Source organism: Brachybacterium massiliense (assembly GCF_900184245.1).
Lineage (GTDB): Bacteria > Actinomycetota > Actinomycetes > Actinomycetales > Dermabacteraceae > Brachybacterium > Brachybacterium massiliense.
In genome coordinates, this window is sequence record NZ_FXXB01000008.1 from 1478121 (window position 1) to 1590068 (window position 111948).

The following is a 111948-nucleotide window of genomic DNA, read 5'->3' on the forward strand; positions in this document are numbered from 1 at the left end:
AGCCGGTGCAGCTCCTCGAGATCCTCGGGCAGCGGAGCCTCCAGCTCCAGACGCTCGGTCCTGGTCACGACCTCTCCTTCCGCTCGGGTCTCTCCTGGCGCTCGGGTCTCTCCTGGCGCTCGGCCACCCTGTGCGGCCAGAGGGATCTTATGGGCGGGCCCGGACACCGGCAGCGGGCGCCCGGTCATGGCGCGGCCGTGAACCCTCGCAGGGTGGGGCTCAGCGCCCCGGCGAGCGCGGTCGGCAGGAATCCGGCTCCCGCGGCGACCAGCACCCACCCGCCGCCGAAGCGCCCCGCGAGCAGGCCGCCGATCAGCGGGCCGAGCGGCGACAGGGCCATGCTCGCCACTCCGAGGAGAGCCCCGATGCGGCCGAGCATGTCGGCGGGCCGGTAAAGCAACCCTTTACACGCCTGCGAAGTAAAGCTAGCCTTTACACATGACAGAGCAGTGGAGCGCAGCGGCCGACGAGATGCAGGAGCGAACCCGCCTGCTCTGCGCCGCCCGGTCGGCGCGGGACTGGGGCGGTGCCGTCGCCGCCGGCGCGAGCCTCAGCGACTCGGCGGAACAGCTGCTGCGCAGCACCATCCATCTCGCACGCACCGAGGGGGCCTCGTGGCAGGTCATCGGCGACGCCCTCGGAGTCACCCGCCAAGCGGCCTTCCAGCGCTTCGGGAAGCCGCGCGACCCGCGAACAGGAGAACTCATGAACACCACACCCTTGGCAGACGCCCCCAGGATCGCCCGCACCGTGCTCGACGACCTGGCGGCCGGCGCCTGGTCGGCCGTCACCGCCCGCTTCGACCCCGCCATGGCGGACGGCCTCTCGCAGGAGGGCCTGGGAGAGGTCTGGGCACAGATCATCAGCCAGGTCGGCGCGCTCGAGAGCTGCGGCACCCCGCAGGCCTCACGGGCGGGCGAGCTCACCATCACCAACACCCCGCTCGAGTTCGAGGCGGGCGAGTTGACCGCGCGGATCACGTTCCACGACGACCGCACTCTCGCCGGCCTCTACTTCCTGGACCCGCAGAACTCATGAGCACATCCCCGATCCCGCCCGGCCGACGGGGCGGCATGTCCCGACGGGACCTCCGAGCCGTCGTCGTCTTCGTGCTCGTGGCCTACGCGGTGGCGTGGCTGATCGCGCTCCCGCTGTGGCTCGGGGACGGCCTGGCCAGTCCCTGGTTCCCCGTCGTCTCCGTGGCGATGATGGTGGCCCCGACGATCGCCGCCCTGGTCACGATGCTGACCGTCGACCGGCCGCGCTCGATTCCGAGGAGGCTGGGGATCTGGCCGCTGAGGCCGGTGGGCCGCCTGCTCGCCTACCTCGCCCTGGGCCTCGTGGTCCCGATGCTCCTGGTGCTGGCGGCCCTCCCCCTCGGGACGGCCCTCGGCCTCTACCCGGCGGACCTCCAGAACTTCTCCGCGTTCCGCGAGCTCACCGAGGCGCAGCTCCGCGCCGCCGGCCAGTCAGGGCTGTCGGCGCCGATCGAGGTGCTGGTGATCGCGCAGCTCGTGTCCATCCCGGTGGGTGCGCTGCTCAACATGGTCCCCGCCCTCGGCGAGGAGCTCGGGTGGCGAGGCTGGCTACTCCCGAAGCTGATGCCGCTGGGGACTCCGTGGGCCCTCGTCCTCTCCGGCATCATCTGGGGACTCTGGCACGCCCCGGTGATCCTGCTCGGCTACAACTACCCGGGCGCCCCCGGGTGGCTCGGGCTGCTGTGCATGGTGGGCATGTGCATCGTGGTCGGCGGCGTCTTCGGATGGCTGCGCCTCCGCTCGGAGTCGGTATGGCCCGCGGCGCTCGCCCACGGCGCGTTCAATGCGACCGCCGGTTCGTACCTGCTGTTCGCGCAGGCAGGTCAGCCCATCGACACCACACAGGCCACCATCCTGGGGTGGAGCGGCTGGATCCTCCCGCTCGCGCTGGTGGTCGTGCTGCTGGCGACGAACCAGTTCCGGGCACGGACCGGAGCAGGCCCAGGAGGGGAGCACCTGCCTTCCGGGCCTCAGGGTTCGTAACCGGTCACCCGCGCGCTCGCGGCCGCTGGACGTCGGGTCCCACGCGGCCGCTGCGGGAGTGACCGGACACACGTACCGCACCCCACCCCGTCGGCCGTACTGTGTCAGATGCACAAGAAGTGCCCCTCCCCTCGGCCGCCCCGGAGCATTCCCCGATAAGCACGACCACGCAGCCCCGGAGCATTCCCCGATAAGCACGACCACGCAGGACACCCCAGCCCCCGCCGCGACCCGGCGCCGCCGAGGCCTCAAGGCCCGCCACATCCATTTCATCGCGCTGGGCTCCGCGATCGGCACCGGCCTGTTCTACGGCTCCGCGGGCGCGATCCAGGCGGCAGGACCGTCGGTGCTGCTGGTGTACCTGCTGGGCGGCGCGGTCGTGTACTTCATGCTGCGGGCCCTCGGGGAGATGGCGGTGCGGCTGCCGATCTCGGGCTCCTTCGCCGAGTACACGCGCCGATTCCTGGGCCCCTGGGCGGGGTACATCACCGGTTGGATGTTCGCCTTCGAGATGCTGATCGTGTGCCTCGCCGATCTCACCGCGATCGCGATCTACATGCGCTTCTGGTTCCCGGACACGGCGCAGTGGGTGTGGGTGGCGGTGACGCTGCTGATCGTGGGCGCGGCGAACCTCGCGAGCGTGCGCTGGTTCGGGGAGCTCGAGTTCGTGTTCACGATCGTGAAGGTCGCCGCGGTGGTCGCGATGATCGTCGGCGGCGCGGCGATCCTGGTGCTCGGCCTGGGCGCGCAGAGCGGCGGGGGGCCGCTCGCGAACCTCACGGCCGACGGCGGCTTCTTCCCGCACGGCCCGGGCGGGATGATCAGCGCGTTCATCCTGGTGCTGTTCGCCTTCGGCGGCACCGAGATCATCGGCGTGGCCGGCACCGAGGCGGAGGATCCCGGCACCGCGATCCCCAAGGCCGTGAACACGGTCCCGGTGCGGATCCTGCTGTTCTACGTGCTCGCGATCGGCGTGATCCTGCTGATCACCCCGTGGCGGCAGATCACCGGTGAGCAGTCCCCGTTCGTGCAGATCTTCGACACCCTCGGCGTGAACTGGGCGGCGGCGCTGCTGAACATCGTGGTGATCACCGCGGCGCTCTCGGCGATCAACGCGGACCTCTTCGGTGCGGGCCGCGTGGTGGCGGGCATGGCCCGTCAGCGCCTGGCCCCTCCTGCACTGTCCCGCACGGTCAAGGGCGTGCCGGTGCTGACCACCCTCGCGATGCTCGCGGTGCTGGTGGTGGGCGTGGCGCTGAACGCGCTGCTGCCCGAGCGGGTGTTCACGATGGTCGCGTCGCTGGCGACCTTCGCGACGATCTTCGTGTGGCTGATGATCCTGCTCGCCCAGGTCGCCTCCCGCCGCGGGATGAGCCGCGAGGAGCGGGAGGCGCTGCAGTTCCCGGTGCCGCTGTGGCCCTACGGGCAGATGTTCGCGATCGGGTTCATCCTGTTCACCTTCGCGATCATGATCTGGCAGCCGGAGTACCACACGGCCCTGCTGGTGGGCGTGGGCTTCCTCGGCCTGATGTCGGTGCTGTACCTCGCTCTCGTGCACGGGCCCGCCGCGCACCGTTCGTGACCGGAGAGCTTCTCCTCACCCGCAGGACGAAGGCCCCACGCCCGCGAGACCGGGCGAGGATAGGGTCTTCCCATCCCGTCATCGTGCCCTGAGGAGTACCCGTGCGCCCCGCTCCCACCCTCGCCCGACGGCGCCTGCTCGCCGGCCTCGTCCTGACCTCCCTGGCGGTCGCTGGCTGCAGCACGGATTCCGCACCCGAGGAGTCCGGGGAGGACCTGCTCGACGCACACGGACTCCAGAACCGAGGCGCCCGCACGCTCATCGAGGAGCTGGAGGCCCTGCCGCTCGCAGACCGCCCCTCGGACCTGCTGGCTGCGGTGCTGCCGGACCGGCTGGACCTCAGCGATGCCAGCGGACGGCAGACCTCGCTCTCACTGAGCGACGAGGATTTCTACGTCTCCGTCGCGCCGTTCGTCGACACCACCCACGACTGCTTCCACCACAGCCTCACCACCTGCGTGGGCGAGCTCCAGGAGCAGGACCTCGAAGTCCACGTCGTGGCGGCCGATGGAACGGTGCTGGTGGACGAGATGCGCACCACCGCTCCCAACGGCTTCCTCGGCCTCTGGCTGCCTCGCGGCCAGGAGCTCGCGCTGACCCTCACCCAGGACGGCGCGAGCGCCTCGACGCAGGTGACCACCACCGCGGACTCCGCCACCTGCCTCACCACGATGCAGCTGACCGACTGAGCGCCTCCGGGACGGCCCCGTCCGACCGGATGCGCCTCACCTGCGTGCGGCCGGGCCCTCGGCGACCTCGCGGGCGCGCGTCGTGGAGCCTCCGGCGTCGCCGAGCAGGATGCCCGGCTGCCGTCGAGCCGCACGGGCGCCGTTGAGGATCACGAGCAGCCACGGATCTCATCCCCGCGAACCTGCTGACCGCCCAGGGGCGCCTGACCGGCGTGCTCGACACCGCCGGCTTCGCCCCGGCCGATCCGGCCCTCGATCTCGTCGCCGCGTGGCACCTGCTGGATCGCCCTCGACGCAGCATCCTGCGCACGCGCCTGGGCAGCTCGGGCCTCGAGTGGGAACGGGGCGCCGCCTGGGCATTCGAGCAGGCCATCGGATTGGTCTGGTACTACCGGGGCACGGACCCGACGATGGAGCAGCTGGGGCGGTCGACCCTCTACCGCTTACTCGAGGACCCTTCCTTCAACTGTGCAGTTCCTCCGGCCATCCGTCAGCGCCCTGGCCGACGATCACCGTGACCCGCTCCCTGGAATCGACATCCTCGTTGGCATAAAATGCCAATGGAGGTGGTTCGGATGCCCACACGGAATGTGGTGCTCAGTCAGCATCAACAGGATCTCGTCGAGTCGATGGTGTCCTCCGGCCGCTACCAGAATGCCAGTGAGGTCCTGCGCGCCGGGCTTCGCCTCCTGGAACTAGAGCACGCCGAGGAAAGGGCGCGGATCCACAGCCTGCGGGCCGCGGCTGATATCGGCTGGGCGGACATCGCCACCGGGCGCTACCGGGATATCGCGGCCGATGAACTGGACACCGTGATCGGTCAGCTCGAGGAACGGGCTGCCCGCGTATCGCAGGACGGCTGATGGTGGCATACCGGCTCAGCCGCGCCGCCGAGGACGATATCGTCTCGATCCTCGCGTGGTTCCAGGATGAGTTCGGGGTCGACGCACGCCATCGATACGCCGCGCTGATCGCCGCCGCGCTCAGGGATGCCGCAGGACGTGGCCTCGGAGCCGAACCCACCGCTCGACCTGAGCTGGGGCCGGACGTCCTCTCGTGGCATCTTGCCCGAAGCCGCGATCACTCCACCGGGGGACGAGTTCGCCAACCCCGGCATGTGATCCTCTGCCGCTGGGATGGCGATGTCCTGGAGATCGGAAGGGTGCTCCACGACTCCATGGACCTGCGCCAGCACGTCGAGAGATGGCTGATCGATCCCGCGTAGACCGCCGGCAACGGCTCCCCTCACCGATGCGCCGCACCCCGCAGCCGCTCGGCGCTCGCCTCCGGCCGAAGGTCCAGCCGGCGCAGCAGCTGCGCATTCAGGGCCACCACGATCGTGGACAGCGACATCAGCACCGCGCCCACGCTCATCGGCAGCACGAAGCCGATCGGAGCGAGCACCCCGGCGGCGAGCGGCACCGCGAGCAGGTTGTACCCGGCGGCCCACCAGAGGTTCTGTCGCATCTTCCGGTAGGCGGCACGGGAGAGCTCGAGCACGGAGAGCACGGAGCGCGGGTCGGAGGAGGCGAGCACCACTCCGGCGGAGCCGATCGCGACGTCGGTGCCGGCGCCGATCGCGAGGCCGACGTCGGCCCGAGCGAGCGCCGGCGCGTCATTGACGCCGTCGCCGACCATCGCGACCCGCTTCCCCTCCTCCTGCAGCTGGGCGACCTTCGCGGCCTTGTCCTCGGGGCGCACCCCGGCGAAGACCCGGTCGATGCCGAGCTCGGCGGCGACCGTCTCGGCCACCGGTCGGGCATCTCCCGTGATCATCACGACCTCCATGCCCTGGGCATGCAGGGCCTCGACCGCGTCCCGGGACTCGGGCCGGATCTCGTCGACCACGCGCAGCGCCCCGATCAGCTCACCGCCTGCGATGACGTGGAGCACGGTCGCACCCTGCTCGCTCCATGCCTCCGTCGCCGGGAGCGGGTCCATCTCGTGCTGGGTGAGCAGGTACGGGCCGCCCACCTCCACGACGGTTCCGTCCACGCTCGCGCGCACCCCCACTGCGGGCGAGGAGCTGAAATCGTCCCCTGCACGATGGGCCAGCTCCCGCTCCTCCGCAGCCCGCACGATCGCCCGTGCCAGCGGGTGCTCGCTCGGCGCCTCGGCGCTGGCCGCGAGGGCGAGCACCTCGTCCTCGGTGCGTGGGTCGACGGTCTCGATTCCGGTCACCGCAGGCTCGCCCCTGGTGAGCGTGCCGGTCTTGTCGAACAGGACGGCGTCCACGGTGCGCATCTGCTCGAGCGCCAGCCGGTCGGTGACCAGCACCCCACCGCGAGCGGCGCGCTCGGTGGCGATCGAGACCACCAGCGGGATGGCGAGACCGAGAGCGTGGGGGCAGGCGATGACCAGCACGGTGATCACACGGATCACGGCCTGGTCGGGGCTGCCCACGAGCAGCCAGACGACGGCGGTGAGGAGGGCGGCGCCGAGCGCGAACCAGAACAGCCATCCGGCGGCGGTGTCCGCGAGGCGCTGGGCGCGGGAGGAGGAGCCCTGCGCCTCGGAGACGAGGCGGCGGATCCCGGCGAGCGCCGTGTCCTCCCCGGTCGCGGTGATCTCCAGGCGCAGGCCCGAGTCGGTGGCGACGGTTCCGGCGACCACCTGATCGCCGATCTCGCGGCGCACGGCGGTGGACTCTCCGGTGATCATCGACTCGTCCATCGCGGCGGCGCCGTCGAGGATCCTCCCGTCGGCCGGGACGGAGGCGCCGGGGCGCACCAGCACCACATCGCCCGTGGCGAGGTCCGACGGGGAGATGGTCACCGTGGAGCCGCCCTCGACCTTCTCCGCCTCATCGGGCAGCAGAGCGGCGAGCGAATCCAGGGCCGAGCTGGTCTGCGCGAGGGAGCGCATCTCTATCCAGTGGCCCAGCAGCATGATCACGATCAGCAGCGCGAGCTCCCACCAGAAGTCCAGCTGCGGATCCAGCAGGCCCAGGGTGGAGCCCCAGGAGGCGAGGAATGCGACGGTGATCGCGAGGCCGATCAGCAGCATCATCCCCGGCGCACGGGAGCGGATCTCCGAGACGGCGCCGGCGAGGAACGGCCTACCTCCCCATAGGTACATGACGGTGCCCAGCAGCGGGGACACCCAGGGGAGCCAGCCGGTCTCGGGCAGGCGGTAGCCGAGCAGCTCCGCGACCATGGCGCTCGCGGCGACCACCGGGATGGCCAGCACGAGCATGATCCAGAACAGCGAACGGAACTGCGCGACGTGGTCACCGTGGCCGGCGTGACCCTCGTGCCCGCCATGGCCCTCGTGGCCGGCGTGACCCTCGTGCGCAGGGGTGTCGGAGTCGTGATGCATCGACGTCTCTCCTCTCGGACGACTCCCTCCACCGTATACCCCATAGGGGTATCCCGCCAGGGCGGTATGACACGCACCATCACGGCACCGGCACGGGCACCGCGGACCTGATCGGCGAAGCGCGAGCCCCGCCGATCTCTTCCCCCCGTCGGACCCCGGGTCTACTCTCGGCCCTGAGCGCACGGCACACCGCCGGCGCCGACGTCGAGGAGGACGCCATGCCCGCAGGACTCCACCCCTATCTCAACTTCGACGGCAACGCCCGTGAGGCGTTCGAGTTCTACGGCCGCTGCCTCGGGGCGATGCCTCAGTTCTCGACCTTCGGCGAGTTCCAGGCCGTCCCCGAGGGACATCCCGCCTCGGACCTGATCATGCACGGCTCCCTCGAGGTCTCCGATCTGATCAAGCTCTACGTCTCCGACGTCATCGAGGGCATGGCCGCCTACTCCCAGGGCACCAACGTCACGCTCTCGCTGATGGGCGATGACGAGACCTTCCTGCGCGGTGCCTTCGAGAAGCTCTCCGAGGGCGGTAGCATCACGATGCCGCTCGAGAAGCAGATGTGGGGCGACATCTACGGCTCGTTCACCGATCGCTTCGGGATCGTGTGGCAGGTGAACATCTCGTCCCCCGAGACGGCGTGAGAGGCAGGAGTATCCTGCGTCGGGGCCACAGCACGGCGGCCCCGACGTCTCTTGCTAAGGAATCTTCACCATGACCTCTCCCCGCGTGACCGTCCAGCAGGCCTGGGATGCCCTCGTCCAGGGCAACGAACGGTTCATGGCCGGGGAGCTGCGACACCCCCAGCAGAACGCGGCCCGCCGCAGCGAGCTGCGCGGCAGCCAGGCCCCGAACGCGGCGTTCCTGGGCTGCTCGGACTCGCGCGTGGCAGCGGAGATCCTCTTCGACTGCGGTCTGGGTGACCTGTTCGTGGTGCGCAACATCGGCCAGATCGCGAACGACAACACCACCGCGACGATGGAGTTCGCCGTCGCCGAGCTCGGCGTCGCCGTGATCGTGGTGCTCGCGCACGGCTCGTGCGGAGCGGTCAAAGCGGCGATCGATCAGACCACCGCCTCCCCCTCCGAGGTGACCCCCGCGATCCGTAAGGAGCTCGAGGCGATCCAGCCCTCCGTCCAGCAGGAGTGGTTCGCCTCCCAGCAGGTCAGCCCCTACGTGGACCCGTCCCTGATCGATGTGGACGCGGTGGGCCGCCGCCACCTCGACGAGACCATCAACGCGCTCATGCGACAGTCGAAGGTCATCTCCGACGCGGTCGCCGCGGGCGATCTCGCGATCGTGGGCTGCCAGTACCAGCTCGAGGAGGGCCGGGTCTCCCCGATCTCCTGGGTGGGCAAGGTCGAGATCGCGGCCTGACCGCGCGCCGGGTGGAGTCAGCCGAGGGCGGTGCGCACGATGCCGTGCAGCTCCTCGAGCCGGCCCCACTCGTCGTCGTCGCTGCCGGCGTAGACCAGGGAGAGCCGGCCGCTGTACCCGGCCTGCGCGAGCGCGGCGAGGCTGCGGGAGATGTCCTCCGCATCGAGCACGCCGGGCGAGGATTCGCGCACCTTGACCTGTGAGCATTCGGCGCCGCCCGCGACCGCGGCGATCTGCGCGTACTTGTCCGGCCCGTCCCAGTTGCCGGTGTCGATCAGCAGCCCCACCTCGCCCTCGAGGCGCTCGAGCAGCGCGCGGGTGGTCTCGGCGCCCACCAATAGCGCCTTCCAGTTCTCGGTGAGCACTCGGAGGCCGGGGTGGTCTGCGGCCAGGGCGCGCAGTCGCTGCGCACTGAGGGCGAGGGTCTCGGGCGTCGGCGGCTGATCACCGGCGGGCACGCGGGCCCGGCACGCGCCGAGCTGCTCGGCGATCTCGAGCCATCCGGACAGCCAGCGCTGCTGCTGCGCCCCATGCTCGGGATGGGTCACGTCCCCGTCGTCGACGAGGAAGCACTCGAGGTCCACCTGCGCGCTGGCGAAGGCGTCCTGCAGCTCGGCGAGGTAGGCGGAGTCGGTGCGCGGGAGGTAGAAGTGGCACAGCTGGGCGCTGGTGAAGCCGTGGGCGGCGAGCTGCGCGGGCAGCTCGAGCAGGTCCAGACCGTTCTCGGCGGGGTTCTCGGTGAGGCCGCCCGACGGCGCGGAGCCGGGCGCGACGTAGCGGCCCATGGTGCGGAACAGGGACCAGGTGTGGACGGCCTTGGTGGGATCGAGCGAGGGGGTCATGGCTCTCCTGTCGTCGGCGACCTCGCAGCTCAGAGACTGAAATGTGTCGCCAGGTCGTCGGTGGTGGGGTTCGCGCCGGAGGCCGGGGGAACCACGTCGGCGGTGGTCACGCGGGTGCTGCGGTCACCGTCGGGGTGGGCCTCGAGGCGCACATAGGCGGTGCGCACGTCGGGCTGTGCGAGGTAGGTGCGGGTCACGGTCTCGAGCACCGTCAGCAGCGACTGCTCGATCTGCTCGCGGTCCTCGCCCGCGAGCACCAGCACCCCGCTGAGGGTGGTGCCGGCGGTGGAGCTGTCCTGGAACTGGACCGCTCCGCCGAGGTGCTCGGGGAGCTCCTGGACCGCGGCGCGCAGCGCGTCCTGGACAGCGTCCACGTCGCTGCGCCCGCCCACGCCGCAGGCGGCGAGCAGGCTGGCGATGATCCCCACGAGCGCTCCTCTGCGGCCGATGTCCCTGCCTGTCATCGGGCCATTGTGTCGCACCGGGGTCACTCGTGGTCGCGGTGCACGCCCGAGATGTAGTGCTGGACGCTGTCCGGATCGCCCTTCAGGAAGGGCTGCAGGCTCGGGTCCTGGGAGTACGCGTACAGCGGCGAGGTCGGGTCCTGCAGCTGGGCGGCGACCGACTCCTGGTACTCGGCGCCGCTGTGGTTGGTGCCGACGTCGAAGGGGTGCGCGCCGGGGCTGTCGAGGGTGATGGTGGTGGCGTGCTCGGGCCCGCCGCCGCCCGGCCCGAGGGCGGCGCCGCCCAGGTCGATCTTCGGCACCACGTCCGCGCCGTGCTGGAGGTTCAGCTGGTTCACGGAGCTGGGCACGGCGTAGTTGTCCACCGGGGAGCCGTAGGTCATCACGTTGGTGAGGTTGTACTGCGCGGCGAACTCCGGGTTCGCGGCGAGGCTCGCGGCGATCATGCCACCCTGGGAGTGACCGTTGAGCATCAGCGGGGTGCCGGGCGGGATGCCGTGGTCCGCATAGAGCTGAGCGATCGCGTCGGCCGTGGCCTCGGAGCCGGCGGACCAGCCGTTCGGGCCGGCCTGCAGGGCGTTGCCGGTGAGGTCCATCGGGTTGTCCCCGGCACCGGGGCCCCACAGCTCGGTGCCCGGGATGTTCACGATCACGCCGGTGGGCGGGTTGCCGACCACGCTCATCGAGACCTCGCCGGTCTGCTTGTCGCCGTAGGTCTGGTTGGTGTTGGCGATGATCTGCGCGAGGTCGCCGGGCGCCACCAGGCCAGATTGCTCGGGGGTGACGGCCCGGGGCGCATCGGCGTAGCCGGTGCCGTCGTCGGCCCATCTCAGGTCGTGGCCGGTGAGCAGCTCGATCACGTCCCCGGTGCCGCGGACCAGGCCGGTCAGCCCGCCCACCAGAAGCTCGGTCACGCGCGGCCACTCGAGATCGCGGATCGCATCGATCGCGGTGCCGAGGAAGTCCCGGCCGTCCTGGATCCGGTCCCCCAGCCAGTCCATGCCGTCGGAGAAGCGGTCCCCGAGCCAGTCGACGCCGCCGCGGATCCCGTCGACGATGTCCCCGCCGGTCTCGCCCAGCCAGTCCATGGCCTGGCCGAACCAGCCCTCGCCCTCGACGGAGGAGGCCTGCTCCTGCTCCTCGGCGTGCCGCTGCAGCTCACGGGAGCGCTCGCCCAGGCCCGGGACCACGACCCCCTCCCCCTGGCGGCGCACGGCGCCCCACTGCTCACGGAAGGCGTCGGCGTCCGGGCCGATCCATTCGACGCCGCTCACGCTCGAGTGCAGCCCGTCCATCACGCCCTCGAGTCGCTGCGCGGCCCGCTCTAGCGCCTCGGACTCGCTGAGCACCTGGTCGGTGTCCATGCCCTGGAACATCAGGCGGCCCTTCCCGTGGTGACGGCGGTGACGTGGTTGATCGCGGCGATGACCTTGGCGCGCATCGCGGAGGTGAGGGAGCCGGGCTCGAGGGCGCGGGCCTCGGCGCCGTCCTCACCGGGCACCAGCACGGCGAGCTGCTCGCCCTGCTCGCCGAAGGCGTACCAGGAGCCGCCGCTGACCACGGTCTCCTCCGGGGTGGGGGCGGCGGTCACGAGCATCTGCACCTCGGCGAGCGCGGGCGCGTCGGGCAGCTGCTCCGGGGCAGGCGCGGGATCGGAGTCGGTGAAGGCGGGGCGCTGCGGCAGCACCTTCTCGAAGACGGCGCTGAGGTGCTCGATCGTGGACAGTCCCAGCAGCACTGCGTCGGCGCGGCGTCCCAGGCGCATGGTCTCGGCGTCGGCGGTGACCTCGTGCATCTGGTCGATCAGGGCGACGACGCGGCCGGCGATCAGCAGGCGGGTGGTCCAGGCGCGGTCGCCGTCCACGCACACCAGCTCGATGCTGACGGGGGAGCGCAGCACGGTGTGCAGCAGCTGCAGCCAGTGGCGGTCGATGACCAGGCCGTCCTCGGTGCCGGGGGCGTCCACGAGGAGCCCCACCAGCTCGAGCTCGACGATCTGCTCCTCGGTGAGCTCGGCCTCGGGCTGCTCGTCCCGAGCGAGGGCGCGCACCCAGTGCCAGGACGCCTCGGAGATCCGCACCAGGCGGGAGTCGCCCGGGAGTGAGGTGATCCGTGGTCTCTGCTCGGCGGTCGTGTCGTCGGCTGTCATGCTCGGCCCCTCCGTGGATGTGCGGCTGAAGGCGCCGCGATGCGCCCTGGTCAGGAGCGTATGCCGGGGGCGGGGAGGGAGGAATGGGGAGTTCTCCCCATCAGAGTGCGGCGAGCACCGCCGGGCGCCATCCGCGGGCGGAGCTGAGCACCGCGAGCTGCTCGGCCTCACGCACCATGGAGACAGTCAGCTCGCGCTCCACCATCTGTCCGACCTCGAGCGCGAGGCGGCGGCCCACGCCGTCGAGGCACCCGTCGTGCAGGGGCGGGGTGCACCAGGTGCCGTCGATCCGGGCGGCGAGGGTCGCGATGGTGGTCTCGACGGCGCGGCCGTGCTCGCCCAGCAGCACGACGTCCTCCGCGCCCGGGTGGCGCTCCCGCGCTGCGGTGAAGTGCCCGCGCACGGTGGTCTTGTGCCAGCTGAGCCCGGCGGGGAAGGCGGTGCGCACGGTGTCGAGGGCGAGCCGCACCGGCTCTGATGACGCGACGAGGGGCCGCGATGAGATCTCGAGCGACCCGTCCGCTCGCAGCGCGAGCCGCAACAGCACGGGCGCCGCCCCCACGGCCCGCACCGCCTCTCTCGCCGCCGCCTCGAGCTCCTCCCGGCCGACGGGGACCCCCAGCACCGCGGCCGAGCCGAGCATCCGCTCCAGGTGCCGCTGAAGGTGCCGCGCCTGCCCGCCCTCGACGGCGAAGGTCTCCAGCAGCGCGAAGGGCTCCTGCGGCCCCGTCGGCAGCACCGCCGCTTTGACCAGCAGCTCCTCGTACTCGGCCGACGCCTCCGACGCCCAGGTGATCCCGCCGCCGGTGCCGTAGACCGCGGAGCCGTCGGCCTGATCGAGCACCACGGTGCGGATCGCGACGTTGAAGCGGGCCCGCGGCGCCTTGCCGGGGGCGAGATACCCGATCGCCCCGCAGTAGGCGCCGCGCGGGGAGTCCTCGAGCTCGGCGAGCCGCGCCATGGTGGACAGCTTCGGGGCGCCGGTGATCGAGCCGCAGGGGAACAGCGCCTCGAGCACGTCGACGAGCCCCGTCCCCTCGCGCACGCGGCCCTGGATCCGGGAGGTCAGCTGCCACACGGTGGGGTACTCCTCGGCGACGAGCAGCTCGGTGACCTGCACGCTGCCCGCCTCGCACACGCGGGCGAAGTCGTTGCGCAGCAGGTCCACGATCATCACGTTCTCGGCGCGGTCCTTCTCGCTGCCCAGCAGCGCCTCCCGGGCGGCGCGATCCTGCGCGGCGTCGTTCCCGCGGGCGGTGGTGCCCTTCATCGGGGCGGTGCGCAGCAGGCCGTCCTCCCAGGTGAGGAAGGATTCAGGGCTCGCGCTGAGCACGGTGTGCCGGCCCAGATCGAGGTATGCGTGGTGCGCGCCGCGCTGACGGTGGGCGAGCGCGCCGTAGAGCCCGAAAGCATCGCCCTGGAAGCGGGTGCGCAGGCGGGTGGTGAGGTTCGCCTGATAGGTGTCTCCTCGCGCGATCGCCTCCCGCACCGCCTCCACCCTGTGCGCATGCTCCGCCGCGGACCAGTCCGGCACCCAGTCCCCGAGCGTGAACCCCTCCCCCGGGGTCAGCGGGAGAGGCTGCTGCGCGGGGGCGTCGGCGATCCCGAACCACACCAGCGGCAGGCCCTCCTGCGGCTCGTGCACTCGGGCGTCGGGGTCGAGCCCGGCGGCGGCCTCGTAGGCGATCATCCCGAACGCCCAGGCACCGCCCGCGACGGCCTCCTCGACCTCGGAGAGCGCTGCCCGCACCTGCTCGGGCCGCTCGGCGGTGATCACCCGGTGGGCCCGGTCGAACTGGAGGCTGCGCCCCGCCGGGACGTCATCGAAGCGCGCGAGGGGCGGGGTGGTCATGAGAGGCATCATGCCTGATCGGCCGCGCGGTCTAGCATCAGGGACATGGACTCCGCCTCGCATCCCTCGTCCCGTCCGGCCTACATCGACGCGACCGCCGGGATCGCCGGTGACATGCTGCTGGCCGCCCTCATCGATGCGGGCGCCGATCTCTCCGCGGTGCAGCGGGTGCTGGATGCGCTGATCCCGGACTCGGTGCGCTTCGTGCGCTCGTGGGTGGACCGCGGCGGGCAGCGGGCGGTGAAGGTCGACGTGGAGGTGCTGGTCGAGGATCCGCCCCACCGCACCTGGGCCTCGATCCGCGAGATGCTCGAGCAGGCCCGCGGCCGCGAGGACGTCCCCGCCCGCACGCTCGACCTGGCGCTGGGGGTGTTCGGCCGTCTCGCCGAGGCGGAGGGCGCGACCCACGGGGTCCCGGCCGACGAGGTGCACTTCCACGAGGTGGGTGCGCTGGACTCCCTGGCCGATGTGATCGGCGCCTGCGAGGCCTGGCGCCAGCTGGGCATCACCGAGGCCACCGGCAGCGTGCTCGCCGTGGGCTCGGGCCGGATCCGCGCCGCGCACGGCGACATCCCCGTCCCCGTGCCCGCGGTGGCGCGCCTCGCGCTCGGCTGGCCGACGGTCGCCGGCGAGCTGCTCCCCGCCCGCGGCCACTGGCACAGCCACGCGCACTCCCACGATCACCCCCACAGTCACGGCCACGGGGAGGGGCACAGCCACTCCCACGACCACCTCCCCGCCCACGCCCAGGGCGGCCCCCACGAGCACGGCGGCAGGCGAGTCCCGGCCGGGGTCGCCCCCGGCGTCGGCGAGCTCGCGACCCCTACCGGCGTGGCCCTCCTGCGCGGTCTCGCCGCGACCGCGGGGCCGCAGCCGATGCTGGTCACCGAGGCGCTCGGCGTCGGCGCCGGCACGAAGGACACCCCGGGTAGACCGAACGTGGTGCGCGTCCTCGTCGGCCGCAAGCTGACGCCCGACGCCCACGCCACCCCCACCGCCGCGCTGCAGCTCGAGGCGAACGTCGATGACCTCGATCCGCGGCTGTGGCCGCGCGTGGTCGAGGAGCTGCTCGAGGACGGCGCGCTGGATGCCTGGCTGGTGCCGATCTCGATGAAGCACGGCCGCCCCGCCGTGACGATCCACGCCCTGGTGCGGGAGGGCTCCGAGGACGCCGCGGCCGCCCTGCTCATGGACCGTACCGGCAGCCTCGGGGTGCGCATGCACCGGGTCGAGCGGATCATCCGCACTCGCGAGTTCACCGAGGTCGAGGTGCGCGGCCAGCGCATCGCAGTGAAGGTCGCTCGCGACCAGGACGGCACCGTCGTGCGGCGCGAGCCCGAGTTCCGCGACGTCGCCGCCGCGGCCCGCGCGCTCGGGATCAGCGAGAGGGTCATGCTGGACCTGGCCCGCGCAGCCGCCTCCGGAGCCGCGGACGCCTAGGGCCGGCTCTCGCCGATCCGCCAGCGGGACCGCGCGGACTGACCGATACTGGAGGTGGACCCGCGCCGTTCCCGAGGAGGAGGACCCCATGCCTGCCCTGCCCGATGCGATCACCCAGGCCCTCGACAAGGCCCGCAAGGCCGAGAACGGCCGTCATGCCGAGCTGCTGGTGAACGACGGCCCCCTGCGACAGAGCGTCATCGCGTTGCGGCGGGGTGTGCGGCTGCCCGAGCACAACTCCCCGCCCGCCGCGTCGATGCAGGTGGTGCGCGGCAGCGTGCGCGTCACCGGGCAGGAGGAGGCGGAGCTGCGCGCCGGCGACCTCGAGGCGCTCACGCACTTCCGTCACGCCGTCGAGGCGCTCGAGGACTGCGCCTTCCTGCTCACCACCGTCACCTCCCAGCCCGGCGGCGGCAGCCATGACACCCGCACCGGCGAGCTGCCGGTGACGGCGGACGACGACCGCGCCTGAACCTCTCAGGCGCGGCCCCGCCGGCTCAGGCCCGCTGCGCGAGCCGCAGCCAGGTGTCCACCACGGTGTCCGGGTTCAGGGACATCGAGGCGATGCCCTGGTCCAGCAGCCATTCGGCGAGATCCGGGTGGTCGGAGGGGCCCTGCCCGCAGATCCCCACGTACTTGCCGGCGTCGCGGCAGGCGGTGATCGCGCGGGAGAGCATGAACTTCACCGCCGGGTCCCGCTCGTCGAAGGCGTCGGCGACCAGGGCCGAGTCGCGGTCCAGGCCGAGCGTCAGCTGGGTCATGTCGTTCGAGCCGATCGAGAAACCGTCGAAGTGCTCGAGGAACAGCTCCGGGGTCGCCGCGTTGGAGGGGATCTCGCACATCATGATCACCTCGAGCCCCTTCTCTCCCCGCACCAGACCGTGGGTGGCCAGCAGGTCGATCACGCCCTTGCCCTCTGCGGGGGTGCGCACGAAGGGGATCATGAGCTTCACGTTCTCCAGCCCCATGTCCTCGCGCACGTAGCGCAGCGCCTCGCACTCCATCGCGAAGCACTCGGCGAAGTCCTCCGAGAGGTACCGGCCGGCGCCGCGGTACCCGATCATCGGGTTCTCCTCCTCGGGCTCGAACAGCGTCCCGGCCAGCAGGTTCGCGTACTCGTTGGACTTGAAGTCGCTCATCCGCACGATCACGGGTTCCGGCGCGAAGGCCGCGGCGATGGTCGCCACCCCCTCGGCGACGCGCTGGACGAAGTAGTCCCGCGGGGAGGCGTAGGCGGCGATCCGCTCCCGCACCCTGGCCGCGATCTGCGGCTCGTCGGCCTCGAGTCGGTCCAGCTCGAGCAGGGCGCGGGGGTGGATGCCGATCTGCCGGTTGATGATGAACTCGAGCCGCGCGAGGCCCACCCCGGCGTGGGGCAGGCGGGAGAAGCCGAAGGCCTGCTCGGGGTTGCCCACGTTCATCATGATCTTGGTGGGCAGCGGCGGCATCGCGTCCACGTGCGAGGAGGAGACGGAGAAGTCCAACAGCCCCTGGTAGACGTAGCCGGTGTCCCCCTCGGCGGCGGAGACGGTGACCTCGTCCCCGTCGTGGAGGTCCGCGGTGGCGGTGCCGGTGCCCACCACGGCCGGGATCCCCAGCTCGCGGGCGATGATCGCGGCGTGGCAGGTGCGGCCGCCGCGGTTGGTGACGATCGCGCTCGCGCGCTTCATGATCGGCTCCCAGTCGGGGTCGGTCATGTCCGCGACCAGCACCTCCCCGGGCACGAACTCGTGCATGCGGTCCACCTCGGTGAGCACGCGCACGGGGCCCGCGCCGATCTTCGCGCCGATCGCACGGCCCTCGGCGAGCACGGGGCCGCGCGAGGCCAGCACATGCTTCTCCACCGTGTTCCCGGCCCGGGACTGCACCGTCTCGGGACGGGCCTGGAGGATGTAGAGGCCGCCGTCGATGCCGTCGAGCCCCCATTCGATGTCCATCGCGCGCCCGTAGTGCTCCTCGATCAGCAGCGCCTGGCGGGCGAGGTCGGTGACCTGCTGATCGGTCAGCGACAGCCGCGCCTGCTCGGCCGGGTCGACGTCCACGAACTCGACGGTGCGGCCCACTGTGGTGTCCTCGGTGTAGACCATCTTGGTGGCCTTCTCACCCACCTGGCGGGTGAGGATCGCCGGGCGATCTGCGAGCAGGCCGGGCTTGTAGACGTAGAACTCGTCGGGGTTGACCGCACCCTGGACCACGCCCTCCCCCAGCCCGTACGCGGAGGTGATGAACACGGCCTGGTCGAAGCCGGACTCGGTGTCGACGGTGAACATGACGCCGCTCGCGCCGAGGTCGGAGCGGACCATCTTCTGCACCCCGGCCGAGAGCGCCACGTCAGCGTGCGCGAAGCCGTGGTGGACGCGGTAGGCGATCGCACGGTCGTTGTAGAGAGAGGCGAACACCTCCCGGATCGCGAGCAGCACGTCGTCGATGCCGCGCACGTTCAGGAAGGTCTCCTGCTGGCCGGCGAACGACGCATCGGGCAGGTCCTCGGCGGTCGCCGAGGAGCGCACGGCGAAGGAGGCCTCCTCCCCGCTGCCGGCGGCGAGCTGCTCATAGGCGCCGCGGATGTCGCTCTCGAGCTGCGGCGGGAAGGGCTGGTCGACCACCAGCTCGCGGATCTCCCGGCCCGCTGCGGCGAGCGCGATCGTGTCCTCGGTGTCGAGGGTGGACAGGCGCTGCTCGATCCGTTCGGCGAGGCCCGTGCCGCTGAGGAACTCACGATACACCTCGGAGGTGGTGGCGAAGCCGTCCGGGACCTGCACTCCCAGCCGGGTCAGGTGCGAGACCATCTCGCCGAGGGAGGCGTTCTTGCCTCCGACCTGATCGAGATCGGCCATGCCGAGCTCGGAGAACCAGCGGATGCTCTGCGACATTGCGTGCTCCTTCGGGGCGGGGTGCTCAGCGGGAGGTGGTCCCGCGGCGGGCGAGCGACTGGAGGATCAGGGTGGACATCTCCTCGACGGACTTGCTCGAGGAGTCGACGAAGGGGATCGAGTGCACGTCGTAGACGCGGCGGGCCCGGGACAGCTCCCAGCGGGTCTGGGCGAGGGAGGCGTAGCGGGAGTCGGGCATGCGCTCGCTGCGCACGGCGGTGAGCCGCTGCGGCGAGGTGAGCAGGCCGAAGCAGCGGTCGGCGATCCCGGCGATCGACTCCGGAAGCACCTCCTCGGCGAGGTCCTCGTCCACCAGCGGGTAGTTCGCCACGAAGATGCCGTGCATCAGGGCGAGGTACATGCTGGTGGGGGTCTTGCCGCAGCGTGAAGGGGCGATCAGCACCACGTCGGCCTTCTCGATCGCGCGCACGGACTGGCCGTCGTCGTGCTCGATCGCGAACTCGACGGCCTGCATCCGGCGGTTGTAGCGGCGGGAGTCGCCCACGCCGTGCAGGCGGGCGGGGGCGTGATCGCCCACCACCCCGAGCCGCTTCTCGAGCTGGGCGAGGTGGCCGCTGACGAAGTCGATCACCGGGGCGCGGGTGGCGCGCAGCTCCTCGCGCACCGCCTCGTCGACAACGGTGAGGAAGACCAGCGGTGCGACCTCGCCGTCCATGGCGGCATCGAGGTCCGCGCGCACCTCGCGGGCCTCCTCGACGGTGCGCACGAAGGGGATCAGCCGGCGTTCGAAGGGGACCGACGGGAACTGCAGCAGCAGCGCGTTGCCCATGGTCTCGGCGCTGATGCCGGTGGAGTCGGAGATGAAGAAGACGGGGACCGCGGGCTCGGCAGAGGGCTGTGGCCTGCCGCTTCGCGGCGGCGGGATAGGAAGATCAGCGGTCATCGCTCGCCCCCTCGGTCCGGGCCCGACGCCGGAGCGCCGGGGACACATCGGTGTGCTGGGCTCACCGTAGCTGTGCCGAAGGGGGCGGCGCGCACTCCTCGAGGAAGGTGTCGTGCCTCACCGCGGCCCTGCGCGAGATCGCCGGGATCCACGTTGCATCGAGCAGGATCGCGCAGAGCCGGGGGTCAGTCCCGCGCCAGGGACTCCTCCCGTGCGGGGCCGGCCGCGTCAGCGCGGACGCCCGTGGCGGGGGCGAGGGCCGCGCCGACGAGCGCCACCGCGAGCGGGATCACCAGGGCGCCGCGCAGCCCCACCTCCTCGCCGAGCAGGCCGAGCGTGGGCGGGCCCACGAGGAAGGCGAGGTAGCCGATGGTGGAGGCGAGGGCGACCCGGGCGGCGGGGTTCGGGCCGGAGTCTCCCGCGGCGGAGAGGGCCAGGGGGAAGCCGAGGGAGGCGCCCAGCCCCCACAGCACCACGGCGCCGACGGCGACCGGCTGGCTGTCGATGAAGGAGATCAGCGCCAGGCCCGTCGCGGCGAACAGGGCGCTGACCAGGAGCACGCGGGCGCGGCCCACCCGTGCCACGATCGGCCCGCCGCAGAAGCGGCCGATCGTCATCGAGGCGGCGAACAGCGCGAACACGGTCGAGCCCATGGTGGCGCCGAAGCCGTGCCCGTCGACCATGATCAGCGGGAGCCAGTCGTTGGCGGTGCCCTCGGCGAGCGCCATCGCGAGCACGATCCCGCCGATCAGCACCAGCCGGGTGTCCTTCCACAGCGCGGGGCGCGGGGTCGCGGCCTGTGCGGCGCGGTCAGCGGCGGTGACCTGGCCGACGCCTGCGGGGATCGCGCGCAGCGCCCAGACCAGCAGGCCGGCGCCGAGCACCGCGATCAGCACCAGGTGGGCGACGACGGAGAACTGGACCGCGTTGGCGGCGATGCCCAGTCCCGCACCGAGCACGGTGCCGAGGCTGAAGCAGCCGTGCAGGGCGGGCAGGAAGGGCCGGCCGCCGAGCCGTTCGACGTCAGCGCCCTCGACGTTCATCGCGACCTCGCCGCCGCCCATCCCGGCGCCGAACAGGGCGAGCCCGAAGGCGGTCAGCAGCGGCATGCCGCTGACGGCGCCGAGCGCGATGGTGGGCATCGCCACCACGATCAGGGTCGAGCCCGCGGCGACCACGGGCCGGGTCCCGAGCCGCATCACCAGCGGTCCGGAGGAGAGGATCCCGGTCATCGAGCCGACGGAGAGGCCGAACAGCACCAGCCCCATCTGGGCGGTCGAGGCATCCAGCAGGTCGCGCACGGCGGGGGTGCGGGTGACCCAGGCTGCCATGCTCAGGCCGGGCAGCAGGAACAGCGCATACAGCGCCCACCGGCGCCGGCGCAGGGAGACGGGCACGAGGGCTCCTCGAGGAGTGTCAGGGGTCAGGCGGAGGCCAGCACGCCCACCAGGAAGCCGTCCCCTGCGGGATGCAGCTCCCAGCTGGAGAAGCGCTGCTGCAGCTGGAGGCCGCCCGCGGCGGCGTCGGCCGTGAAGTCCTCGAGATCGTATCCGCGATCGAGACCGAAGCCCACCACCAGCCGCCCCTCGGGAGCGAGGTGCTGGGCGAGGCGCGCCAGGGCCGGGCGGCGCTCACCCCCGGCGAGGAAGGTGAGCACGTTGCCGGCGCACAGCTGCAGGTCGAACCGCAGCGGTGCGCCGTCCTCCCCGCGCAGGTCGAGGGCGGCGAGGTTCCCCACCTCCCAGCGGGCCTGCGGATGGTCCTCGCAGGCCACGTCGATCAGCTGCGGATCGAGGTCCACGCCCACCACGTCGTGCCCGGCCCGGGCGAGATATCCGCCGAGCCGGCCGGTGCCGCAGCCGGCATCGAGGATCCGGGCGCCGCGCGGGGCCATGGCATCGAGCAGCCGTGCCTCGCCGTGGATGTCCTTGCCGGAGGCCTCGATCCGGCGCCACCGCTCGGCGTAGCCCCGCGCATGGTCGGGGTTCCGCCGCACGGCGGCGCTCCAGAGATTCTCCTGCGGGCCGGGGATGCTGGTCATCGGCTCAGGCGGCGATGCGGGAGTCGTCGCGGATCTGGCCCACCAGCTCCTCGAGCATGTCCTCGAGGGTGACGATGCCGATCACGGCGCCACCCTCGTCGGTCGCGGCGCCGAGATGCGCGCCCGAATCCTGCATCGCCGTCAGCGCCTGGCGCAGCGGCTCGTCGGCCCGGATCACGGGCAGGGCGCGGATGCGCGCGGCCGGGATCGGGTGCTCGCGGTGCTCCTGGACGGAGTCCAGCAGGTCCTTGATGTGGACATAGCCGCTGAGCGTGCCGTCCTTCGCCTTGACAGGGAAGCGGGAGTAGCCCTCGACGGCGGCGGCCTCGGCCTGTGCGGCCGTGACTCCTGCCGGGAGGGTGGAGACCTGGTCCAGCGGAATCACCAGGTTGGCGACGCTGCGGGCCTCGAAGCGCAGCGCCCCCAGCAGGAGCGCCTCGTCGTTGTCCTCGAGCAGACCGCCCTCACGGGACTCGCTCACCATCGCCGCCACCTCGTTGCGGGTGAAGACGCTGGTGACCTCGGCCTTCGGGGTCACGCCCATCATGCGCAGCACCAGGTTGCCGCACGAGTTCAGCAGCCACAGCACGGGCTTGACCAGGGTGACCACGCCCATCAGCATCGGCGCGAGGACCAGGGCCATGCGCTCCGGCCCGGCCAGCGCGATGTTCTTGGGCACCATCTCGCCGAAGACGACGTGCAGGTAGGTGACCAGGGCCAGGGCGATCACGAAGGAGATCGGATGCACGAGCGCGTCCGGAACCCCGATCGCCCCGAAGGGCACCTCGAGCAGGTGGGCGATCGCGGGCTCGGCGATCGCGCCGAGCGCGAGCGAGCACACGGTGATGCCCATCTGCGCGCCCGCCATCATCAGGGAGACCTGCTCCATCGCCGAGATGGTGACCTTCGCGGCCCACTTGCCCTCGAGGGCCTTGGGCTCGACGATCGAGCGGCGGGCGGAGATCAGTGCGAACTCCGCGCCCACGAAGAAGGCGTTCAGGAGGAGCAGGACCAGTGTCAGGGTGAGTCCGGTGGCGGTGCTCATCGGCTCTCCTCCTCGTCATCGTCGCCATCCTCGTCGGAGGCGGCGGGCTCGACCTTCACGTGCACGGTCTCGATGCGCATTCCGTCGATCTCGGTGACCTCGAGGCGCAGGCGGGCGGGCTCCTCGCCGGGGGCGGGGTCGGTGTCCACCACCACCTCGTCCCCGATCTCCGCGAGGCGTCCCAGCTCCATCGTGATCAGGCCGCCGAGGGTGTCGTAGTCCTCGTGCTCGGGGACGGTCACGCCGAGGCGCTCGGTGGCCTCGTCGGGCCGCATCCGGGCGTCGAGGTCCCAGGAGCCGTCGGCCTCCGGGGTGTCGTCCATCTCCTCGTCGTGCTCGTCGCGCACCTCGCCGACGATCTCCTCGACCAGGTCCTCGAGGGTGATCAGCCCGGCGTGGTCGCCGAACTCGTCGACCACCACGGCCATCTGCAGGCCGCCGGCGCGCAGGGTGTCCATCAGGTCATCGAGCGGCACGGTGTCCGGCACGAAGGTGGCGGTGCCCATCACCGAGTCCACGCGGGTGGCGCGGCGCTCCTCGAAGGGGACGGCGAGGCCGTGGCGGATGTGCGCGACGCCCGCGATCTCGTTCTCGTCGTCCAGCACGGGGAAGCGCGAGTGGCCGGTGACGCGGGCCAGCTCGAGCAGGTCCGCGACGGACTGGTCGACCTCGAGGGAGTCCATGCGACCGCGCGGCACCATCGCATCGTGGGCACGGCGGTCGCCGAAGGCGAGGGTCCGCTGGACCAGCGAGGCGGTCTCCTCGGCGAGGGCGCCCTCGTCCGCGGAGCGCTTGACCAGCACGGAGAGCTCGTCGGCGCTGCGGGCCGAGCTGAGCTCCTCCTGCGGCTCGACGCCCAGGGCGCGCACCACGGCGTTGGCGTTGCCGTTGAACAGGCGGATCGGCAGGCCGAACACCTTGGTGAACAGGCGCTGGAAGCCGACCACGTAGCGGGCGGTGCGCAGCGGCTCGGCGATCGCAAGGTTCTTGGGCACCAGCTCGCCGAAGATCATGGTAATGCCGGTGGCGAGCACCAGCGCGATGATCACGGAGACCGACCGGGCGGCGACCGCGCCGAGCCCCATGTCCATCAGGAGGGGGCTGACCAGGGCGGCGATCGCGGGTTCGGCGAGGAAACCGATGCCGAGGTTGGTGACGGTGATGCCCAGCTGCGCTCCGGAGAGCTGCGTGGAGAGGGTCCTCATGCCCTCCAGCACGCCCACCGACCGCTTGTCGCCGGAGGCGGCGGCCGCCTCCACGTCATTGCGGTTGACGGTGATCAGGGAGAACTCTGCGGCGACGAATCCGCCGCAGGCGGCGACGAGCACGAGGCCGATCGCCAGGGAGACGAGGGGACCGATCAGGTCCATGGACGGATCCCCCCGTGCGTGGTGTGTCTCTGCAGGCCCGAAGGCCTGGGACTGTCACTGGGGGCGTCGCTGGCGGCGCTCATGATCTCCTGGTGCTCCTCATGCCCCGCACCGGCTCTCGGAGGGGGAGTGACGGAATGCTACAACCCGATCCCTGGGAGCGGGAGCGATTGTGGAGCACGGCTCAGGAGGCGCCCGCCTGCCGCTGCAGGAAGGCGGCGATGGCCTGCAGCTCGACCTCGTCCACGGCGTGGCCGAGGTAGGGCCGGCGCTCCTCCTCGAGGCGCAGGTGCGCGCTCATGAACTGCCTGGTCCGGTCCTCGGATTCGGCGTCGAACAGAGGGTCCAGGCCGCCGTGGCCCCACAGCGCGGGCGGGCGCACCGCGGCGAGCGCGGCATCGCCGGGCATGGGGGCGGGGAAGGGCTGGCCGGAGAGGTTCACGACGAAGTCCAGTGCATGCGGATCGCGACGCAGCAGGTGCAGGGCCAGCAGGCCGCCCTGGGAGAAGCCGATCGCGCCGGCCACCGCCGCGCGCTGATGGGCAATCCACTCCTCGACGGCGGCGGCGGAGGCATCCACGCTCGCGGTGTCCGCGGGATCCACGGGCATCTCGAACCAGGCGTAGCCCTGCACGTAGCGGTAGATGCCGCGCAGCGAGACATAGCTGAAGTCGGAGGGCAGGAACGGCACCAGGCCGGCGAGGTCGTCCTCGTGGCTGCCGAGGCCGTGCAGCAGGAGCACCAGGGGCTTGTCGGAGCCGGCGGGCTCGGAGCGCACCACGGCGTCCTCGTCGATGCGCGGCGCGATCAGTTCGACGGGTCCGTACTGGGAGGGCTGGGTCATGCCTCGAGGGTAGTGCGTGGCCCCGGGCAGGGGCGGACCCGCAGGCTGCGCATGTGCGCTGGTCGGAAGGACGAGGTCCGACCACCTGCGGGTCCGGGCAGCTCGGTGGTATTCGCTGCGCGTCCGTGGGACGGGCGCCTCAGCGCCGAGCCACCTCACATGTCCGATCAGAAATCACTTCTCGGATCACCTCCTTCCCTGTGTCCCACCACCGTAGGGCTGCCGCGCGGGGAGGGCAACGGAAAAACCAGACCTATTGACTTTCGATAGATCATCGTCGATGATCGATGCATGTTCTCCCGTCTGAGCGTCGATGTCCTGCGAGTCCTGCTGTGCCTCGCCCTGCTCGTCACCGCCGTCCTCCAGCTCGCGGTTCTGCCCTGGCTGTCCGGGGTGCTGGCAGAGGCGCTGCCCGCCGAGGCGCACATGCGCTGGCCGATCCTGGGCCTGTCAGTCGCGGGCCTGGCGTGCACGCAGGTCGCGATGGTGTGCACGCTGCGCCTGCTCGGCGTGACCCGTCGGGGCGAGGTGTTCTCCCCCGGCTCGCTGCGCTGGGTGGACGGGATCATCGGCGCCTTCGTCGCGGCATGCCTGGTGTGCCTGGCCACGCTGGTCTACCAGTCCTTCACCGTCGGCGGCCCGCCCGCCTGGTCGCTGCTGCTGATCCTGGGCGCGATCGCCGGGGCGGGCATGGCCCTGCTGATGGGCGTGATGCGGTCCCTGCTGGTGCAGGCCACCACGCTGCGCCAGGAGATGGCGGCGGTGATCTGATGCCGATCGTGGTGCGGATCGATGTGGAGCTGGCCCGGCGGAAGCTCTCGGTGGGCGAGTTCGCGGAGCGGGTGGGCATCTCCCCCGCGAACGTCGCGGTGCTCAAGAACGGTCGCGCGAAGGCGGTGCGCTTCAGCACTCTCGAGGCGATGTGCGAGGTGCTCGAGTGCCAGCCCGGCGACCTGCTCGAATGGGTGCCGGAGGAGGGGAGCGCCTGAGCCGCTTCCGTGCCAGGATGGTGCGCGGCCCACACCCCGCGCTCGATGAGGAGTACCCGTGCAGTCCGTCCTGACCGATTCCCTGGAGAAGGTGCTCGGCCCGTCGGCGCCGCGACCGGCCGCCCTGATCGGCGGCGCTCACGCCTCCGGATTCCTCGGGGAGGTGCTGTCGGTGCAGGTCGCCCTCCGCCTCGAGCCGGGCGAGGAGCCGGGCCCCGTGCACCTGCATCTCGGGGGCCCCCTCGCCCACCGCGCCACGGCCCATGCGGTGCGCCGCGTCCCCGTCTCCCATCCGGCGCCCAAGGACGCGGATGAGCACTACCTGGTCACCGCACCGGGCGAGTACCCGGACCTGCTCGAGCCGCTGGACGGCGCAGCCCTCCGCCTCGAGCCGGGCCGGTGGGAGTCGGTGTGGATCGACGTGATCGGCCAGGACGAGGCCGATGCCGGCGAGCACCCGCTCACCCTCACCCTCCGCGACGAGGCCGGGCGGCAGCTGGCCGAGCACACCGCCCGACTGCGGCTGCACCCTCACCGCCTGCCGCCGCTGGCGATCACCAACACCCACTGGTTCCACGCCGACAGCCTCTCGACCTACTACGACGTCGAGATGCTCTCCGAGCAGCACTGGGAGCTGATCAGGTCCTTCCTCGCCTCCGCACGCGCGATGGACGTGAACTCCGTGCTCACCCCCACCTGGACCCCTCCGCTGGACACCGCCGAGGGGCACACGCGCCCCGTCGTGCAGCTGGTCGGGATCCGCGAGGAGGGCGGGCAGTACCGCCTGGACTTCTCGCAGCTGGACCGCTGGCTAGGGATCTGCCGCGAGCTGGGCTTCGAGGGTATCGAGATCGCGCACCTGTTCACCCAGTGGGGCGCCAGGTTCACTCCCGCGATCCAGGTGGAGACGGCCGACGGGCTCGAGCACCGCTTCGGCTGGCACGTCGCGGCGACCGATCCCGAGTACCGTCGCCTGCTCGAGACGCTGATCCCGGCCCTGCGCGAGCACCTCGACCGCGTCTGGGACGGGGCCGTGCTCTGGCACATCTCCGATGAGCCCCACGAGAACCAGATCGAGGCCTACCGCGCAGCCAAGGCGCAGGTCGAGGATCTGCTCGAGGGTGCGCAGGTGGTCGACGCGCTCAGCTCGCTCGAGTTCGCCGAGCAGGGCGTGGTGGACACGCCGATCGTGGCGACGAACCACGTCGGCCCCTTCCTCGAGGCGGGCAGGCACCCCTGGGTGTACTACTGCGTGAGCCAGAACCGGGACGTCGCCAACCGCTTCATCGCCCAGCCCTCGCTGCGCAACCGGGTGCTCGGGCGCCAGCTGTTCGTGCACGATGCCCCCGGCTTCCTGCACTGGGGCTACAACTTCTGGTGGTCGCAGTTCTCGCTGCGGCCGATCGACCCCTTCGAGGACACCTGCGCGGGCGGGCCCTTCTTCGGCGGCGACTCCTTCGCCGTCTACCCCGGTCCCGACGGCACTCCCTGGCTCTCGCTGCGCCACCGCGTGTTCGCGCAGGCGATGGCCGACCATCGGGCGCTGACCTGGCTCGCGGAGCTCACCGATCATCCGAGCGCCACGGCGCTGGTGGACGAGGGCGGCACGCTGACCTACTCCTCGTTCTCCTACGACGTGGAGCAGCACCTGCGGGCCCGCCACGAGGTGGACGAGCGGATCCTCGCGGCCCTGGCCGGCTGAGGCTCAGTACTCGGGCAGCTCCTGCTCGCCGGTCTCGGCCTCCATGCGGTCCTGATCGCGGTTACCCTGCTCCGCGGCGGTGACGTCGTCGCCGCCGCGGTCACGGTCCGCGTCGAAGCCGTAGCCGTCGGCGTTGCGGGAGTCCGGTCCCTCGGCAACCACGCGGTCGGTCTCGAGGGCATCGTCGATGCTGACCTCCGCGGGCTGCTCCTCGGGGTCGGCGGCGAGCTCGTCGAGCTCGGGGTCCTCGGCGGGATTCTGCGGCTCGGTCATGGTTCCTCCTGGTGTCCGGGTGTCGCTCAGCTCAGGGCATCGATGATCGCCTTGTCGAAGGCGTCCAGGTCATCGGGGGTGCGGGAGGTGATCAGGCGGAAGCCGGCGCTGTCGTCGACCACCACCGCCTCGTCGCTCCAACTCCCGCCGGCGTTGACCAGATCGGTGCGGATGGTGGGCACCGAGGTGAGCTCGCGGCCGTCGGCCAGGCCCGTCTCCACCAGCAGCCAGGGGGCGTGGCAGATCGCGGCGACGGGCTTGCCGTCGGCAGCGAAGGAGCGGACGAGGAACTGCGCGGTCTCGTCGGCGCGCAGCGCGTCGGCGTTCAGGGTGCCGCCGGGCAACACCAGGGCATCGAAGTCCGCGGCCTTCACGGAGTCGTAGGTGGCGTCCACGGGAACCTCGGGGCCGGGCTCGCGGTCCCGTTCGAGGGTCTTCACGACGCCGGCCTCGGGGGCGACGACGGTGACGGTGGCACCGGCCTCCCGCAGGGTCGCGATCGGTGTGCGGATCTCGTCGGTCTCGGTGCCGAAGTTGCTGCTCAGAAGCAGGATCTTGCGTCCTTCGAGGGCGCTGTTCATGGCTCCTCCTCACGTCGGGGCGTCCGTGCGGCGACCGTATCACCGGCGCCCCGGGCGACCCCGACCGATCGGACGCCGCTCAGGTTCCGCAGAAGGTCATGAAGTCCTCGCCGCCGTCGCCCGGGCCCTCGAGGTGCTCCCACTCCGCACGGCGCAGGAACGGGGCGGAAACGGCCTCGAGCAGCTCTCTCGCCGGGCCCATGTCCCCCAGATGCGCGGCCTGCAGCGCCCGCTCGAGAGTCACATTCCGCGGCATATAGAGCGGGTTCACCCCCTCCGCCACCTGCCCGCCGCCCAGCGCGCGCAGCCGCCGCTGCCACTCCTCGAACGGCGCCGGCTCCTCGAAAAGCCGCTCCGCCTCCCCCTCCTCGAGGGCGCGGAAGAACCCGGTGTGATCCACGTGCTGCGCCTCGAGCAGGGCGAACAGCTCCTCGCCGAGCGCCTCCACCTCGTCGGCCGCGAGCGTCTCCGGCAGTCCGAGCTTGCGCGCGAGCCCTCGCGAGTGCGCGGCGAGGTACCAGCCCTCGAACTGCTCGAGCACGGCGGTGGCCTGCTCGACCGCGCCGTTCGGGTCCTCCGGATCGATCAGGGGCACGAGGGTCTCCGCGAAGCGGGAGAGGTTCCACAGGGCGATGCCGGGCTGGTTGCCGTAGGCGTAGCGGGCGCCGCGGTCGATCGAGCTGAACACCGCGCCGCGGCGGTGCTCGTCCAGCACCGCGCAGGGCCCGTAGTCGATGCCCTGACCGGACAGCGTCATGTTGTCCGTGTTCATCACGCCGTGCACGAAGCCGCTGAGCATCCACTGCGCGATCAGCTCCGCCTGGCTCCGGGCGACCGCCTCGAGCAGGCCCAGCGGCCCGTCGGCCCCGGGATGATGGCGGGCGATCGTGTGCTCGACCAGGCGCTCGCGCACCTCTGGGTCCAGATGCCAGGCCGCATACTCGAAGGTCCCCACGCGCAGATGGCTGGCCGCCGCCCGCACCAGCAGCGCGCCCGGCTCCGGGGTGACACCGCGGCGCGGAGCGATCTGCTCGCCGGTGGTGAGCACCGCGAGCGCGCGGGTGGTGGGGGTCCCCAGCGCGTGCAGCCATTCGCCGATCACGGCCTCGCGCAGCATCGGGCCGAGCGGCGCCTTGCCGTCCCCGCCGCGGGCGAAGGGGGTGCGGCCGCCACCCTTGAGGTGCAGATCGTGTCGCGACCCGTCGGGAGCGAGCCGCTCGCCCAGCAGCACGGCCCGGCCATCGCCCAGCTGCGGGTTCGCGGTGCCGAACTGGTGGCCGGCGTAGGCCTGGGCGACGGTGCCCGCGATCTGGCCGGTCAGCAGCGCGATCCCCTCGGGGCCGCGGAGCTGCTCGGGCTCGTACCCGAGCTCGCGGGCGAGCGGCTCGTTCAGCCAGACGATCTCGGGGCGGGGCGGCTGATCCGCCGTCCAGGGCACGGACAGCTCGGGCACCGCGGCGGCGTAGGTCTGCTCGAGAGGCGTCTGCATCCCTCGATCCTCCCACCGCGACGCCGCGCGTGCGGTTGACGGCCCGGCCGTGACCCGACAGACTGACCGTGCACATTGTGCAACCCGGTTACGTAATCGCCCGGGTCGAGGACGACGAGCGAGGCGGGCCGATGACCACAGCATCTGCGGTGCGCCAGGTCAACGCCCGCGACTGCCTCCTTGTGCTGCGCGAGGCGGGTTCCGCCGTGACCGTCGGCGAGCTCGCCGCGGCGACCGGCCTCTCCCGCCCCACCGTCGACGCCGTGCTGAGCGATCTGCTGGGCTCCGGAGCCGTCGCCGCCGCCCCCGCCGCGGCCTCCGGCACGGCCGGGCGCCCTGCCCGGCGCTTCGCCTTCGCGCCCGGCGTCGCCTCGGTGGCGGCGCTGGATATCGGCGCCCGCACCGTGCGCTGCCGGGTCACCGACGCTTCCGGGCGGACCCTCGCGAACTCCTCCGTGCCCAGCGAGGACGCACCCCTGCTCGACGTGCTCGAGCGCGCCGTGCGCGAGACCGGCCACCGTCCGGCAGCGCTCGGGATCGCCGCACCCGGCATCCTCGACGCCGACGGCCGCATCTCCCAGAGCCTCGCCGCACCCGGCCTCGTCGGCCTCGACCTCGCCGGCGAGCTCGGCGAGCGGCTCGGCTGCCCGGTGGCCGTGGAGAACGACATCAAGCTCGCCGCCCTCGCCGAGCACCACCTGGGCGATGGCGCCGAGAGCATCCTGTTCGTGCAGCTCGGCCACCGCATCTCCGTGGCCTCGATCCTGGGCGGCACGATCCTGCAGGGCGCGCACCGGCTGGCCGGCGAGCTCGGCAGCCAGCGCGGTATGCGCTGGACGGACAGCTCCACCCGCGGCCGCCTGCAGTGGTCCACCGGCGAGGAGGCCAGGCCACTGCTCGAGCGCGCCGCGCAGGGCGATGTCGCCGCGCTGGAGGAGATCGAGGAGTTCTGCGCACAGATCGCCCCGCGCCTGGCGACCGTGCTGCTCACGCTCGATCCCGAGCGCGTCGTCGTCGGCGGCGGTCTCTCCCGCGCCGGCCAGACCCTGCTGCAGCCGCTCGGCCGCGCTCTCGGCGACCTGCTCATGACCGGCCACGCCCCGACGGTGGTCGGCGCCCGCCTGACCACCGACGGCGCTCTCGTCGGCGCGCTCGGCCTGGCCTTCGCGCACGGCTCCGACCAGCTGGTGGGCGTCCCCGACGTCCACGCCCCCTGGAGCCCGTAACCCCGATCACGAAGGACCACCATGACCGCCGACATCCTCTTCGGCTTCAGCTCCTACAGCTTCCACTCCAAGCTCTCCTCCGGCGAGATGACGCTCCCGCAGGTCATCGACTGGGTCGCGGCATCCGAGGGCGAGCACCTCGAGCTCGCCGTGCTCTCCGACGACGCGGACTCCCCGATCCCGAACATCGCCTCCGACCCCGCCTACGTGGACCGGATCCGCGAGCACGCCGCGGCGGCCGGTGTGCCGCTGACGAACCTCGCGATCGGCGCGGACCTCTCCACCGGCGACCGCGGGCAGATCGAGCGGGTGAAGCAGTACGTCGACCTCGCCGAGCGGCTGGGGATCACACGGATGCGCCACGACGTGGTCGCGCACGCCGGACACGAGGGCGACGACACCCCGCTGTTCGAGCAGGTGCTGCCCGCGATCGTGGCCGCGAGCAAGGAGATCGCGCAGTACGCGGCCTCCAAGGGAATCACCACCAGCCTCGAGAACCACGGCTTCTTCGTGCAGTCCGCGGACCGGGTGCGCCGGATCATCCACGCGGTGGACGAGCCGAACTTCCGCACCACCCTGGACGTCGGCAACTTCGTGTGCGTGGATGAGGCACCCGAGGTCTCCGTCGCGCAGAACCTGCCGTACGCGATGGTCGTGCACTTCAAGGACTTCTACATCCGACCGGCCGACGCCGCCCCCGGAGCGGGCTGGTTCCGCAGCCGCGGCGGCAAGCATCTGCGCGGCGCGGTGGTGGGCAACGGCGACATCGACCTGCGCGCCGTGGCCCGTGCCATCGCCGACTCCGACTTCAGCGGCTACGCGGCGATCGAGTTCGAGGGCTGGGAGGACTGCCTGCTCGGCTGCGAGCGCGGCATCGCCTACGCCAAGAGCCTGTTCGCCTGACCCGACCGACCCCCACACACTTCGAGGAGAACCCCTATGTCGACGTTCCGAGTCGGCGTCATCGGCGCCGGAAGCATCGCCCAGTCCCATCTCACCGCCTATCAGAACAATCCCGACGTCGAGCTGATCGCGGTCGCCGACATGAACCTCGAGCGGGCCCGCGCGGTGGCCGACCAGTACGGGGCGCCGCGCGCCTACGCGGACCCGCACGAGCTGCTCGCCGATCCCGAGATCGACGGCGTGTCGATCTGCACCTGGAACAACTCCCACGCCGCCTGGGCGATCGCCGCGATCGAGGCGGGCAAGCACGTGCTGGTGGAGAAGCCCATCGCCCGCACCCTCGCCGAGGCGGAGCAGCTCCAGAGGATCGTCGAGCAGCACGACACCGTGGTGCAGGTGGGCTTCGTGCGCCGCCACTCCCCCAACTGCCAGGTGCTGAAGTCGTTCATCGACGCCGACGAGCTGGGCGAGATCTACTACGCCAAGGCCAGCTGCCTGCGCCGGGCCGGCAACCCCGGCGGCTGGTTCGCGGACAAGGAGATCTCCGGCGGCGGCCCGCTGCTGGACATCGGCATCCACGTGCTGGACCTGTGCTGGTACCTCATGGGCAGCCCGAAGGTGGTCTCGGTCAGCGGCAACACCTACGACAAGCTCGGCAGCCGCGGGAACATCACCACCATGCCGCGCTACAAGGCCGCGGACTACGACCCGGACCGCAACAGCGTCGAGGACCTCGCCAACGCCGTGATCCGCTTCGAGAACGGTGCCTCGCTGCTGCTGGACTGCTCCTACTCCCTGCACGCCACGAAGGATTCGATCGACGTGTCGGTGTACGGCGAGAAGGGCGGCGCGGAGCTCGAGCCGTCCCTGCGCATCGCCACCGAGATGCACGACTCCGTGGTGAACATCGAGCCGCAGATCGGCTCGGGCACCTTCGAGTTCGGCACCGGCTTCGCGAACGAGATCCAGAACTTCGTGGACGCCTCGCTGGGCAAGGCGGAGTCCGTCGCCCCGGCGTGGCACGGGGTCGAGATCGTGCGGATCCTCGAGGCGATCTACGAGTCCGCGGCAAGCGGGCGCGAGGTCTCGCTGGTCTGAGGATCGGCCGACGAGCCGCGACGGCGGGCGCGGACGGGCGGCGGGCGCCGCCGGGCGACGGCGGGGCGCGGGACGGGGCCTTGGTCCTGCCCGCGCCGCGCCATGCCGGGGTGCAATGGTGCGATGACACAGGACCTTCCCTTCCCGGGCCAGCCCTCGCAGGGCGGCCACCAGTGCGGCTGCGACGAGCATGAGGCCGATGTGCCGCGCCTGAACGCCTCCCAGATCCCGCATGCGATCCGGCACGCCGCCGTGTTCGGGGCGCTGGACGCGATCCGTCCCGGCTTCGCGATGGATCTGGTGGCGCCGCACGATCCGAAGCCGCTCCTCGCCCAGGCGGAGGAGCGCTACGCGGGTGCCATCGATGTCAGGTACCTGGTCAGCGGCCCCGAGGAGTGGGTGCTGCGCCTGACGAAGACCGCCTGACCAGGAGCGAAGCTCGCGTGCCGATCGGGTGCAGGGCTTCCTGACATCGGCGTGAGGGAGGCGGGACGGGCGGCCCGGGCCGCTCGGGTGGCGCCGCCGGCGCATCCTTTGACAACGTGACGCGCGACGCACGGTCTGGTGGTGTGCGGCTCGACGACGGATGCGGCGGCGCATCGGGGCCGCCCGGAGCGAGGAGGCTCACCGATGTCCAGCAATCGCGCGATCGCCTACAAGGGTCCCGGCAAGGTCGAGGTCATCGACATCGACTATCCGACGTATGAGTTGAAGGACGGCCCGGGGGTGAATCCGGACAATGTGGGCCGCAAGCTCCCGCACGCGGCGATCCTCAAGGTGGTCACCACGAACATCTGCGGCTCTGACCAGCACATGGTGCGCGGCCGCACCACCGCACCGGTGGATCTGGTGCTCGGCCACGAGATCACCGGAGAGGTGATCGAGACCGGACCGGGTGTGGAGTTCATCCAGAAGGGCGATCTGGTCTCGGTGCCCTTCAACATCTCCTGCGGCCGCTGCGAGATGTGCAAGACCCGTCGCACCGAGATCTGCCTGAACGTGAACCCGGATCGCCCCGGCAGCGCCTACGGCTACGTGGACATGGGCGGCTGGGTGGGCGGCCAGGCCGAGTACGTGCTGGTGCCCTATGCGGACTGGAACCTGCTGAAGTTCCCCGACAAGGACCAGGCCATGGAGAAGATCCTGGACCTGACGATGCTCTCAGACATCTTCCCCACCGGCTTCCACGGCGCGGTGACCGCGGGTGTGGGGCCGGGCTCCTCGGTGTACATCGCGGGTGCGGGCTCGGTGGGCACGGCCGCGGCGGTGGGTGCGCAGCTGCTGGGCGCCTCGGTGGTGATCATGGCGGACATGAACGCGGAGCGGCTCGAGAACGCCGCGAAGTTCGGCTGCGAGACAATCGACGTGTCGAAGGAGGATCCGCGGGAGGGCATCGCGCGGATCCTGGGTCGCGAGGAGGTCGACGCCGGCGTGGACGCCGTGGGCTTCTAGGCCCGCGGCCACGGCAAGGACGCAGGCGAGGCGCCGGCGACGGTGCTGAACACGCTGATGGACGTCACGCGTGCCGGTGGCGCGCTGGGCATCCCGGGCCTGTACGTGACCGGTGACCCGGGTGGCGTGGACGAGGCCGCGCAGGAGGGCTCGCTCTCCCTGCGGCTCGGCCTGGGCTGGGCGAAGGCGCTGTCGATGACCACGGGACAGTGCCCCGTGATGAAGTACCACCGGCAGCTGATGGAGGCGATCCTGCACGACAAGGTGCAGATCGCCGACGCCGTGAATGCCGTCGCCATCTCCCTGGATGACGCCCCGGCCGGCTATCAGAAGTTCGACTCCGGTGTGGCGACCAAGTACGTCATCGATCCGCACGGCGTGACCGGGAAGGTGCAGCCCGTCTGACCCTGGTTCAGAAGGGTGGTTCGGTCTCGTCGGTGGTGGGGCCGGGTGGGATGATCCGGCGCCTGTGGTGAGCGGCGCGGGCAGCGGCACGCTGCTCGGCGACGCGTTCATCGCGGGGCCGGGGCCTCTCCTGGGCGTGCAGGCGCATGGCGTCCTCGTGGGCGCGTTGGTGTGCTCGCCAGGTCCGTTCCATCACGGCGGCGGTGTGCGGGGTGAGCAGGTCCGTATCCTCCCGCGCCCTCGCTCGGATCTCGCGGTCGATCATCCACCTCGTCTCCAGCGGCCCAGCGGTGGTGGTGCCATCGCCGGTGGTGGGGTCATCGTGCGGGTCGCGTTCGGGGTCGAGCAGTCCGGCGGTCTTCATCTGGTGGTGCTGCCAGCACAATCGGTGGAGGTTCCACAGACTCGTCTGCCCGCCCTGCCCGGGGTGTTCATGGTTGTATTCGATGATGTGGTCATCCTCGGCCGTCGTGGCGGTCGAGCGAGCACATCCTGGGACGGCGCAGTGGCTGTGGCGCAGTCGCAGCTGGAGCCGCATCTGCGCTCCGGGCTGGTAGGTCTTCGACGTCACCGGCAGGTACGCGCCGGTGACCGGGTCGGTGAGGATCCGCCACCAGGTCTGGCTTCCCGCGGCAAGGGCGCGGGCCTGCTCGGCCGGGACCGGGGTCATGCCCTCCAGCATTGCCGGGCCCTCATCGACCCCGAGCAGGGTTGTGGCAGGCACGGTCACCAGCAGTTTGAACGGTGAGCTGGTTTCCTGGACCGGATCGATATCCAGGACCGAGTGAGTCAAGATCGCATACCGCATTCTCCGCAGCGACAGGGTCCGGCCCCGCTCGACCAGGTCTTCATCGATGTCGAACGGCAACGGCCCCACAGCCCCTGCTTCGAGTGCGTGGCGCTGGGCTTTCTGGACCGTGCGGGCCGCGACATCGAGGCGGTGCGCGAGTGCTTTGATCTCCAGGATCGGGCCCGTCACCATCAACGACGCCGTGCCCGCATCGGTATCGATCGCCACGATCTCCACATCCCGCGCGGACGTCGCGGGGGCCGGGATGTCAGCGGCGGTTGCGAGCTTCACCGCGAGGCGTACCTGCTTCTCGAACGTGTCCTGCGAGACCGAGGGGATCTCCACCCCGCCCATGTGGGCATCGACCTGGCGGGCCTGCTCCTCGCTGAGGCGACGGACGTGACGGATCAGGTAGTGATGCCACGCCTCGGGCAGATCCCCCCGACGCAGATACGTGAACGTCACCGGCATCCACGACACCGCCATATGGGCGTCGCGGACCTTCGCCCAGGCCTGCACATAGCTGCACCGCATCCCTGCGGCGATCTTCAACGCCGTCAGGTCCGCATCATCGAGTGCGCCCCGCACCTCGGGGTCCTCACGGAAGAACGTCGCCAGCTGCCGCAGCTGATGGGCGTGCAGACTCGCCCGCGTCCGCATCGTGCGATGCAGCGCCAACACCCGGGCCGCCTCGAGGCTGCCTGGGGTGACCTCCTCGAGGATCACGTCCTCATCCAGAACACGCCGCGCACGCACCGACCACCTTGGCAGCCCCTCGACCCCCTCAGGAGTCGGCGAGGACGTCGGGGCGTGGTGCCCGGCCGGGCCCTCTGCCGCCTCGCCCTGCCGCCCGTCCTCGAACTCCTCGAAACCACCCACCAACACCACCCCCTTCCTGCACCCGGCACCACAGTGATGCACGACTGACGAATATGACTCCACGCTATTTGCCAGAACCCGCTTACTCAAGAGTCACCACCAAATGGGGACGAATCTGTGGATAACCCACCAGTGTGGAGGAAAGGTTGCGTGGATGACTCGCAGTGGGGAGGACCCGTCCTGTGGATGACCGTGGGCTGCGGAGGACTCGTCGACTCGTCGGCCCGATCCGCCCTCCACATCGAGGCCCCGATTCGCAGCGAAGATGCTGTCTGGCGGCGTGAACGGCGGTGCACGGCGGGGATCAAAGGATGAGTGCGCACGCGAACCCCCTCCAGGCGCGTGGCGGGCTGGCGGTGGCGCAGGCGGTCAGCGGAGATCAGCGCGAAGAACGGATATCGGATTACCCACCGAGGCCTCCACCACAAAGTCGTCATGCATTATATGGAGTCGTTCGACATTCCCTTCCCGAGGCGTCGATGAATCCGTCCAGAATTCCCTTCACCTCTGCCGATGGGGAGGAACAGTCACCATCGCACCCCCTCCGCCCCGTCGCGTCGGTCTTCGTGGCCGCTCGGACGGCGTAAGGTCGAGCCATGACGGAACGCACCACGTACCTCCTGGTGGACGGCGAGAACATCGACGCCACGCTCGGGGTCTCGGTCCTCGGCCGACGCCCCCAGCCCGACGAGCGCCCTCGCTGGAACAAGCTCCTCCACCACGCGGAGTCCTCGTGGCGCCAGCCGGTGAAGGGCCTGTTCTTCCTCGCCGTCGAGGACAGCCTGCCCTCCGGCTTCGTGCAGGCCCTGATCGCGATGGGCTACAAGGCCATCCCGCTGCGCGGCGAGGGCAAGATCGTGGACATCGCGATCCAGCGCACCGCCGAGGCGCTGCAGTCCCGCGAGGCCGACGTCATGCTCGTCAGCCATGACAAGGACTTCGTCCCCCAGATGGAGGACCTCGCGGCCACGCCCGGGCGCCGCACGGCCCTCGTCGGCTTCCGTGAGTTCATGGCGGCGGATCTGCAGGACATCCCCGGGATCGAGTTCCACGACCTCGAGTACGACGTCCACGCGTTCACGAGCCGTCTGCCGCGCGTGCGGATCATCGACATCGACGAGTTCGACCCGCTCGAGTTCCTCTGAGCCCTCTGGGCCGTCTCGGCGGCCGTCGGCGAGCACGCCTCCCGTCGGGGCGGCCCTCGCGGGCGGCCGCCGGCAGCGCGGCTCGTTCCGCTCGAGCAGGCTCCCCTCGATCGGGCTCCCCTCGAGCCGGAGCCGCTTCCGGGCAGCACCCGAACCTCGACCATCTCGGATCATCGGCCCACCCACCAGGACGGCCCAGGACGCGAAAAACCCCGGTTCACCTGGGTGAACCGGGGCTATCCCTGCGGTGCGCGAGGGGGGACTTGAACCCCCACGCTCTCACGAGCACACGGACCTGAACCGTGCGCGTCTACCAATTCCGCCACTCGCGCATATCTTCGGCACCGGGAAACCAGTCACCAAGGCCGAAGGTTCCCTTAGGTTACCCCCGCAGAACCCTTCGGCCCAAGCCGAGACACCCCACAGTAACGAAGGACACGTCCAGGGATCTTGCATCCTGCTCTCAGCGCATCGAATCGGCCTCGCGGAAGGCGTCCTCGATGTCCGCGGTGGAGATCCGGTGGCGCGCGATCAGCACGTACAGCAGCGACGCGAGCAGCACCGCGGGCACTCCCACCATGGCCGCGACCTGCATGCTCGGCCGCACGCCGATGGTCGCGAACACGGCGGCCAGGCCCACCAGGCCCACCACGGCGCTGGCGATGCCGCCGGGCATGCGGAATGTCGCGCCGGTGATGCGGCGGCGCCGAAACACGATGTAGGTGCACAGGATCAGCGCCCACACCAGGAGCACCGAGAACACCACGAGGCTCATCATGTAGCCGAACACCCCGCCCACGCCGCTGAAGGCCAGCAGAGCGGCGCCGAGCAGCCCCAGGGAGCTCAGCGCGATGCCGACCACGGGCACCCGGCGCGCGGTGATGAACGCGGCGAAGCGCGGGGCGAGCCCGTCGGAGGCGAGGGAGTGGATCATGCGGCTGCCCGCGTACAGGTTCGCGTTCGCGGCGGAGAGCGCGGCGATGAGCACCAGCAGGTTGGTGATGTGGGCGGCGCCGGGGATGCCGAGCTGGTCGAAGACCATCACGAACGGGGAGGTGGCGACGTCGTCCCCGGAACCGGCGGCGGTGCGCCACGGCACCAGGCAGAGGACGAAGCCGATGCAGAACACGTAGAAGAAAGCCAGGCGCACGATGGTGGTGCGGGCGGCTGTGCGGATCGAGCGGGCGGGGTCCTTCGCCTCGGCGGCGGTGATCGACAGCAGCTCGATCCCGCCGAAGGAGAACATCACCACCGACAGCGCGACCCACACCGGCGCCCAGCCCATCGGGGCGAAGCCCCCGTCGGCCGTGAGCTGGGAGAGTCCAGGGGCGGGGGCATCCGGCAGGCCGACGAACACCAGCACCGCGCCGATCAGGATGAACACGAAGACGGCGATGACCTTGATCGAGGACAGGAAGAACTCGACGATGCCGAAGGAGCCGACGCTGGCGAGGTTGATCGCGATGATCACGGCGGCGAAGAGCAGGATCCCCGCCCAGATCGGGATCGCGGGCACCCAGTAGGCGAGGTAGGCCGCGCAGGCCACGAGCTCGGCGCCGGTCACGCATACGGTGACGAACCAGTACAGCCACCGTGAGAGGTAGCCCCAGAACGGGGAGAGGTAGTGCGCCGCGAGGGTGCCGAAGCCGCCGCGGACGGGGTGGCGGGAAGCCATCTCGCCCATCGCGAGCGCGATGGTCGCCGCGATCAGGGAACCGAGCGCGAAGGAGATGATCACCGCAGGGCCGGCGATGCCGATCGCCTCGCCCGAGCCGAGGAACAGGCCGGTGCCGAGCGCGGAGCCCATGGCGATCATGGCCATCTGGCCATGGCCGAGGGAGCGGGCGAGGGGGCCGCCGTGGTGGGGAGCGGCGGTGTCACGGGGTCGAGAAGTCACCGCTCGAGCGTAGCGCCCGCGGATCGCGCCTCCACTCAGGACCGAGCCGAGTCACATCATCGCGGAGAGCTCACGCACCCCGGTACTGGTCGATGGCGTCCTTGGCCTCCTTGAGGCCCGCGCCGGTGTGCTCGCGGTACACCTTGATCGCCTGGATCACCTTGCCCTCGGCGACCAGTCGGCGGGACTCCTCGGGGATCTGCGGGCCCACCTGGTCGCGAAGGCTGAGCAGCTCCGCGTCGCTCACTCCGGCTCGCGCGGCGAGCTCCCCCGCGAGATTCTCGAGGCGACGGATATGCGCCTGGAGGGTCTCGAGCTGCTTCTGCTGCCGTGCTGCACGTCCGAACATGTCCGCAACCTATCCCGCGACCGGCGCTCGCGGGGCCGACGTCCGCACCGCAATGGTCACTGCGGCGTGGCGCTGAACCCCGGATCGCTGTTCTCGCCACGGGGCACAGGCTGGCCCCATGCCCTGCGACTCCCCTTCAGCGGTCACCCCGCGCCGCTGCGCCAGGCGCTCGAGGTGCTCGCCGAGATCGAGGGCTGAACCCCGCTCCTACTGCAACGGTCGATGGATCAGGGCGAAGGTGACGGGCTCTCCGCTCGCGGAGAGCGTGGGGTAGAACTGCGCCTCGAAAGGTGCCGGGCTGTCGTCCTGGGTCCCGGTGCAGCGCACGCCGGTATGGCCGGTGCTCTCGCCGACGATGCCTTCGCAGGTCTCGAGCGTGTCGCTCAGGCCCAGGCTCTCGAGCTCGGCCTGGACGCGTCCGACCAACCCCTCCTGCTCGAGCAGCGCCGGATCGTCGAAGAACAGCGCGGTCGGGCCATAGTGGACGCTGACCTCCTCGTCCATCACCATCTCGGCCTGGACCGAGGCGAGCTCCCCAGCGACCACCAGGGAGTGGTCCTCCGTGCCGGCGGGGCCGCTGAGCACCGGGTATGCCGTGACCACGTCCTGCGTGGAGGCGACGGCGCAGCCCACCGGGATCCTGCTGCCGCCCATGAGGGTGCCCTCGCAGGTGACGTCCGTCGGCTCGGTTCCCGCGACGCCGGCAGAGATCTCGGCGAGCCGGTCCGGAGCGACCTCGCTCGAGGGGGAGTCGTCCGTGCCCATCGGGGCGAGGCTCAGCACCGGGAATTGGCCCACCGGGGCGTAGCCCTCCGAGCGACCCTCCTCCGCGGTGGTGGGCTCGACATCCACCGACGCCGCCTCTGTGCTGGTCGCTGCCGGTGTCGTCGTGCCGTCGTCGGCTGCATCGCCGCTGCAGCTGGGCAGTGCGAGGGCGAGCGCGGCTGCTCCGATCGCCAGTGCCATGGACGGTCGTCGGGTCGTGCGCATGCGTACCCCTGCTGCTCGTGCGGTGCGGCGTCTCGGGCCGGTCAGATCTCCTGCAGAGCGTACTTCATCACAGAGAAGCGTCCCGCACCATGGTTGGTGCGGGACGCTTCTGGCCGGCCGGAGAGCCGGAGGGCTGATCAGGCCTGTGCAGCAGCACCCTTCGCCGCGACGACCTGCACCAGCAGGTTCGCGAAGATGTCCTCGTGCAGACGGACGGTCGCCTTGTGCTCGCCGAGCGAGCGGATCGGGGTCACGAACTCGACGGAACGACGATCGATGTCCTTGTCGAAGATCGCCTTGACGCCCTCGGCGACCTCCTTGGAGGAGACCGCACCGAACAGACGGCCGTTCTGGCCGGCGCGTTCGGAGATGACGACGGGCTTGGACTCGAGGGTCGCCTTGAGCGACTGCGCCTCCTCGAGGCTGGCGATCGCGCGCTTGCCGCGGGCCGCACGGATCTGGTCGAGCTGACGCTGACCGCCCTTGGTCCACGGGGTCGCGAGACCGCGGGGCAGGAGGAAGTTACGGGCGTAGCCGTCCTTGACGTCGACGACGTCACCGGCGGTGCCGAGGCCCGTGACCTCGTTGGTGAGGATGAGCTTGGTGGTCATGTGTTCGCCTTCCTCGCTCAGCGACCGGAGGTCGAGTAGGGCAGGAGAGCGATCTCGCGGGCGTTCTTCACGGCCTTCGCGATCTTGCGCTGCTCCTGGACGGAGACGCCGGTGACCCGACGAGCGCGGATCTTGCCGCGGTCGGAGACGAACTTGCGCAGCAGCGCGGCGTCCTTGTAGTCGACGGTCTCGACTCCCGCGGCCTTCAGCGGGTTCTGCTTCTTCTTCGGGGGACGAAGAGAGGGCTTGGCCATCGTGGTGCTCCTTCTTTCTGAGGGGAGCCCGGGCATGCACCCGGGATGGAATGGATCTAAAGGGAACGTCGATCGCCGGAGCGATCAGAAGGGCGGGTCGTCGTACCCGCCCTGGTTGCCGCCGCCGGCCCACGGGTCAGCGGCCGGTGCGCCCTGCGGCGCGTTGCCGTAACCGCCCTGGCCACCCTGGCCGCCCTGGTTGCCGTAGCCGCCCTGGCCGCCGCCCTGGGGGGCGCCGCCGCCGAAGCCGCCTCGGCCGCCTCCGCCGCCGCGCTGCACCTTGTTGGGCTTGGCGGTGGCGTAACGGAGCGAGGGGCCGATCTCGTCGACGTCCAGCTCGATGCTGGTGCGGTTCTGGCCCTCACGGTCGGTGAAGGAGCGCTGCTTGAGGCGCCCCTGAGCGACCACGCGGGTGCCCTTCTCGAGCGACTCGGCCACGTTCTCCGCGGCGTCGCGCCAGATGGAGCAGCGAAGGAACAGCGCCTCGCCGTCCTTCCACTCGTTCGACTGACGGTCGAAGGTGCGGGGGGTCGACGCGATGGTGAACGACGCGACCGCGATGCCGGACTGCGTGAAACGCAGCTCGGGGTCGGCGGTCAGGTTGCCGATCACCGTGATGACGGTGTCATTCGCCATGGGGGCTCCTCTGCTCCGGGATGGGGTGGGGTGGTGCGGGGGTCAGCGGCAGCTGGTCAGTTGGCGTCGAGACGCATGACCTTGGTGCGCATGACCGACTCGTTGAGCCCGAGCTGACGGTCCAGCTCCTGCGCGGTCGAGGACTTCGCGGTGAAGTGGAGGACGATGTAGATGCCCTCGGTCTTCTTGTCGATCTCGTAGGCGAACTTGCGCTTGCCCCAGACGTCGACGTTGTCGATGGTGCCGCCCTCGGTCGGGATGACCTGGACGAGCTTCTCGAAGGTTCCGGTGACGGTCCGCTCATCGACGGACGGGTCGAGGATGACGACCATTTCGTACTTGCGCATGTCTGGTACCCACCTCCTGTGGTCTCTGCGGCCACGGTCTCTCCGTGGCAGGAGGGTTCATGCCATCCGCACGGGCATCGGCGATGCACGTCACGGACCGACCCAGCCTACCCGCGCGCCCGGACATCGGCCAGGGCATGGGGACGGGTGCGCCCGGCATCACAGGCCGGGCCGACGGGGGCGGGCTCAGCCGCGCATCGCCTTCTTCACCCGCGCGAACCAGCCGCCGGTGCTGCGGGCACCGGCGATCCCACCGCCCGCGACCGCGCCAGCGGTGCGCCCCTGCAGGCGCGTCCCGCAGCGGTCGCAGAGCTTCCTGCCGGTGATCGAGGTGTAGGCCCTGCCGCGAATCTTGTTCCTGCACTGCTCGCATCGCATGCCTCGATGGTGCCATGCGCGATGCGCGGGCCGACGGGGAGCGCCGAGCATCGCGGCGGCGCTCAGAGCGCGGCGGGGAACCGCTCCCAGACCCGGTGGGCCTGCAGCAGCGGGGTGATCTCCCCGAGCACGCTCTGCGCGTCGTCGCCGACGACCAGTCCCGCCCCGCCGGGAGCGGTGCGCGCCTCGAGCGCCTCCCGGCCCGGGCCCCAGGCGCCGATCGCCTTCGAGTGCCGCCAGCACTCGTCGATCAGCTTGCCGACCCGCGGCTCCACCGAAGCCGCGGTGCCGAAGGTGCGACCCACCGGCACACCGGCGACCTCGCCTCCGCGCGGGGCGATGACCAGCGGAGTCATCGAGGCGTCGACGATCGCCTCATGCAGGGCGAGCAGGCCCTCGTTGTCGGCGTCGGGGTCGACCACGATCCCGACAGTCCGCCCGTCGGCCGGCCAGCTGCCGCCCAGCTGGGACAGCGGCGCGCTGGAGGCGAGCTCTCCGTCCTCGACCGCGACCGTCGGCTCGGGGGCGGGCATGCCGAGCGCCGCCGCGACCCGCGCGCACAGCTCGCCGTCGATGTTCGCGAGGCACTGCAGCTGACGCTCCTTGATCGTGTTCTCGTAGCACTTGCCGAGCTCGAAGGAGTAGGCGTCGACGATGTGGTCCTGCTCCACCGGCGTCATGCTCCGCCAGAAGAGTCGCGGCTGGCTGTAGTGATCCTCGAAGGTGGCCGAGAGCTCGCGCTCCTTCACCCCCTCGGGCACGCGCACCGGCAGATCCTCGAAGGCGGCGTCCGCCTCCCCGGCCATGAAGGGGCAGCCGCCGTCCAGGGAGTTGGGGTGGTAGGGCGCGACCCCGGCGTGATCGCCCTGCTGTCCGTAGCCATCGCGGAGCATGTCGTTCACGGGCGCGTGGGCGCGGTTGACCGGCAGCTGGGCGAAGTTCGGCCCGCCCAGCCGGGTCAGCTGGGTGTCCACATAGGAGAACAGCCGCACCTGCAGCAGCGGATCGTCGGTGACGTCGATCCCGGGGACCAGGTGGCCGGGGTTGAAGGCAACCTGCTCGGTCTCGGCGAAGTAGTTGCTCGGGTTGCGGTCCAGGGTGAGCCGGCCGACGGGCTGGACGGGGGCGAGCTCCTCGGGGACGAACTTGGTGGGGTCCAGCAGATCGATGCCCTCGAAGGACTGCTCCTCGTTGTCGGGGAAGACCTGGATCCCCAGCTCCCAGGTGGGGTGGGCGCCGGACTCGATCGCCTCGGCGAGGTCGCGGCGATGGAAGTCGGGATCGTTGCCGCCCAGCAGCTGCGCCTCTTCCCAGGTCAGCGAGTGCACGCCGAGCGTCGGCTTCCAGTGGAACTTCACCAGCGAGGTCTCCCCGTCGGCATTCGAGAGCCGGAAGGTGTGGACCCCGAAGCCCTCCATCATCCGGTAGGAGCGCGGGGTGCCGCGATCGCCCATGAACCACAGGGTGTGGTGCTGCGCCTCGGTGTGCAGGGAGACGAAGTCCCAGAAGGTGTCGTGCGCGCTCTGGGCCTGCGGGATCTCCCGGTCGGGGTGGGGCTTGGCGGCATGGACGACGTCGGGGAACTTGATGCCGTCCTGGATGAAGAACACCGGGATGTTGTTGGCGACCAGGTCGAAGGTGCCCTCGTCGGTGTAGAGCTTCGTGGCGAAGCCGCGGGTGTCGCGCGCGGTGTCCATCGAGCCGCGGGAGCCGACGACGGTCGAGAAGCGGGTGAAGACCTCGGTGCGCTTCCCCTTGGCGAGGAACCCGGCCCGGCACACACTCTCGGCGGTGCCGTAGCCCTCGAAGACGCCGTGCGCCGCGGCGCCGCGGGCATGCACCACGCGCTCCGGGATCCGCTCGTGGTCGAAATGGGTGATCTACTCGCGCAGGTGATGGTCCTGCAGCAGCACGGGGCCGCGCCGACCGGCCTTGAGGGAGTGGTCGGTGTCGCGCAGGCGAGCACCCTGGGAGGTGGTGAAGAAGGCGCCCTGCTGGGCATTGCTGGCGCGCTCGGTGCTCGGCTCCTCGCCGGTCGCGGTGCGGGGCTGGACACCCTGCTGATCGGGCTTCGGGAGCAGCGGACCGGCGGGATCCGTCGGCTCGTCGAGAGAGGGCGGGGCACTGCCGGGGTCTCGTTGTCCAGGCGCACCTGCTCGGGGAAGTACATCATCTCCTGGCCCTCGAGCGAGGACGCCATGATGTCGCCCCACACATCGGTGGGGAAAGTGCCGCCGGTGATGTTCTGCACGCCGCCGAAGGGGGTGAGCGGCTGCTCGGAGCCGTCCTCGCCGGGCTGGAACATGCCCACCGCGGTCACCAGCTGCGGGGTGAAGCCCACGAACCAGGCCGAGCGGAACTTCTCGGAGGTGCCGGTCTTGCCGGCCACGGGCCGGCCGTTCATCACCCCGTCGAGCGAGCGGGCCGAACCCACGCGCGGCGGTCCCTGGAGGGCCACGGTCGCGTTGGTCGCGACCTCCTCGTCCATCGCGCGGGTCTCCTCGACCTCGTGCTCGTAGCGGGTGGAGCCGTCGGGGCGGGTCACGGAGTCGACGATGTAAGCGTCGCGATGCACACCGCCGGAGGCGATGGTCGCGTAGACCTCCGCCATCTCCTCGACCGTCGGCGAGGCCGAGCCGAGGACGTTGGAGGCATCGGCGCTGAGACCGGGGGTCTTCTCCGGCAGGCCCAGCGCGATCGCGGTGTCCATGGTGCGCTGGGGGCCGATCTCGATGTTCGCCTCGGCGTAGGCGGTGTTGATCGAATTGGCCGTGGCCTTCTCGAGCGTCACCCGCCCGTAGTCGACGTTGTTGAAGTTGTTGACCTCCCAGCCCGGGAAGGACTTCGGGGAGTTCCCGTCCCAGCGGGAGTCCAGGGGGAAGCCGTCCTCGAGGGCGGCGATCAGGGTGAAGGTCTTGAAGATCGACCCCGCCTGCATGCGCGACTGGGTGGCGTCGTTCTGCCCCTGGGCGACGTAGTCCGGGCCGCCGTACATGCCGCGGATCGCGCCGGTGGAAGGATCGATCGTGACGGTGCCGATGCGGTTGCTCTCGGGGCGGTCGTCCGGCAGGTTCTCGACAGCCTGGACGGTGTTGTTCTGGATCGAGGGATCGATCGTGGAGATGATCGTGTACCCGCCGGTGTTGATCTCCTCCTCGGTGAAGCCCTGCTCGATCAGCTCACCCCGCACCTGCGCCAGCAGGTAGCCCTTGGTGCCGCCGAGGGAGTTCTCGCTGCGCGGCTCGATGGTCTCGGGGAACTCGAGGGCATCACCCTCGGCCGGGGTCATCTGCCCCTCGTTCACCTGCCGCGAGACCACCCGGTCCCACAGCTGGGCGGATCTCTCGAGGTCGTTGGCCGGGTCGTAGCTCGACGGCGCGGGGATCACCGCGACCAGCAGCGCGGCCTCGGCATCGGTGAGGTCCGCCGCATCCTTGCCGAAGTAGGCCTGGGAGGCCTCCTGCACGCCGTAGGCGCCCCGGCCGAAGTAGATGGTGTTGAGGTAGCGGGAGAGGATCTCGTCCTTGCTGAGCTCCTGGTCGATCTTCAGGGCCATGACCGCTTCCTTGGCCTTGCCCACGTACGAGGTCTCGGTGCCGGTGTAGTACCGCTCCACGTACTGCATGGTGATCGTGGAGCCGCCCTGGCGGGCCCCGCCCGTCACGTTGTTGACGACGGCGCGCACGATGCCGCGCGGCGAGACGCCGCGGTTCTCGTAGAAGCTCGAGTCCTCGCTCGCGACGACCGCCTGCTTGATGTTGTCGGGGATCTCCTCGGCCGGCAGCTCGGTGCGGTTGATCTCGCTGAACTGGCCCATCTCGGTCTCGCCGTCGGCGTAGTAGACGCGGGAGGTCTGGGCGAGAGCGAAGTCAGAGGGCTCGGGGACCTCCGTGTCGTTGTAGATCCAGGCCGCGAAGCCCAGACCCGCCAGCACCATCAGCGCCATCGCGCCGACGACCAGGCGCAGCGAGGGGATCCAGCGCCAGGGATTCTTCGCCCCGGCGCGCGGGTAGTTCAGGAAGTTCGTGGCGGCGACCTTCTTCGCACCGCCGCCGCGAGAGCCGCCCCGACCGGCGGCCGCCGCCGCGGTGCCGGCATGGCGCGCCGAGACCGAGGTGCGCCGGCTGGGCACGTTCTTGGGCGATGCGCTGCGGGCGGTGCGGCTGGTGCCCTTCGAGGAGGAGGGCTTCGAGGCGGAGGCCTTGGAGGCGGAGGGCTTGGAGGCGGAGCCCGTGGCGGACTTCCCGGAGGAGGCGCGGCGCACACCTGCGGCGCGGCGCGCTCCACCACCCGTCGAGTTCTTCGACGAGCCGCGGGACGAGCGTCGGGAATCGCTCATGACTGCTCCTGGTCCTACGAGAGGGCGTGCTGGGCATACGGATCCTCGCACCCGAGGGTGCGCGGCCTCCCAGTATGAGCACGAGGGGTGGGCCGACGGAACGCTGCGGCGTCGAAGCACACAGGGTGTGCACGTCTGGTGCGGCACCGCTCACATCACGGGCCCATCCCGGCAGGGCGCTCAGGAGCCGCTGCGCGCCTCCCACCACGCACGGAGCTCCTGCTCAGCGCGCTCCTGACCGAGCGGGCCGTGCTCCATGCGCAGCTCGAGCAGGTGCTTGTACGCGGCGCCCACGTCCCGACCGGGCGGCAGGTCCAGGATCTCCATGATCCGGTTGCCGTCCAGGTCAGGGCGGATCCTGCCGATCTCCTCCTGCTCGGCGAGAGCGGCGATGCGCTCCTCGAGCTCGTCATAGGCGCGGGCGAGGGTGCGGGCCTTGCGACGGTTGCGGGTGGTGACGTCGGCGCGGGTCAGGCGGTGCAGATGCTCGAGCAGGTCCCCGGCATCGGTGACATAGCGGCGCACCGCGGAGTCCGTCCACGGCGACTCGACGTAGCCGTGGAAGCGCAGGTGCAGCTCGACCAGGCGGGCGACCTTCTTGGTGGTGTCCTTGTCGAAGGTCAGCGCCTTCATGCGCCGGGCGGTCATCTTCGCGCCGACGGTCTCGTGGAAGCGGAAGGTGACCACGCCGCCCTCCTCGAAGCGGCGGGTGGCGGGCTTGCCCACGTCGTGCATCAGCGCGGCCAGGCGCAGCACCAGGTCCGGTCCTTCGCAGGGGCCGCCCGAGCCGGCCGGGCTCTCGAGGTCGATCGCCTGGTCCAGCACGGTGAGGGTGTGCTGGTAGACGTCCTTGTGGTGGTGGTTCTCGTCGATCTCGAGCTGCAGGGCCGGCAGCTCGGGCAGCACGTGCGCGGCCAGCCCCAGCTCGGTCATCAGCTCGAGGCCGCCGCGGGGGTGGGCGCCGAGCATGAGCTTGACCAGCTCCTCGCGCACCCGCTCGGCGGAGACGATGGTGATGCGCTCGGCCAGCTGCTCGATCGCGTCGGCCGTGGCGTCCTCGATGCGGAAGCCCAGCTGGGCGACGAAGCGGACCGCGCGCATCATCCGCAGCGGGTCGTCGCTGAAGGACTGGGCGGGGGCGACGGGGGTGCGCAACAGGGTGCGGGCGAGGTCCTCGAGCCCACCGAAGGGGTCCACCAGCTCGAGCGAGGGCAGGCGCACCGCCATCGCGTTGACCGTGAAGTCGCGGCGCGAGAGATCGCCCTCGAGGGTGTCCCCGTACTCGACCTGCGGCTTGCGACTGGCGGGGTCGTAGGACTCGGTGCGATAGGTGGTGATCTCCACCTTCACCCCGTCGCGCACGCCCCCGAGGGTGCCGAAGTCCCGGCCCATGTCCCAGATCGCGCCGTCCCGGGTCCAGCCGCGCAGGATCTGCTCGGTCTCGTCCGGACGGGCGGAGGTGGTGAAGTCGAGGTCCGCGCTCGAGCGGCCCAGCACCGCATCGCGCACCGGCCCGCCCACCAGTGCGAGCTCATGCCCGGCCGCCTCGAACATCCTGCCCAGCGCATGGATCTCCTCGGGCAGGGCGCGGAACATCGACGCCGCGCGGAAGCGGGCGGTGTCGAGGCGCGCGGCGGTCTCGTCGCGGGGATCGGTCACGGGCGGAAGTCCTGTCCTGGGAGGGGGTCCGGCGCTGCGGGGCGGGATATGGAGGTCTCGTGCCCCTTCAGCCCCTCTACGGTAGCGGCCGCTTACAGTGTCACCATGCCGTCCCTCCCGCCGTCCGTGCGCCCGGTGCTCGCGGCGCTGCTGACGGCACTGCTCATGGCCTCATCAGTGCTGGTGAGCACATCAGCGACCCATGCCGCCCCCGCCGCACCGTCGGATCCGGGCGAGGACGCGCCGGTGAGCATGGATCTGGTCTCCCTCACCCCCACCTCCCTCGCGCCCGACGGCACTCTCGAGGCGCAGGTCGACGTGACCAACACCTCCTCCGCGCCGCTCGATGCGCTCGCCCTCGAGCTGCGCACCCGCACCTCGCGCGTGACCGATCGCAGCCTGCTCGCCGACTGGCAGTCCGAGACCTCCCCGGACACCTCCGGGCCGGCGCTCGCGAGCTCTCCCGAGCACGCGCAGCTCGCGCCCGGGGAGTCGACCGTGCTGACCGTGCGCCTGGACGCGGAGGAGCTGGGCTACTCCGAGGAGCCGTACTTCTGGGGCACCCGGCGGATCTCGCTGACCGTGGTCGCCGAGGAGGAGCCGCTGACCGCGCTGCGCAGCTTCGTGGTGTGGCGTCCCGACGGAGCCGACGCGGCGATCACCCAGTCCGTGATGCTGCCGCTGGCCTCCGAGGACGCCTCGGCCGTGGTCACCGACCCCGCCGCCTACGAGCAGTCCGTCACCTCCGGCCGCCTCGCCTCGATCCAGCAGCTCGCGCAGCGCGAGGACGTGGACTGGTGGCTGGACCCCGCGCTGCTGGACCCGCCGCAGGTGCCCATCGGCACCGAGATGGACGGACCCGGCAGCAGCGCCGAGGACGAGCAGGAGAACCCGCTGGGACCCGTGCTCGAGTACGAGCCGGCGCCGCTGGCCGCGGAGCTCGCCGACATCCTCGAGCAGTCCGCGGCGGGCCGCACCGTGCTGGGCATGCCCTACGCCCAGTCCGACACCGTGAGCCTGCGCGCCGCCGGCGCCGAGAGGCTCGAAGGCGTGGTGCGGGAGCGCGGAGAGCAGGCCTGGGAGGGCAGAGGGCTCGAGCCGCACGGCCAGGCGCTGCGGGTCGAGGGGTCCGACGTCGACGCCGAGGCGCTCGAGGCCGTGCAGGAGGCGGGCGCGAGCACCGCGATCCTCCCCTCGAGCTCGCTGCGCCCGGACCCCGCCGCGTCCATCACCCCGAGCTCGATCGGTGTGCTCGAGACCGGCCAGGAGGGCCGCGCCCCGCTCGCCCTGCTGGCCCCCGATCCCGAGCTCTCCGCCGAGTTCTCGCTGCTGACCGCCGATTCGGACACCGAGCAGACCCGGCAGCGCCTGCTGGCCGAGACGGCGACCATCGCCTCCGAGTACGCCACCGCGCCGCGGCATCTGCTGATCTCCCCCTCACCGGAGGCGGTGCTGGACCCCGCCGCGACGCAGGCGGCGCTCGATGCGATGGGCGAGGCGCCCTGGATCGAGCAGAGCAGCACCTCGACGCTGCTCGAGGCGGCCGAGGACCAGCGATGGACCACCGATCCGCGCGGCGGCGACGGCGAGCTGTACGCCCTGGGCGCCCTCGATCCGTCGGCGCTGCGCCCGAGCGCCCCGGCCGAGAACGGGCGCTGGGAGCACCTGGCCGAGGCGGAGGAGATGCCGCTGCTGCCGCCCGAGGCGATCACCGAGCTCGACAGCGCCTGGGAGCAGGTGGACACGCTCTCCACCGTGATGGAGGACGACGCGCCCCTCGAGGCCCCGCAGATCGAGATCCTCGCCGGCACCTCGATGCGCTGGCGCGATGACCCGCAGATCCCGGCCCAGCGCGCCCAGGAGGCGTCGCTGCTGGCCACCGAGCTGCAGGACCGCATCGACGTGGTCCCCGCCTCCGGCTACAACGTCATCTCCGACGAGGTCGCCGTGCCCATTACGATCACCAACGATCTCGACACCCCGATCACGGTGCGGATCGAGGTCACCTCGGACAAGCCGCTGGTGCAGATCGCCGAGCCGATGGTGGTGGAGGTGCCGGCCCGCGGGCAGATCGACGCGGGCGTGGACGTCGAGGCGATCGCCAACGGCACCGTCACCCTCACCACCGTGCTCACCACCGAGGACGGCCGGGCGCTCACCGCACCGATCGACGTCCCGCTCACGGTCAATCCGTCCTGGGAGAACTGGACCACGCTGCTGCTGGTCATCGCGATGGGGCTGCTCGTCGTGGTGGGGGTGGCGCGGGCCCGGAACACCGGCTCCTCGAGCCGCGCACCGGCGATGCGCGGCCCCGAGGACCCCGTCGAGCTCTCCCGCTCCGGGCGCTCCACACCGGACACCGCCCGCCCCCAGGACCCCTGGGAGGAGCATCCCCGAGCCGCTGCCGACACCACCGAGGCCCTGGGAGGAGCATCCCCGAGCCGCTGCCGACACCACCGAGGAGGACCGCTGATGAGCACCACCCGTCGGGTCCACCACGTCCCCCGCCACCGCCGCCACGGCGCCCCCTCGAGCCGCTCGAAGCTGCTGCAGGCCAGTGTGGTGATGGCGGCGGGATCGCTGGTCTCGCGCCTGCTCGGCTTCGTGCGGAACTTCCTGTTCGGCGCGATCCTGGGCGGCTCGATGAGCGCCGCCGCGAACGCCTTCAGCGCCGCGAACACCCTGCCCAACACGATCTGGCTGCTGGTGGGCGGCGGCACCCTGAACGCGATCCTGGTGCCCGCGATCGTGAGAGCGGTCAAGCGGCCCGACCGCGGCAGCGACTACGTCTCGCGCCTGATGACGCTCGTGGCCGCGGTGTCCCTCGGCATCACCGCGATCTGCCTGGTGGCGGTGCCGCTGCTGCTGACCCTGACCAGCGGCGTGCTCCCGCCTGCCACCTATGCGCTGGCCATCCAGATGGGCTACTGGATGATGCCGCAGATCTTCTTCTCCGCGCTGTACGTCATGTGCGGCCAGCTGCTCAACGCCCACGACTCCTTCGGGCCCTATCAGTGGGCACCCGTCGTCAACAACCTCGTCGGCATCCTCGGCGCGATGCTGTTCCTGGGGCTGTGGGGCACCGTGGGCGATCCGAGCCATTGGTCGATGACGATGATCGTCGCGCTCGCGGTGATCAACGTGGGCGGATCCGCCGCGCAGGTGCTGTTCCTGTTCTGGTTCGTCAAGAAGCTCGACCTGCGGCTGCGCCCCAAGTGGGGGCTGCGCGGCCTGGGCCTGGGCAAGCTCAGCCGGATCGGCCTGTGGTCGCTGGCGATGCTGGGGCTGGGCCAGCTCGGCATCTGGGCCTCGCGCTGGGCGACCGGCGGCGCGGTGCGGCAGACGGAGCTGCTCCAGGGCCAGCCGGAGCTCGCCGCGAGGTACCCGGCCCTGCTCACCATGGAGTGGGCCTACCTGGCGTTCATGATCCCGCAGGGCATCATCGCGGTCACCCTGGTCACCGCGGCGTTCCCCGCGATCTCGCGCAGCGCGGCCGATGACGACCACGCCGGCGCCCTGGCCCGCTACGCGGAGACCAACCGGATGCTGGCGGTGCCGATGATGCTGTGCACCGCGGTGTTCATCGCGCTGTCCGGCCCGATCATGTGGGTGATCGGCGGCGGCACCGGCGAGATCGGTGCCCGCGCCAACGGCACCGTGCTGGTCGCGTACATGCTGGGCCTGGTGCCCTTCGCGTCGCTCTACCTGATCAAGCGCGTGTTCTACGCCTACGAGGATGCCCGCACCCCGTTCATCGCGCAGATCCCGGTCGCGGCGATCACGGTGCTCTCGGTGCCGCTGATCCTCACGCTGGTCGATCCGATGTACGCGGCGATGGCCGCGGCGGGCTCCACCAGCCTCGGCAACCTGGTGGCCTGGCTGTTGGGCATGTGGCAGCTGCGCCGCCATGCGGCCCGGCACGGCACCGCGGCGCCGAGCGCCGCGACCGGGGCGCTGATGTTCGGCAAGCTCGCCCTGGCCGCCGTCGGGGCGTGGGCGGTGGGCACCGGTCTGGTGGCCCTGGCCGGTGACCTGTTCTGGACGCATCGCCTGATGACCGTGCTGCTGGGCACGGTAGTGGCGCTGGTGATGGTGGCGGTGTTCACCGCGCTCGCGCACGTGCTGAACGTGCCCGAGGTGCGTCAGCTGCTCGGCGTGGCGCAGCGCCTGATGCGCCGCCTGACCCGCCGTCGTGGGACGGTCAGCTCGTAACATGGTCGATGCACGTGACGGGCGCACCGACGCCGGACGAGGAGAAGGACGGTCCGTGGACTCGAACTCACAGCCGGACGCACTGCTGTCCCGGTGGACGCTGGAGGGGAGGATCCCCCTGTCCGGCGTGGCCGAGGGAGCCTCCTGGCGGCGTGCCCGGTCCGTCGCGACCGGGCAGGACGTGGTCCTGTTCATCGTGCAGGGCGAGACCGCTCTGGAGGCCGCCGACGGGGTGCGCCGCGCCTACCTCGTCGAGGATCCGCACCTGCTGCCGGTCCAGGACATCGTGGTGCTCGACGATCCGCGGGAGAGCGGGGGCGAGCAGTCCGACGCCGCCCCCACCCATGGCCCCACCACGGTGGTCGAATACTACCCGCTGCCGCCCGCCCCGCCGCTCGCGGCGCTGCTGGCCCGCGGCCCCCTGCATCCGGAGACGGCCCGCGCGATCATCGGCGAGGCCGCGACGGGTCTCGAGGCGGCCCGACGGCGCGGGGTGCGCCACCAGCTGATCGACTCCAACCGGCTGTTCGTCGACACCCGCTCGGGCGAGGTGACCGTGCTGGGCGTGGGCGTCGAGGCCGCCGCGCACCCCGGCATGGACCGCTCGCGGGAGATCGCCTCCTTCCAGGACACGGCGGCGCTGGTCGCGCTGCTGTACCGGGCACTGACCGGCCGCAGCCCGCAGCACGACGCCGACGGTGACGTGCCGCGCCCCTCCACGATGGTGGACACCGAGATCCCCGAGGATCTGGACCTGCTGTGCGACCTGGTGCTGAACGAATCGGCCGACGACATCCCCGAGACCACGCGCGGCCTCATCGAGGTGCTCGAGCCCTGGCAGTCGATCCCGGTGACGCTCGAGGCGTATCCGCGAGCCGGGGCGACGGCGGCCGCGACGCCGGTGCCGGTGCCGGTGTCGTCCGAGCCGGAGACGCAGGAGCAGCCCGCGTCGGAGGAGCCCACGGACGTCCCGTCGGCGGAATCTCCCGCCCCCGCCCCGTCGGCGGAGGAGCCTGAGGAGCTGCCCGACGAGGACACCGAGGTGCGGTCCCCGGCGCCCGCCGCAGCGGAGACCGCGGAGCTCTCCGCCGCGGGAGCGGCCGTCGGCGCGGCAGCAGCCGGAGCGGCGGTCACGAGCGTCCAGGCTGAGGACGTGCCCGAGGATGACGGCGCTGAGGCCGCGGCCGCGGAGCAGAGGGCCGCGCAGGAGAAGGCCCAGCGAGAGTCCGCCGAGGCGAAGACGCTGGTCACCGACCTGAAGCTCGACCAGAGGCGTTCCAGCACCGCATTCCCCGGCCATCTGGAGATCACCCTCCCCACTCCGGCAGCCGTGCCGGAGCCCGCCCCCGCACAGGACAGCGACGCGGCAGGTGCTGGCGCGGCCGGTGCAGCTGCGGCGGGCGCTGCCGGGGCCGTCGCCGCCGGAGCCGCAGCCACCCAGGATCCGGCGCCGCAGGAGGACACGATCCCCTCCCGCACCTCGGGCACGCACTGGCCGCTCGCCCGGGAGGCGGAGCAGGGAGGAGCCAGCGCGCTCGCCCCCGACCAGTCACCCGAGGGCTCCGACGGCCGTGCGCAGCGGCCTGCGGAGAGTCCGGCCCCGGCATCGCCCTCGGCCACGCCGTCCCACACGGCCGCGACCCCGGCGCAGCCCGTCGTGCACAGCGCCGGCGCCCAGTCGCCCAGTCCGGTCGCGGTGACCGGACGCACCGTCCCGGTCGCCTCCGCGCGCACCGACGGGCCGATCGTGGTGCACGGGCGGGACCGCTCGCTGAGGGAGGAGCAGGAGGACGACAGCCCCGCGTACACTTCGCGCTCCTCGCTGCTGCGGGACGTGGTGGGCGTCGCGGTGGACGCCGATGCCCCCGAGACGTTCGCCCTCGGCCCGCGGGACCGAGAGAAGCGCTCGCTCCAGTCGCAGTGGATCATCATCGGCGGCGCCATCGTGGTGATGGTGGCCCTGGTCATCGCACTGACCTCGATCACCCGCGATCTCGGCGGGCTGCTCGATGATCCGCTGGAGACCTCCGCACCGCCCACCAGCGCGGCCCCCACCGAGGAGGACACCGGCGAAGCGCCCGTGGAACCCACGGAGGAGGCCGCCGAGGAGCCCGAGCTGCCCGCGGCGGAGCTCACCGGCGTCGAGCTGTTCGCCCCGAACAGCGATCTCGAGCCGGACAACGCCGATCAGCAGTCCCGCATGCATGACGGCGACCCCTCGACCTACTGGTCCAGCAAGCACTACGCGAGCCCCCACTACGGCGGCCTCAAGGAGGGCGTGGGGGTGCGCCTCGACTTCGGCGAGCCCTCCACCTTCACCGGCGTCATGGTCACGACGGCTCTGAACAACGGCGGCACGATCGAGCTGCGCGCCGTGAACGATGACGGCTCCCTCGGAGACGTCCTGGCCAGCGGTGACCTCGCAGGCGACGGCGAGGTGCGACTGATGGCGCCCGAGCCGCTCGAGACGGAGCGCGTGGCCCTGTGGATCTCAGAGCTGCCTCCGGACAGCAACGAGCAGGGCCGCTTCCGTGCACGGATCGCGGAGATCCAGGTCGAATGAGCCCGGTGTCCCCACAGCGCCCCTCCGCGCGGGGGGACGAGAAGCGTGCATCGGGAAGCGGAGCCGTTCTCGGCATCCCGCTCCCGCTGCTGATCATCGCCCTGATCATCGCGGGGCTGCTGGGCATGCAGCTGGCGGGGTCCCTCCAGCTGGCCACCTCGAGCAGCCCTCGCGGCGGGGCGACCTCCGTGGACTCGCTCTCCGGCGGGAAGAATTCTGCCGGCGACGCCGTTATCACGGAGAGCACGCTCGGCACCGAGGTGCAGCGTCTGATCGACACCGGCACCATCCAGCCGATGACGAGCTTCGACGCCACGCAGTGCCTGAAGGAGCAGGGGATCCCGGATTCGATCCTGATCATGGAGGAGGTCGCATGGGGAGCCGAGGAGGTGCCCGCCTGGCTGCTCGTGCACGGCGCCATGGACCGCGAGACGCTCCGCGCCAACGGCGGCGTCATCTCGGCCACCGTGGTGCTCCCGGCCTGCGGAACGGCCGACGAGGACATCGACCCCCAGGAGGTCCGACTCTGGTCCGGGGACGTGATGATCGGCTCCCTCTGACCTTCTGCGCAGGAGATCCACGGACCCCCTCCCTGCGCGATACTCGATGACGGTCCTCCCGCCGACCGCCCACGACCACCCCCACGGAAGGACATCCTCCATGTCGCAGCCCATCCAGGCTCTCAACATCCTCGGCGGCGTCGCCCCGACCGCACAGACCGCCCCGGCCGCGCAGCCCGAGACGGTCCAGGACGACACGATCCACGAGGTCGTCATCGTCGGCTCCGGTCCCGCGGGTTACACCGCCGCGATCTACACCGCGCGCGCCGAGATGAAGCCGATCGTGATCGCCGGCGCCCTCGATGCCGGCGGCGCGCTGATGACCACCACCGACGTGGAGAACTTCCCCGGCTTCCCCCAGGGGATCCAGGGCCCGGAGCTGATGGCGAACCTGCAGGAGCAGGCGGAGCGGTTCGGCGCCGAGGTCATCTACGACGACGCGGTCGATCTCGAGCTCGAGGGCGACATCAAGACCGTCACCCTCGAGGACGGCACCGTCTACCGTGCGAAGTCGCTGATCATCACCACCGGCTCGGCATACCGCAAGCTCGGTGTGGACGGCGAGGCGACGCTCTCGGGCAAGGGCGTCAGCTGGTGCGCGACCTGCGACGGGTTCTTCTTCAAGGATCAGGAGATCGTGGTGGTCGGCGGCGGTGACAGCGCGGTCGAGGAGGCCACCTTCCTCACCCGCTTCGGTAAGTCCGTCACACTGGTGCACCGCCGCGACGAGCTGCGCGCCTCGAAGATCATGGCCCGCCGCGCCGAGGCCGATCCGAAGCTCAGCTTCGCCTGGAACAGCGAGGTCGTCAGCATCAACGGCATCGACAAGGTCGAGTCGGTGACGCTGCGCGACACCGTGACCGGGCAGGAGCGGGTGCTCGAGACCTCGGCGGTGTTCGAGGCCATCGGCCACATCCCGCGCACCGATCTGGTGCGCGGCAAGCTGGCGCTGGACGACGAGGGATACATCGTGTGCGAGGGCCGCACCACCTACACCTCGGTGCCCGGCGTCTTCGCCGCGGGTGACGTGGTGGACCACACCTACCGCCAGGCGATCACCGCCGCCGGCACCGGTTGCCAGGCCGCGCTGGATGCCGAGCGCTGGCTCGCCGACAAGGCCGCGGGGATCTCGGACGAGGAGTCAGTGGTGGCGGCCGTCGCCGCCCAGTGACCGCACAGCACTCCCACGTTGCACCGCCGCCGGCCGACGACGTTCCGGCGGTGGTGCTGATCAGTGCACCGTGGGCCGGGCCGTCGCGCCCGGCTCCCACTGTGCTCGCCGAGCTGTCCCGGCGATGGGGCAGCTCGGTGCACACACTCCTGGTGGAGGATCCTGACGACGACCTGCTGGACCAGTGGGACGTGCAGATGCTGCCCACGTGGATGCGTTTCACGCCTCGTGCACTCTTCGACGACGAGAGCACGCTCTGCGTGGCACAGCTGACCGGGACGGGGCCGAGAGGGGAGCCGCTCGTGCTCGAGGGCCCCTGGACCCTTTCTCATCGGCGCAGCGGCGCCCTTCCCAAGCACGTGGTGGACGCGGACTTCGGTCCGAACACCTGAGCCCGAAGCTCGGAGCGCATGTGCACTGCAGAGATCTCATCGCGTTCGTCGGACAGGACCGTCTGACGTGCCGGAATGGTGCTGTCCACAGTGTTATCCACAATAGTGTCCACACCCGACGACGGCTGTATCCACAGTTCTGTCCACAGAGGAATGTGGATAACTTTCTGGCACCTCGCGCATGGGTTGATTGAGAAAAACCCACTTTGACCTGGGCTTTTGCTACTGAGTGCCCGCCGCTCCCTGGTTCTGCAGCCCGCCAAGGGATCGAGATGTTCCACGTCGATCCCGAATTCAGACACGTGTCGACGTTTCGTTGTCCACAGAGTTGCGCACAGTGTGCATAAGGCAGCGCGACGCGCTGTGGTGCCACGTGACCATGGGCGCTGCCGACGGCTGGGAGTGTCGCGGGGGACGCTCCGACGATTCACGTGGGGCTGTCTCTCGCTGCTGTCCCGAGTGGGTGGGAGCGAGAGCGTGGGAGCCGAGGGCTCCACGGGAAACGACATCTTGTCACTCCGCCGCTTTCTGTCCCTGCCCCGTAGTTCGCAACGAAGTAGTTTTGCGTGAAACGTCGTCGGGAAAATCAAGACTTGCCTCTGGTGTCACTGTCGCTCAAGAGCCCTCCTCAGAGGCTTCACGCTGAACATGCCGCCGCTCACCATCGGGGGGAGGGCTATCTGCCTGGGTCAAGTTGTGGTGGTTTCGCGTGAAACACATCGGCACGCTCCTTCGGCAGCGGCGATATGACGGGAGCCGTGGTCTTGTTGAGCTGGTTTCACGCGAAACGCTCGACTGGGTCGCTGGCATCGCGCCAAGATGCTGCGTCGACCGACATGCTTCATGAGGAGTTCCACGCGGAACATCACAACGCCCCCTTGGCGCCTGCCCAGCCAGCGGGCTGCTGACAGCGTCCGTTAGCTTCCGGAGACACTCAAGACGCGACCTAAGACCCTAGGTCACTGAAGGAGGATCTAGGCTGCTTTCCTCTCGAAATGCCGGAGCTGGAGCCGGCACCAGCCGGAAGAGTGGCGGTGTGTGCGTTGCACGTGAAACCACTCCTCTCCGAGCACCGAATCGAAAGCGGCAGCGGCCTCACGTCGAAGCTCACGTACTCGCACGAGACATACGTCAAGACCATCCCCTTCGCGGCTTAGGCTGCTTCTCCTTCACTGCATGCTCTGCTGAGCTGATCCAAGAAGTCTCTCAGCAATCCCGCCGCGCGCCCGCTCCACTCTTGCATCGCGACGTCCCGGCGCCGGCAATTACCTCGGAGCCACCCTGAGCTCCGCACGCGATCCCTTGTGCTCACTCACCAGCCATGAACAGCCTCCCTTCGTTACCGCGTTCGGTTTCACAGGGAACGGCTAAGAACTGGCCGCATGCTGTGGCGAGCGGGGTCGTAAAGACCCGTGGGCGCACTCATATGTTGGCGCAAGCCTCAGATGTTTCACGCGAAACGTCTACCGTTCGTCTGCCGAGAGACGCTCCTCGTCACCCCGAAGGTCCGATGCCGCGTTTCACGTGCAACTCCGTCTCTTGCGGACGGGCCTCCCACAGAGTCCGCGGACAGAGGGCGTGCCGCTACCGAACGGGCTGTCCGTACTGCTTGTAAGCAATGAACGACGGGATCGTGCCGCGCATCGGGTATCTGTAGCACGCGGTAGCTGTGTTTCCCGTGAAACGCTGTCGGCACACGGCCGCAAGGAAACTGGTGCGCGCCGCGGAGACATGCTGCGTGGACCCAGTGAAGCTTCCCGTGAAACACGGCTGACTGGGATTGCGTGACGGCGGGTCGTACGCAACAGATTCGGATACGAGAGTTTCGCGTGAAACGCCGCACGGCGTGAGGACGCTAGGTGAGTATTCGTCGGGCAATGGCGAGGGCACGAGCAGAAGGCACCGGCCTACTTGCGCTGCCACGACAAGCTTCACGGGCAACTCATGCCATCAACTACGCGCTGTGTGACAGTGAACCGCTACCGGGGCAGCAAGTAGAGAGTTCATGCGACGACTCACGCCACCTACTGCGGTCACTCGCCGAGCGGTGACGGAGCGGACGATTCACGTGGAACCGCACCACGTGCACATGGAGCTGGTGGCGAGGGTGCGCAGCCGCATGAGAGACCCAGCAATGCGATCTAGTTTCGCGTGGAACTCTCGAAGAACACGCTCAACGGCCCACTGGGCGAGGAGAGGAGCGGGGTAGTGATCGTCGTGAAGCGGGTCAAGCAAGATCGTTGGCGCGAACGCACTCCCCGCACGCTGCTCGTGGAGGACTACACCGGCTCCACGGCTCTCGTATCCACAGAGTTGTGCACATCGGTGGAAAAGCTTTCCACGCCGCCTGACCTGCACGAACTATGTCCACAGCACCTTACACAAGTGTGTACAACTGGACTGGAAACCTTTCGTGACATCTTTGGCCCTATAGTCATTATCTGGGCGACGTCGTGCCAGAAGGCAGGGAACACTCCCGAACCTCGCGGCACTCCCCGATGAGGCATGCTCACGTGCCGTGAAACCCCCGGGCACGAAGAAGGGCCCGCACCGAAGTGCGGGCCCCCTGATCAGGTGAGTGCTGCTGCTCAGTCGTCAGCGGACGGGAGTGGGATGTCCAGACCCATGTTCTCCACCAGGCGCTCGAGATCCTCGAGGTTCGTGAACTCCAGCGTGATCCGACCCTTGCGCTTGCCCACGTCGATGCGGACTGGCGCCTCGAGCCGGTTGGAGAGGCGACTGGTCAGATCCACGACGTGGGGGTCATAGGTGCTGCGGCGGGGTGTGCGCGTGGTCTGCTGCTCCCCTCCGCGGGCCACCAGGCGCTCGACAGCGCGCACGGAGAGACCCTCCTGCACGATGCGCTGAGCCAGCTCCTCCATGAGGCGAGGGTCGTCCAGCGAGAGGAGCGCACGGGCGTGGCCGGCGCTGATCGCGCCACTGGCCAGCCGTCGCTGCACGAGAGCGGGCAGGCGCAGCAGGCGCAGCGTGTTGGTGATCTGGGGGCGGGAACGGCCGATGCGCTCACCGAGCTCGTCCTGGGTGCACCCGAAGTCATCCAGCAGCTGCTGGTAGGCGTTGGCCTCTTCGAGGGGGTTCAGCTGGGTGCGGTGCAGGTTCTCCAGCAGGGCGTCCCGCAGGAGGTCGTCGTCGCTGGTCTCCCGGATGATCGCCGGGATCGCGGGGAGGCCGGCGCGGCGTGCGGCGCGCCAACGACGCTCGCCCATGACCAGCTCGAAGGACTCGCCGTCCTCCGTGACCGGGATCGGTCGCACCACGACGGGCTGCAACACGCCCACCTCGCGCAGCGAGTAGGCGAGCTCGTCGAGCTCGTCCTCGTCGAACATGGTGCGCGGGTTGCGCGGGTTCTCGCGCACCTCATGGATCGGGATCTCCGCGAACACCGCTCCGGGGACGCTCACGAGGTCCTGCGCGGTCATGGACAGGCCCGACGCGTCGTCCTGGTCAGAGGGGAGGTCGGTGCTCTCCTCGACCGTCTCTGCGGTCGCAGGAGCCTCCGGGGCCTCGGCCTGTTCGGGCTGCTCCGTCTGGGCGGGGGTCGGGGTCACAGCCTCGACGTCGACGACGGGGCTCTCCTCGACCGCGGCGGGGGCGGTGCTCTCCGGAGCCTCCGTGAGCGGCGCGGGATCCGCCGCCGTGGACGTCGGCGCCTCGGTGGTCGCGGGAGTCGTCGGGGCGTCCTCCACGGGGGCGGGCACCTCCGCACGCGCCGTCGAGGCGGTGCGCTGGGCGGCAGTGCTGCTCTTCGCGGTGGAAGACCCCGTGGTGGCGGACTTCGCGGCGGCGGTTCCGGCCTTCGTGGTGGCGCGCTTGGTGCCTGCGCTCTTCGTGCCTGCGCTCTTGGTGGCAGTGCTCTTGGATGCCGCTGCCTTCGAGGGCTCTGCCTTCGGCGCGGCCGGCTTCGAGGCGGTGCTCCGACTCGCGGTGCTGCGGGTCGAGGTGCTCTTCGCCGGAGCCTTCTTCGCAGACGCCTCCGCCGGTGCCTCCTGTGCGGCCTCCGACTCTGCGGGCTTCACGCTCCCCGATGCTGCGGAACGGGTGGTGGTGCGGCCTCGGCGCTCGGCCGCCGCCCTGGCCATCCCGGTCGCGAGATCCAGCGCATCCCCACGGCCCCGCTGCGGGCGCCCCTCGGAATCCAGGCGCTCCCCGGAGAAGAACATGTCGACGGGACGAGGCGCGCCGGAGCCGCCCGCGGTCTCGTCGGCCGGACGCGTGCGCGTACGAAGCTCCTGCTCAGGAGCAGAGGTCGAGCCGGCACCCGGGATCAGGGCGCCGAGGCCTCGACCGAGTCCTCGCTTCTGCGTCATGCCGTTGTCCTTCCGAGAAAAATCGTCGCCATCAGAGTGTTCCGGGATGCGTCGGCGCCATCGCCGCGGCCCGGAGGAGATCAGGGTGCCGGTCGGGTGTTGAGCTCGTGGGCCGCGGCCCGGTAGGCCAGTGCACCGCTCGAGCTCGGATCATAGGTCAGCACCGTCTGGCCGTAGCTGGGTGCCTCCGAGATCCTCACCGAGCGGGGGATGCTGGTCTCGAGGGTCTGCTCCGGGAAGTGATCACGCACGTCCTGGGCGACCTGCGCGGCCAGCCGGGTGCGCGCGTCATACATGGTGAGCATGATCGTGGAGACCACCAGCTCCGGGTTCAGGTGCTGGCGGATCAGCTCGATGTTGTTCAGCAGCAGCGAGAGGCCCTCGAGCGCGTAGTACTCGGCCTGGATCGGGATCAGCACCTCGCGCGCGGCGACCAGTGCGTTGACGGTCAGCAGGCCGAGCGAGGGCGGGCAGTCGATGAGCACGTAGTCCAGCGGCTCGAGACCGCGCTGCTCGCGGTCCTCCAGCAGGTCCCGAATGGCGTTGCGCAGGCGGTTCTCGCGCGCGACGAGGGAGACCAGCTCGATCTCCGCTCCGGAGAGGTTGATGGTGGCCGGCGCGCAGTACAGGCGGTCCATCTCGGGGACGGCCTGGATCACCTCGGCCAGCGGCGTGGACTCCACGAGCACCTCGTACATGCTCGGCACCTCGGCGTGATGGTCGATGCTCAGCGCCGTGGAGGTGTTGCCCTGCGGGTCGGCGTCGATGACCAGGACGTTCAGCCCGCCCATGGACAGCGCCGCGCCGAGGTTCACGGTGGTGGAGGTCTTGCCGACCCCGCCCTTCTGGTTCGCGACCGTGATGATGCGAGTCGTCTCGGGACGCTGCAGGGTGAGCCCCTCGAGCTTCTTGCGACGGGCGTGGTCCCGGGTCAGCTCGCGCATCAGCGGGGTGTCTTCCATCGCGCCGTGTCCCGGGGAGGTGTCATCGCGCGCTTCAGCCACGTGGGTCTCCCTTCCTGGTCGCCTTCGCACGGCGACGCACTTGGACCACTGTAGTGGGAACCTCGACCTCGCCCACCCCGTACCGGGAGATGGTGGGCGGGGCGCCCCCGAGCTTCGTGAGGACCTTCTGGGCCTTGTCGACCTCATCGGCGGCCGACGAACCCTTCATGGCCAGCAGATGACCGTCCTCCGCCACCAGGGGCAGAGTCCAGCGGGCGAGCTTGTCGAGCGCGGCGACCGCCCGGGCGGTCACCACCTCGAAGGAGCGGGTCCCGTGCAGCTCCTCGGCACGGGCCCGGACCACCTCGAGGCCGAGGCCCAGTTCGGCGTCGACCTCCTCGAGCCAGGTGGTGCGACGCTGCATCGTCTCGATCAGCGTGACCTCCAGCTCCGGGCGGGCGATCGCGATCACCACACCGGGCAGCCCGGCACCGGAGCCGACGTCGGCCAGGGTTCTCGCCCCGGGAGCGGCGTCGTCGATCGCGTCGGCCATGAACGCGCAGTTGAGCAGGTGGCGCTCCCACAGGCGCTCCACCTCGCGGGGACCGATCAGACCCCGCTCCGGCCCCTGCTCGGCGAGCAGGGAGACGAAGCGCTCCGCGAGGTCGAGGCGCTCTCCGAAGAGGCGCTCGGCCGTCGGGCGCAGGGGCGCGGGCAGGGTCTGCACGGGATGCCTCAGGACGCCGGGTAGATGACGACGTGGCGGTTCTTGCCGTCGCCGTCGGACTCGGAGCGCAGGCCCTCGCGCTTGGCGACGTCGTGGACGACCTTGCGCTCGAAGGGGTTCATCGGGCGCATCGGGACCGGCGCACCGGACTCCTTCGCCTCGGAGATCGCCGTCGCGGCGAGGCCCTCGAGGCTGTCCTTGTGCTCGGCGCGGAAGCCGCCGATGTCCAGCATCAGACGCGAGCGGTTGCCGGTGCGGGTCTGCACCGCGAGCCGGGTGAGCTCCTGCAGAGCATCGAGCAGCTCGCCCTTGGGACGGTTCAGCCGGGCGAGCTTGTCGGCGCCGGCGATCTCGACCGAGGCGCGGTCGCCGTCCACATCGATGTCGATGTCGCCGTCGAGGTCCGCGATGTCCAGCAGCTCCTCGAGGTAGTCGGCGGCGATGTCGCCCTCCTCCTCGAGTCGTCGCATACGCTCCTCGCGGCTCTCGGTGGGCTCGTCGTGCTCCTGCGCGGGCGCGGTGGCGGTGTCGTCCTCGACGGGATCGGTGGCGCCGCTCTGCGAAGCCGCGGAGGGGTCCGCCGTGGGCTCGTTCAGGTTCATCAGGATCCTCCGGGAATGCGGGATGTGGGGGTGCTCCCCGGGAGCGACCGTGCTCCCGGGGGTGAGGTCACTTCTTGCGCTTCTTCTTGCCGCCCTTGTTCTTGTTCAGGGCGTTGGAGCCCTGACCGGGGGCATTCGGCGTCTCGCCCGCGGCCTCCTGGGCCTTGCGACGCTCCTCCGCGGCCTTGGCGCGGAGCTCGCGCGCGCGCTCGAGCCTCTCCTGGTCGGTGAGCTTCTTGCCGCCCTTGCCCTTGGTGGGCTGGACGCGGATCGGCGCGTCGGGCTCCGGCTCGGCGGAGACCTTCTTGGGCGGGGTGAAGTCGAGCGGCTCGAGGCCCTTCTTCGCGCGCTTGGCGTTGATGCGCTCGTGCTTGGCCTTCTCGGCGTCGGTGCCGGGGGTGGGGGTCGCGCGGATGACGATGTACTGCTGGCCGAAGGTCCACACGTTGGTGGTCAGCCAGTACACGAGCACACCGATCGGCATGCTCGGTCCCGTGATCACGTAGATGAACGGGAGCATGTACAGCATCATCTTCTGGGTGCTGGCCATGGGGCCCTCGAGGGCCGCCTTGGGCATGTTCTTCATGGTCAGGGACTTCTGGGTGAAGAAGGTGACCAGGGACATGCAGGCGATGATCAGACCGGCGACGAGCTTGGTGGTGATGCCGCCGTCACCCGACTGCAGGAAGCTGTCGGCGATGGTGACGTTGCCGAAGAAGCTCGCGGAGCTGGCGCTCTGGGCGAGCTCCTGGGTCAGCGGGCCGAAGTCCTCGCCCGCGGCGGCGTTCGGCAGCTTCGTGAACAGCACGCGGAAGAGGCCGAAGAAGATCGGCATCTGCAGCAGGATCGGCAGGCACGAGGAGAACGGGCTGGCGCCGGCCTCCTTGTAGATGGCCATCGTCTCCTCGGCCATCTTCTGCTTCGAGTCCGAGTCCGTCTTGCCCTTGTACTTCTTCTGGACGGCCTGCAGCTCGGGCGAGACCATCTGCATCGCGCGGGAGGCCCGGATCTGCCGCACGAACAGCGGGATGATCAGGGTTCGCACCACGACGGTGAGCCCCACGATGGACAGCACCCAGGTCAGTCCCGCGTTGGGATCCATGAACGTGGACAGCAGCGCATGGAACTGCACCATGAGCCATGCGACGGCCCACTCGATGGGATACAGGGGATTCATCGGCCTGGTCTTCCTGCCGCACGGATGCGCATGTCGTTCATACGAGGTGTCGGCTGTGATCGGGAATCTGGGTCAAGGGTAGGCCCTACCGGGCCGGGTGCCGCAGTCGGCGTGGATTCGTCCACATGCCGGGGGCGGGCACCGGGTCGAGACCGCCTCGGGTGAGGGGGTTGCAGCGCAGGATCCGCCAGGTCGTCAGCAGCGTTCCCTTCACGGCCCCGTGCACCCGGAGAGCGTCCATGCCGTACTGGGAGCAGACGGGGTCGTAGCGACAGGCGGGCGGGGTGTAGGGCGAGATGCCCACCTGATAGGCGCGCACCGGCAGCATCAGCAGCCTCCGCGGCAGACGGAGCACCGTGCCCAGCACCCCGCGCCCGCTCACCTGGCGGCCTCCCGGCGCCGGGCGAGCTTGCCGGAGGCGGAGCCCAGGGCGGAGTCGACGTCGTCCTTCAGCGCGCTGAAGGGCTGTTCGTCGATGCCCGGCAGCGCCCGCACCACGATCGCGGAGCCTGCGGGCAGGGTCGCAAGGTGGGGGCGGATGATCTCGCGCAGCCGACGGGTCACCCGGTTGCGCACCACGGCGTTGCCGATCCGCTTGGACACGACGAATCCCACGCGGGGTGCGTCCTCGCCCTGCGTGAGCTGGGAGAGGTGCACGACCACGTGGGATCGGGCGCTGCGCGCGCCACCGCGGGTGACGGCGCGGAACTCGTCGGCCGAGCTGAGCCGGTGCTTCGACCAGCTCACGGCGTCACGAGAAGCGCGCCGCGGTTCGCCTCGACGGCTCGCCTCAGGCGGAGAGCTCGGCGCGGCCCTTGGCGCGACGTGCGTTCAGGATGGCGCGGCCGGCGCGGGTGCGCATGCGGGCGCGGAAGCCGTGCTTCTTGGCGCGGCGGCGGTTGTTCGGCTGGAACGTGCGCTTGCTCATGGTTCTCCTCGATCGTGGGCACGGTCATGCCCCTCGCGGTGGTCTGTGGTCTTGCTGCACGAACGGGAAGTCCGGGCGCACCCGCCGGGGCGGGGCGGCTGCCGAGGTCCGATCCGATGCCGGAATGGGTCCGCAGTGGATCCGGGAACCGTATCGGGACGGCGCGCAGCGCTGACTGGACGATGTTAGGCGCGGGGGTGCGCGGGGTCAACGGTACGAGCCGTCTGAGGCGCGGTTGTGGCCGGATTCTCACTTCACGAGGGGTCGAGGCGGGCACCCCGCACTCCGCGCGCTGTGGCGGTCGAGCGAGCTGTGGCTGCGGAGCGTGCTCTGCGGTGGGAGTCCCACCTCACGCCCGTTGTCCACATCGTTGGTCCACAATACAGAAGCTATTGTGGAAAACTGTCCCGACCGACCGCGCGAGCCCTGGGGGAGAGACCTGATGAACGAGGCGAACGTCGACGCGATCTGGGAGCGCACGCTCCAGACCCTGCGCCGCGACAACGCCGTGTCGCCGCGGGTCGTCGCCCTCCTCACGCTGTCCCGCCTGATGGCCATCGTGGCGGACACCGCCCTGGTCGCAGCGCCTTCCACCTCGGCGAAGGAGCTCTTCGAGCACCGCATCGCCGACTCCCTCAAGGCGGCCCTGAACGAGGCCGTGGGCCGCACCGTCGGCTTCGCGGTGACGGTGGACGAGTCGCTGCTCCTGGAGGACGACGACGATGATCCGGCCCCCGCACCGCCTGTGACCTCCTCCTCCACCGCCGGACGTGCACATTCTGTGGACAACGATGTGGACAACTCCGCCCAGGATGTCCACATGCCGCGGTTCCGTCGTGGAGAGGGCTCGATCCTGCCCACCAACGGCGACGATCCGGGCCGGCCCGCCCTGCCCTCGGACAGCTCGGCGAGCTCGGCAGGCTCCGCCCTGACCCGCTCCGCCGCCGATCGCTTCGCCACCCACACCGGGTACCGGGGCCGGGCGGCGGATGATCCCAGCGCCTTCTCCAGCCTGTCCCCGCTCAGCGGCTCCTCCGCGCCCTCGCCGGGCCCCGCGCCCCGTCGGCCCGAGCGCAGCGCCGCCGGAGCGAGCGAGGATTCGCGCCTGAACAGCAAGTACACCTTCGACACCTTCGTGATCGGCTCCTCGAACCGTTTCGCGCAGGCAGCGGCGTCGGCCGTCGCGGAGACCCCCGCGAAGGCGTACAACCCGCTGTTCATCTACGGCGGCTCGGGCCTGGGCAAGACCCACCTGCTGCACGCGGTGGGCCACTACGCCCAGAGCCTCTACCCCGACGTGGTGGTGCGGTACGTGAACTCCGAGGAGTTCACCAACGAGTTCATCAACTCCGTGCAGTCCGGCCAGTTCGGCAAGGCCCAGGAGTTCCAGCGCCGCTACCGCGACATCGACATCCTGCTGATCGACGACATCCAGTTCCTGCAGCGTGCGCCCGAGACGATGGAGGCGTTCTTCCACACCTTCAACACGCTCTACAACTCGGACAAGCAGATCGTGATCACCTCGGACCTGCCTCCCAAGGAGCTGGGCGGCTTCGAGAATCGGATGCGCTCGCGCTTCGAGATGGGGCTGATGACCGATGTGCAGCCGCCGGACCTCGAGACCCGCATCGCGATCCTGCGCAAGAAGGTCGCGCAGGAGAACACCGGCGAGGTCCCGCACGAGGTGCTCGAGTACATCGCCTCGCACATCGCCACCAACATCCGCGAGCTCGAGGGCGCGCTGATCCGGGTGCAGGCACTGCATTCGCTGTCCCGCCAGCCGATGGACGTGACCCTCGCCGAGAGCGTGCTGAAGGATCTGCTCTCCCATGACGACGGCGCCCAGATCACGGCCTCGACGATCATCGCGCAGACCGCCACCTACTTCGGGCTCTCGGTCGAGGAGATCGTGGGCACAGGGCGCTCGCGCCGGCTGGTCTCGGCCCGGCAGATCGGGATGTACCTGTGCCGTGAGCTCACGGACATGCCGCTGATCAGGATCGGCGAGGAGTTCGGTGGCCGCGACCACACCACCGTGATGCACGCCAACAAGAAGATCGGCGAGCTGATGAAGGAGCGCCGCGCGATCTTCAACCAGGTCACCGAGCTCACCGCGAGGATCAAGAGCTCGAGCTCCGCCGCCCGTCAGTGAGCGCTCACGGCGCGGAGACAGCCGCCTGAACAACACTCCAGGTCAGGATGCAGTTCTCCCCAATTGTGGATAACTCTGTGGATACTGTGGAATGACAGGAATCCACGCAGGAGCCGATGTGCACGGCCGAATGACAGGAATCCGTGAGGACAGCTGGATCGTGCACAGCCCGCGAACATCGGCCGCTGAGTCCTCAACGATCCATCCACTCACATGTCATTCGAGCTGACCTGCGCAGATGACGGTTATCCACGAGATCCACAGCCGTGATGATGAGGACTGTCAGTAGTTGCTCGACGGGGATGTGGACGGGGCGGGCTGCGTGGGAGCGATCGCCGATCGTGTCATTCGGGGTGCCGGGGAGCGTTCTCGGGCCATGACGACGAAGGGGGATCGGGTCCCCGGAACCGGTGTGCGCTGGAAGCCCCTCAGTGCGCGCGAGCCGCGCCGGGAGCGGGAAGAAGTCAAGGATCGTCCCCGGTGTGTCGGCGGGAGACCTCCGGAACCGATACGCTGTGCTCCGTTCGGCCGCGACATGCCATAGCACGCGGCGCAATCCGTCATTCGACCACTGCGAAGGAGTGGCAACGGTGAAGTTCCACCTCGATCGCGGCGTCCTCGGCGACGCCGTCTCCTGGGCCACCCGTACCCTCCCCGTCCGACCGGCGATGCCGATTCTGCAGGGTGTGCGGATCGTCGCCGACGCGGGCGGTGAGCTGCAGCTCTCGACATTCGACTACGAGGTCAGCGCCCAGATCCGCCTGGAGGCGGAGATCGAGCAGCCTGGCGAGGTGCTGGTCCAGGGCCGGATGCTCTCGGACATCGTGCGCGCCCTGCCGAACAAGGACGTCTCGATCGCCCTCGAGGGCACGAAGCTCCAGGTCCGCTGCGGCAGCGCCCGCTTCGCCCTGGCCACCCTCCCGGTCGACGAGTACCCGCAGCTGCCGGCGATGCCTCCGGTGGCCGGCTCCGTCGCCGCGGACGTCTTCGCCGAGGCGATCTCCCAGGTCACCGTCGCCGCCTCGAAGGACGACACCCTCCCGCTGCTGACCGGCGTGAAGGTCGAGATCTCCGGCGAGACGATGACGCTGATGTCCACCGACCGCTACCGCCTGGCGCTGCGCGAGCTCACCTGGAACCCCTCCACCCCCGGCACCGAGCTCACCGCCCTGGTGCGCGGCCGCACCCTCCACGAGGTCGCCCGCTCGCTCTCCTCGGGAGGCGGGGTCGAGATCGCGCTGTCCGACGACTCCTCCGCGACCCTGATCGGCTTCGAGGCCGGCGGGCGCCGCACCACCTCCACGCTGGTGGACGGCGATTACCCGCCGGTGCGACGCCTCTTCCCGGACACCTCCGCGATCACCGCCGTGGTCTCCACCGGCGCCCTGATCGACGCCGTCAAGCGCGTCTCCCTGGTCGCCGAGCGGAACACCCCCGTGCGCCTGTCCTTCACCGAGGGCCAGGTCGCCCTCGAGGCCGGCGCGGGCGACGACGCGCAGGCCAGCGAGGTGCTCGAGGCGCAGCTCGAAGGTGAGGACCTGGTGGTCGGCTTCAACTCCGGTTTCCTGCTCGACGGTCTCGGCGCCCTGGGCACCGAGTTCGCGCGGCTGACCTTCACCGACTCGATCAAGCCGTCGGTGATGACCGGTCAGGACTCCCTCGAGGGCGAGCCCGACACCTCGTACAAGTACCTGATCATGCCGATGCGGATCTGAGGGAGGGAGTGCTCCCTCCGTGCAGCTGACCGCGCTCGATCTCACCGACTACCGGTCCTACCAGCGCCTCACCCTCCCGATCCAGCCCGGCATCACCGTCATGGTGGGCCAGAACGGGCAGGGCAAGACCAACATCGTCGAGGCCGTCTGGTACCTGGCGACCCTCTCCAGCCACCGGGTCCCGCACGATGCCGCTCTCGTCCATCGCGGCGAGAGCACCGCGATCGTGCGCGCGAGCTTCCTGCGCGCCGGCCGGCCCCTGCAGGTGGACCTCGAGATCACCCCCGGCAAGTCCAACCGCGCCCGGCTCCAGGGCCAGAACGTCTCCCGGCTGCGCGACCTGCTGGGAGAGGTGCGCGCGGTGCTCTTCGCCCCCGAGGACCTGGGCCTGGTCAAGGCCGATCCCGACGGCCGACGCCGCTTCCTCGACGAGCTGCTGTTCGTCATCGCCCCCCGCTACGCCTCCGTCAAGGCCGACTACGACCGGGTGCTCAAGCAGCGCGGCAACCTGCTCAAGCAGATGCGCTCGATGCGGCGCGGCAGCAGCGGACGCAGCGTGGGCGGCCTGGATCCGGCGGAGTCCGCCGCCTCGACCCTCGAGGTCTGGGACCAGCAGCTCGCCCTCCACGGCGCCGAGCTGCTGCGCGCGAGGCTCCACCTGGTCAACCGCCTGCGCCCGCATCTGGGCTACTCCTACCTCCGCGTCGCGACCGACGAAGGCGCTGATCAGGCCCTGGATCTCCCCCCGGACCAGCGCGGCGAGGGCGACTCCCCGGCGGACATCCTCTACCGCTCCGACGTGCTCGATGCGCTCGGCGCGCTGCCCGGCACCCTGCCCCCCACCCGCGAGATCCACGACCGGATGCTCGAGATGCTCGCCGCACGGCACGACGACGAGATCGACCGCGGCGTGACCCTGACCGGTCCGCATCGCGACGACATGGAGATCCGCCTGCACGACTTCCCCGCCAAGGGGTACGCGAGCCATGGCGAGTCCTGGTCCCTCGCGCTCGCGCTGCGCCTGGCCTCCTATGACCTGCTGCGTCTCGAGGAGGGCGATCTCGGCGACGGCGAGCCGATCCTGATCCTCGACGACGTGTTCAGCGAGCTCGACGTGCACCGCCGCGAACGGCTGGGACGGATCGTCACCGGCGCCTCGCAGGTGCTGATCACCACCGCCAACGACACCGACATCCCCGACTCCCTCGACGGCGAGATCCACGTGGTCGAGGTGAGCCTGGGCGAGGCGGTGCCGCGCGAGGGACGCGGGCTGTGAACGGCCGCGCGGGAGGTTCCGGTGAGAACGGGCGAGCACCCCGCCCCCGCCTCGCGAACCCCTATGACCTCGGCACATGGTCCGCGACGTCTGCCTCGACGGCGCCGCCTGGGTCGGAGGAGCCGGCGGAACGGGCCCGGCCCGTCGGCCCTGCGCCGGAGCGGGATGCCGCGTCGCCGGCCCATCGGGCGCCGCGCACCGCGCCGCCGGCCTCGCCCGCGCCCGCCCGGGAGGAGCCCGAGGAGTTCTTCGATCCGCCGGAGCTGCCTGCGCCCCCGGATCCCTTCGAGCTCGCCCGCCGCACCGTCAACCGCTCCCGCGCCGCCGCACGGGACCGCGGACTGTTCCCGATCTCCGCGAAGACTCAGGCCAGAGACGTTCGGGACCGCTCCGGCCGCTCACCCGGCTACTCGGGATCACGCCCCGACCCGCGAGACCCGCAGGGGATCGACGGCGTGCTGAAGAAGGTGCTCGGGAACCTCGGTTGGAATGCCGGGATGAACGCCGGGCGGGTGCTCGAGGAATGGGACGACATCGTGGGTGAGCGCCTGGCCACCCACTGCCGGCCCGTCTCCCTCGAGGACGGGGTGCTCGTGGTCAGCGCCTCCTCCTCGGCCTGGGCCGCGCAGCTGCGGATGCTCAGCCCGCAGCTGATCACCACGATCGAGGAGCACGTGGGCTCCCACGTGATCTCCGAGCTCAAGGTGACCGGGCCCGCGGCCGCCGAGCGCACCTGGAAGAAGGGGCGGCGCACGGTGACCTGGCGCGGCCCGCGGGATACCTACGGGTGATCGACGTACTGCGAGGGACGAGCGGTAGGAGATCAGCGGAACAGCTACGGGTAGCGCCTCGACTCCGAGGAGATGCCGTTCACAGACCGTCATCGCCGCGCCGTCGACTGCTACGGTGAGCCCAGACGAGCTGATGCAGCTCGCGTGCACTGGGGTCGGTGAAATTCCGAGCCGGCGGTGACAGTCCGCGACCCGATGGCCTCTGGCCCTCGGCTGACCAGGTGGAACTCCTGGACCGACGGTGAGAGTCCGGATGGGAAGCGCACGCGAACGACGTCGTCGGGCGAGCCGACCTCGCGCACCCCGTGCGCGGCCGTGACCCCCAGCGACGCCGTTCCCGCACACCCTTCCTGTCTCTCCGGAACCGCGAGCAGCGGACCGGAGGAGAGACATGCTGGAGCCGACCGAGCACCGCGCGCTGCGCCGCGCCCTCGAGATCGCCGCCCACCCCGCAGTGCCGCTGGGCCCGAACCCCCGCGTGGGCTGTGTGATCCTCGGCCCCGACGGGCAGACCCTCGCCGAGGGGCACCATCGCGGCGCCGGCACCCCGCACGCCGAGGCCGACGCCCTCGCCCGCGCCACCGCACCGCTGCCCGGCGCCACCGCCGTGGTCACCCTCGAACCCTGCACCCACCACGGCCGCACCGGCCCCTGCGACGATGCCCTGCTCAGCGCAGGGATCTCCCGCGTGGTGATCGCGCGTCAGGACCCGAACCCCCTCGCCGCCGGCGGGGCCCAGCGCCTGCGTGAGGCCGGGATCGAGGTGATCACCGACGTCCCGGACGAGCTCGCCGAAGCCGCCGCAGCATTGAATCGCGGCTGGGAGCACGGCCTGCGCCACCACCGCCCCCTGGTCACCGCCAAGCTCGCCCTCACCCTCGACGGCCGGGCCGCCGCCGCGGACGGCACCAGCCAGTGGCTCACCGGCCCCGCCGCCCGCGAGGAGGTCCATCAGCTGCGCACCACCTGCGATGTGGTGCTGGTGGGCACCGGCACCGCCCGCACCGACCATCCCAGCCTCACCGCCCGCCGACCGGACGGGAGCCTCCACCGCCGCCAGCCGCTGCGGGCCGTGATGGGCACGTCCGAGACCCCCACGCTGTCCGAGATCGAGGGCGCGGGCGAGGAGATCCGCCTGGCGACCCGCGATCCGTCGGCAACCCTGGCGGAGCTGTTCGCCCTCGGAGCGCGGCACGTGCTGGTCGAGGGCGGGCCCACCCTCGCCGCCGCCTTCCTGCGCGCAGGGCTGGTCGACGAGCTGATCGTGCACCTCGCCCCCACCCTGCTCGGCGCGGGCCGCGCCGCCGTCGGCGACCTCGCGATCACCACCCTCGCCGAGCGGCTCGACCTCGAGCTGGTCGAGGCCGCACCGCTGCCCTCCCCGGGTGGAGCCACCGACCTCCGCCTCATCCTCCGCCCCCGCACCACCACTGCCTGACCAGGAAGGACACTCATGTTCACCGGAATCATCGAAGAGCTCGGCACCGTCGAGTCGCTCAGCCACGGCACCGACCCCACCCGGGTGCGGATCCGCTCCCCGCGCGTGCTCGAGGGCATCTCCCTCGGCGACTCGATCGCCGTCAACGGCTGCTGCCTCACCGTCACCGCGCACGAGGGCGAGCTGTGGAGCGCCGACGTCATCGCCACCACCCTCGAGGCCACCGCGCTCGGCGAGCTCACCGCCGGCGACCGCGTCAACCTCGAACGCTGCGTGCGGGCCGACGGCCGGCTCGACGGGCACATCGTGCAGGGCCACGTCGACGGGGTCGGCGAGGTGGTCGGCCGTGAGGAGCAGGACGGCACCACTCTGCTGCGCCTCGCCCTGCCCGAGGGGCTCGCGAGGTACGTGGTCGCCAAGGGCTCCCTCGCGGTGGACGGTGTGAGCCTCACCGTCGCCGCGATCGACGGCGACGAGGTCACCATCGGCCTGATCCCCGAGACCCTCGCCCGCACCACCCTGGGCCGCCGCGGCCTGGGCGAGCGGGTGAACCTCGAGGTGGACGTGCTCGCGAAGTACGTCGAGAAGCTCACCGCGAGCCTGCTCCCCGGGGCGGAGCAGAGCCGATGACCGCCCTGCGCCTGGACCCCGTCGAGGACGCGATCACCGCGATCGCCGCGGGCCGTGCCGTGGTCGTCGTCGATGACGAGGATCGCGAGAACGAGGGCGACCTGATCCTCGCCGCCTCCGCCGCCACCCCGGCCCTGATCGGCGTCGCCGTGCGCCACTCGAGCGGGCTGCTGTGCGCCCCGATGAGCGCGCAGCGGGCCGACGCCCTCGAGCTGCCGCTGATGGTGCGCGAGAACGCGGACCCCCTGCGCACCGCCTACACGGTCAGCGTCGATGCGGCCGACGGGGTGAGCACCGGCATCAGCGCGAGCGACCGCGCCCGCACCCTCCAGGTCCTCGCCGGCGAGGACACCGTCCCCGCCGACCTGATCCGGCCCGGGCACGTGCTCCCGCTGCGCGCCAGGGACGGCGGCGTGCTCGAACGCCGCGGCCACACCGAGGCCGCGGTGGACCTCACCACCCTCGCGGGGCTGCCGCCGGTGGGGATGATCGTCGAGCTCGTCCACGACGACGGCGAGATGATGCGCAGCCCCGCCCTGCGCGAGTTCGCCGACGCCCACGACCTGCCGATGATCTCGATCGAGGACCTCGCCGCCCACCGCCGCGCCCACGATCGGCCGGAGCTCGAGATCACCGCCCCCGTCCCGCTGCCCACCTCCCACGGCGACTTCACCGCCCTGGCCGTGCGCGAGGGCGGCGCCGAGCACCTGGTGCTGGTGCGCGGAGACGTCACCACCGCCGAGCCGGTGCTGACCCGCGTGCACTCCGAATGCGTGACCGGGGACGTGCTCGGCTCGCGGCGCTGCGACTGCGGGCCCCAGCTCGAGGAGTCCCTGGCCCGCATCGACCGGGCCGGCCGCGGCGTGCTGATCCTGCTGCGCGGCCACGAGGGCCGCGGCATCGGCCTGGTCCAGAAGCTGCGCGCCTACGCCCTGCAGGAGGCGGGCCGGGACACCGTCGACGCGAACCTCGAGCTCGGCCTGCCGGTGGACTCCCGCTCCTTCGCCGCGGTCCCCGGAATCCTCGCCCACCTCGGCGTGGACGCGATCGAGCTGCTCACCCACAACCCCGAGAAGGAGCACGCCCTGAGCGAGGCGGGGATCGAGGTCGCCCGCCTCACCGACCTGCGCACCCACCCCACCCCCGCATGAGCGGTCACGGACGCCTCACCGCCCCCATCCCCCACCAGGCCGGCACGCGCCTCGCGATCGTCGCCGGGTCCTGGCACGAGCAGGTCATGGAGGGCCTGCTGGCCGGAGCCCTGCGCGCCGCCGCCGAGGCCGGCATCGAGGAGCCCACCGTGGTGCGCGCCCCCGGCTCCTTCGAGCTGCCCGTCCTCGCCGACGCCCTGGCCCGCGACCATGACGCCGTGGTGGCGCTCGGCGTGGTGATCCGCGGGGGCACCCCGCACTTCGAGTACGTGTGCTCCGCCGCGACCGACGGGCTCACCCGGGTCTCCCTCGACCACGGCGTCCCCGTCGGCTTCGGAGTGCTGACTTGCGATGACGAGCAGCAGGCGCTCGATCGGGCCGGGCTGCCCGGCTCCCGCGAGGACAAGGGCCACGAGGCCGCGGCCGCTGCGCTGACCACCGCGAGCGTGCTCGCCGGGCTGCGCCGAGGGCACGCGCGAGCGGAGATCCGCCCCGCCTGAGGCGGCGGTCCCGCACCCCCGATCGGGAAGGTCGCCAGAGGCCCCTGTGCCGCAACGGCACCCCGCCGGGGGTACGGGACCCCGTCGGCGGCTCTGTCGGCTCGAAATCGAGGCGGTTCCGGGCCGCCTGAGGCCGTTCCCGGGTCGCGTTGTCCACAGAATCGCCGGTGCGAATAGGTTCGGGAGGCGTTCTCCGATAGAATCAGGGAGGTTCGGCCGACGTCCTCCGACGTCCTCGTGGACTCGATTCCGTCGGCTCGATCGCCGTGGCCTGCAGGCGACCCGCACGCGCGCACGCGCGCGAGGCGCTCACCGGCAGGCCACCTGCGCGACGAGCCGCGGTCCCGATCACGTGGCCCGCCGAACCGCCCCGGCCCTCTTCCGACCGGGGGAACTGGACTGCGAGGAGCCACATCAGGTGAGCGACAGCGACCGCCCCATGCCCGATCAGGACGTGCCCGCGAGCACGCCGGACCCGACGCCCGCAGCGGCTGACCCGGGACCCGCGGAGCCCACCGCCGGAGAGCGCGCGGCCCGCGCCCCCGAGCACTACGAGGCCTCGGACATCACCGTCCTCGAGGGCCTCGAGGCGGTCCGCAAGCGCCCGGGCATGTACATCGGCTCCACCGGTGAGCGCGGCCTGCACCACATGGTCCAGGAGATCGTCGACAACTCCGTGGACGAGGCCATGGCCGGCCACGGCGACACCATCGAGGTGACGCTGCTGGACGACGGCGGCGTGCGCGTGGTCGACCACGCCCGCGGCATCCCCGTGGACATGCACCCCACCGAGAACAAGCCCGCGGTCGAGCTGGTGCTGACCGTGCTGCACGCCGGCGGCAAGTTCGGCGGCGGCGGCTACGCCGTCTCCGGCGGTCTGCACGGTGTGGGCTCCTCCGTGGTCAACGCCCTGTCGGTGCGGATGGAGGTCGAGATCCGCCGCCAGGGCCATGTCTGGCGCCAGGCCTACGCGCGCGGCGTGCCCACCATGGAGCTCGAGAAGGGCGAGGTGACCGACAAGACCGGCACCACCATCACCTTCTGGGCCGATGGCGAGATCTTCGACGAGACGGTCTACGACTTCGAGACCCTGCGCAAGCGGTTCCAGCAGATGGCATTCCTGAACAAGGGGCTGCGCATCACCCTGACCGACGAGCGCGCCCCCAAGGTCGACGAGGCCGAGGACGAGGACCTCATCGACGTCGAGCTCGAGGCCGAGGGCGCCGCGCCGCAGAAGGGCCCACGCACCGTCTCGTACCACTACGAGCGCGGCCTGCAGGACTTCGTCGAGTTCATCAACACCTCCAAGCGCGCCGAAGTGATCCACCCCGACATCATCTCCTTCGAGTCCGAGGACACCGACGCGAAGATCTCCGTCGAGGTCGCGATGCAGTGGACCGGCGCCTACTCCGACTCGGTGCACACCTACGCCAACACGATCAACACCCACGAGGGCGGCACCCACGAGGAGGGCTTCCGCTCCTCGCTCACCTCGATCGTGAACCGGTACGGCCGCGCCCAGGGCCTGCTCAAGGAGAAGGACGCCAACCTCACCGGCGAGGACATCCGCGAGGGCCTCACCGCCGTCATCTCGGTCAAGCTCGGCGAGCCGCAGTTCGAGGGCCAGACCAAGACCAAGCTGGGCAACACTATCGCCCGCACCTTCATGGTCAAGGTGATGACCGACCAGCTCCAGGACTGGTTCGAGTCCCATCCGCAGGAGGCCAAGGCCATCGTCATGAAGGGCCAGGCCGCGGCCGCCGCTCGCGAGGCCGCCCGCAAGGCCCGCGACGCGACCCGCCGCAAATCCCCGCTCGAGACCGGCGGCATGCCCGGCAAGCTGCGCGACTGCTCCTCGCGCAACCCCGCCGAGTCCGAGATCTTCATCGTCGAGGGCGACTCCGCCGGCGGCTCCGCCGTGCAGGGCCGCGATCCCCGCACCCAGGCCATCCTGCCCATCCGCGGCAAGATCCTGAACGTCGAGAAGGCGCGCCTGGACCGGGCCCTGGACAACCAGGAGGTCCGCTCGCTGATCACCGCCTTCGGCACCGGCATCGGCGAGGACTTCGACGCCACCAAGCTCCGCTATCACAAGATCATCCTGATGGCCGACGCCGACGTGGACGGCCAGCACATCTGCACCCTGCTGCTGACGCTGCTGTTCCGCTACATGCGCCCCCTGATCGAGCTGGGCCACGTGTTCATCGCGATGCCCCCGCTGTTCCGCCTGAAGTGGTCCAACGCCCCGCACGAGTACGTCTTCAGCGACGCCGAGCGGGACGAGCGCCTCGAGGCCGGCCGCGCCGCCGGTCGCCGCATCCCCAAGGACAACGGCATCCAGCGCTACAAGGGTCTGGGCGAGATGGACTGGAAGGAGCTGCAGTCCACCACGATGGACACCAGCACCCGCACCCTGAAGCAGGTCACGGTCGACGAGGCCGCGGACGCCGACACCATCTTCTCCGTGCTGATGGGCGATGACGTCGAGTCGCGACGCCGCTTCATCCAGGAGAACGCCAAGGACGTCCGCTTCCTCGACATCTGACGTCGGCCCCCGGGGCGGCGCCGGCCCGCCCGCGCGCCCCCGGGGACCCCAGACACCAACGGCCCCACCGGAAAGGCCTCCCACACCATGAGCGACACCCCGAACGACCCCACGAACCCCGAGGACGAGCAGACCCCGGCGCCGGCGCAGACCCCCGCGGAGAACGCCGGCATCGGCGGCCAGGAGACGCCCGAGGGCGCCCACGAGCTCTCCGAGGCCGAGGCGGCCTCCCGCACCGTGACCCTCGTCGATCCGCTCGACGAGCACGAGATCGACCGCATCACCCAGGTCGACCTCAACCAGGAGATGCAGCGCTCCTACCTCGACTACGCGATGAGCGTGATCGTCTCGCGCGCCCTGCCGGACGTGCGCGACGGCCTCAAGCCCGTCCACCGCCGCATCGTCTACGCGATGTACGACGGCGGCTACCGCCCCGACCGCTCCTTCTCGAAGTGCGCGAAGGTCGTTGGCGAGGTCATGGGCAACTACCACCCCCACGGCGACTCCGCGATCTACGACGCCATGGTGCGTCTGGTCCAGCCGTGGAACATGCGCTACCCGCTGATCCTCGGCCAGGGCAACTTCGGCTCCGCCGGCGACGACGGTGCCGCGGCCCCCAGGTACACCGAGTGCAAGATGGCCCCGCTGGCCCTCGAGCTGGTGCGCGACATCGACCAGGAGACGGTCGATATGCAGGGCAACTACGACAACACCGTCGACGAGCCCACCGTGCTGCCTGCCCGCTTCCCTAACCTGCTGGTCAACGGCTCCGCCGGCATCGCCGTGGGCATGGCCACCAACATCCCGCCGCACAACCTGCGCGAGGTGGCCGACGCCGTCCAGTGGCTGCTGCGGAACCACGAGGCCACCAAGCCCGAGCTGCTCGAGGCCTGCCTCGAGCGGATCAAGGGTCCGGACTTCCCCTCGGGCGCGACGATCGTGGGCACCTCCGGCATCGAGGACGCCTACCGCACTGGCCGCGGCTCGATCACCCAGCGCGCCGTGGTCTCCACCGAGGAGATCAACGGTCGCATGGCGCTCGTGGTCACCGAGCTTCCCTACCAGGTCAACCCCGATTCCCTCGCGCGCAAGATCGCCGAGATGGTCAAGCTCGGCAAGATCCAGGGCGTCGCTGACATCACCGACGAGACCTCCGGCCGCACCGGCCAGCGCCTGGTCATCACCCTCAAGCGCGACGCGGTGGCGAAGGTGGTGCTCAACAACCTCTACAAGCACACCCAGCTGCAGGAGAACTTCTCCGCGAACATGCTCGCGCTCGCGGGCGGGGTGCCGCGTACCCTGTCGATCGACTCCTTCGTGCGTGAGTGGACCAAGCACCAGATCGACGTCATCGTGCGCCGCACCCGGTTCCGCCTGCGCAAGGCGGAGGAGCAGATCCACATCTACCGCGGCTACCTCAAGGCCCTGGATGCGCTCGACGAGGTCATCGCGCTGATCCGCCGCTCCCCGGATGCTGACGAGGCCCGCACCGGGCTGATGGAGCTGTTGGAGATCGACGAGATCCAGGCGAACGCGATCCTCGCGATGCAGCTGCGCCGCCTGGCCGCCCTCGAGCGGCAGAAGATCATCGAGGAGCACGACCGCCTGCAGGCCCTGATCGAGGAGTACACCGCGATCCTCGCCGATCCGCAGCGCCAGCGGGACATCGTCTCCGAGGAGCTCGCGGAGATCGTGGACCGCTACGGCGACGACCGCCGCACCCAGATCCTCCCGCACGCCGGCGACATGGCGATGGAGGACCTGATCCCCGAGGAGGACATGGTCGTCACCATCACCCGCGGCGGCTACGTCAAGCGCACCCGCGAGGACCAGTACCGCGCCCAGAAGCGCGGCGGCAAGGGCGTGCGCGGCGCCTCGCTGCGCGAGGACGACGTGGTCGAGCACTTCTTCACCACCACCACCCACCGCTGGCTGCTGTTCTTCACCAACCAGGGCCGCGTCTACCGCGCCAAGGGATACGAGCTGCCCGAGGCGCCGCGGGACGCGAAGGGCCAGCACGTGGCGAACCTGATGGCCTTCCAGCCGGACGAGCACATCGCCTCGGTGCTCGCGATCGACAGCTACGAGGACGCCCAGTACCTCGTGCTCGCCACCGAGTCCGGCCTGGTGAAGAAGACCGCGATGACCGCCTTCGACTCCAACCGCACCGGCGGCATCATCGCGATCAACCTGCGTGACATCGACGGCCCGGACGGCCCCCAGCCGGACCGCGTGATCGCCGCCCGCGCCGTGAACAGCGACGACGAGATCCTGCTGGTCTCCCGCAACGGCCAGTCCGTGCGGATGCCCGCGGATGATGGCACCCTGCGCCCCACGGGCCGCGCCACCAGCGGAGTGACCGGCATGAAGTTCCGTCACGACGACCAGCTGCTGGCTATGGACGTGGTGGGCCCGGACACCTTCGTGATGACCGTGACCGACGGCGGCTTCGCCAAGCGCACCAGTGTGGACGAGTACCGCCTGCAGGGTCGAGGCGGCCTGGGCATCCGGGTCGCGAAGCTGCCGGATGACCGCGGCCACCTGGTGGGCGCCGCGGTCGTCGAGGAGTCCGACGAGCTGCTGGTCGTGATGGAGCGTGGCCGCGTGGTCCGCTCCAAGGTCTCCGAGGTGCCGGCCAAGGGCCGCACCACGATGGGCGTCGTGTTCGCCAAGCCCGACAAGGGCGACCGCATCCTGCTGGTCACCACCGGCCAGGAGTCCGAGGTCGACGAGGACGAGGTCGAGGCCCCCGAGAGCACCGAGATCGTCGCGGCGGAGGCCGGGTCGCAGGAGGCGTCCGCGCAGGGCGATGCTCTAGGCTCTGACGAGTCCGATCAGTCGCCGCAGGGCGACGCCGACGCGAACCAGGAGTGATCCGTGAGCACCAGTGACGCCAAGACTGCGCCCGGGTCCGCCGACCCGGCGGAGTCCACCACACAGCTCCCGGCCTTCGACAGCGGCTCCTCCCCGGCGGAGCCGATGGGCAGCGGCCGAGGCTCCGCCGCCAAGGGCGCCAGCCGCAGCCCGCGCCGCACCTCCGGTGCCGCGAGTCCGGCCGAGGCCGCGCCCCGCGGCCCCCGCCGCGTGCGGCTGACCCTCGCGCGGCTGGACCCGTTCTCGGTGATGAAGCTGTCCTTCCTGGCCGCGATCGCCATCGGCATCGCGACCGTGATCGCGGTGATCCTGCTGTGGAACCTGGTCGAGGCGATCGGCCTGTGGGGCCAGATCGACCAGCTGGGCCGGGACATCAACGGCGGCGATCCGCTGCCCTTCATGGAGTTCTTCAGCTTCTCGAAGATGACCAGCTACGGCACCATCGTGGCGGTGGTGAACGTCGTGATCATCACCGCGCTCGGCACGCTCATGGCCTTCCTGTACAACCTGGTGGCGGCGCTGCTGGGCGGGCTGAAGATGACCTTCACCGACGAGTGACCCCCTCAGACCGCCGCCGGACATCGCTGATGTCCGGCGGCGTCGTCGTGTCCGGGTCGCGGCGTGCGCGGTGGTGAACTTTCGCGGCCTGAGGACTGATACGGACTCGATGATCGGTCCTCAGGCCGCAGAAGTCGGCCGCTGTGTCGTGCAGCCGAGCCGCGGCGCGAGCTCAGTTGCCCTGGACCTCGGTGACATCCGCGACCTGCGCCGCGAGATGGGCGAGCGCCGCCTCGGCGGGCACCGTCGCCGCGACGCCGTGCGCCCCGGCGCCCAGCGAGATCCGGCGCCGCGCATCTCCCGTGAGCGAGGCGTCGGCAACGACGGGCCACGCGGTGCTCGCGCCGAAGGGGGTGATGGTGCCGCGCTCGTAGCCGGTGACCTGCATGGCCACGTCCTTGTCCGGCATGGACAGGCGGTTCACGTTCAGCAGCGCCCGCAGCTTCGGCCAGGAGATCTCCCGGTCGCCGGGCACCAGCACGAAGAGGAAGTCGTCGTCGGCCCGCCGCACCACCAGGGTCTTGATCAGGTCGCGGGGCTCGACCCCGCGTGCGGCCGCGGCCTCGGCGAGAGAGCCCACCCGGCCGTGCCGGGTGATCTCGTAGGGAAGGCCCGAGGCCTCGAGGGCGTCGATCGCGCGCTGTTCGCTCATGCTCCCAGCGTAGAGCCGCCTCCGGCGGGCCGCTGCTCGATAGGGTCGAGGGATGCCCTCTGCGAGCCCCGACGCCCCCGCACGCCCCGACCCTCGGTGAGCTCGGCGCTGCTGCTCGGCAGCGGCGTGGTGGACCTCGAGTCGCCGCGCGAGGTCGAGGCGCCCAGCGAGGAGCTCGCGCAGGCGCTCGTGGACACCGCCGCGATCGAACAGGCCCTCGAGCAGGAGGGCGCACTGCCCTTGTCCGAGCGCACCCTCGTGGTCGCGGTCGGCTCCAACCAGACCCCGCGCACGATCGCCCGCAAGTACCGCCGCTCGGGCCAGGACCTCCCGGTGACCACGCCGTTCGTGCGCTGCACCGTGCACGACCTGGCCGTCGGCCATGTCGCCCACATCGCCGCGCCCGGCTACGTGCCCGCAGCCCCCTATCGCGCGAAGGGGCAGCGGATGGAGCTGGTGGCGACCTGGTTCGATGAGGAGCAGCTCGCGGTGGTCGACGAGACCGAGCCGAACTACCACCGCCTCCGCCTGCGCGCCGAGGACTTCCCCCTTACCCTCGCCACCGGTGACCGGCCCGCCCACTTCGACGTCTACGCCTCCCGCTGGGGCGTGCTCACCGACGGCGAGCAGCCGATCCCGCTGCGCCACCGTCAGCAGGAGCTGTTCGACGAGCTGGTCGCCCTCACCGACTCCCCGCTGACCCGCGGGGACGCGGCACAGGTGTGCGAGGCCCTCGCCGCCGACCACGAGGCGCTGCACCGCCTGGTCACCGAGCACGGCCTTGTGGCCCGGGACGGTCTGCCGCGCTGAGCGGACGAGATCCCGGTGGATTCTGCGAGGCGCCGCTGTGACCTCGGAAACAACCGCGGGTGCGGGTTGGACGGCACGCCCCGCGGCGCGGTAACGTAGTCCGTCGGTGGCTGACACCGGTATTGTTCCCAGATCAGCCCCACGGGCCTATAGCTCAGTCGGTTAGAGCGCTGTCCTGATAAGACAGAGGTCACTGGTTCAAGTCCAGTTAGGCCCACTTCGAGGATCGGAGGGACTCATGAAGAAGTTCATCACCACCGTGGCCGTCCTGATCGGGACGTCCGTCGCGGGGATCCTCACCTGGCGGAAGATCGAGTCGGATCGCCTCCGCAACGATCTGTGGAGCGAGGCCGAGCGGGTCTCCGCCGAGCAGGACGCCGCCGCTGCGAAGCAGGCGCAGGCCGCTCCCGCAGCTCGCGGTTGACGTAGTATCGGGACAACCGAATATGGGGACTTAGCTCAGTTGGTAGAGCGGTAGCTTTGCAAGCTTCAGGTCAGGGGTTCGACCCCCCTAGTCTCCACCACAGCGATGAGGCCCTCTCCCGGGAACGGGGGAGGGCCTCATCGCTGTGGTGACTCCTGCTCAGCGCGGCCGGAGCCCCTCCTCATCAGGCCAATGCGACGGCGACCCCACCGTCGAGCCGAACCCGAACCTGCGCCCACTCAAGGGGCCGCTGTACGCCGTGTGCATCGTGCGCTCGGACCTCGGCACGGCCTCGTGTTCGGGCACATCGCCGCACAGGACAAGGCCTGACGGCGGGCGGCCGTGGCGGCCTGAGCGCTCATGCGCCGACGGGAGATTCCTGGGGATCCATGATCCGCCCGTCGCGCAGGCGGATCACCTGATCGGCGTCGGCGGCGAACTCGTCGTCGTGGGTGACCATCACGGTCGCGACCGACAGCTCCCTCGTCACACCGACCAGCAGCTGCACGATCGAGCGGGCCCGGTCATGATCGAGGGCGCTGGTGGGCTCATCGACCAGCAGCACCGCCGGGCGGGTGAACAGGGCACGGGCGATGTTCACCCGCTGGCGCTGCCCGCCGGAGAGCTCGTGGGGCAGACGGCGCGCGTATTCGGCCATCCCCACCCGCTCGAGCAGCTCGGCGGCCCGCTCCTGCTGGGCACGCAGACGCCTCCCGCGCAGGCCGCCCAGATGGCCGGTGACCAGCAGCTGGTCGGCCACAGACAGGGCGGGCAGCAGGTTCGGCTGCTGGAAGACGACGCCGATCCGTTCCCGGCGCAGCTCGGTGCGGCGGCGCTCGCCTAGCGCGGTGAGGTCGGTGCCGTCGACCAGCACTCGACCCTGCTCGGGCACCACCAGGCCGGCGGCGACGCTCAGCAGCGTGGACTTGCCCGAGCCGGAGGGGCCCAGCACTACCGCGAACTCGCCGCGGTCCACGGCGACGTCGGCGCTGTCCAGGGCGGTGGCGATGCGCGGGCTGCCGTCGGCCTCTCGCCCGTCGGGATAGGTCACGCGCACGGCCTCGAGCTGGAGCGCTGAGGGAGCGGAGCGGGTGGTGCGGTCGGTGCGTGCGGTGGCGGTCGTGGTCATGGGTCAGTTCCCTCCCAGGGCGAGCAGCGGATCGATACGGGTGACGCGACGGGTGGCGAGCACGGAGCCGAGCAGACCGATCATCAGCACTCCCGCCACGGGCAGGAGCACGGTCACGGCGGAGGCCTCGAAGGGGGCGACGGTCGAGAGCGCAGCGCCACCCGCCCCGCCGACGATCCCGCCCACGGCCGCGCCGACGGCCAGCAGGATCGCCGCCTGACCGACGGTGTCGCGCAGCACGTACCGGGCGGTCGCGCCCAGGGCGCGCAGCACCGCGATGTCACGGGTGCGCTGGATGGTCCACACGGACAGGAAAGCGACCGTGACCAGAGCGGAGATCCCGTAGAGGAACGCCTGGATGAGGGTCAGGGAGCCGTTCTCCGAGGAGTAGGAGGGCAGGGCCTGCAGCGACTCGGCGACGGTGACGGCGCGGGTGCCGGTGGCCTCGGCGACGGCGTCCGCAGCCGCGTCGGAGGCATCGCCGTCGGCCCGCACCAGCAGGGCGGAGCCGGCGGTGTCCTCGGCCTGGTGGGCGAGGGTGCGGAAGGAGTCGACGTGCACGTAGCCGACGGGGGAGTGGGAGTACCAGTCGGTGGGGACGGCGCCGATGACGGTGAGCTCGCGACCGTTGACGCTCACCGCGTCCCCCGAGGTGACGCCGAGATCGGCGGCGATCTGCTCGGGCAGCAGCACCTCGCCCTCCTGCGGCGCGGAGGGCAGGGACGCGGCGACCTGACCATCCGGGGCGGTGCCGAACAGGGCCAGGGAGGTCACCGCGGAGTCGGTCTCGATCCGCATCTGTCCCACGGAGAGCGGCTCGGTCTCCAGACCGGTCGTCCCGTCCCAGGCCGCGGCCTGGTCGGAGTCCACCTGGGAGTCCGACCAGGAGATCTCCTCCCCCAGGGTGGGGGTGAGCACGATCCGGTCCGCAGGCAGCGCCTCGATCGCGGAGATGTTCTGGTGGGCGAGGCCTCGGGTGAGGCCGGTCAGCAGCACCAGCAGCAGGGTGAGCAGGGCGATCACGCCGATCATGAGCGCGAATCTGCCTTTGGCATGGACGATGTCCTTGAGTGCGACGAACATGCCTCCATCCCACCTGGATCCTCGGCCGGCCACATCGCCCGGCCCGGCCGGTCCGCGCTCGTCCTTTTGGACGATGCTCGAGGTGGGCGGCGCCCGTAGGGTGTCGGCGTGAGAGATGACCAGCTGCTCGAGGAGCCCGCCGAGGCGGCGCACCGCGCCTCCTCGACGATGGCCGCGATGCTGCGCGGGGCGATGCACGTGGCCTTCTCGGTGCTTCCCGCGCTCGGCGCGGTGCGGGCGATCGACGGGGAGGGCGTGCCCGCGCTCGCCGCGCTCCTCGCCGCCGCCGCGGTGATCGTGAGCTATGCGATCGGCTCGCGTCTGGCGCTGCGCCGCCGCTGGGCCCCGTACAGCGCGGGCAGCGATCCGCTGCTGCCCTCGCGAGGCGGGGTGCTCGTCCTGACCCTGGCGTGGATGGCCGCGACGCTCGTCTCCTCCGCCTTCGTGTGGATCGCCTTCCCGCTGTTCTTCCTGGTGCTGTTCGCCCTCGGCCCGGTGAGCGGTCTGCTCGCGCTGGCCGGGGTGACGCTCTGGGCGATCCTCGCGCCCCTGCTCGCCCATGAGCAGAGCGGGCTGGGGGCCGGGGAGATCCTCGGACCGCTGGTGGGAGCGGTGTTCTCGGTCATCGCCCATGCGGTGTACCGTCGGCTGCTGCTCGAGACCGAGCGCAGCCGGGCGCTCGTGGTGCGCCTGCGCGCCGCCCAGGCGGAGCTGGCAGATTCCGAGCGCCGCAAGGGGATCGCCGAGGAGCGTCAGCGCCTGGGCCAGGACATCCATGACACCCTCGCCCAGGGCCTGAACTCGATCGTCCTGATGAGCCGCGGCGCAGGAGCCGCGCATCCTGCGGCGGCCGAGGAGTTCGCCCGCATCGAACGGACCGCGCGCGAGAACCTCGCCGACGCCCGCCACCTGGTGCGCGACCTCGCCGACCGGGCCGGGCGCAGCGGCCTCGAACAGGCCCTGCGCGAGGTGCTCATCCGGGTGCAGCAGCAGGGGGAGGGCACCGTGTGGGAGCTGCGTGTGGACGGCACCTCGCGCGAGCTGGACCCCGAGCAGGTCGAGACGCTGCACCGGGCCGCCCAGTCCCTCGTCGCGAACGTCCAGCAGCACGCCGAGGCGGCCCACTGCGTGCTCACCCTGGCCTGGTGGCCGGACCGGGTGAGCCTCGACGTGGTGGACGACGGGCGCGGATTCGACCCCGCCGCCGCTCGTCCAGGACACGACGGCGGTGACGGCCTGCGCCTGCTGCGCCGCCGCCTCGCCCGCGCCGGCGGCGAGGTGAGCATCGACTCCGCCCCCGGTGAGGGGACGACGGTCGGTCTGACCCTGCCCACCGCTCCGCTCACCGCCGCCCAGGAGCAGGAGGGGTCTCGGTGAGCATCGGCGTGATGATGGTCGATGACCACCCCGTGGTCCGGGCCGGGCTGCGAGCACTGTTCGAGGCCGACGAGGGCATCGAGGTGGTCGCGGAGGTCTCCTCCGGTGCCGAGGCGCTGCGGGTGCTCGGCGAGCTCGCCGCCGGCGAGGCCGGGCTGCCGGACCTGGTGCTGATGGACCTGAACCTCGGGGAGGGCAGCGGCGGGATCGAGACCACCCGCGCCGTGCGCGCGAGGCACCCGGGGGTGCAGGTGCTCGCGGTGACCACCTTCGACGCGGAGGCGGACATCGTCGGGGCGCTCGAGGCCGGGGCGACCGGCTACGTGCTCAAGGACTCGCCCACCGAGGCGCTGCTCGACGCCGCCCGGGAGGCCGCCGCCGGGCGCAGCGTGCTCTCCCCCGAGGTGCAGCAGCGTCTGGTGCAGCGCATGACCAGCCCGCACACCGCCCTGTCACCGCGCGAGAGCGAGATCCTCGAGGCCCTCGCCACCGGTGCGACGAACCGCGAGGTGGCCAAGCGCCTGTTCATCTCCGAGTCCACGGTCAAGACCCATCTGGTCCACCTCTACGACAAGCTCGGCGTGGACAGCCGCACCGCCGCGCTGCGCGTGGCCCGGGAACGCCGGCTGATCCGCTGACCTGCTGCTCCGCTCAGTGCCTGCCCGCTCAGCTCGTGCCCGCTCAGCTCCTGACCGCTCAGTCGGTGCGCAGCGAGCTGAACAGCAGGCTGGTCTGGGTGGAGTTCACGCCCGGGATCGCGCGGATCCGCTCGAGCACCAGATCGAACTCGGAGAGGTTGCGGCAGCGGATGTGGATCACCAGGTCCCAGGTGCCGGTAGTCGAGTGGAGCTGCTCGATCTCCGGATAGCCGCGCAGCTCGTGGACGATGTCGTGATTGCGGCGGGTGTCCGTGGCCACCAGCATCACCCCGCGCACCGAGTCCTGCTCCACGTCGCCGCTGACCCGGATCGTGAATCCCTCGATCACGCCGTTGCCCACCAGGCGATCAATCCGGGAGGTCACGGTCGAGCGATTGACGCCGAGCTCGCGGGCGAGCACCGCCACCGGGGTGCGGCTGTCGGAGCGCAGAAGGGCGATGAGGCGGTAGTCGAGATCGTCGAGCACGCAGTCAGCGTAACGCCACCGAGCAGAATGCTGGAACAGTGGGCGTTCTGCCCGCATCCAGGCGATTGCGGCGCCGCATCGACGACCTCTACCTTCTGTCTTGGCCCAGGTGAGGGTGTGGTTCCGGGAGCTCTTCCCGCTGAGTGTCCAAGGTGGCGAAGTGCTCGATGTGTCTGTCCTGCCCGCGTTCCTGATCGCGGTCGTGGTCATCCTCGCGACCCCCGGGCCGGACATGGCCTTCCTCATCGCCACCGGCGTCAGCCAGGGTCGGCGCGCCGCGGTGCGCGGCGCCTTCGGGGTCACCAGCGCCATGACCATCTGGGTGCTCGTGGCCGCCACCGGGCTCGGCGTGGCGCTCACCCAGGTGCCCGCCGCGCTCGATGCGATCCGCCTGGCCGGTGCCGGCTACCTGCTCTTCCTGGCCATCACCACCTGGCGCCACGCGGGCGCGGCCGTCGCCGAGGTGAGCGCGGCGCCGAACGTGTTCCGCCGCGGCTTCGTCGTGAACCTCACCAACCCCAAGGTGGCGCTGTTCTTCGTGGCCTTCCTGCCGCAGTTCCTCGGTTCGGCGGGGGAGAACCCCTTCGGCCAGATGCTCATGCTGGGCCTGCTGCTGCAGCTCACGGGCCTGGTCGCGGACATCGCGATCGGCAGCGCGGCCGGACTGTTCCGCGACGCGGTGCTCGGGAGGCGCAAGGTGCGCCTCGTGCTCGACGGCGCGGCCGGCACCGTCTACGGCGCGCTCGCCACGCTGCTGCTCCTCGAGGTCGCTCGCCACTGAACGGCCGTGCGGGGAGACTGGTGGCATGGACACCACCGATGCTCTCCACACCACGACCAGCAGCCCCCTCACCGCCCTCGTCACGGGCGCCACCAGCGGGATCGGCCGCGAGGTGACCCTCCAGCTCGCCGACGCCGGATGGCGGGTGATCGCCGTCGGCCGCGACCAGCAGGCGCTCGAACAGCTGGGCGCGGCCTCCGAGCGGATCAGCCCGCGCGCCGCGGATCTGCTCGAGGACGATCTCGCAGGCCTCGTGCCCGAGCAGCTGGACGCGCTTGTGCACGCCGCCGGCATCTCCGGAGGCGACGGGGTCGAGCACACCGGCTCCGAGGAATGGTCGCGGATGCTCACCCTCAACGTGACCGCCGGGGCGCAGCTGGCCCGCCACGCCCTGCCCGCCCTGCGCCGCACTCGCGGCACGATCGTGTTCCTCAACTCCGGCGCCGGCACCGCGGCCCGGCCCCGCAACGCCGTCTACGCCGCGAGCAAGCACGCACTGCGGGCGCTCGCCAACGGGCTGCGCGTCGAGGAGGAGAGCAACGGGGTGCGCGTCTCGAGCGTCTACCCCGGCCCCACCGACACCCCGATGTTCACCGGGGACGTGGATCGCTCCGAGCTGATCCGGCCCGCCTCCGTCGCCGCGGCGGTGCTCACTGCGATCACGGCGAGCCCGGACGTGCAGCTCACCGACATCCATGTGAGGCCGCGCCGCGAGCTGAGCTGGTGAGATGAGACCGGCTGGTCACAGCGGGGGGAGCGTCACCGCCCCCGTCGGCCGCCGACGGCGAGTGCCGCTCGAGGAACTCGAGCATCGCCACCCGGTCCACCCCGGTGAAGGTGCCCGACGGCATCGCCGCGAGCAGCGAGGCGTGCAGGCGCGCGACCGGCCACACCGACCCCTCCCAGCGATCCACGAGCGCCGGATCCGGCTCCCGGCAGCACGCCGGATCCGGGCACGAGGAGCTGTGGCGCACGGGCGTCTCCCGGCCCCGGAACCAGCGGGTGTGCTCGTAGCGGGTGCCCACCGAGATCGAGAACTCCCCACCCTGACCGGTCTCGATGTGGGAGGTGCACCAGTAGGTGCCGCCCGGCTTGTCCGTGTACTGGCAGTACTGGCTCATCCGATCCTCGCTGCGGAACACCCGCCGCGCGCTCCACCAGCGGCACACCCGCTGCCCCTCGACCGCGCCGAGCGCATCGGTGGGGAAGCGCACCTCGTCGTTCTGGTACGCCTTGAGGATCGTGCCGGAGGAGTGGACCTTCAGGAAGTGCACCGGGATGTCCAGGTGCTCGGTGGCCAGGTTCGTGAAGCGGTGCGCGGCCATCTCGTAGCTCACCGCGAACTCGTCCCGCAGGTCCTCCACGCTCAGCTCCCGCTGCGCCTTCGCCTCCCGCAGGAAGTCGAGCGCACTGCCCTCGGGCAGCAGCAGCGCGCAGGCCAGATAGTTCGTCTCCACCCGCTGGCGCAGCAGCTCTCCGAAGTCCGCCGGCTCCTCCTTGCCCAGCACATGCGCGGCGATCGCCTGCAGCACCGTGGTGCGCGGATCCGAGGTGGCCCGCCCCAGCGGCAGGTAGATCCGCCTGTGCTCCGCATCGGTGATCGAGCGGGTGGAATGGGGCAGGTCGGGCACCGAATGGAGGGTGAAGCCGAGCTCCGCGGCCAGCAGCGACACCTTCCGGTGGGACAGCGGCCCGCCCCGGTGCCCGATCCTCGCGAGCAGGTCCCGGGCCGTCTCCTCGAGCGCGGGATCGTAGTTGCCCGCCCGGGACTGCTCCTCGCGCAGCTGTCCGTTCACCCGCCGCGCCTCCTCCGGGGTCGCGGCCCGCTCCTCATGCAGTCGACGCAGCTCTCCGTGCAGGGCGAGGATCGTCTCGATCGCGGCGTCGGGCAGGGACTTGCGCACCGGCAGCTCGGGCAGCGCGAGGGACCGGTACAGCGTCCCCGCCTGCGCGGTGGCCAGCGCGATCTCGAGCGCTGCCCGATGATTCGGCGGCTCGGGATCCAGCAGGTCGTCCACCGACACCTCGAGCGCCCGGGCGATGCGGCGCAGCTCCCCGAGCTTCAGCTCGCGCTTGCCGTTCTCGATCACCGACAGCTGCGAGGGCGCGCGCTGGACCGCGGTCGCGAGCTCGGCCAGGGACATGCCCCGCTCCTGCCGACGGGCGCGGATGCGCCGTCCGATCAGCAGCGGGTCGAAGTCGTCGTCGGTTCTCTGGCGGGCCGCCACCTCATCGTGAGCCATGCGCACACGGTGCCACAGAGAAGTTCCGCAGCGCAGAAATATCGCAGAAGTTCTTCGAATCTGTGGGTTCCGGGGGGCTTGCGGGCCCCGCACAGTGGGACCACTCGAGGAGATTCGTCGAGAGCAGCACCCACCGACAGCACCACCACCACCCGAGGAGCCGATCATGACCACCACCCCCCGCACCGGTGACCAGACCATGACCGCCCAGGAGCTCGCCCGCGACTGGGAGATCGACCCCCGCTGGCGCAACGTGCGCCGCGACCACACCGCAGGCGACGTCGTCTCCCTCGCCGGGCCCGTCCGCGAGGAGCGCACCTTGGCCCGCCGCGGCGCCGAGACACTGTGGGAGCTGATCGAGCAGAACACCGCCGATCCCGAGCACTGGGTGCGCGCCCTCGGCGCCCTCACCGGCAACCAGGCCGTCCAGCAGGTCCGTGCCGGGCTGCAGGCCATCTACCTCTCCGGCTGGCAGGTCGCGGCGGATGCCAACCTCTCCGGCAAGACCTACCCCGATCAGTCCCTCTACCCCGTCAACTCCGTCCCCGCCGTGGTGCGTCGGATCAACAACGCCCTCCAGCGCGCCGCCCAGATCGAGTTCGCCGAGACCGGCACCACCAGCCGCGAATGGATGGCCCCGATCGTCGCCGATGCGGAGGCCGGCTTCGGCGGCCCGCTGAACGCCTACGAGCTGATGCTCTCGATGATCGAGGCCGGGGCCGCGGGCGTGCACTGGGAGGACCAGCTGGCCAGCGAGAAGAAGTGCGGACATATGGGCGGCAAGGTCCTGATCCCCACCTCCCAGCACGTGCGCACCCTGAGCGCCGCCCGCCTTGCCGCGGACGTCGCCGGGGCACCCACCGTGATCATCGCCCGCACCGACGCGCTCGCCGCGACCCTGCTCACCTCGGACATCGACGAGCGGGACCAGCCCTTCCTCACCGGGGAACGCACCGCCGAGGGCTTCTACGAGGTGAGGCCCGGCATCGAACCGGTGATCGCGCGAGGCCTGGCCTATGCGGAGTATGCGGACCTGCTGTGGGTGGAGTCCTCAGAGCCGGATCTGGAGCTGGCCCGAACCTTCGCCGAGCGGATCCATCGCGACTTCCCCGAGCAGAAGCTCGCCTACAACTGCTCGCCCAGCTTCAACTGGAAGCGCCACCTGGACGATGACCAGATCGCCCGCTTCCAGCGCGAGCTCTCCGCGATGGGCTACGCCTTCCAGTTCATCACCCTGGCCGGCTTCCACTCGCTGAACCACGGCATGTTCGAGCTCGCCTCCGGCTACCAGGAGCGGCAGATGAGCGCCTACGTCGAGCTGCAGGAGGCCGAGTTCGCCGCCGCGGAGCGCGGGTTCACCGCCCACAAGCATCAGGCGGAGGTGGGCACCGGCTACTTCGACCGGGTCGCCACCGCCCTGAACCCCACCTCGAGCACCCTCGCGCTCGTCGGTTCCACCGAGACGGCGCAGTTCTGAGCGGCGCCGCAGACCCCCACGTACCGGCCCGCGCCCACGACCCGTCGGCCCGCGCCGACCACCCCCTCACCGAGCTGGATCGAGCAGCTCGGCCCCACCGAGCACCGCTTCGACGAGATCCTCACACCCGAGGCGATGTCCTTCCTCGCCCAGCTTCACGACCGCTTCGCCTCCCGCCGCTCCGAGCTGCTGACCGCTCGGGCCATGCGGCGCGAGGCGATCTCGGGCGGGGCGATGTTCGACTTCCGTCCCGAGACCTCCGCGATCCGTGACGACCCCACCTGGCAGGTGGCCGGCGCCGGCCCGGGCCTGGAGGACCGACGGGTCGAGATCACCGGCCCCACGGACCGCAGGATGACCGTCAACGCCATGAACTCCGGGGCGAAGGTGTGGCTCGCCGACGGCGAGGACGCCCTCAGCCCCACCTGGCACAACGTCATCACCGGGCAGATCAACCTGTTCGACGCGATCCGCCGGCGGATCGACTTCGTCACCGACGAGGGCAAGGAGTACCGGCTCGGCGAACAGACCCCCACCATCGTGTTCCGCCCCCGCGGCTGGCACCTGCCCGAGCAGCAGCTGCGCTACCAGCGGGCCGACGGCCGGTTCTGCCGCACCTCCGCCTCGCTCGTGGATGCCGGGCTGTACCTGTTCCACAACGCCCATGAGCTGATCGCCCGCGGCGCCGGCCCCTACCTGTACCTGCCCAAGCTCGAGTCCCGGCACGAGGCGAGGCTGTGGGACGAGATCTTCACCTTCACCGAGCAGCACCTGGGCCTCGAGCACGGCACCATCCGTGCCACCGTGCTCATCGAGACCCTGCCCGCCGCCTTCGAGATGGAGGAGATCCTCTACGAGCTGCGCGATCACTGCGCGGGCCTGAACGCCGGCCGCTGGGACTACCTGTTCTCCGTGATCAAGCAGTTCCGCGACCGCGGCAAGCAGCGGGTGCTGCCGGACCGCGCCCAGCTGACGATGACCGTCCCGTTCATGAGGGCCTACACCGAGCTGCTGGTGCGCACCTGCCACAAGCGCGGCGCCCATGCGATCGGCGGGATGAGCGCCTTCATCCCCAACCGCCGGGATCCCGAGGTCACCGCGAACGCCTTCGCGAAGGTCAGCGAGGACAAGGCGCGAGAGGCGGCCGACGGGTACGACGGCACCTGGGTGGCCCATCCCGATCTGATCCCGGCCGCGCAGGCCGAGTTCGACGCGGTGCTGGGCGAGCGACCCCACCAGATCGAGAACACGCGCGAGGACGTGCGCGTGACCGCCGCGGACCTGCTGGACACCCGCGTCGAGGGCGGGCGGATCACCACCGCCGGGATCCGGCAGAACATCCGGGTGGCGTTGCGCTACCTCGACTCCTGGCTGCGGGGCCAGGGCGCCGCGGCGATCGACAACCTGATGGAGGACGCCGCGACCGCCGAGATCTCCCGCTCCCAGCTGTGGCAGTGGATCAACCAGGGGATGCTCACCGAGGAGGGCATGCCGATCGTCAAGGAGCGGATCGAGTACTTCATCGACCGCGCCGCCGGAGAGCTCGGCGGTGAGGAGGGCAGCCGCATCGCGGAGGCGTCCGAGCTGCTGAAGGAGGCGGTGCTGGGGGAGGAGTTCCCGGCCTTCCTCACCACCGCCGCGTACGAGCGTCACCTGCGCTGACGACGTTCGCTCGCACGGCGCTCGTACGGAGCTCCTGAGGAGCTCGCTCCGTCCACGCCCCCCGGCGGTCCCGGCCCTGTCCGGACCGTCGGGGGTGCGGTGCGTCCGCGCCGCACAGCGAGTACCTTCAGAGCATGCGGATCGGCATCGACGTGGGCACCACCAGGACCATCGCGGCGGCAGCGGACCGGGGCAACTACCCGGTGCTGAGCTTCCTGGACCCCGACGGCGACCCCCACGACCACTTCCCCTCCCTGATCGCTCTGCGCGACCAGCAGCTGGTGCACGGCTTCGAGGCCGAGCGTGCCGCCCGCGAGGGCGCGCCCCACCTGCGCTCCTTCAAGCGCCTGCTCGGTGATCCCGCGACCCACCCCGGCACCGTGGTGGAGCTCGGCGGTCGCGAGTTCACGCTGCTGGACCTGCTCACCTCCTATCTCACGGCGGTGCGGGAGGCCCTGCCGGTGCCGGCCGGACAGGTGGCCGTGTCCGTGCCCGCCCACGCCCACAGCGCCCAGCGGATCATGACCCTCGAGGCCTTCCGCCGCGCCGGCATCGACGTGATCGCCATGCTCAACGAGCCCTCCGCGGCCGGGTTCGAGTACACCCACCACCAGAGCCGCTCCCTCACCTCCCGCCGCACCCGCATCGCCGTCTACGACCTGGGCGGCGGCACCTTCGACAGCTCGCTGGTGGACGCCGACGGCCCGGCCCACGTGGTGCTCGGCAGCCGCGGCGAGAACCGCCTGGGCGGGGATGACTTCGACCGGGCGCTCGCCGAGCTCGCGCTCTCCCGCGCCGGGCTGCAGCCCGGCGACCTCACCGACGCCCAGCGGGCCGCGCTGCACGAGGAGTGCCGCAGCGCGAAGGAGCGCCTCACCCCGCAGACCCGCCGCGTGATGATCGAGATCTCCGAGGACCACGACCCGGTGATCCTCCCCGTCGACGACTTCTACCAGGCCGCCGCACCGCTGGTGGCCCGCACCCTCGAGGTGATGGCCCCGCTGGTGGGCGAGCTCGACCAGGACTCCGGCATCGCCGGGATCTACCTCGTGGGCGGCGGCTCCGGGCTGCCGCTGGTGGCACGGATGCTGCGCGAGCGCTTCGGCCGGCGCGTGCACCGCTCGCCCTATCCCGCGGCGTCCACCGCGATCGGGCTCGCCATCGCCGTGGACCCTGACGCCGATGTCAGCCTCACCGACCGCCTCTCCCGTGGGATCGGCGTGTTCCGCGAGGCCCATGCCGGAGAGGGCGTCACCTTCGACCAGGTGCTCACCCCCGACGCGCCCCTGCCGCAGTCCGGCAGCACCAGCGTGACCAGGCGGTACGCCGCCGCACACAACCTCGGCTGGTTCCGCTACGTGGAGCATCCCGCGCTCGACGACACCGGGGAGCCGCGCGGCGACCTGGTCCCGTACGCGGACGTGCTCTTCCCCTTCGATCCCGCCCTGCGCGCGCTGGACCCCTCGGAGCTCGCCGCGGTGAGCGTGCAGCGGCGCGAGGACGGGCCGGAGATCGAGGAGACCTACACGGTGGATCCCTCCGGCATCGTCACCGTGCGGATCACGGACCTGGGCAGCGGGTTCAGCCGAGAGTACGGACTGGCCCGCCGGGGCTGAGCAGGGCCTCCGGACTCCTGGCGGCGTGCCGGGCCGGGATCGCTGAGCCGGGCTCGCCCGGGCGTGGCTCATCCGGGCCGGTATCGCTCAGTCGAGCACGGGACGCAGCTCGAGCCATTCGTGGATCGGCTTGCCGTCCTTGCCGGGCTCGGCCGAGAGCTCCGCGGCGAGCTCCACCGCACGCTCGTGGTCGGCGACGTCGATGATCATCCAACCGGCCACAAGGTCCTTCGCCTCCAGCGCGGCGGAGTCGGTGAGCGGCGGATTGCCGTCGCCGTCGTAGCGCACGAAGGTCCCCTCGGGGGAGAGCGCGAGCGCGTCGACGAACTCGCCGCTCTCACGCAATCGCTGCGCGAAGTCCTCCATGTACTGCAGGTGCTCCTCGACCTCCTGCGGAGTCCACTGATCCATCGGCACGTCGTTCACCCCGGCGGGAGCGCCGCGGTAGTGCTTGAGCAGAACGTACTTGGGCATGAGCGGCTCCTTCAGCGGGGAGGCCCATCCTCCTCCTGCCGCGGCCCCGAGGAAAGAGGTGCGGCGGGGCGGGATCACCCGGGCCGACGGGGATCGCGGGGCCGACGGGGCTCGCCTGAGCCGGCCCGGCCTGCGGGGCTCAGCGCTGCCCGTGGTACTCGATGACCTCGTCGAGGATGTCGATCGTGTCCAGCTGCTGGTCGATCTGCTCCTGGAGCCGGCGACGGTGCTCGCGCAGCACCTCGACCAGGGCGTCGGTGCGGTCCTCGGCACCCACGAGGCCGGGGAGCACGGGCTGGATCTCAGCGCTCGTGAGGCCGGCGGCGAAGAGGCGTTGGATCAGCAGCACCTGGTCCACGGCGCCCGCGGCGTAGCGGCGGTGGCCCGCGGCGGTGCGCTGCGCCGGGAGCAGGCCCTGCTCCTCGTAGTAGCGCAGGGAGCGATGGCTGACGCCAGTGCGCGCGGAGAGCTCACCGATGCTCAGCGACCTCTCGGTCGCATCGCTCGCGGTGCTCACACGGGTGCCATCGGTGCTCACACTGGTGTCAACTGCACTCATGCCCGCACCGTACGCCCCGCTGCAGCGTGATCCATGCAGGTCAGCGGCGTGTCGCCGAGAATGACATGGATGTCATCCCCGGCGACGGTGCGTGCGGGCGGTGTCCCAGGAGACAGTGCTCAGCCCAGCGGGTTCGGCTGCGGGGGCAGGGCCTCGATGATCGGGTGGTCCTTGTCGATCACGCCCATCTTCGCGGCGCCGCCGGGCGCTCCCAGATCGTCGAAGAAGTCGACGTTGGCCGTGTAGTACTCGGCCCAGATGTCCGGGGTGTCGTCCTCGTAGAAGATCGCCTCGACCGGGCACACCGGCTCGCACGCACCGCAGTCCACGCACTCGTCGGGTTGGATGTAGAGCATCCGGTTGCCCTCGTAGATGCAGTCCACGGGGCACTCGTCGACGCAGGCGCGATCCTTGACGTCCACGCAGGGCAACGCGATCACATAGGTCACTGGCAGATCCTTCCGGTCGATGCTGCTGTGAGCTTAGGATCTCAAGTGCACTTGAGGTCAACCGTGAGATGGGGGTGACGGCGTGAACCCGGCCCACGAACCCGGCGAGCTGCTGACGATCGGGGAGATGAGCCGCCGCACGGGCGTGGCCGCCTCGGCGCTGCGGTACTACGAGGACCTCGGCCTGGTGGGCTCGGTGCGCACGGCCGGCAACCAGCGCCGCTACCCCCGGCACATGCTGCGCCGCGTCTCGCTCGTGACCGTCGCCAAGCGACTGGGCATGCCGCTCTCGGACGTGGGCGAGGCGTTCGGCGACGTCCCCATGGATTCCACCCCCTCCCATGCCGACTGGCAGCGGGCCTCACGTCGATGGAAGAAGAAGCTCGAGGAGCGGCGCCGGGCGATCGAGCGGCTCGAGCACGAGCTCACCGGATGCATCGGCTGCGGCTGCCTCTCCCTGAAAGCCTGCGCGCTGCTGAACCCGGATGACGCTCTCGCCGAGATCGGCCCGGGGCCGCGCCGGCTCGAGGACATGGTCGAGGATCCCGAGGAGGAGATCGACGAGCGGCTCGATGGCCGGAACCCCGCTTGACCTCAAGCATGCTTGAGGTTCAAGGGTCGTGTCATCACTTCGACGAAAGGACTGACCATGGCGGAGTACACGCTTCCTGATCTCGATTACGACTACGGCGCGCTGGATCCCTCGATCTCGGGGAAGATCATGGAGCTGCACCACTCGAAGCACCACGCGACCTATGTCAAGGGCGCGAACACGGCGCTGGAGAAGCTCGCTGCGGCGCGTGAGGCGAATGATTTCGGCACGGTGAACCAGTTCTCGAAGGATCTGGCGTTCAACCTCGGTGGTCACACGAACCACTCGATCTTCTGGAAGAACCTCTCGCCGGAGGGTGGGGACAAGCCCACCGGTGAGCTCGCGCAGGCGATCGAGGAGTTCTTCGGTGGCTTCGATGCGTTCCGTGCGCACTTCACGGCGGCGGCGCTGGGGATCCAGGGGTCGGGCTGGGCTGTGCTGGCGTATGAGCCGCTGGGCGGCAAGCTGGTGATCGAGCAGTTCTACGATCAGCAGAACGGTGTGCCGGTGGTGACGATCCCGCTGTTCCAGCTGGATATGTGGGAGCACGCCTTCTATCTCGATTACCAGAACGTGAAGGCGGATTACGTCAAGGCGATCTGGAACATCGTGAACTGGGCTGATGTCCAGGCGCGGTTCGAGAACGCGCGCTCGAACGCGTCGGGTCTGGTCATCCCCGGCGCCTGATCTGTTCGGCTCTCCGCCCGGGTGTGAATGCTGGGTGAGGGTGTTCGTCGCGGCCGGTCCCTCGGGTGAGGGGCCGGCCGCTTCGCTGCGCCCGGGGGTGATGGCCGGGCGGGTGATGGTCCGGTCGATGGTGGTCCGCCGGGTGATGGCCAGGCGGGTGATGGTCAAGTGAGTCGTGGTCAGGTACTGGCGCCTGGGCGATGCGTACGGTCATATCGCCGTACTCATCGCTCCTGCGCCCGTAGCTGACCATGGGGTGCGATCACGCAGCTTGACCACGGGCGGTGATCACGCTGCCTGACCACATGGTGTGATCACGCAGCCCGTTCACCAGCGGTGGGCGACGTCGATGACCAGGCGGGACCCGTCTCCGGGGCCGTCGAGCACGAAGACCCGCATCGGGAGCCGGGCGCGCACGCCCAGCCCGATCAGGGTCTGACCCTCGAAGCTGCCGGTGAAGGCGACCTGCCGGAAGGTGCTGTACCCGCTCACATTCACGGCGCGGGACGGGGTGCGCGGGCGATAGGTCGCCCGGCCGGCGTCGTCGTAGGCGGCGGCCTCGACGAGGATCTCCAGGTCAGCCGCGCCCGCGAGCGGGACCACGGCGCCCGAGCCGAGCTGCTCGACCCGGCTGACGTAGGAGACCGTGTACCCCGAGACATCACCCTCGAGGTCCACGACGAGCCGGTCGAAGCAGGCATGGCGACCGGCGCGGAGGTTCTCGACCTGGGCTGAGGTGGTGGCGGAGGCCGCTTCGGGCAGCGACCCCCAGCGGATCCCGCAGTACGGAGCGTCGGCGGACGCGGCCGGAACCAGGCCGCCCAGGCCCAGCATCAGCGCGCACGCGGCGAGGACGGACAGGACTCTCTTCTTCACGGCTGCCTCCTCCAGGAGACGGCGAAGGCCACGGCGGCCAGGGCCGTATACGAGGAGTGTCCGCCTCCGCCCGCCGCCGATCCAGTGACCGACCGGTCATGACAGTCGAATCGTGACCGGCGGCGCCGCCCGTGCCGACGTATCCTGGGGCGTCGGCCGGTCGAAGCGTGGATCGAGGGGTGCAGTCGTGGAGAGCGTCGTGCTGGGCATCATCTTCCTGGTGGCCATCGTGATGGCGGTGCTCATCGCCCTGGTGGCCGTGGCCGCCGTGGTGATCGGAGTCGTGGCGCTCGCACGCCGCTCGCGGGATGCGCGTCCCCGCTCGAGCCCCCTCGCCCCGGACCGCCCCGGCCCCAGCCCTGAGCCGGCCCTACGCCGTCACGCGGGGCCGGTGCGACGGACCTCGGTCCCTGCGCAGCCCTCCATCGCCTGACAGGATGGCGGGCATGACCGTGCTCGTCGCCTACGCGACCCATTCCGGAGCCACCCGCACCCTCGCCGAGACCCTCGCCACCGCGCTGCAGGCGTACGGACTCGACACGGACCTCGTGGACATCGCCGAGAGCCCCGACCCCACCGGCTACGACGCCGTGGTGCTCGGCTCGGGCGTGCGCATCGAGGCCATCGAGAAGCCCGCCGCCGTCTGGGCCGCGCAGCATGCTGAGGTGCTCGGGCAGAGGGCCTTCGCCTTCTTCTCCTGCTCCGGCTCCGCCTCGGACCCGTCCAAGGAGGGCAAGCAGAAGGCCACCGACACCTTCCTGGCCAGCTTCCCCGTCACCCCCGTCGCGGTGAAGAACTTCCCCGGCTGGGTGCTGATGGACCGGATCCCGCTGCACGAGCGCGTGCTGCTGAAGTCCATGCGCACCCCCACCGGTGACTTCCGCGACCTCAAGGCTGTCGAGGCCTGGGGTCTGGAGATCGCCCCGCTGCTGGCCGGCTGAGCCTGCGTCGGGCCGCGCGCGCGAGCCGGTGCTCGTGCACGCTGCGCAGGAACAGGGCGTGGAAGCGGTTCTCCCCGGTGGACTCGGGATGGAAGGCCAGACCGATCGCGCTGCGCTGCCGCGCCGCGACGACGCGCCCGTCGGGCAGGGTGGCCAGCACCTCCGCCGCCGGTCCGACCTCCTCGATGAGCGGGGCGCGGAGGAACACGGCGCGCACCGTCGGCCCGCCGGATCCGAGCTCCTCGAGCGCCGGCACCACCAGGTCGGTCTCGAAGGACTCCGCCTGCCGGCCGAAGGCGTTGCGGCGCACGGTCACATCCAGCCCGCCGATGGTCTCCTGCCCGGGGCCGGCATCGCGCAGACGCTCGGCCAGCAGGATCAGGCCGGCGCAGGTCCCCAGCACCGGCAGCCCGCCCGCGATCGCGTCCCGCAGCGGCTCCCGCAGCCCAGTGAGCCGGGCGAGACGGTCGATCACCGTCGACTCCCCGCCCGGGATGACCAGGCCGTCCACCGCGGCGAGCTCGCCCGGTCGCCGCACCGTCACGGTCTCGGCGCCGAGGTGCTCGAGCACCGCCGCATGCTCGCGCACATCCCCCTGGAGCGAGAGCACCCCGATCCGCACCGCAGTGCCGGGCACCGCCGAGTCGGGCACTGCCGGGGCGAGGGTCACCAGCCGCGCTCGGACAGGCGGTGCGGGGCCGGCAGATCGGCGACGTTCAGGCCCACCATCGCCTCACCCAGCCCGCGCGAGACCTCCGTGATCACCGCGGGATCGTCATGGAAGGTGGTCGCCCGAACGATCGCGGCGGCGCGCTCGGCGGGATCACCGGACTTGAAGATCCCGGAGCCGACGAACACCCCGTCGGCCCCCAGCTGCATCATCATCGCCGCATCCGCCGGGGTGGCCACACCCCCTGCGACAAACAGCGGCACGGGCAGCGCGCCCGCCTCGGCGACCTCCTTGACCAGGGCGTACGGGGCCTGGAGCTCCTTCGCGGCGACGTAGAGCTCGTCCTCGCCGGTCGCGGCCAATGCCCGGATCTCCGCGGTGATGGTGCGGATGTGCCGGGTGGCCTCGGAGACGTCACCGGTGCCGGCCTCGCCCTTGGAGCGGATCATCGCCGCGCCCTCGGTGATGCGGCGCAGCGCCTCGCCGAGGTTCGTCGCCCCGCACACGAAGGGGACGGTGAAGCGATGCTTCTCGATGTGGTGGATGTAGTCGGCGGGGGAGAGCACCTCGGACTCGTCGATGAAGTCCACACCCAGCTGCTGCAGCACCTGCGCCTCGACGAAGTGGCCGATGCGCGCCTTGGCCATCACCGGGATGGAGACGGTCTCGATGATGCCGTCGATCATCTCCGGATCGCTCATGCGGGAGACCCCTCCCTGGGCGCGGATGTCCGCCGGGACCCGCTCGAGAGCCATCACGGCGACCGCGCCGGCGTCCTCGGCGATCTTCGCCTGCTCAGGGGTGACGACGTCCATGATGACGCCGCCCTTGAGCATCTCGGCGAGCCCGCGCTTGAGGGTCGGCGTGCCGGTGGAGGGGGCGTCGTGGGAGGTGGCAGGGGTGGAGGTGCTGTTCACAGCGGTGTTCCTTCATCGCTCGCGCGGCGCGGGCCGACGCCTTCTGACGCGTCGCCCCTCCCTGCACCACTTTGATCTAGGCCAAAAGGTAGCACGGGCGCGGGAACGCTGCGCGGGAGGACCGCGAGGGAGCAGCGCCCGCCCTACACTCGAGCAGGTGGAGACCCCCTCGAGCGCGCAGATCACCGGCACCACCGCCGCGGAGATCGCCGCGAGCGTGCGCTCCCTCGTCGAGCGGGGTGAGCTCACCCCCGGTGCGCTGCTGCCACCCGTGCGCAGCCTCGCCGAGCAGCTAGGCGTCAATCGCAACACCGCGGTGGCCGCCTACCGGCGCCTCGCGCGCGACGGCGCGGTCAGCGCCCAGGGCCGCGCGGGCACCCGCATCACCGCTCCTCGCCCGGTCGCGCAGGAGGGCTTCGCCGACGAGGCCCAGCTCGCCGACCTCGGCCCGGACGTTCCCGCGGGAACGCTCCGCGACCTCGGCACCGGCAACCCCGCCCCCGCCCTCATCCCCGATCTCGCGCCCGCGCTGGCCGGCGCCGTCGGCCGCCCCGCGCCTGCCTCTTATACACCTCTGACGCTGCCCCCCGGCGCCGTCGGCCGCCCCGTGCTCTACGGCGAACCGGTCATCGACCCCGACTTCGAGGCCTGGGCCCGGGACTGGATCGCCCCCGACGTGCCGAGCGGAGAGACGGCGGATCTGACGCTGACCAGCGGCGCCGTCGACGCCATCGAGCGTCTGCTCGCCCAGGCCCTGGTCCGCGATGATGCCGTCGCCCTCGAGGACCCGTGCTTCCTGGCCAGCATCCAGACCGTCCGCCACGCCGGCTACCGGGCGCTGCCCGTCCCCGTGGACGAGGAGGGGATGACCCCGCAGGGGCTGCGGGCCGCGCTCGAGGCAGGGGCCCGCGCCGTCGTGCTCACCCCGCGCGCCCAGAACCCCACCGGTGCCTCGCTCAGCGAGACCCGCGCGCACGCGCTGCGCGAGGTGCTCGCCGAGCACCCGTACGTGCTGGTCATCATCGACGACTACTTCTCGTTCCTCTCCCGCCGCCCCTTCCGCTCCCCGCTGCCGCCCGGGCACCGACGCTGGGCGCTCGTGCGCTCGGTCTCCAAGTTCCTCGGCCCGGATCTGTGCCTCGCCGTCACCGCGACCGATGCCGTGACCGCGCAGCGCCTCGCCCTGCGGCTCAGCCCCGGCACCACCTGGGTCAGCCATCTCCTCCAGCGCCTCGCCCACGGCGTGCTCACCGACCCCGCCGCCCAGCAGCTCATCGAGCAGGCCGGCGCGCACTACGCCGCCAGGAACCAGGAGGTCGCCGCGCTGCTGCGGGAGCGCGGCGCCGAGGTCCGTGCGGCCGACGGGATGAGCCTGTGGGTCCACCTGCCGCGCCCCGCGCACCAGGTCGCCGCCCAGCTCGCCCGCTGCGGCTGGCGGGTGCGCACCGGCGAGGAGTTCCGCCTCGCACCGGATGCGGAGCCCTCCCGGCACCTGCGGGTGACGGTGCACGACCTCGGCGAGGACGAGGTGGAGCGGTTCGCGGGGGATCTGGCGGGGGAGCTGTGAGGCTGGCCCGATACGAGACGACCGTCCCCGGCACCCTGCGAGAGGGGTTCCGGGGACGGTCGGTCCATGCGGAGCGTCAGACGATGAACAGCAGCCCCGGTGCGAAGGCCACCGCGAACACCACCAGCAGCCCCAGCCCGTAGAAGGGCAGCAGCGCCCGTGCCGTCTCCAGGATCGGGACCTTGCCGATCGACGCGGAGATGAACAGCGTGGTCCCCACCGGCGGGGTGTACAGACCCATCGCCAGGGTCACGATCATGATGATGCCGAAGTGGATCATGTCCATCCCGATCGCGTTCGCGACCGGCAGCATCACCGGGGTGAGCAGCAGGATCGCGGGCGAGATGTCCAGGAACATGCCCACCACCAGCAGGATCAGCAGCATCGCGAGGATGACCATCCAGTCCGCCTGGAGCGCCGAGGTGAGCGCCTCCGCCAGCGCCTGCGGCGCCTCCTGGATCGTCAGCAGCCAGGCCAGCGCCGAGGAGAACATGATCAGCAGCAGCACCACGGCGCTCGCGGAGGCGGACTCCACCAGAGCCTTCTTGAACTGCTTCATCGTGATGTCGCGGTAGAGCAGCACCCGCACGCCCAGGGCGTACAGCACCGCGAGCACGGACACCTCGGTCACCGTGGCGATGCCGGTGAACAGCACCACGCGGATCAGGATGATCGGGATCAGGATCGCGGGGGTCGCGAACAGCAGGTCGATCAGCAGGCGCTTCAGGGTGAACTTCGCCTTGACCCGCGGGAACCCGGCCTTCCAGGCCACCAGCCAGCAGCCGATCAGCAGCAGGATCGCGGTGAGGACGCCCGGGCCGATGCCGGCGGTGAACACCGCAGCGACCGAGGCGCCGGAGGCAGAGGCGAACAGGATCATCGGGATCGACGGCGGCAGGATCACACCGAGCGAGGAGGCCGAGGCATTGACCGCGGTGGCGTAGCCGCCGCTGTAGCCCAGGCGCTTGGTCCAGGGGATGACCACCTTGCCGATGCCGGTGGCGTCGGCGACCGCGGAGCCGGAGATGCCGGCGAACACCGCGTTGGTGAGCACGCTCGTCATGCCCACGCCGCCGCGCAGGCGGCCCACCACACGGGTGGCCAGACCGATCACCTGAGCGCCGAGCTTTCCGCTGAACAGCAGATCAGCAGTGAGGATGAAGAACGGGATCGCCAGGATCGAGTAGTCCCCGACCGGGCTGAACGACTGCTGCGCGAGGCCCTCCATGGGCAGCGAGCCCACGGCGAACAGGCCCACGATGGCGCCGCCGATGATCGACAGCGCGACCGGCACGCCGAGCAGCAGCAGGATGATGAAGACGGCGACTGCGATGAGAGCTTCAAGCACCGGGGGTCTCCTTCGGCGAGTCCTGCGTCGGGGCGTCGGGGCTGCCCGGCGGAACGGTCGCGATGCCGTCGGCCGGGACCCCGTGGCGGAGGTAGTGGACGGTGCGGGCACCGGCCTGGATCGCCATCACGGCGACCAGGACGATGAAGGCGCTGAAGCTGCCCAGCTGCGGCCAGCCCATGATCGGCGTGGACTGCGCGGCCATCGGCGGGATCAGGTACACCGCGAGGTAGGTGAGATAGGCCAGCAGCACGGTCGAGAACGCCCAGATGGCGATCTGCGCCCGCTCGTAGGCCTTGCCCGTCAGCCTGCTGACCAGGACGTCCACGGCGATATGGCCGCGGCTGCCCTGCGCCACGATCGCACCGCCGGCGATCAGCCAGGGGAACAGGTAGGTGGGCCCTTCGGCCGCGATCGGCAGCGAGGAGTTCAGGAAGTAGCGCATGAACACCGCGACGGTCACCAGGATGACGATCACGATCGTCGCGGCGATCGCGATCCAGCCGCCGATCTGCGCGGCGATCCGGTTGATCGGCTCTTCGGGCCGGGCGTCGTCGCTGTGCCCCTCGGAGGTGTCGAGGGAGGCGAGGTCCTCCTCGGTGATGACCGGGTCGCGCTCGAGAGCGTCGCCCGCGGCGGGGGAGGTCCGGCTCATGCTGCACTCTCCTGGTGGTCGGCGCGCACGGCCTCCGCCGCGGCGGTGATCTGCTCGAAGAACTCCGGGTGCTCCCGCTCCCACCGCTCATAGACGGGCGCGGTGGCTTCGCGGAACAGGGCTCGGTCAGGGTGGGTGACCTCGAGGAGCTCCTCGAACTCGGCGTAGATCTCCTCGCTCTGCTCGCTCATCAGGCGCCGCTGCTCCTCGAGCGCCTCCACGGAGGCCTCCTCGATGATCGTGCGGATGTCGGCGTCGAGGTTCTCCCAGCGGCTGGTGGACATCACGAAGGGGTTCATCTCGTACTTGTGCCCGGTCACCGCCAGGTGGCTCTGCACCTCGTGCAGCGAGGAGCTGTAGATGTTGACCACCGGGTTCTCCTGGCCGTCGACCGCGCCCTGGCGCAGGCCCAGGTAGAGCTCGCCGAAGGCCATCGGGGTGGGGTTGGCGCCCAGCTGGTTGAAGATGTCGATCGTCATCGTGTCGTCGGGGGTGCGGATCTTCAGCCCGGCGAGGTCCTCGGGCGCCTCGATGGGGCGCACCGAGTTGGAGATGTCGCGCATCCCGTTGTCCCAGAAGCCGAGCACGTGGAAGCCCTTCTCCTCCGCCGTCTCGGCGATGGACTGCTGGAGCTCGCCGTCCAGCACCTGGTAGGCGTGCTCGGAGTTCTCGAACAGGAAGGGCAGGCCCACCAGCGCGGCCTCGGGGACGTAGGAGGCGAAGGGGCCCTGGGAGTTGATGGACATGTCCAGGGTGCCGGCGGCCACCGAGACCATCATCTCGGTGTCGCTGCCCACGGACTCCTGGCCGAGGATCTGGATCTCGACCTCGCCGTCGGACTTCTCCGCGACCAGGCGCTGGAAGGCCAGGGCGCCGTCGGAGCGGGGGTTCCCGGGGGCGGCGCCGTGGCCGAGGATGATCCGCACCGAGTCGGTGCGGCGGGGGCCGTCACCACCGGCGCAGGCGCTGAGGCCGAGTCCGGTGAGTCCCGCGAGGGCCGCGCCGCGTAGGAGGTCGCGGCGGCCCGGAGTGCGGGGAGGTGTCATGGTGTCCTCCTGGGGTCCAGGGAGCGTCGTCGCATCCCTGGGTCGGTATGGGCCGGGCCGACGGGCGTCGGCACGGTGAGGGAGGTCGGGCCCGCCCGGCGAGCGTCGCCGGGGGGAGCGGTTCTCAGCGGGTCGGTGGCAGGAGCGCGGAGATCTCGGCGTGGCTGCGGGCCGCATCCTGTGCGCGGTCCTCCTCGGCCACGTCGTGGGTCTCGAGCTCGAGGATGTAGGTGCCGTCGAAGCCCTGCTCTTCGAGGGTGCGGACCAGGGCGGCGAAGTCGACATCGCCTGCGCCGAGGGAGAGGTTCAGGTTCCCTGGCACGGCATCGCGCAGATGGACCCGTTCGATCCGCTCGCCCAGGCTGCGGGCCCAGGCCAGAGGGTCCTCGGCGGAGGCCACCACGTGGGAGACGTCGAAGAGCACGCCGAGCTGCTCGGGGGTGCAGCGTGCGAGCAGCGCGTCGGCCGCCTCGACGGTGTGGACGTACCGGCGGTGGTGCAGCACCTCCACCAGCAGGCGCACCCCGCGTGCGGTGCACAGCCTCGAGATCAGCGCGAGGTTCTCCGCGATCCGCTCGAGATCGGAGTCGTGGTCGACGATCGGGGCGTGGTCGGCGCGGCCGGCGGGCACGATCAGCGCCGCGCCGAGCGCCGAGGCCAGATCCACCAGAGGCGTGATCACGGCGGTGAGCTCCGCCGCGGTGAGGGCGGGGTCGTTGAGGTCGCCGGGATCCGCGTTGACCGCTCCGGTGCGCAGTCCCGCGCCGTCGATCGCGGAGACGTACTGCGCCGGGTCACCCGCGAAGGGCACCGGGACGTGATCGGTCACCGCGGGGATCGCCCCGAGATCGATCTCCTCGGCGCCGATCTCGGCGATCAGGCGCAGCGCCTCGTCCAGCGGGCGGTGGCGGAAGGAGATCGTCGAGAGGCCGACGCGAGCGGACGGGCTGGTCATGAGATGTATGCACCGCCGTTGATGGCCTGGGTGGTGCCGGTGATGTATCCGGCGTCCTCGCTCGAGAGCCACACCACCAGTGCGGCGATCTCCTCGGCGGTGGCCTGGCGGCCCATCGGGATCGATGCGGACAGCGCCGCCTCGGCCTCGGCGGTGGTGTTGCCGCGGATGTTGGTGTCCGCCGCGCCGGGGGAGACGGCGTTGACGGTGATGCCCTCGGGCGCCATCTCACGGGCCAGCGAGCGGGTCAGGCCCAGCACCCCTGCCTTCGCCGCGGAGTACGGGGTCTTGGAGAACACGCCGCCGCCCTGCTGCGCGGAGACCGAGGACATGTTCACGATGCGTCCGTAGCCGCCCTCGAGCATGGCCGGCAGGAACGCACGGCAGGTGTAGAAGCTGCCGGTCAGGTTCACGGCGATGATCTTGTCCCACAGCTCGTCGCTGACCTCGAGGAACGAGACGGGTGAGGGGATGCCGGCGATGTTCGCGAGGGCGCCGACGGGCGGGAGCTCGGAGGCGGCGATCTGAGCGGCCACCTCGTTCACGGCGGCGGAGTCGGTGACGTCGAGCGCGTAACCCGCGGCAGGGACGCCGTGCTCGGCGGTCAGCTCGCCGGCGAGGGTCTTCGCGCCCTCGCCGTCGAGGTCCACGATCGCCACGGCCCAGCCCTCGCGGGCGAAGCGGGTGGCGGTGGCACGACCGATGCTGCGGGGCCCGGCGCCGCCGGTGACGACTGCGGTCCTGCGCTGACTGCCGGTGGTCTGTGTGTGCATCTGTGCACTCCCGTCACGTCGATGTGGAGGGCTCGGGGCCCGTGGTTCGGATCGAGCTGACGCTATGAGCGAAAGAGTGGTCGGACAACTGCTGGTGCGGAACGTGACGCCGATCTCGGGGCATCGCCGCAGTTCAGAGGCCTGCAGCAGGGACGCTATTGGTCTGACCACTGTATGGGGGTGGGCCTGCGGGGCTCGTTCGCCTCAAATGGTCGACCAATTATGGTGGGGGTGCGGGTCCGTCTGACCTGCAGGGATCGGTGCCGGAGCGCGCTCGGAGAGCGCAGCGACGCCGTCGGCCCGATTGCCGGTGACGGGAGCGCGTGCTTGCATCATCCCCACATCGACGGCGGCGCTCGACGCACTGGGACGCACCGAGGCGCGCCGCCCGAAGATCCGACCGAAGGAGGTCAGGTGGACGCCGAGACGCTCGAGTTCCTCGACAGCCTCGTGCGCGAGGGCACCGAGGTGGAGGGCGGAACGCTCATCCCCACCGAGCGCCGGCTCGCCGAAGTCAGCGGCATGTCCCGGGCGAGGGTGCGCGAGCGCCTCTCGGGCCTGCAGATGCTGGGCATGCTGAAGAAGGTCCAGGGCAGTGGGAACATCCTGGTCACACCGTCCTTCGACGGAGGCAGCGGGAACGTCTTCGAGCTGATGCTGCGCGCCGGGATGGTGAGCGTCGCCCAGCTCGCCGAGGCCCGCGAGATGCTCGAGGTCGCGATCGCCCCGCGCATCGTCGACCGGGTCACCGACCAGCAGATCCACCACCTCGAGGACCTCGTCTACGCGATGGTCGATGCCTCCGCCAACCGCGACTTCGTGGGCGGCCTCCAGGCCGATCACGCCTTCCACATCGCCCTGTTCGAGATCCTCGGCAACCCGATCATGAGCTACGTCGCCGGCGGCATGAACCACGCCCTCCACGACCTTCTGCTCGAGCGCCGCAGGGTCGTGATCAGCAAGGAGATCGCCGCCAACGGCGGCGAGGTCCCCGAGATGTTCGCGAGCGACTCGGTGCACTTCGAGATCACGCGCGCCCTGCGTTCCCGGCGCCGGGACGCGATGGCCTCCGCGATGGCCGAGCACTTCGACCGCTGGCGCCGCATCTCCCGCACACCCCGGCCTGCCTCGCAGGCCGCAGCAACCACCCCGATCCAAGGAGAAGAATGACCGAGACGTCCGCACCGACCGCACTGGATCCGGAGCGGATCCAGCGCATCCGGGAAGCCGCCTATCGCATCCGCCAGTACTCCCTGATCCAGGCCGAGGTGCAGGGTCAGGGCTACATCGGCCAGGCCCTCGACATCGCCGACGTGCTGGCCGTGCTCTACGCCGACCAGCTGCACCTGGACCCGCTGGACCCCGAGAGCGAGGACCGCGACCGCTTCCAGCTCTCCATCGGCCACTACGCCCTCGCGCTCTACGCGGCGCTGACTGAGGCGAAGTTCTTCCCCGAGGAGGAGCTGCAGACCTACGCCGGCGACGACTCCCGCTTCCCGATGTCCGCGATGCGCACCTACACGCCCGGCGTCGAGATCTCCGGCGGCTCCCTCGGCCACGGCCTCGGGATCGCGAACGGCGTGGCGATGGGCCTGAAGCGCAAGGGGTCCGACCGCTTCGTCTACAACCTGCTCTCCGACGGCGAGCTCGGCGAAGGGTCGACCTGGGAGGCAGCGGCCGTCGCCGCCCACCACCAGCTCGACAACCTCATCGCGATCGTCGACTTCAACGACCAGCAGGCGGACGGGAAGTCCACCCAGATGCTGTCGATGGAGCCGGTCACCGACAAGTTCGAGGCCTTCGGCTGGATGGCCCGGCGCTGCGACGGCCACGACGTCGAGGCGCTGCTGACGAACCTCATCGAGCTGCGCGAGAGCGAGGACCCCCGGCCCCGCGTGCTCATCGTCGACACCACCCTCGGCAAGGGCGTCGACTTCCTCGAGGCCCGCGAGAAGCTCCACTTCATGAAGGTCACCGAGGAGGAGTGGGCACTGGCCCACGAGAAGCTGACGGAGAGCCACCAGGCTCTGAGCGAGGAGAGCGGACGATGAACCAGAGCACCAGCATCCAGAACCTCCGCTCGGGCGCGATGAGCGCCGACCTCGCGAAGGCCGGCCAGCGCGCCGTCTCCGCCCCCCTCGGCCACGCCCTGGTCGAGGCCGCGCAGCAGGACGAGCGGGTCGTCGGCCTCTCTGCGGACCTCGCCAAGTACACCGACCTGCACATCTTCCGCGACGCTATGCCCGAGCGGTTCTACCAGGTGGGCATGGCCGAGCAGGCGCTGCTGGGCGCGGCCACGGGCCTCGCGATGGAGGGGTACGTCCCCTTCGCCTCGACCTACTCGGTGTTCGCGACCCGCCGCGCCTACGACTTCCTGCTGCTGGACATCGCCGAGGCGAACCTCAACGTGAACCTGGTGTGCGCGCTGCCCGGCCTGACCACCGGCTACGGGCCCTCGCACGCCGCGACCGACGACGTCGCCATCCTGCGCGCCGCCCCGAACCTCACCATCGTCGACCCCGCCGATGCGATCGACATCCAGCAGGCCGTCCCGCAGCTCGCGGCGTCCGACGGACCCACCTATATGCGCCTGCTGCGCGGCAAGGTGCCCGCGGTGCTCGAC

General features: G+C 70.8%; 105 protein-coding genes, 3 tRNA genes, 3 pseudogenes and 1 riboswitch (2 of these 112 running past the window's edge). Of the genes and pseudogenes, 56 read left to right on the forward strand and 55 right to left on the reverse strand.

Going from position 1 to position 111948, the window contains the following annotated elements:
* Both BN4251_RS16625 and BN4251_RS18385 read right to left on the reverse strand, forming a co-directional pair.
* On the reverse strand, positions 1-68 hold the 5' portion of the coding sequence (locus BN4251_RS16625; RefSeq protein ID WP_245810394.1) for a GNAT family N-acetyltransferase. It extends 466 nt beyond the left edge of the window; only the first 68 of its 534 coding nucleotides appear in the window; the start codon lies at positions 66-68; the stop codon falls past the left edge of the window.
* A 116-nt stretch (positions 69-184) separates the two neighbouring features.
* Complete coding sequence (locus BN4251_RS18385) at positions 185-340, reverse strand: hypothetical protein (RefSeq protein ID WP_170932011.1); 156 nt, start codon at positions 338-340, stop codon at positions 185-187.
* Positions 341-438: 98 nt separating this feature from the next.
* On the opposite strand from BN4251_RS18385, the gene BN4251_RS16635 reads away from it, so the two are divergent.
* The 7 genes from BN4251_RS16635 to BN4251_RS16665 all read left to right on the forward strand — a co-directional run bounded on the left by BN4251_RS16635 (position 439) and on the right by BN4251_RS16665 (position 5517).
* Entirely contained in the window at positions 439-1038 is a 600-nt protein-coding gene (locus BN4251_RS16635) for a DUF3887 domain-containing protein (protein ID WP_212647627.1), read from the forward strand.
* Positions 1035-2021 (forward strand): CPBP family intramembrane glutamic endopeptidase, encoded by a 987-nt coding sequence (locus BN4251_RS16640; RefSeq protein WP_245810395.1) that lies wholly within the window; start codon positions 1035-1037, stop codon positions 2019-2021. The genes BN4251_RS16635 and BN4251_RS16640 overlap by 4 nt, the downstream gene beginning before the upstream one ends.
* A 190-nt stretch (positions 2022-2211) precedes the next feature.
* On the forward strand, positions 2212-3603 hold the full coding sequence (locus BN4251_RS16645) for an amino acid permease (RefSeq protein WP_087486437.1): 1392 nt from the start codon (positions 2212-2214) through the stop codon (positions 3601-3603).
* Between the two features lie 101 nt (positions 3604-3704).
* Positions 3705-4292, forward strand: a complete 588-nt coding sequence (locus tag BN4251_RS16650; protein WP_087486118.1) for a CueP family metal-binding protein — start codon at positions 3705-3707, stop codon at positions 4290-4292.
* Positions 4293-4462: 170 nt separating this feature from the next.
* Positions 4463-4810 carry a protein kinase family protein gene (locus BN4251_RS16655; RefSeq protein ID WP_425426217.1) on the forward strand — a complete coding sequence of 116 codons (348 nt, stop codon included), beginning with the start codon at positions 4463-4465 and terminating at the stop codon, positions 4808-4810.
* 57 nt (positions 4811-4867) lie between these two features.
* Positions 4868-5155 (forward strand): type II toxin-antitoxin system ParD family antitoxin, encoded by a 288-nt coding sequence (locus tag BN4251_RS16660; protein ID WP_087486119.1) that lies wholly within the window; start codon positions 4868-4870, stop codon positions 5153-5155.
* The gene (locus BN4251_RS16665; RefSeq protein WP_087486120.1) at positions 5155-5517 is read left to right on the forward strand and encodes a type II toxin-antitoxin system RelE/ParE family toxin; all 363 of its coding nucleotides are present in this window, start codon (positions 5155-5157) and stop codon (positions 5515-5517) included. Before BN4251_RS16660 ends, BN4251_RS16665 begins: the two co-directional genes overlap by 1 nt.
* Before the next feature lie 20 nt (positions 5518-5537).
* Here BN4251_RS16665 and BN4251_RS16670 read toward each other — a convergent pair whose 3' ends face one another.
* On the reverse strand, positions 5538-7610 hold the full coding sequence (locus tag BN4251_RS16670) for a heavy metal translocating P-type ATPase (RefSeq protein ID WP_087486121.1): 2073 nt from the start codon (positions 7608-7610) through the stop codon (positions 5538-5540).
* A 218-nt stretch (positions 7611-7828) separates the two neighbouring features.
* Between BN4251_RS16670 and BN4251_RS16675 the strand changes: the two genes are divergently transcribed.
* Entirely contained in the window at positions 7829-8254 is a 426-nt protein-coding gene (locus BN4251_RS16675) for a VOC family protein (protein ID WP_087486122.1), read from the forward strand.
* Positions 8255-8324: 70 nt separating this feature from the next.
* Positions 8325-8987 carry a carbonic anhydrase gene (locus tag BN4251_RS16680; protein WP_087486123.1) on the forward strand — a complete coding sequence of 221 codons (663 nt, stop codon included), beginning with the start codon at positions 8325-8327 and terminating at the stop codon, positions 8985-8987.
* Between the two features lie 17 nt (positions 8988-9004).
* Here the strand turns inward: BN4251_RS16680 and BN4251_RS16685 are convergent, their stop codons facing one another.
* The 5 genes from BN4251_RS16685 to pabB form a co-directional block, all read right to left on the reverse strand.
* Entirely contained in the window at positions 9005-9829 is an 825-nt protein-coding gene (locus tag BN4251_RS16685; protein ID WP_087486124.1) for a sugar phosphate isomerase/epimerase family protein, read from the reverse strand.
* Positions 9830-9858: 29 nt separating this feature from the next.
* On the reverse strand, positions 9859-10293 hold the full coding sequence (locus BN4251_RS16690) for a hypothetical protein (protein ID WP_245810397.1): 435 nt from the start codon (positions 10291-10293) through the stop codon (positions 9859-9861).
* A gap of 23 nt (positions 10294-10316) precedes the next feature.
* The gene (locus BN4251_RS16695; protein WP_245810398.1) at positions 10317-11657 is read right to left on the reverse strand and encodes a hypothetical protein; all 1341 of its coding nucleotides are present in this window, start codon (positions 11655-11657) and stop codon (positions 10317-10319) included.
* A gap of 11 nt (positions 11658-11668) precedes the next feature.
* Complete coding sequence (locus tag BN4251_RS16700; protein WP_087486127.1) at positions 11669-12442, reverse strand: hypothetical protein; 774 nt, start codon at positions 12440-12442, stop codon at positions 11669-11671.
* Between the two features lie 100 nt (positions 12443-12542).
* Positions 12543-14294: an aminodeoxychorismate synthase component I gene (gene pabB / locus BN4251_RS16705; protein WP_245810399.1), complete on the reverse strand. Its 1752-nt coding sequence runs from the start codon at positions 14292-14294 to the stop codon at positions 12543-12545.
* A 45-nt stretch (positions 14295-14339) separates the two neighbouring features.
* Here pabB and larC point away from each other — a divergent pair, with 45 nt between their 5' ends.
* Together larC and BN4251_RS16715 are read left to right on the forward strand one after the other, a co-directional pair.
* Entirely contained in the window at positions 14340-15734 is a 1395-nt protein-coding gene (gene larC, locus BN4251_RS16710) for a nickel pincer cofactor biosynthesis protein LarC (RefSeq protein ID WP_087486128.1), read from the forward strand.
* A gap of 88 nt (positions 15735-15822) precedes the next feature.
* Positions 15823-16206 carry a cupin domain-containing protein gene (locus BN4251_RS16715; protein ID WP_087486129.1) on the forward strand — a complete coding sequence of 128 codons (384 nt, stop codon included), beginning with the start codon at positions 15823-15825 and terminating at the stop codon, positions 16204-16206.
* 25 nt (positions 16207-16231) lie between these two features.
* On the opposite strand, the gene ppsA is transcribed toward BN4251_RS16715, so the two are convergent.
* From ppsA to BN4251_RS16750, 7 genes are all read right to left on the reverse strand, one after another.
* Complete coding sequence (gene ppsA / locus BN4251_RS16720; RefSeq protein ID WP_087486130.1) at positions 16232-18607, reverse strand: phosphoenolpyruvate synthase; 2376 nt, start codon at positions 18605-18607, stop codon at positions 16232-16234.
* Between the two features lie 25 nt (positions 18608-18632).
* Positions 18633-19511, reverse strand: coding sequence for a pyruvate, water dikinase regulatory protein (locus BN4251_RS16725; protein ID WP_087486131.1), 879 nt, complete (start codon positions 19509-19511; stop codon positions 18633-18635).
* Between the two features lie 185 nt (positions 19512-19696).
* Positions 19697-20908 (reverse strand): MFS transporter, encoded by a 1212-nt coding sequence (locus BN4251_RS16730; protein ID WP_087486132.1) that lies wholly within the window; start codon positions 20906-20908, stop codon positions 19697-19699.
* 26 nt (positions 20909-20934) lie between these two features.
* On the reverse strand, positions 20935-21552 hold the full coding sequence (locus tag BN4251_RS16735) for a class I SAM-dependent methyltransferase (protein WP_087486133.1): 618 nt from the start codon (positions 21550-21552) through the stop codon (positions 20935-20937).
* A 4-nt stretch (positions 21553-21556) separates the two neighbouring features.
* Complete coding sequence (locus BN4251_RS16740) at positions 21557-22597, reverse strand: hemolysin family protein (RefSeq protein WP_087486134.1); 1041 nt, start codon at positions 22595-22597, stop codon at positions 21557-21559.
* Complete coding sequence (locus BN4251_RS16745; RefSeq protein ID WP_087486135.1) at positions 22594-23967, reverse strand: hemolysin family protein; 1374 nt, start codon at positions 23965-23967, stop codon at positions 22594-22596. Before BN4251_RS16745 ends, BN4251_RS16740 begins: the two co-directional genes overlap by 4 nt.
* Before the next feature lie 184 nt (positions 23968-24151).
* Entirely contained in the window at positions 24152-24811 is a 660-nt protein-coding gene (locus tag BN4251_RS16750; RefSeq protein ID WP_087486136.1) for an alpha/beta hydrolase, read from the reverse strand.
* Between the two features lie 291 nt (positions 24812-25102).
* Between BN4251_RS16750 and BN4251_RS16755 the strand changes: the two genes are divergently transcribed.
* The 3 genes from BN4251_RS16755 to BN4251_RS16765 are packed head-to-tail and all read left to right on the forward strand — an operon-like array spanning position 25103 to position 27502.
* Positions 25103-25582 (forward strand): DUF2975 domain-containing protein, encoded by a 480-nt coding sequence (locus tag BN4251_RS16755; RefSeq protein WP_087486137.1) that lies wholly within the window; start codon positions 25103-25105, stop codon positions 25580-25582.
* A complete protein-coding gene (locus tag BN4251_RS16760; protein WP_087486138.1) occupies positions 25582-25800 on the forward strand; it encodes a helix-turn-helix domain-containing protein in 219 nt (72 codons plus the stop codon). The genes BN4251_RS16755 and BN4251_RS16760 overlap by 1 nt, the downstream gene beginning before the upstream one ends.
* Before the next feature lie 58 nt (positions 25801-25858).
* On the forward strand, positions 25859-27502 hold the full coding sequence (locus tag BN4251_RS16765; RefSeq protein ID WP_087486139.1) for a DUF4091 domain-containing protein: 1644 nt from the start codon (positions 25859-25861) through the stop codon (positions 27500-27502).
* Positions 27503-27505: 3 nt separating this feature from the next.
* On the opposite strand, the gene BN4251_RS16770 is transcribed toward BN4251_RS16765, so the two are convergent.
* The 3 genes from BN4251_RS16770 to BN4251_RS16780 all read right to left on the reverse strand — a co-directional run bounded on the left by BN4251_RS16770 (position 27506) and on the right by BN4251_RS16780 (position 29845).
* A complete protein-coding gene (locus BN4251_RS16770; protein WP_170932012.1) occupies positions 27506-27775 on the reverse strand; it encodes a hypothetical protein in 270 nt (89 codons plus the stop codon).
* Between the two features lie 26 nt (positions 27776-27801).
* Positions 27802-28356 carry a type 1 glutamine amidotransferase domain-containing protein gene (locus tag BN4251_RS16775; protein ID WP_087486140.1) on the reverse strand — a complete coding sequence of 185 codons (555 nt, stop codon included), beginning with the start codon at positions 28354-28356 and terminating at the stop codon, positions 27802-27804.
* Positions 28357-28435: 79 nt separating this feature from the next.
* Positions 28436-29845 (reverse strand): protein adenylyltransferase SelO, encoded by a 1410-nt coding sequence (locus BN4251_RS16780; RefSeq protein ID WP_087486141.1) that lies wholly within the window; start codon positions 29843-29845, stop codon positions 28436-28438.
* Between the two features lie 131 nt (positions 29846-29976).
* On the opposite strand from BN4251_RS16780, the gene BN4251_RS16785 reads away from it, so the two are divergent.
* From BN4251_RS16785 to fdhA, 5 genes and pseudogenes are all read left to right on the forward strand, one after another.
* Complete coding sequence (locus BN4251_RS16785) at positions 29977-31071, forward strand: ROK family protein (protein WP_087486142.1); 1095 nt, start codon at positions 29977-29979, stop codon at positions 31069-31071.
* Positions 31072-31092: 21 nt separating this feature from the next.
* On the forward strand, positions 31093-31974 hold the full coding sequence (locus BN4251_RS16790) for a sugar phosphate isomerase/epimerase family protein (RefSeq protein WP_087486143.1): 882 nt from the start codon (positions 31093-31095) through the stop codon (positions 31972-31974).
* A 36-nt stretch (positions 31975-32010) separates the two neighbouring features.
* Positions 32011-33072 (forward strand): Gfo/Idh/MocA family protein, encoded by a 1062-nt coding sequence (locus tag BN4251_RS16795; protein ID WP_087486144.1) that lies wholly within the window; start codon positions 32011-32013, stop codon positions 33070-33072.
* Between the two features lie 123 nt (positions 33073-33195).
* Complete coding sequence (locus BN4251_RS16800) at positions 33196-33498, forward strand: DUF2249 domain-containing protein (RefSeq protein ID WP_087486145.1); 303 nt, start codon at positions 33196-33198, stop codon at positions 33496-33498.
* Positions 33499-33702: 204 nt separating this feature from the next.
* Positions 33703-34929, forward strand: a pseudogene (gene fdhA / locus BN4251_RS16805) (formaldehyde dehydrogenase, glutathione-independent).
* Between the two features lie 7 nt (positions 34930-34936).
* On the opposite strand, the gene BN4251_RS16810 reads toward fdhA, so the two are convergent.
* On the reverse strand, positions 34937-36607 hold the full coding sequence (locus BN4251_RS16810) for an HNH endonuclease signature motif containing protein (protein ID WP_087486146.1): 1671 nt from the start codon (positions 36605-36607) through the stop codon (positions 34937-34939).
* A gap of 587 nt (positions 36608-37194) precedes the next feature.
* Between BN4251_RS16810 and BN4251_RS16815 the strand changes: the two genes are divergently transcribed.
* Entirely contained in the window at positions 37195-37743 is a 549-nt protein-coding gene (locus BN4251_RS16815; protein WP_087486147.1) for an NYN domain-containing protein, read from the forward strand.
* A 248-nt stretch (positions 37744-37991) separates the two neighbouring features.
* Here the strand turns inward: BN4251_RS16815 and BN4251_RS16820 are convergent.
* The 3 genes from BN4251_RS16820 to BN4251_RS16830 form a co-directional block, all read right to left on the reverse strand.
* Positions 37992-38075, reverse strand: a tRNA-Leu gene (locus BN4251_RS16820).
* A 131-nt stretch (positions 38076-38206) separates the two neighbouring features.
* Positions 38207-39640, reverse strand: a complete 1434-nt coding sequence (locus tag BN4251_RS16825) for an amino acid permease (protein ID WP_245810400.1) — start codon at positions 39638-39640, stop codon at positions 38207-38209.
* A 70-nt stretch (positions 39641-39710) separates the two neighbouring features.
* Positions 39711-39989, reverse strand: a complete 279-nt coding sequence (locus tag BN4251_RS16830) for a hypothetical protein (RefSeq protein WP_087486148.1) — start codon at positions 39987-39989, stop codon at positions 39711-39713.
* A gap of 66 nt (positions 39990-40055) precedes the next feature.
* Here BN4251_RS16830 and BN4251_RS18925 point away from each other — a divergent pair, with 66 nt between their 5' ends.
* A complete protein-coding gene (locus tag BN4251_RS18925; protein WP_281255321.1) occupies positions 40056-40187 on the forward strand; it encodes a hypothetical protein in 132 nt (43 codons plus the stop codon).
* A gap of 9 nt (positions 40188-40196) precedes the next feature.
* Here BN4251_RS18925 and BN4251_RS16835 read toward each other — a convergent pair whose 3' ends face one another.
* The 9 genes and pseudogenes from BN4251_RS16835 to BN4251_RS16875 form a co-directional block, all read right to left on the reverse strand.
* Positions 40197-40955 (reverse strand): hypothetical protein, encoded by a 759-nt coding sequence (locus BN4251_RS16835; RefSeq protein WP_087486149.1) that lies wholly within the window; start codon positions 40953-40955, stop codon positions 40197-40199.
* A 161-nt stretch (positions 40956-41116) separates the two neighbouring features.
* Complete coding sequence (rplI, locus tag BN4251_RS16840; RefSeq protein ID WP_087486150.1) at positions 41117-41590, reverse strand: 50S ribosomal protein L9; 474 nt, start codon at positions 41588-41590, stop codon at positions 41117-41119.
* Between the two features lie 17 nt (positions 41591-41607).
* Positions 41608-41844, reverse strand: coding sequence for a 30S ribosomal protein S18 (gene rpsR, locus BN4251_RS16845; protein ID WP_087486151.1), 237 nt, complete (start codon positions 41842-41844; stop codon positions 41608-41610).
* A gap of 84 nt (positions 41845-41928) precedes the next feature.
* The gene (locus BN4251_RS16850; protein WP_087486152.1) at positions 41929-42480 is read right to left on the reverse strand and encodes a single-stranded DNA-binding protein; all 552 of its coding nucleotides are present in this window, start codon (positions 42478-42480) and stop codon (positions 41929-41931) included.
* Between the two features lie 56 nt (positions 42481-42536).
* Positions 42537-42827: a 30S ribosomal protein S6 gene (gene rpsF / locus BN4251_RS16855; RefSeq protein WP_087486153.1), complete on the reverse strand. Its 291-nt coding sequence runs from the start codon at positions 42825-42827 to the stop codon at positions 42537-42539.
* A 186-nt stretch (positions 42828-43013) separates the two neighbouring features.
* Positions 43014-43205: a hypothetical protein gene (locus BN4251_RS16860; protein ID WP_087486154.1), complete on the reverse strand. Its 192-nt coding sequence runs from the start codon at positions 43203-43205 to the stop codon at positions 43014-43016.
* Positions 43206-43267: 62 nt separating this feature from the next.
* A pseudogene (locus BN4251_RS16865) lies at positions 43268-45418 on the reverse strand (catalase).
* Between the two features lie 137 nt (positions 45419-45555).
* Positions 45556-47544: pseudogene (locus tag BN4251_RS16870) on the reverse strand (transglycosylase domain-containing protein); the annotation flags it as partial.
* 180 nt (positions 47545-47724) lie between these two features.
* Complete coding sequence (locus tag BN4251_RS16875) at positions 47725-49140, reverse strand: CCA tRNA nucleotidyltransferase (RefSeq protein ID WP_087486441.1); 1416 nt, start codon at positions 49138-49140, stop codon at positions 47725-47727.
* A gap of 168 nt (positions 49141-49308) precedes the next feature.
* On the opposite strand from BN4251_RS16875, the gene BN4251_RS18830 reads away from it, so the two are divergent.
* The 5 genes from BN4251_RS18830 to BN4251_RS18105 all read left to right on the forward strand — a co-directional run bounded on the left by BN4251_RS18830 (position 49309) and on the right by BN4251_RS18105 (position 58101).
* Positions 49309-53415, forward strand: coding sequence for a DUF6049 family protein (locus BN4251_RS18830; protein ID WP_245810401.1), 4107 nt, complete (start codon positions 49309-49311; stop codon positions 53413-53415).
* Between the two features lie 55 nt (positions 53416-53470).
* Complete coding sequence (locus BN4251_RS16885) at positions 53471-55978, forward strand: hypothetical protein (RefSeq protein ID WP_087486155.1); 2508 nt, start codon at positions 53471-53473, stop codon at positions 55976-55978.
* Entirely contained in the window at positions 55975-56538 is a 564-nt protein-coding gene (locus BN4251_RS16890; protein ID WP_087486156.1) for a hypothetical protein, read from the forward strand. The genes BN4251_RS16885 and BN4251_RS16890 overlap by 4 nt, the downstream gene beginning before the upstream one ends.
* A 100-nt stretch (positions 56539-56638) precedes the next feature.
* A complete protein-coding gene (gene trxB, locus BN4251_RS16895; protein WP_087486157.1) occupies positions 56639-57709 on the forward strand; it encodes a thioredoxin-disulfide reductase in 1071 nt (356 codons plus the stop codon).
* A 152-nt stretch (positions 57710-57861) separates the two neighbouring features.
* The gene (locus BN4251_RS18105; RefSeq protein WP_140398468.1) at positions 57862-58101 is read left to right on the forward strand and encodes a hypothetical protein; all 240 of its coding nucleotides are present in this window, start codon (positions 57862-57864) and stop codon (positions 58099-58101) included.
* Between the two features lie 2588 nt (positions 58102-60689).
* Here the strand turns inward: BN4251_RS18105 and BN4251_RS16905 are convergent.
* The 8 genes from BN4251_RS16905 to rpmH all read right to left on the reverse strand — a co-directional run bounded on the left by BN4251_RS16905 (position 60690) and on the right by rpmH (position 66807).
* Entirely contained in the window at positions 60690-62429 is a 1740-nt protein-coding gene (locus tag BN4251_RS16905) for a ParB/RepB/Spo0J family partition protein (protein ID WP_087486159.1), read from the reverse strand.
* A gap of 80 nt (positions 62430-62509) precedes the next feature.
* Complete coding sequence (locus BN4251_RS16910) at positions 62510-63391, reverse strand: ParA family protein (RefSeq protein ID WP_087486443.1); 882 nt, start codon at positions 63389-63391, stop codon at positions 62510-62512.
* A gap of 34 nt (positions 63392-63425) precedes the next feature.
* Positions 63426-64100, reverse strand: coding sequence for a 16S rRNA (guanine(527)-N(7))-methyltransferase RsmG (gene rsmG / locus BN4251_RS16915; RefSeq protein ID WP_087486160.1), 675 nt, complete (start codon positions 64098-64100; stop codon positions 63426-63428).
* An 8-nt stretch (positions 64101-64108) separates the two neighbouring features.
* Positions 64109-64702 (reverse strand): Jag family protein, encoded by a 594-nt coding sequence (locus tag BN4251_RS16920; RefSeq protein WP_087486161.1) that lies wholly within the window; start codon positions 64700-64702, stop codon positions 64109-64111.
* Between the two features lie 67 nt (positions 64703-64769).
* Positions 64770-65879: a membrane protein insertase YidC gene (gene yidC, locus BN4251_RS16925; protein ID WP_087486162.1), complete on the reverse strand. Its 1110-nt coding sequence runs from the start codon at positions 65877-65879 to the stop codon at positions 64770-64772.
* Between the two features lie 85 nt (positions 65880-65964).
* Positions 65965-66261 carry a membrane protein insertion efficiency factor YidD gene (gene yidD, locus BN4251_RS16930; protein ID WP_087486163.1) on the reverse strand — a complete coding sequence of 99 codons (297 nt, stop codon included), beginning with the start codon at positions 66259-66261 and terminating at the stop codon, positions 65965-65967.
* On the reverse strand, positions 66258-66626 hold the full coding sequence (gene rnpA / locus BN4251_RS16935; RefSeq protein ID WP_087486164.1) for a ribonuclease P protein component: 369 nt from the start codon (positions 66624-66626) through the stop codon (positions 66258-66260). The genes yidD and rnpA overlap by 4 nt, the downstream gene beginning before the upstream one ends.
* Before the next feature lie 43 nt (positions 66627-66669).
* Complete coding sequence (gene rpmH / locus BN4251_RS16940) at positions 66670-66807, reverse strand: 50S ribosomal protein L34 (RefSeq protein ID WP_087486165.1); 138 nt, start codon at positions 66805-66807, stop codon at positions 66670-66672.
* Positions 66808-67249: 442 nt separating this feature from the next.
* Between rpmH and dnaA the strand changes: the two genes are divergently transcribed.
* From dnaA to BN4251_RS16995, 11 genes are all read left to right on the forward strand, one after another.
* Complete coding sequence (gene dnaA / locus BN4251_RS16945; RefSeq protein WP_087486166.1) at positions 67250-68959, forward strand: chromosomal replication initiator protein DnaA; 1710 nt, start codon at positions 67250-67252, stop codon at positions 68957-68959.
* A 590-nt stretch (positions 68960-69549) separates the two neighbouring features.
* The gene (gene dnaN / locus BN4251_RS16950) at positions 69550-70674 is read left to right on the forward strand and encodes a DNA polymerase III subunit beta (protein ID WP_087486167.1); all 1125 of its coding nucleotides are present in this window, start codon (positions 69550-69552) and stop codon (positions 70672-70674) included.
* Between the two features lie 19 nt (positions 70675-70693).
* A complete protein-coding gene (gene recF / locus BN4251_RS16955) occupies positions 70694-71950 on the forward strand; it encodes a DNA replication/repair protein RecF (protein ID WP_087486168.1) in 1257 nt (418 codons plus the stop codon).
* Positions 71947-72741 carry a DciA family protein gene (locus tag BN4251_RS16960; RefSeq protein WP_087486169.1) on the forward strand — a complete coding sequence of 265 codons (795 nt, stop codon included), beginning with the start codon at positions 71947-71949 and terminating at the stop codon, positions 72739-72741. The genes recF and BN4251_RS16960 overlap by 4 nt, the downstream gene beginning before the upstream one ends.
* A gap of 140 nt (positions 72742-72881) precedes the next feature.
* A riboswitch (FMN riboswitch) is annotated at positions 72882-73011 on the forward strand.
* Positions 73012-73132: 121 nt separating this feature from the next.
* Entirely contained in the window at positions 73133-74179 is a 1047-nt protein-coding gene (gene ribD, locus BN4251_RS16965; RefSeq protein WP_087486170.1) for a bifunctional diaminohydroxyphosphoribosylaminopyrimidine deaminase/5-amino-6-(5-phosphoribosylamino)uracil reductase RibD, read from the forward strand.
* 15 nt (positions 74180-74194) lie between these two features.
* Positions 74195-74809: a riboflavin synthase gene (locus BN4251_RS16970; protein ID WP_087486171.1), complete on the forward strand. Its 615-nt coding sequence runs from the start codon at positions 74195-74197 to the stop codon at positions 74807-74809.
* A complete protein-coding gene (gene ribB, locus BN4251_RS16975) occupies positions 74806-75960 on the forward strand; it encodes a 3,4-dihydroxy-2-butanone-4-phosphate synthase (RefSeq protein WP_087486172.1) in 1155 nt (384 codons plus the stop codon). Before BN4251_RS16970 ends, ribB begins: the two co-directional genes overlap by 4 nt.
* On the forward strand, positions 75957-76460 hold the full coding sequence (gene ribH, locus BN4251_RS16980; RefSeq protein ID WP_087486173.1) for a 6,7-dimethyl-8-ribityllumazine synthase: 504 nt from the start codon (positions 75957-75959) through the stop codon (positions 76458-76460). The genes ribB and ribH overlap by 4 nt, the downstream gene beginning before the upstream one ends.
* A gap of 439 nt (positions 76461-76899) precedes the next feature.
* Entirely contained in the window at positions 76900-79005 is a 2106-nt protein-coding gene (gene gyrB / locus BN4251_RS16985) for a DNA topoisomerase (ATP-hydrolyzing) subunit B (RefSeq protein ID WP_425426218.1), read from the forward strand.
* 87 nt (positions 79006-79092) lie between these two features.
* A complete protein-coding gene (gyrA, locus tag BN4251_RS16990; RefSeq protein ID WP_087486175.1) occupies positions 79093-81879 on the forward strand; it encodes a DNA gyrase subunit A in 2787 nt (928 codons plus the stop codon).
* Between the two features lie 3 nt (positions 81880-81882).
* Positions 81883-82437 carry a DUF3566 domain-containing protein gene (locus tag BN4251_RS16995; RefSeq protein ID WP_087486176.1) on the forward strand — a complete coding sequence of 185 codons (555 nt, stop codon included), beginning with the start codon at positions 81883-81885 and terminating at the stop codon, positions 82435-82437.
* A 172-nt stretch (positions 82438-82609) separates the two neighbouring features.
* Here BN4251_RS16995 and BN4251_RS17000 read toward each other — a convergent pair whose 3' ends face one another.
* Positions 82610-83089 (reverse strand): aminoacyl-tRNA deacylase, encoded by a 480-nt coding sequence (locus tag BN4251_RS17000; RefSeq protein WP_087486444.1) that lies wholly within the window; start codon positions 83087-83089, stop codon positions 82610-82612.
* Positions 83090-83185: 96 nt separating this feature from the next.
* Between BN4251_RS17000 and BN4251_RS17005 the strand changes: the two genes are divergently transcribed.
* From BN4251_RS17005 to BN4251_RS17020, 4 genes are all read left to right on the forward strand, one after another.
* Positions 83186-83899, forward strand: a complete 714-nt coding sequence (locus BN4251_RS17005; protein ID WP_212647629.1) for a hypothetical protein — start codon at positions 83186-83188, stop codon at positions 83897-83899.
* 143 nt (positions 83900-84042) lie between these two features.
* Positions 84043-84116 (forward strand) — tRNA-Ile (locus BN4251_RS17010).
* Positions 84117-84137: 21 nt separating this feature from the next.
* Positions 84138-84323, forward strand: coding sequence for a DLW-39 family protein (locus BN4251_RS17015; RefSeq protein WP_087486177.1), 186 nt, complete (start codon positions 84138-84140; stop codon positions 84321-84323).
* 24 nt (positions 84324-84347) lie between these two features.
* Positions 84348-84423: transfer RNA gene (locus BN4251_RS17020), tRNA-Ala, on the forward strand.
* Positions 84424-84681: 258 nt separating this feature from the next.
* Here BN4251_RS17020 and BN4251_RS17025 read toward each other — a convergent pair.
* Positions 84682-85452 (reverse strand): ABC transporter ATP-binding protein, encoded by a 771-nt coding sequence (locus tag BN4251_RS17025; RefSeq protein ID WP_087486178.1) that lies wholly within the window; start codon positions 85450-85452, stop codon positions 84682-84684.
* Positions 85453-85455: 3 nt separating this feature from the next.
* Positions 85456-86535 (reverse strand): ABC transporter permease, encoded by a 1080-nt coding sequence (locus BN4251_RS17030; protein ID WP_087486179.1) that lies wholly within the window; start codon positions 86533-86535, stop codon positions 85456-85458.
* A 108-nt stretch (positions 86536-86643) separates the two neighbouring features.
* On the opposite strand from BN4251_RS17030, the gene BN4251_RS17035 reads away from it, so the two are divergent.
* Both BN4251_RS17035 and BN4251_RS17040 read left to right on the forward strand, forming a co-directional pair.
* Positions 86644-87912 carry a sensor histidine kinase gene (locus BN4251_RS17035; protein ID WP_245810402.1) on the forward strand — a complete coding sequence of 423 codons (1269 nt, stop codon included), beginning with the start codon at positions 86644-86646 and terminating at the stop codon, positions 87910-87912.
* A complete protein-coding gene (locus BN4251_RS17040) occupies positions 87909-88550 on the forward strand; it encodes a response regulator (protein ID WP_087486180.1) in 642 nt (213 codons plus the stop codon). The genes BN4251_RS17035 and BN4251_RS17040 overlap by 4 nt, the downstream gene beginning before the upstream one ends.
* 58 nt (positions 88551-88608) lie before the next feature.
* On the opposite strand, the gene BN4251_RS17045 is transcribed toward BN4251_RS17040, so the two are convergent.
* Positions 88609-89037, reverse strand: a complete 429-nt coding sequence (locus BN4251_RS17045; protein WP_087486181.1) for an Lrp/AsnC family transcriptional regulator — start codon at positions 89035-89037, stop codon at positions 88609-88611.
* 160 nt (positions 89038-89197) lie between these two features.
* Between BN4251_RS17045 and BN4251_RS17050 the strand changes: the two genes are divergently transcribed.
* The gene (locus BN4251_RS17050; protein ID WP_087486182.1) at positions 89198-89818 is read left to right on the forward strand and encodes a LysE family translocator; all 621 of its coding nucleotides are present in this window, start codon (positions 89198-89200) and stop codon (positions 89816-89818) included.
* 25 nt (positions 89819-89843) lie between these two features.
* Positions 89844-90545 carry an SDR family NAD(P)-dependent oxidoreductase gene (locus BN4251_RS17055; RefSeq protein WP_087486183.1) on the forward strand — a complete coding sequence of 234 codons (702 nt, stop codon included), beginning with the start codon at positions 89844-89846 and terminating at the stop codon, positions 90543-90545.
* Here the strand turns inward: BN4251_RS17055 and BN4251_RS17060 are convergent.
* Positions 90502-92061 carry a helix-turn-helix domain-containing protein gene (locus BN4251_RS17060; RefSeq protein ID WP_087486184.1) on the reverse strand — a complete coding sequence of 520 codons (1560 nt, stop codon included), beginning with the start codon at positions 92059-92061 and terminating at the stop codon, positions 90502-90504. The two genes, BN4251_RS17055 and BN4251_RS17060, sit on opposite strands and share 44 nt — an antisense overlap.
* Before the next feature lie 166 nt (positions 92062-92227).
* Here BN4251_RS17060 and aceA point away from each other — a divergent pair, with 166 nt between their 5' ends.
* From aceA to BN4251_RS17075, 3 genes are all read left to right on the forward strand, one after another.
* Positions 92228-93538 carry an isocitrate lyase gene (gene aceA / locus BN4251_RS17065; RefSeq protein ID WP_087486185.1) on the forward strand — a complete coding sequence of 437 codons (1311 nt, stop codon included), beginning with the start codon at positions 92228-92230 and terminating at the stop codon, positions 93536-93538.
* A gap of 135 nt (positions 93539-93673) precedes the next feature.
* On the forward strand, positions 93674-95200 hold the full coding sequence (aceB, locus tag BN4251_RS17070; RefSeq protein WP_245810403.1) for a malate synthase A: 1527 nt from the start codon (positions 93674-93676) through the stop codon (positions 95198-95200).
* Between the two features lie 134 nt (positions 95201-95334).
* Positions 95335-96816 carry an Hsp70 family protein gene (locus tag BN4251_RS17075; protein ID WP_087486187.1) on the forward strand — a complete coding sequence of 494 codons (1482 nt, stop codon included), beginning with the start codon at positions 95335-95337 and terminating at the stop codon, positions 96814-96816.
* A gap of 87 nt (positions 96817-96903) precedes the next feature.
* Here BN4251_RS17075 and BN4251_RS17080 read toward each other — a convergent pair whose 3' ends face one another.
* The 3 genes from BN4251_RS17080 to fdxA all read right to left on the reverse strand — a co-directional run bounded on the left by BN4251_RS17080 (position 96904) and on the right by fdxA (position 98298).
* Entirely contained in the window at positions 96904-97290 is a 387-nt protein-coding gene (locus tag BN4251_RS17080; protein ID WP_087486188.1) for a YciI family protein, read from the reverse strand.
* Between the two features lie 139 nt (positions 97291-97429).
* The gene (locus BN4251_RS17085) at positions 97430-97849 is read right to left on the reverse strand and encodes a MerR family transcriptional regulator (protein WP_212647630.1); all 420 of its coding nucleotides are present in this window, start codon (positions 97847-97849) and stop codon (positions 97430-97432) included.
* Positions 97850-97968: 119 nt separating this feature from the next.
* The gene (gene fdxA, locus BN4251_RS17090) at positions 97969-98298 is read right to left on the reverse strand and encodes a ferredoxin (protein ID WP_087486189.1); all 330 of its coding nucleotides are present in this window, start codon (positions 98296-98298) and stop codon (positions 97969-97971) included.
* 82 nt (positions 98299-98380) lie between these two features.
* On the opposite strand from fdxA, the gene soxR reads away from it, so the two are divergent.
* Together soxR and BN4251_RS17100 are read left to right on the forward strand one after the other, a co-directional pair.
* Positions 98381-98890: a redox-sensitive transcriptional activator SoxR gene (soxR, locus tag BN4251_RS17095; protein ID WP_087486190.1), complete on the forward strand. Its 510-nt coding sequence runs from the start codon at positions 98381-98383 to the stop codon at positions 98888-98890.
* Between the two features lie 57 nt (positions 98891-98947).
* Complete coding sequence (locus BN4251_RS17100) at positions 98948-99577, forward strand: superoxide dismutase (RefSeq protein ID WP_087483701.1); 630 nt, start codon at positions 98948-98950, stop codon at positions 99575-99577.
* A gap of 327 nt (positions 99578-99904) precedes the next feature.
* Here BN4251_RS17100 and BN4251_RS17105 read toward each other — a convergent pair whose 3' ends face one another.
* Positions 99905-100453, reverse strand: a complete 549-nt coding sequence (locus BN4251_RS17105; protein ID WP_087486191.1) for an AMIN-like domain-containing (lipo)protein — start codon at positions 100451-100453, stop codon at positions 99905-99907.
* A 187-nt stretch (positions 100454-100640) separates the two neighbouring features.
* Between BN4251_RS17105 and BN4251_RS17110 the strand changes: the two genes are divergently transcribed.
* Both BN4251_RS17110 and BN4251_RS17115 read left to right on the forward strand, forming a co-directional pair.
* Complete coding sequence (locus tag BN4251_RS17110; protein ID WP_087486192.1) at positions 100641-100886, forward strand: hypothetical protein; 246 nt, start codon at positions 100641-100643, stop codon at positions 100884-100886.
* Between the two features lie 13 nt (positions 100887-100899).
* A complete protein-coding gene (locus tag BN4251_RS17115; protein WP_087486193.1) occupies positions 100900-101394 on the forward strand; it encodes a flavodoxin domain-containing protein in 495 nt (164 codons plus the stop codon).
* Here BN4251_RS17115 and pdxT read toward each other — a convergent pair.
* Positions 101342-102046, reverse strand: coding sequence for a pyridoxal 5'-phosphate synthase glutaminase subunit PdxT (gene pdxT / locus BN4251_RS17120; RefSeq protein ID WP_245810404.1), 705 nt, complete (start codon positions 102044-102046; stop codon positions 101342-101344). The two genes, BN4251_RS17115 and pdxT, sit on opposite strands and share 53 nt — an antisense overlap.
* A gap of 14 nt (positions 102047-102060) precedes the next feature.
* On the reverse strand, positions 102061-102981 hold the full coding sequence (pdxS, locus tag BN4251_RS17125) for a pyridoxal 5'-phosphate synthase lyase subunit PdxS (protein ID WP_087486194.1): 921 nt from the start codon (positions 102979-102981) through the stop codon (positions 102061-102063).
* Positions 102982-103138: 157 nt separating this feature from the next.
* On the opposite strand from pdxS, the gene BN4251_RS17130 reads away from it, so the two are divergent.
* A complete protein-coding gene (locus BN4251_RS17130; protein WP_087486195.1) occupies positions 103139-104548 on the forward strand; it encodes an aminotransferase class I/II-fold pyridoxal phosphate-dependent enzyme in 1410 nt (469 codons plus the stop codon).
* Positions 104549-104624: 76 nt separating this feature from the next.
* Here BN4251_RS17130 and BN4251_RS17135 read toward each other — a convergent pair whose 3' ends face one another.
* The 5 genes from BN4251_RS17135 to BN4251_RS17155 form a co-directional block, all read right to left on the reverse strand.
* Positions 104625-105896 (reverse strand): TRAP transporter large permease, encoded by a 1272-nt coding sequence (locus tag BN4251_RS17135; RefSeq protein ID WP_087486196.1) that lies wholly within the window; start codon positions 105894-105896, stop codon positions 104625-104627.
* Positions 105889-106551 (reverse strand): TRAP transporter small permease, encoded by a 663-nt coding sequence (locus BN4251_RS17140; RefSeq protein ID WP_087486197.1) that lies wholly within the window; start codon positions 106549-106551, stop codon positions 105889-105891. Before BN4251_RS17140 ends, BN4251_RS17135 begins: the two co-directional genes overlap by 8 nt.
* A complete protein-coding gene (locus tag BN4251_RS17145) occupies positions 106548-107597 on the reverse strand; it encodes a TRAP transporter substrate-binding protein (RefSeq protein ID WP_170932014.1) in 1050 nt (349 codons plus the stop codon). The genes BN4251_RS17140 and BN4251_RS17145 overlap by 4 nt, the downstream gene beginning before the upstream one ends.
* Positions 107598-107721: 124 nt before the next feature.
* Entirely contained in the window at positions 107722-108552 is an 831-nt protein-coding gene (locus BN4251_RS17150; protein WP_087486199.1) for a sugar phosphate isomerase/epimerase family protein, read from the reverse strand.
* A complete protein-coding gene (locus tag BN4251_RS17155; protein ID WP_087486200.1) occupies positions 108549-109325 on the reverse strand; it encodes an SDR family NAD(P)-dependent oxidoreductase in 777 nt (258 codons plus the stop codon). The genes BN4251_RS17150 and BN4251_RS17155 overlap by 4 nt, the downstream gene beginning before the upstream one ends.
* Before the next feature lie 414 nt (positions 109326-109739).
* Here BN4251_RS17155 and BN4251_RS17160 point away from each other — a divergent pair, with 414 nt between their 5' ends.
* The 3 genes in view from BN4251_RS17160 to BN4251_RS17170 are tightly spaced (each overlapping or abutting the next) and all read left to right on the forward strand, a layout consistent with a single transcriptional unit that may run on beyond the window.
* Positions 109740-110495 carry a FadR/GntR family transcriptional regulator gene (locus BN4251_RS17160; protein WP_170932015.1) on the forward strand — a complete coding sequence of 252 codons (756 nt, stop codon included), beginning with the start codon at positions 109740-109742 and terminating at the stop codon, positions 110493-110495.
* Positions 110492-111376, forward strand: coding sequence for a transketolase (locus BN4251_RS17165; protein ID WP_087486202.1), 885 nt, complete (start codon positions 110492-110494; stop codon positions 111374-111376). Before BN4251_RS17160 ends, BN4251_RS17165 begins: the two co-directional genes overlap by 4 nt.
* Positions 111373-111948, forward strand: partial view of a transketolase family protein gene (locus BN4251_RS17170; protein ID WP_087486203.1) — the 5' portion only. The gene runs 417 nt beyond the window's last position; only the first 576 of its 993 coding nucleotides appear in the window; it begins with the start codon at positions 111373-111375; its stop codon lies off the right edge, out of view. The genes BN4251_RS17165 and BN4251_RS17170 overlap by 4 nt, the downstream gene beginning before the upstream one ends.

Excerpts from the sequence above, each read along its gene's own strand:
- BN4251_RS16905 (WP_087486159.1), bottom strand. The coding sequence starts at position 62,429 with ATGACGCAGAAGCGAGGACTCGGTCGAGGCCTCGGCGCCCTGATCCCG.
- BN4251_RS16740 (WP_087486134.1), bottom strand. The coding sequence starts at position 22,597 with ATGAGCACCGCCACCGGACTCACCCTGACACTGGTCCTGCTCCTCCTG.
- BN4251_RS16785 (WP_087486142.1), top strand. The coding sequence starts at position 29,977 with ATGACCACAGCATCTGCGGTGCGCCAGGTCAACGCCCGCGACTGCCTC.
- BN4251_RS17085 (WP_212647630.1), bottom strand. The coding sequence starts at position 97,849 with ATGAGTGCAGTTGACACCAGTGTGAGCACCGATGGCACCCGTGTGAGC.
- BN4251_RS18385 (WP_170932011.1), bottom strand. The coding sequence starts at position 340 with ATGGCCCTGTCGCCGCTCGGCCCGCTGATCGGCGGCCTGCTCGCGGGG.
- BN4251_RS17075 (WP_087486187.1), top strand. The coding sequence starts at position 95,335 with ATGCGGATCGGCATCGACGTGGGCACCACCAGGACCATCGCGGCGGCA.
- aceA (WP_087486185.1), top strand. The coding sequence starts at position 92,228 with ATGACCACCACCCCCCGCACCGGTGACCAGACCATGACCGCCCAGGAG.
- BN4251_RS16690 (WP_245810397.1), bottom strand. The coding sequence starts at position 10,293 with ATGACAGGCAGGGACATCGGCCGCAGAGGAGCGCTCGTGGGGATCATC.
- aceB (WP_245810403.1), top strand. The coding sequence starts at position 93,674 with ATGTCCTTCCTCGCCCAGCTTCACGACCGCTTCGCCTCCCGCCGCTCC.
- BN4251_RS16780 (WP_087486141.1), bottom strand. The coding sequence starts at position 29,845 with ATGCAGACGCCTCTCGAGCAGACCTACGCCGCCGCGGTGCCCGAGCTG.
- larC (WP_087486128.1), top strand. The coding sequence starts at position 14,340 with ATGGACTCCGCCTCGCATCCCTCGTCCCGTCCGGCCTACATCGACGCG.
- BN4251_RS17055 (WP_087486183.1), top strand. The coding sequence starts at position 89,844 with ATGGACACCACCGATGCTCTCCACACCACGACCAGCAGCCCCCTCACC.
- BN4251_RS16665 (WP_087486120.1), top strand. The coding sequence starts at position 5,155 with ATGGTGGCATACCGGCTCAGCCGCGCCGCCGAGGACGATATCGTCTCG.
- BN4251_RS17140 (WP_087486197.1), bottom strand. The coding sequence starts at position 106,551 with ATGAGCCGGACCTCCCCCGCCGCGGGCGACGCTCTCGAGCGCGACCCG.
- BN4251_RS16775 (WP_087486140.1), bottom strand. The coding sequence starts at position 28,356 with ATGAACAGCGCCCTCGAAGGACGCAAGATCCTGCTTCTGAGCAGCAAC.
- BN4251_RS16745 (WP_087486135.1), bottom strand. The coding sequence starts at position 23,967 with ATGGACCTGATCGGTCCCCTCGTCTCCCTGGCGATCGGCCTCGTGCTC.
- BN4251_RS17150 (WP_087486199.1), bottom strand. The coding sequence starts at position 108,552 with ATGACCAGCCCGTCCGCTCGCGTCGGCCTCTCGACGATCTCCTTCCGC.
- BN4251_RS16920 (WP_087486161.1), bottom strand. The coding sequence starts at position 64,702 with ATGAACCTGAACGAGCCCACGGCGGACCCCTCCGCGGCTTCGCAGAGC.
- BN4251_RS17030 (WP_087486179.1), bottom strand. The coding sequence starts at position 86,535 with ATGTTCGTCGCACTCAAGGACATCGTCCATGCCAAAGGCAGATTCGCG.
- BN4251_RS16795 (WP_087486144.1), top strand. The coding sequence starts at position 32,011 with ATGTCGACGTTCCGAGTCGGCGTCATCGGCGCCGGAAGCATCGCCCAG.
- BN4251_RS16675 (WP_087486122.1), top strand. The coding sequence starts at position 7,829 with ATGCCCGCAGGACTCCACCCCTATCTCAACTTCGACGGCAACGCCCGT.
- BN4251_RS16800 (WP_087486145.1), top strand. The coding sequence starts at position 33,196 with ATGACACAGGACCTTCCCTTCCCGGGCCAGCCCTCGCAGGGCGGCCAC.
- BN4251_RS17115 (WP_087486193.1), top strand. The coding sequence starts at position 100,900 with ATGACCGTGCTCGTCGCCTACGCGACCCATTCCGGAGCCACCCGCACC.
- BN4251_RS17080 (WP_087486188.1), bottom strand. The coding sequence starts at position 97,290 with ATGCCCAAGTACGTTCTGCTCAAGCACTACCGCGGCGCTCCCGCCGGG.
- BN4251_RS16890 (WP_087486156.1), top strand. The coding sequence starts at position 55,975 with ATGAGCCCGGTGTCCCCACAGCGCCCCTCCGCGCGGGGGGACGAGAAG.
- BN4251_RS16750 (WP_087486136.1), bottom strand. The coding sequence starts at position 24,811 with ATGACCCAGCCCTCCCAGTACGGACCCGTCGAACTGATCGCGCCGCGC.
- rpsF (WP_087486153.1), bottom strand. The coding sequence starts at position 42,827 with ATGCGCAAGTACGAAATGGTCGTCATCCTCGACCCGTCCGTCGATGAG.
- BN4251_RS16635 (WP_212647627.1), top strand. The coding sequence starts at position 439 with ATGACAGAGCAGTGGAGCGCAGCGGCCGACGAGATGCAGGAGCGAACC.
- rpmH (WP_087486165.1), bottom strand. The coding sequence starts at position 66,807 with ATGAGCAAGCGCACGTTCCAGCCGAACAACCGCCGCCGCGCCAAGAAG.
- BN4251_RS16715 (WP_087486129.1), top strand. The coding sequence starts at position 15,823 with ATGCCTGCCCTGCCCGATGCGATCACCCAGGCCCTCGACAAGGCCCGC.
- BN4251_RS17100 (WP_087483701.1), top strand. The coding sequence starts at position 98,948 with ATGGCGGAGTACACGCTTCCTGATCTCGATTACGACTACGGCGCGCTG.
- BN4251_RS18830 (WP_245810401.1), top strand. The coding sequence starts at position 49,309 with ATGCCGTCCCTCCCGCCGTCCGTGCGCCCGGTGCTCGCGGCGCTGCTG.
- BN4251_RS16850 (WP_087486152.1), bottom strand. The coding sequence starts at position 42,480 with ATGGCGAATGACACCGTCATCACGGTGATCGGCAACCTGACCGCCGAC.
- BN4251_RS16835 (WP_087486149.1), bottom strand. The coding sequence starts at position 40,955 with ATGGCACTGGCGATCGGAGCAGCCGCGCTCGCCCTCGCACTGCCCAGC.
- yidC (WP_087486162.1), bottom strand. The coding sequence starts at position 65,879 with ATGAATCCCCTGTATCCCATCGAGTGGGCCGTCGCATGGCTCATGGTG.
- BN4251_RS16760 (WP_087486138.1), top strand. The coding sequence starts at position 25,582 with ATGCCGATCGTGGTGCGGATCGATGTGGAGCTGGCCCGGCGGAAGCTC.
- ppsA (WP_087486130.1), bottom strand. The coding sequence starts at position 18,607 with ATGTCGCAGAGCATCCGCTGGTTCTCCGAGCTCGGCATGGCCGATCTC.
- BN4251_RS16875 (WP_087486441.1), bottom strand. The coding sequence starts at position 49,140 with ATGTTCCGCGCCCTGCCCGAGGAGATCCATGCGCTGGGCAGGATGTTC.
- BN4251_RS16685 (WP_087486124.1), bottom strand. The coding sequence starts at position 9,829 with ATGACCCCCTCGCTCGATCCCACCAAGGCCGTCCACACCTGGTCCCTG.
- BN4251_RS16660 (WP_087486119.1), top strand. The coding sequence starts at position 4,868 with ATGCCCACACGGAATGTGGTGCTCAGTCAGCATCAACAGGATCTCGTC.
- dnaA (WP_087486166.1), top strand. The coding sequence starts at position 67,250 with ATGAACGAGGCGAACGTCGACGCGATCTGGGAGCGCACGCTCCAGACC.
- BN4251_RS16790 (WP_087486143.1), top strand. The coding sequence starts at position 31,093 with ATGACCGCCGACATCCTCTTCGGCTTCAGCTCCTACAGCTTCCACTCC.
- BN4251_RS17145 (WP_170932014.1), bottom strand. The coding sequence starts at position 107,597 with ATGACACCTCCCCGCACTCCGGGCCGCCGCGACCTCCTACGCGGCGCG.
- BN4251_RS16755 (WP_087486137.1), top strand. The coding sequence starts at position 25,103 with ATGTTCTCCCGTCTGAGCGTCGATGTCCTGCGAGTCCTGCTGTGCCTC.
- BN4251_RS17155 (WP_087486200.1), bottom strand. The coding sequence starts at position 109,325 with ATGCACACACAGACCACCGGCAGTCAGCGCAGGACCGCAGTCGTCACC.
- BN4251_RS17000 (WP_087486444.1), bottom strand. The coding sequence starts at position 83,089 with ATGAGCGAACAGCGCGCGATCGACGCCCTCGAGGCCTCGGGCCTTCCC.
- BN4251_RS16830 (WP_087486148.1), bottom strand. The coding sequence starts at position 39,989 with ATGTTCGGACGTGCAGCACGGCAGCAGAAGCAGCTCGAGACCCTCCAG.
- BN4251_RS16770 (WP_170932012.1), bottom strand. The coding sequence starts at position 27,775 with ATGACCGAGCCGCAGAATCCCGCCGAGGACCCCGAGCTCGACGAGCTC.
- BN4251_RS16640 (WP_245810395.1), top strand. The coding sequence starts at position 1,035 with ATGAGCACATCCCCGATCCCGCCCGGCCGACGGGGCGGCATGTCCCGA.
- BN4251_RS17025 (WP_087486178.1), bottom strand. The coding sequence starts at position 85,452 with ATGACCACGACCGCCACCGCACGCACCGACCGCACCACCCGCTCCGCT.
- rplI (WP_087486150.1), bottom strand. The coding sequence starts at position 41,590 with ATGACCACCAAGCTCATCCTCACCAACGAGGTCACGGGCCTCGGCACC.
- BN4251_RS16970 (WP_087486171.1), top strand. The coding sequence starts at position 74,195 with ATGTTCACCGGAATCATCGAAGAGCTCGGCACCGTCGAGTCGCTCAGC.
- BN4251_RS16725 (WP_087486131.1), bottom strand. The coding sequence starts at position 19,511 with ATGACCGCTGATCTTCCTATCCCGCCGCCGCGAAGCGGCAGGCCACAG.
- BN4251_RS16695 (WP_245810398.1), bottom strand. The coding sequence starts at position 11,657 with ATGGACACCGACCAGGTGCTCAGCGAGTCCGAGGCGCTAGAGCGGGCC.
- BN4251_RS16735 (WP_087486133.1), bottom strand. The coding sequence starts at position 21,552 with ATGACCAGCATCCCCGGCCCGCAGGAGAATCTCTGGAGCGCCGCCGTG.
- BN4251_RS16680 (WP_087486123.1), top strand. The coding sequence starts at position 8,325 with ATGACCTCTCCCCGCGTGACCGTCCAGCAGGCCTGGGATGCCCTCGTC.
- BN4251_RS16700 (WP_087486127.1), bottom strand. The coding sequence starts at position 12,442 with ATGACAGCCGACGACACGACCGCCGAGCAGAGACCACGGATCACCTCA.
- pabB (WP_245810399.1), bottom strand. The coding sequence starts at position 14,294 with ATGACCACCCCGCCCCTCGCGCGCTTCGATGACGTCCCGGCGGGGCGC.
- BN4251_RS16670 (WP_087486121.1), bottom strand. The coding sequence starts at position 7,610 with ATGCATCACGACTCCGACACCCCTGCGCACGAGGGTCACGCCGGCCAC.
- BN4251_RS16860 (WP_087486154.1), bottom strand. The coding sequence starts at position 43,205 with ATGCGATGCGAGCAGTGCAGGAACAAGATTCGCGGCAGGGCCTACACC.
- BN4251_RS17165 (WP_087486202.1), top strand. The coding sequence starts at position 110,492 with ATGACCGAGACGTCCGCACCGACCGCACTGGATCCGGAGCGGATCCAG.
- BN4251_RS17060 (WP_087486184.1), bottom strand. The coding sequence starts at position 92,061 with ATGGCTCACGATGAGGTGGCGGCCCGCCAGAGAACCGACGACGACTTC.
- BN4251_RS16910 (WP_087486443.1), bottom strand. The coding sequence starts at position 63,391 with ATGGAAGACACCCCGCTGATGCGCGAGCTGACCCGGGACCACGCCCGT.
- rpsR (WP_087486151.1), bottom strand. The coding sequence starts at position 41,844 with ATGGCCAAGCCCTCTCTTCGTCCCCCGAAGAAGAAGCAGAACCCGCTG.
- ribB (WP_087486172.1), top strand. The coding sequence starts at position 74,806 with ATGACCGCCCTGCGCCTGGACCCCGTCGAGGACGCGATCACCGCGATC.
- gyrA (WP_087486175.1), top strand. The coding sequence starts at position 79,093 with ATGAGCGACACCCCGAACGACCCCACGAACCCCGAGGACGAGCAGACC.
- trxB (WP_087486157.1), top strand. The coding sequence starts at position 56,639 with ATGTCGCAGCCCATCCAGGCTCTCAACATCCTCGGCGGCGTCGCCCCG.
- gyrB (WP_425426218.1), top strand. The coding sequence starts at position 76,900 with ATGCCCGATCAGGACGTGCCCGCGAGCACGCCGGACCCGACGCCCGCA.
- BN4251_RS16815 (WP_087486147.1), top strand. The coding sequence starts at position 37,195 with ATGACGGAACGCACCACGTACCTCCTGGTGGACGGCGAGAACATCGAC.
- ribD (WP_087486170.1), top strand. The coding sequence starts at position 73,133 with ATGCTGGAGCCGACCGAGCACCGCGCGCTGCGCCGCGCCCTCGAGATC.
- ribH (WP_087486173.1), top strand. The coding sequence starts at position 75,957 with ATGAGCGGTCACGGACGCCTCACCGCCCCCATCCCCCACCAGGCCGGC.
- BN4251_RS17015 (WP_087486177.1), top strand. The coding sequence starts at position 84,138 with ATGAAGAAGTTCATCACCACCGTGGCCGTCCTGATCGGGACGTCCGTC.